The following is a 114,307-nucleotide window of genomic DNA, read 5'->3' as shown; positions in this document are numbered from 1 at the left end:
CGCGGCTCGCATCTCTGGAAAACGCACTATGGGCTGAGCGGCAGCAAGATCGAGGTGCTGGACGATGAATTCGAACTGCCGGACATCGAAGCCAATCGCAGCGCCTTCGACATCGTGGGCTACGAGGTGGACCCGGGCGACGTGGTGGTCTTCAACTACCGGGCACTGCACCATGCCGGCCCCGGCGTGAACTTCAACGAGAAGCGCAGGGCCTTTGCCATCCTCTACGCCGACGACGAACTCAGGCTGAGGCATCGTCCGTCCTTGTTGCCCGGGCCGTTGGACACCGCGGGCCTCGCGTGGCGCGACGGACAGAAGACGGGCGATTTTCCTGAGGTGTTTCGCGCCGTGTGAACTCAGTGCTTCTTCAGCAGAACGCGCACCGCCTCGGGCAAGGAGTTGACCTGCGGCATGAAGTGATCGAGCAGCGCGCCGAGGATCACCGCGCTCGCGACCGCACCCAGCAGCGGCTTCCACGTGAGCCGCACGGCGGCCATGAGCCAGCCTTCGCGCGCCACCCGCACCGCGGCGCGCGCCGACACGTACGAGAAGGCGACTTCGATGGCCACGGCCAGCAGCGCGTCCCAGCTGAAGTACAGCAGCACGAGCGAGCCGGCGCCGAACAGGATGGCCACACAGATCAGGAAAATGGCGACCACCGGCACGACGATGATCGCGCCTTCGTCCGCGGAACCGGCGACTTCGAGCGCACCGCTCGCCACGTCGGACAGGGCACTGCCATCGCCGCCGCCACCACCGCCATGGGCATCGCCGACGCTCACGTGGCTCTGGGAGCCGCCGCCGCGTCCGCTGCCGAAGTCAACGTCGGGCGCATCGACATCGAAGTCCGTCCTGCGGCCCTCGACCAGCCGCCTGGCCCACCAGCGCAGCACCAGCAGATAGCCCAGGTACCCCACGCCCAGCGTGAGGAAGTAGCGCACCGCCAGCGAATCGACATGCAGCAGGTGCATCTGCAGCGCCGACACGCCCCACATCAGCAACAGCGTGAAGGTGCCGATCAGGATGCCGTGCGTGCGCAGGCTGTAGTCGCGATGCAGGTCGCGTTCGACCTGCGTTTCCCACAGGCGCACGGAGCGCCAGTTGGAAAGGATCTTCATTGACCTTCGACGGGAGCGAAGGGTACGCGCTGCGCCACGGCGCACATCAGTTCATAGCCGACGGTGCCCGCGGCTCGCGCGACCTCGTCGATGGGGAGCACGGCGCCTGTCTTCGCCGACTTGCCCCACAGCGTGACCTCGCTGCCGAACTTGGCGTCGGGCATGTTCGTGAGGTCGACGGTGATCATGTCCATGCTCACACGGCCGACCATGCGGGTGCGCACGCCATTCACCAGCACCGGCGTGCCGGTGTTGCAGTGGCGCGGATAGCCGTCGGCATAGCCGACTGCCGCCACGCCGATGGTGAGCGGCCCCTCGGCCGTGAAGTTGGAGCCGTAGCCGATGGTGTCGCCGGCCTTCAGCGTCTGCACCGAGATGAGCTGCGTCGACAGCGTCATGGTGGGCTGCAGCTGCCAGTGCGCCGAATCGTGTTCGGGAAAGTCGGGCGCGCTGCCGTACAGCAGGATGCCGGGGCGCACCCAGTCGCCACGCGTCTGGTCGGCGTGGCGCAGGGTGGCGGCGCTGTTGGCGATGGAGCGTTCGCCCGGCAGGTCGCGGGTGACGCGCTCGAAGGTCTCGAACTGGTGGCCGATGCCGCGCGCGCCGTCGGCGTCGCTGAAGTGGGTCATGAGCGAAATCTCGTCGACCTGCGTGAGCGCGTTGAGACGGGTCCAGGCGGAGCCGAAGCGCTCGGGCGTGAAGCCCAGGCGGTTCATGCCCGAATTCATCTTCAGGAACACGCGCTGCGGCTTCAGGGTCTTGTGGGCGGCGAGCATGTCGATCTGCTCGTCGCAATGCACGGTGTGCCAGAGGTCCAGCCGCGAGCACAGCTCCAGGTCGCGGGCGTCGAACACGCCTTCCAGCAGCAGCACCGGGCCGCGCCAGCCGAGGGCGCGCACGCGCTCGGCTTCGGCCAGATCGAGCAGCGCGAAGCCGTCGGCGCCGCGCAATCCCTCATAGACCCGCTCGATGCCATGGCCATAGGCGTTGGCCTTGACGACGGCCCAGACGCGGGCTTCGAGGGCCGAGCGGCGCGCCCGGTCGAGGTTGTGACGCAGGGCGTCGGTATGGACAGTTGCGAGTATGGGACGCGGCATGGGTGGTTCCGGGAGAGACTCGGGGACAATGCAGACCACGTTTTAGCATCTTCGGGAATGAGGTCGAACACCGTGGGGACGCCGGATTCCGCGTCGCACCCCCGTGCTATAACCGCCCATTCGCCCGCAACGCGACACTTTTTCACTACCGCCAGCAGACCCTCTGGCCAGCCAGCCCATCGATGAAGCGCGGTTTCTACACGATCATGTCGGCCCAGTTCTTTTCGTCGCTGGCCGACCAAGCGCTTTTCGTTGTTGCCGTCGATCTCATGCGAAGTTCGGGCGCGCCTGAATGGCAGCGCGCGGCACTGGTGCCGATCTTCGCGGTCTTCTATGTGGTGCTGGCGCCGCTGGTGGGTGCCTTTGCCGACGCCCTGCCCAAGGGCAAGGTGATGTTCATCAGCAATGCCATCAAGGTGGTGGGCTGCCTGATGATGCTGTTCGGCTCGCACCCGCTGCTGTCCTATTCGATCGTGGGGCTGGGCGCTGCGGCGTATTCGCCGGCCAAGTACGGCATCCTGACCGAGCTGCTGCCGGCGTCCCAGCTGGTCAAGGCCAACGGCTGGATCGAGGGGCTGACCATCGCATCGATCCTGCTGGGCATCGTGCTGGGCGGCACGCTGGTGGGGCATTCCATCTCCAGCAAGCTGCTGGCCTTCGATCTCCCGTTCATCGACACCGGCATCGACACGCCGGCCGAGGCCGCAATCGCGGTGCTGATCTTCGTCTACGTGCTGGCGGCCTGGTTCAACACGCGCATTCCGCACACCGGCGTCGAGATGCGCCCGCTGCGCTCCAACCCCGAGCACGGCATGGCGCGCAACATCGCCGCGCTGCTGCCCGACTTCTGGCATTGCAACGCCCGCCTGTGGCGCGACCGCCTCGGCCAGATCTCGCTGGCCACCACCACGCTGTTCTGGGGCGCTGGCGGCAACCTCAAGTACATCGTGCTGGCCTGGGCTTCGCTGGCGCTGGGCTACAACACCACGCAGGCCTCGGCGCTGACGGGTGTGGTGACCATCGGCACGGCCGTGGGCGCCATCGTCGCCTCGATGCGCATGCGGCTGGACATGGCCACGCGCGTGATCCCCATGGGCATCGCGATGGGGCTGATGGTGATCTGCATGAACTTCATCAGCAACGTGTGGCTAGCGGTGCCGTTCCTGATTCTGCTGGGCGGCCTGGGCGGCTTCCTGGTGGTGCCGATGAATGCGCTGCTGCAGCACCGAGGCCACAACCTGATGGGCGCGGGCCGCTCCATCGCGGTGCAGAACTTCAACGAGCAGGCCTGCATTCTTCTGCTGGGCGGCTTCTACAGCGTGTGCACGGGGCTGGGCCTCTCGGCTTACGGCGCGATCAGCGCGTTCGGTCTTGTCGTGGCGGGCTGCATGTGGCTCATCAAGCGCTGGCACGAGAACAACCTCAAGAAGTACCCTGAAGAGGTCGAGCACCTCTTGGCCATCGCCCGTAGCGACAAGCATCACTGACATCGCGCGCCCGCGTTGGTGAAACGGCCGGCGCGCCCGGCGCTCCACCCTTTTCCAACGCCACCATGCCCGCGCTCGCCCTGATCTTCAACGCCTTCGTCTGGGGCGTTTCGTGGTTCCCCTTCCGCCAGATCGCAAGCCACGGCATGCATCCGCTGTGGGCCACCTGCCTCATCTACCTGGCCATCGCGACCGTGATGGGCCTCATGCGCCGGCACGCGTGGAAAGGCTTCGCGGCCTTCCCGATGCTGGCGGTGCTGGGCTTCGCGGCCGGCTTCACCAACGTGGGTTTCAACTGGGCCGTAACGCAGGGCGACGTGGTGCGCGTGGTGCTGCTGTTCTATCTGATGCCGCTGTGGAGCGTGCTGCTGGGCTGGCTGCTGCTGGGTGAGCGGCCGACCGGCGGCGCGCTCGCGCGCGTGGCGCTGGCGCTGACCGGCGTGGTGGTGGTGCTGAAGGCGCCGGGCGCCGACTGGCCGGTGCCGTCGAGCCTGCCCGACTGGCTGGGCGTAGCGGCGGGCTTCGGCTTTGCCGTTACCAACATCGCGCTGCGCCATCTGCGGCAGGCCCCGGGCGAGTCGCGCGCGCTGGCAATGTTCTGCGGCTGCGCCATCGTGGCCGGCATCACGGCGCTGGGCGGCACCGCGCTCGGCGCCTTCGATTCGCCGCTGCACGCATCGCCGGGCTGGCTCGGCTGGGCGGTGCCGCTGGGCATAGCGTTCGTCTTCGCCAATGTGTGCCTGCAGTACGGCGCGGCCCGGCTCGCGGCCGCCGCAACCTCGGTAATCATGCTGTCGGAGGTGCTGTTCGCGAGCGTGTCGTCGGTGGCGCTGGGTGCGGCCGACATGAGCCCGCGCATCCTCGCTGGCGGCGCGCTGATCGTGCTGGGCGCCGTCTGGGCAGCGTTTGCACGAACGCCCGCGCGGCGCGATGATCGCGCCTCTTCTCCCATCTGAGGAACAACAGCATGACCAGCGTCTACGACTTCGAGGCCAACCAGATCGACGGCAAGCCGGTGAAGCTCTCCGCCTTCAAGGGCAAGGTGCTGCTGATCGTCAACACCGCCAGCAAATGCGGCTTCACGCCGCAGTTCGCGGGGCTGGAGGCGCTGCATGAGAAGTACGCCGACCAGGGGCTCACGGTGCTGGGCTTTCCGTCGAACCAGTTCGGCGCGCAAGACCCGGGCAGCAACGAGGAAATCGGCGCCTTCTGCACCAGGAACTATGGCGTGAGTTTCCCGATGATGGAGAAGATCGACGTGAACGGCAGCAACGCCGCGCCGCTCTACCAGTGGCTCACCAAGGAAAAGCCGGGCCTGCTGGGCAGCACGGCCATCAAGTGGAACTTCACCAAGTTCCTGATCGGGCGCGACGGCAGCGTGCTCAAGCGCTATGCGCCGCTGGACACGCCAGCCTCGCTCACGCGCGACGTAGAGGCCGCGCTGGCGGCGGGCTGAAGCTCCCTGCCCTGGCCGCTCAGAACCTGAAGTCGGCCGTCTTCGAGCCCCCGCCCACCGTCACGCTCTGGGTCTTGGCGCCTTCGCCGGGCATGGCCGCATCGATCACGTAGCGCCCGTTCGGCAGGTCGACCAGGCAAACCGGGCCGCTGGCGCGGAACGCCAGGGCTGCGGCGTTATTGGCATCGCCGCCCTTGATCGTCACGTCGACATTGGCCAGGTAGGCGCCATCGGCGCGCGCGAACAGCAATGCCAGCGGATGGTCCTTCATGGCGGCGCGCATGGCCGTCGATTCGTCGGAGCCGATACCACCGCACACATAGCGCGCCGGACCCGCGCCCTGCCAGGGCGGCATGGCGCCTTGCGCCTGTGCGGCCATCGCACCGGCCGCGCAGGTGCAGGCCAGCAGCACGCGCCGCAGCGTGGAAGGAATAAGGGATGCGACAACATGGGACATGGCACTGGCTCCTTGCAGATTCGGTGCAGCCATGATGCGCCGCGAACCGGCTTCGCGGGAGTCGGACCAACGCCCTCCTGCTTGTGCGATCAGGCCTTGTCAGACAGCGCCGCGTCCAGCAGTTCGACCCAGTGCCGCACCGGCGTGTCGCCGCTGCCGCTTTGCAGGTGCGTGATGCAGCCGATGTTGGCCGACGCGATGGTGGTGGGCTGCAACTGCTTCAGGTGGCCCAGCTTGCGGTCGCGCAGCGGATAGGCCAGCTCGGGCTGCAGCACCGAGTAGGTGCCGGCCGAGCCGCAGCACAGGTGCGATTCGTTCATTGCCACGCGAATGTCGAAGCCGAGCGCGCGCAGGTGCGTCTCGACGCCGCCGCGCAGCTTCTGGCCGTGCTGCAGCGTGCACGGCGGGTGATAGGCCACCACGCCCGCAGGCGCCTTCACGCGGGCCTTGAGCGCGGGCACGAGATCGGGCAGCAGCTCGCTCAGGTCGCGCGTGAGCTCGCTGATGCGCGCGGCCTTCAGCGCATAGGCAGCGTCGTGCTGGAGGATGTGGCCGTACTCGCGCACGGTGACGCCGCAGCCCGATGCGTTCATGACGATGGCTTCGACTCCACCTTCGTCAGGACGGCGCTCCACCAAGGGCCACCACGCGTCGATGTTGGCGCGCATCTGCGCCTTGCCGCCGTCCTGGTCGTTCAGGTGGAACTTCACCGCGCCGCAGCAGCCGGCCGCCGGCGCAATCACCGCCTGGATGCCGGCCGCGTCGAGCACGCGCGCGGTGGCGCTGTTGATGTTGGGCATCATCGATGGCTGCACGCAGCCCGCGAGCATCAGCACCTTGCGTGCGTGCGTGGCGGTGGGCCATGCGCCGGCTTCCTGCTTCGCGGGCACCTTGGCTTTCAGCGCCTCGGGCAACAGGCCGCGCACCGACTGGCCGAGCTTCATCGCGGGGCCGAAGAGCGGCGACGACAGGCCCTCCTTCAGCAGCCAGCGCTGTGCCGACTCCATCGCGGGGCGCGGCACCTTCTGGTCGACGATCTTGCGGCCGATGTCGACGAGGTTGCCGTACTGCACGCCGCTCGGGCAGGTGCTTTCGCAGTTGCGGCAGGTGAGGCAGCGGTCGAGGTGCAGCTGCGTGCTGCGCGTGGGCTCCTTGCCCTCGAGCACCTGCTTGATGAGGTAGATGCGCCCGCGCGGGCCGTCCAGCTCGTCACCGAGCAGCTGGTAGGTCGGGCAGGTGGCGGTGCAGAAGCCGCAGTGCACGCATTTGCGCAGGATGGCTTCGGCTTCGCGGCCTTCGTCGGTGCCGCGAAATTCGGGGGCGAGCTCGGTTTGCATGTCTGTCGGTTCTTGTTGTTTTACGTGGGGGCGAGCAGGCGGCCGCGGTTGAAGATGCCGTGAGGATCGAACTCGCGCATCAGCGCGCGATGGATGCGTTCGATGGGCGCGCTCAGTGCATCAAAGCGCTGGACGCTGCCTTGTTGCGTGCCTAGGTCGGGCAGACGGAACAGCGTGGCATGGCCACCCGCCGCGCGTGCGATCTCGCGGATGCGCGCGGCCTGTTCGGGCGCAGCCTTGTACCAGCGCTGGCCGCCGTGCCATTCGATCAGCGGCGCGGCGCCGTCGAGCGAGAGCATGGGCGCGGTCTGCGGCACCGACAGGCGCCAGAGAGCATCCGTGCCATCGTTCGTGGCGAACCACGGAGGTTGCTGGTCGCGCAGCGATTGCCAGTCGGCGGCGGCGCGCGCGTTGTCCTTGCGCTCGCCGCCGAGGTGCGTGCATGCCGCTTCCACCGCGGCGACCGCACCGCGCAAACGCAGATAGAGCGTGCCTTGCCCTTCGTATTCGAGCCAGCAACTCGCGTTGAGCGGCAGCGGCCGGCCGCCCCACTCATTGAGCAGCCGCAACGCATCGGTCTGGTTGCAAGCGAACTCGAGCGTGGCTTCGGCGGGCGCCACGGGCAGCACCTTGAGACTCACCTCGACGATCACGCCCAGCGTGCCGAGCGAGCCGGCCAGCACGCGCGAGACGTCGTAGCCCGCGACGTTCTTCATCACCTGGCCGCCGAAGGTCAGCACCTCGCCGCGGCCGTTGACGATCGTGGCGCCGAGCACGTAGTCGCGCACCGCGCCGACGCTGGCACGTGCCGGGCCGCTGAGTCCGGCGGCGACCATGCCACCAACGGTGCCGTTGCTGCCGAAGCACGGCGGCTCGAACGGCAGGCACTGGCCCTTCTCCGCCAGCGCCGCTTCGAGCTCGGCGAGCGGCGTACCGGCGCGCGCGGTGACGACCAGCTCGCTGGGCTCATAACTGGTGATGCCGGCGAGCGAACGCGTGTCGAGCAGCTCGCCTTGCGGCGGCTCGCCGTAGAAATCCTTGGTGCCGCCGCCGCGAATGCACAGTGGCGTAGCGTCATCGACTGCGGCACGGATACGTTCGACGACCTGGTGAAGTGCGTTGTCCATCGTCATCAGAACCTCGGCAGATCCGGATGCTGCAGCTTGCCCCCGCGCACCACCTGCTTGCCGTACTCGGCGCAGCGCTGCAGCGTGGGAATCACCTTGCCGGGGTTCAGCATGCCCTCGGGATCGAAGGCGCGCTTGACGCCGAACATCTGCTCGTTCTCCGCGGCGGTGAACTGCACGCACATGCTGTTGAGCTTTTCCACGCCCACGCCATGCTCGCCCGAGACGGTGCCGCCCATCGCGACGCTGGTCTCCAGGATGTCGGCGCCGAACAGCTCGCAGCGGTGCAGCTCGTCGGGGTCGTTGGCGTCGAACAGCACCAGCGGATGCAGGTTGCCGTCGCCCGCGTGGAACACGTTGCAGCAGCGCAGGTTGTATTTCTTCTCCATCTCCTGGATGGCCAGCAGGATGTCGGCCAGGCGCTTGCGCGGAATGGTCGAGTCGAGGCACATGTAGTCGGGGCTGATGCGGCCCGAGGCGGGGAACGCGTTCTTGCGCCCGCTCCAGAACTTCATGCGCTCTTCTTCGCTGCTGCTCACCGCGATGGCGGTCGCGCCGCAGCCACGCAGCACGCCGGTCATGCGGCCGATTTCTTCTTCCACTTCCTCGGGCGTGCCATCGGATTCGCACAGCAGGATGGCGGCGGCATCGAGGTCGTAGCCCGCGCGCACGAAGTCTTCGACGGCGGCGGTCATGGGCTTGTCCATCATCTCCAGCCCTGCCGGAATGATGCCGGCCGCGATCACCGCGGCCACTGCGTCGCCGGCTTTGCGCACGTCGTCGAAGCTGGCCATGATGCAGCGCGCGAGCTGCGGCTTGGGCACGAGCTTGACGGTGACTTCGGTGGTCACGGCCAGCATGCCTTCGCTGCCGATGACGAGCGCGAGCAGGTCGAGCCCCGGCGCGTCGAGCGCCTCGCCGCCGAATTCGATGGGCTCGCCTTCGGCGGTGAAGCCACGCACGCGCAGCACGTTGTGCAGCGTCAGGCCGTACTTCAGGCAGTGCACGCCGCCCGAGTTCTCGGCCACGTTGCCGCCGATGGTGCAGGCGATCTGGCTCGACGGATCGGGCGCGTAGTAGAGGTTGAAGGGCGCGGCCGCCTCGCTGATGGCCAGGTTGCGCACGCCGCACTGCACGATGGCCGTGCGGCTGACCGGATCGATCTTCAGGATGCGGTTGAACTTGGCGAGCGACATGGTCACGCCCATGGTGTGAGGCATGGCGCCGCCCGAGAGCCCGGTACCCGCGCCACGCGCCACCACGGGCACGCCGAGCTGATGGCAGGTCTTGAGCACGGCGGCCACCTGCGCCTCGGTTTCGGGCAGGGCCACCACGAGCGGGCGGGCGCGGTAGGCGGTGAGGCCGTCGCACTCGTAGGGGGTGGTGTCTTCTGCGTGCCAGATCAGGGCGTGGGCCGGCAGATGAGCCTGCAGCCCTCGCACTACCTGGGACTGGCGCTCTGTTTTCTGCAGCGAATCGTTTTGCGTGGGGGTGAGCGGCGCGTTCATGCGGCGACCTCTTTTCTTCTGCTCGCGGGATGTCTCGGTTCTACCCGCACTCTACGGACATTGCGGCAGGCCCGGGTTGATGGATTTTTGCCGGGCGCTTGAAAGAACTTCGCGGGTTCAGCGCAGGCTCTGTTCGAGCCAGTCGGCAAAGGCCGCGCATTCCCAGCGCTCGAGCGTGCCCGGCTGCCAGCAGATGTAGTGCCGGTGCGGCGACAGCACAGCCTGGTCGGACAGCGCCACCAGCCGGCCCGATTCGAACCACGCCGCGCCCATCTTCTGCCGTACCAGCGCCACGCCAAAGCCGCTGGCCGCGGCGTCGTACACAAGCCCCAGGTCGTTGAACTGCGAGCCGATGTTGGGCTCGGGCTGGTCGAGCCCGCAGCTCGCGAACCAGGTGCCCCAGGGTTCGAGCGGGCTGCGGATCAGCCGTGCGCTGGCAATCTCCGCCGCAGTGCGAAAACCGGTGAAGGGGCCGAACTCGTTGAGGTAGCTCGGGCTGCAGGCGGGCACGACCTGCTCCTCGAGCAGGAGCCGGTGCTCGCAGTCGGCGTACCCGCCGGGGCCGTAGCGCACTTCGAGGTCAGCCTGCTCGGCCGTGACGTCGAGCAGCGGGATCGACACCTGCAGCACCAGTTCGATGTCTGGATAGATGTTGCGGAACAGCTCCAGCCTCGGCATGAGGAACTGGCGGCTGAAGGTCGGCGTGACGGCGATGCGCAGGCGCGTGGCGCGTTGGGCTGCGTTGGCGCCGAGCGGCGTGGCCTGCAGCGCAGCAAGCCCCGTGCGCACGTTCGCGAGGTAGGCTGCACCGTCGGCCGTGAGGCTGAAGTCGCTGCGGCCGAAGAGCTTGAAGCCGATGTGCGATTCGAGCTGCCGGATGCGGTGGCTCACCGCACTGGGCGTGACGCACAACTCATCGGCTGCGCGGCCCGCGTGGCGCAGCCGGGCCACTGCCTCGAAGGTCAGCAGGCACTGGATGGGTGGGATGTGTTGCAGGGCCATGCGGTTCTTGTGCTTTTGTTCAGGGCGCGTGCGAATGACACCGGGTACTCCCCTGCGCGAATGTCCCCCGTCGGCGTGATCGCGCGCCCTGAACAAACCACGTCACAACCCACCCTAGTCCTCGAAGAAGCTGACCGGCAACCCAGGCGTATCGACCCGCATGGAGATCACCGTGCCCGAGGCGGGCAATCGCTCGATCTCGGCAGCAGGCCGACCCTTGCGGCCGCTGGTGACGAACAACGTCTTCAGGTCATCGCCGCCGAAGCAGGGCATGGTCGGGCATTGCACGGGGACGGGAACGGAAGCCACGATTTCGCCCGAAGGTGCAAAGCGCAGCAGCTGCGCGCCTTCGAACATGGCAACCCAATAGTGGCCTTGCGCGTCGATGGTGGCGCCGTCGGGGCGGCCTTGGTAGCCCATCGGTGCTTCGGGCGTCCAGCCTTCTGGCTTGGCGTCGAACTGGTGGAACACGCGGGCGTGCGAGAGCGAATTGCCTTCGGCGTCCCAGTCCCACGCGCACACCACGTGCGCGGCGGTGTCGGCCCAGTAGAGGGTGCGGGCATCGGGCGAGAAGGCGAGGCCGTTGGCGGTGGTGGACTCGTTGGCCATCTGCGTCAGCGTGGGCGAGACGCCGGTGTCGGGGCGTGCATCGAAGCAATAGAGCGCGGCATTGGCGCGGTCCTTGGCTTCGTTGAGCGAACCGCCCCAGAAGCGGCCCAGCGCGTCGCACTTGCCGTCGTTGAAGCGCATGGTGCGCACGTCGTGCTCCACGCGCGCCATCGCGACCAGTTCGCCGCCCCACTCGCGCGCGCGGTAGATGCCGTCGCGCAGCGCAATCACGAGGCCGCCACTGCGCGCGGGCGCCATGCAGCCGGGCTCGGTGGACAGCGGCCATCGCTCGACCCTGGCATTGGCGGAGCCGATGTCGCCGCGGGTGCGCAGCACGGCGCGGCCGGGAATGTCGAGCCAATAGAGCGAGCGCTCCTGGGGATGCCAGAACGGCGACTCGCCGAGTTCGCAGAGGCTGTCTTCGAGGGAGGTCCACATGGTGTCGCGATTGTGCCCCCGGCCATCGCGGCAAAGGGCAAAAAAAAGCCCGCTGGCGCCGGAGCGCTTGCGGGCTGAACATCCAAAGGAGACCTCGCTTGAAAAACTCGTTACGAAGAATTGTTCTTGTAAAAGGTGGTGGTGGTCGTTTCAGCGGCGGGGCTGCCCGAAGGCAACCCGGCCAGAGCAGATCAGCGGTTGTAAGCCGTTTCGCCGTGCGACGAGATGTCGAGGCCTTCGCGCTCTTCTTCTTCCGACACACGCAGGCCGAGGGTCAGGTCGGCGATCTTGTAGGCGATGAAGGCAACCACGCCGGACCACACGACGGTGAGCGCCACGCTCTTGATCTGGATCCAGACCTGTGCGCCCATCGCGAAGGTGTCGGGCGTTGCGCCGCCGGTGCCGCCGAGGCCCTTGGCCGCGAACACGCCGGTCAGGATGGCACCCAGGATACCGCCCACGCCGTGCACGCCGAACACGTCGAACGCGTCGTCGGCACCGAGCATGCGCTTCAGGCCGCCCACGCCCCACAGGCAGACCAGGCCGGCCAGCAGGCCCAGCACGATCGAACCCATCGGGCCGATGAAACCGGCGGCAGGCGTGACGGCCACGAGGCCGGCAACGGCACCAGACGCAGCGCCCAGCATCGAGGCCTTGCCCTTGTGCAGGCTTTCACCCAGGATCCACGACAGGGCCGCGGCAGCGGTGGCGAGCACCGTGTTGATGAAGGCCAGGCCGGCGACGGCGTTGGCAGCACCAGCCGAGCCGGCGTTGAAGCCGAACCAGCCGACCCACAGCAGCGAAGCGCCGACCATGGTGAGCGTGAGCGAGTGAGGCGTGAATGCTTCCTTGCCGTAGCCGACGCGCTTGCCGACCATGTAGGCGCCGACCAGGCCAGCCACACCGGCGTTGATGTGCACCACGGTGCCGCCAGCGAAGTCGAGTGCGCCGTCCTTGCCCAGCAGGCCGCCGCCCCACACGATGTGGGCGATCGGCACGTAGCTGAAGGTGAACCACAGCACCGAGAACAGCAGCACGGCCGAGAACTTGGCACGCTCTGCGAACGCGCCGACGATCAGCGCCACGGTGATGGCCGCGAAAGTGCCCTGGAAGGCGACGAACACGTATTCGGGAATCGTGGTCAGCGCGCCGAAGGTCTCCTGCGTGATGCCCTTCATGAAGATCTTGTCGAATCCTCCGAAGAAGTTGCCGTCACCGGAGAAGGCCAGGCTGTAGCCGTAGATGGCCCACAGGATGCTGATCAGCGAGAAGATCACGAAGACCTGCATCAGCACCGACAGCATGTTCTTCGAGCGGCCCAGGCCACCGTAGAACAGCGCGAGGCCGGGAATGGTCATCAGGATCACGAGAAGCGTCGAAGTCAGCATCCAGGCGGTGTCGCCGGAGTCGATCTTCGGAGCGGGTGCGGCTGCGGGCGCCGCGGGAGCTGCGTCGGCGGCAGCGGCCGGAGCTGCTGCGGCTGCAGGCGCGGCAGCGGGGGCCGATGCCGACGCGGCCGGTGCTTCGGCCGTGGCCGCAGCGGGGGTTTGCGCGAAGCCGGCAGTACCGGCAGCCAACACGCTCAAGCCGAGCGCAAGAGAGACAAGCAGTTTTTTCATAATCGTTGTTCTTTCGGGCCTGGACTCGATCAGAGGGCTTCGCGGCCCGTTTCGCCGGTGCGGATGCGCACGACTTGTTCGAGGTTGTAGACAAAAATCTTGCCGTCGCCGATCTTGCCGGTGCGTGCCGCGCCTTCGACAGCCTCGATCACGCGATCGACCAGGTCGTCGGAGACGGCCGCTTCGATCTTGACCTTGGGCAGGAAGTCGACCACGTACTCCGCGCCGCGGTAGAGCTCGGTGTGGCCCTTCTGGCGACCGAAGCCCTTGACCTCAGTGACGGTAATCCCCTGCACGCCGATGGCCGACAGTGCTTCGCGCACCTCATCGAGCTTGAACGGTTTGATGATGGCTGTGACCAGCTTCATGAGTTTTCTCCTTCGGATGGAAATGGAATAGCGCGGCAGCTTGGGCCGCACCTCGTTGTTGTATGGATTACAGCGTCTTCGTCAGCGTGAGGATGAAGCGCGCCTTGTTCGGCGAGTAGGTCGTCTGGCCGAAGGTGCCGAAGCCGAGGTCGACGCCCGGGTTGGCCACCGCGAGGTACGAGCTCTTCTTGTTGGCGCCCTGCACCGAGCCGGTCAGCGACAGGCCGTTGCCGAAGTCGTAGCTCGCGCCGACGTTGTAGTCGACGTAGCTCTTGTAGCCCAGGCTGCGGATGTCGCTGGACATGTTCGTGTAGCCGATCGCCGCCTTCAGCGTGACCTTGGGCACGATTTCCTTGCTGTACGACAGGTTCAGGTAGCCGGTGTTGGTGCCCTTCAGGCCCGAGCCGGCCTTGTTGCCCGCGTAGCCGAAGTAGTCCTTCGACACGGTGTGCGAGTACTTGGCGGTGAACGAGCCGAGGGTTTCGTTGGCGTAGGTGCCGGCAACGTACAGCTCGGTGGTGTTGCCCGCGGAGTTGCCCGGGTAGATGTAGGTGAGCGCACCGACGTCCATGTCCAGCGGGCCGGCCTTGAACTTGTAGCCGCCGTACACGTCCATCTCGATGCTGTTGCCCTTGAGCCAGTTGACGCTGGAGTTCCAGTTGCCCACGTAGAAGCCGCTGTCGCCGAAGGCGTAGTCCAGGCCGCCTTGAATGGCGGGCTTGAACCCCTTGGTCTTGGCGTAGTCGTTCTTGCCGATCATGTCCTGGTCCTGGCCACGGAACTTGTAGTTCGTGGTGATGGACACGTTGCCCGTGAGATTCGGGGCGGGAGCGGCTGCCGGTGCTGCTGCGGCATCCGTCGTTGCTGTTTGCGCCAGGGCTGCGCCCGAAGCGGTCAATGCAGCGGCCAGAACGATCAGCGCCTGGGCGGCGGTACGGTGCGTCATCAGGGAACTCCTCGCAAGTGTGTTGTTGGACCTGTGAGGCTCAAAGCAGGGAGCGTGCCAAACTGCACAAATACCGGTCATAACCACCCCCGCCCCCGCATTGGTTGAGAGCCAAATCGTTACAACGTCTGTTGCGAGTGGTTGCAGATATCCGGTGCGCCGCACCACCGCGGACATGTCGAAGATAGGCGCACCATCTTGGGGAGAGGGAGAAGAATGGGATTGTCTTTGGTGCAGAGCCGCGCCTTGCTGGGCCTGGAAGCGGCCAGTGTCACTGTCGAGGTGCATCTGGCGAACGGTTTACCCAGCTTCACGCTGGTCGGGCTGGTGGAAACCGAGGTCAAGGAGGCGCGCGAACGGGTGCGTTCGGCGCTCCAGAACGCGGGGCTGGAGTTTCCGAACAACAAGCGCATCACGGTGAACCTTGCGCCGGCCGACCTGCCGAAGGACTCCGGGCGCTTCGATTTGCCCATTGCGCTGGGCATCCTCGCGGCCAGCGGGCAGATCGACAACGCCCGGCTCGCCGGCCACGAGTTCGCCGGGGAGCTGTCGCTGTCCGGCGAGCTGCGGCCCGTTCGTGGTGCGCTGGCCATGGCACTGGCGCTGCACACGCGCGGCGTTGCCACGCGGCTGGTGCTGCCCCTGGAGAGTGCACAGGAGGCCGCACTGGTGCCGGGCGGTGAGGTGTATGGCGCGAAGCACCTGCTCGATGTGGTGCGCCAGTTCATCGCCGAAGGCAGCGATGCCGCATCGCAGCTGCCCGAATCGCCAGACGACAGTGGCTGGGCGCGCGTCCAGGCCGCGCCCGGCGCGATTCCGCCGCAGTACGCAGACCTGTCTGAAGTGAAGGGACACGCCGGCGCCAAGCGCGCGCTCGAAATCGCGGCGGCCGGCGGCCACAGCCTGCTGATGGTGGGCGAGCCGGGTTCGGGCAAGTCGATGCTCGCGCAGCGCTTCGCGGGCCTGCTTCCGGCGATGCACATCGACGAGGCACTGGAAAGCGCGGCCGTGGCCAGCCTGGGCGGGCGCTTTGCGACCGAGCGGTGGATGAGCCGCCCGACGTGCTCACCGCATCACACATCGAGCGCGGTGGCGCTGGTCGGCGGGGGCTCTCCACCCCGGCCCGGAGAAATCTCGCGGGCGCACCACGGAGTGCTCTTTCTCGACGAATTTCCCGAGTTCGCCCGCTCGGCACTGGAGGCGCTGCGCGAGCCACTGGAGACCGGCACCATCACCATCGCCCGGGCCGCGCGGCGCGCCGAATTCCCGGCGCGCTTTCAGCTGATTGCCGCCATGAACCCCTGCCCTTGCGGTTATCTGGGCTCTTCGTCGAGACCCTGCCGCTGCACACCGGACCAGGTCTCACGCTACCAGGGCAAGCTCAGCGGCCCGCTGCTGGACCGCATCGACTTGCACATCGAAGTGCCAGCGGTGTCGGCGCAGTTGCTGCTCGAAGCGCCGCCCGGTGAATCGACCGACAGCATCCGCACCCGCGTGGTCGATGCGCGCGAGCGTGCGATACGGCGGCAAGGCCACGCCAACCAGTCGCTGCAGGGCTCTGCCGTCGACCGGCATGCCGTGCTCGACGACGCGGCGCGCAAGTTCATGTTCAACGCGGCGAACAAGCTCGGCTGGTCGGCGCGCAGCACGCACCGCGCGCTCAAGGTGGCGCGCACGATCGCCGATCTGGCCGGGGCGGATGCGGTGCAAGCGGCGCACGTGGCGGAGGCGGTGCAGTACCGCAGGGCACTGCGCGGCGCCAAATGAACGCGGGAGCCAGCCGCGGCGCAGACCGTACTACTTGAACTCGTGGCTCACCACAGGCGCCGACTTGCTGTCCTGCACCGTCACGCGCTGCCGGAACACCTCGAGATCGCCGTTGCGCACTTCGATGTTGTAGATGCCCGGGCGCAGCGACAGCGACTTGAGCGGCGGGCTCACGCCGCGGTCCGCGCCGTCGACGAACACCTGGCCCCAGGGGCGGACGTTGAACAGCACCCGGCCCATGCCGGGCGAGGCCGCAGGCGTGGCGGGAGCGGCAGCAGGTGCGCCCGGCGTGCCGGCGGGTGTGGCACCCGCCACGGTCGTCGTCGTGGTCCCAGGCGGCAACGTGCCGGGCGCGACGGGCACTGACGGCGGCGAGAGCCGGTTGATTTCGGCGATTGCATTGCGCGCCTCGCGCGCATGCACGCCGCGGCGGTAGCGGCGCAGGTAAGCCTCGTAGCCTTCGCGCGTGTTCTCGGTCTGCGCGAGGTTCCAGTCTTCGGCTTCGGCGGTGGCCAGCGCGGATTCGGGCGGCGCGGCCGGTGGGCCGACCGGCACGTTCTCCAGCGGTGTCAGCGGCGCCGTGGCCGTCGCGGCGGGCGCACTGGCCGGTGCGGCGGGCAGCGGCGCTGCTGCACTACCGCCGGCCGCAGGCGTTCCAGGCGCGGCCGGCACGCCATCGGTGGTGGTGGCTGGTGGCATTGCCGCCGGCGGCGCGGTGTTGCTCGACATCGGCGCGGCCGGAGGCGGCACCGGCACCATCGCGGTCTTGGTCTCCTGCGGCTGCATGCCCGAGGTCAGGCGCAGGCCGATCCAGCTGCCCACGGCCACTAGCGCGATCAGCAGCGCGCCCACCATGCCCCACGGCGGGCGCTTGAGCTTGTTCTTCTGCGCGGTTGGTGCTGCGGCTTTGTGCCCTTGCGCCTTGCTGCGGTCCTGCGGTGCGACGCGCGGTGCGGGCGCCGGCACTGGTGTAGGCGCGGCCCTCGGCTGCTCCGGCGCTGCCACCGGCATCGGCTCCAACGGCACCGGTGCCGACATCGGCGAGAACTGCTGCGGCACCAGCGGCGGAGGTGGCGGCGTCGCCGAAACGGGTGCCGTGGGAATGATCACCGTCGGGGCGCTCATGCCGCTCACGTAGATGTCGCCGAGCTTCACAAGCCCCAGCTCGGTCGCGAAGGCAGCCACGGTCTGCGTGCGGTCCTTGCTGTGCACGGCCAGCGTGTGGTCGACCGCGGTGCAGAAGCTCGGGCTCAGGTCGTCGCGGCCCATCGACGACAGGGGCACGTAGGCGTCCTGCACGCTGCGCACCACGGCCGAAGGCGGCGGATGGCCCGTGACCGCGCGGTACAGCACTGCCCCCAGCGCATACATGTCGGTCCACGCGCCCTGCAGCAGCGTGTTGTCGTCGGCGTACTGCTCGATGGGCGAGTAGCCCGACTTCACCATCACCGCCACTTCGTCGACGAGGTCGGCAATCGACTTGCGCGCCGCGCCGAAGTCGAGCAGCACCGGCAGGTCGTCCTGCTGGATGAAGATGTTGTCGGGCGCGATGTCGCGGTGGAAGCACTGGCTGCGGTGCAGCGTCTCCAGCGCACCCAGCAGCGGCCCCAGCATGCCGAGCAGCCAGGGCTCGGTGATCCTGCCCGGCTCGTCCTCGGCCAGGCGGCGCAGCGTGCGGCCCTTGTAGAGCTGGATCGCCATGTAGGCGGTGGAGTTGGCCTCCCAGAAGCGATGCACGCGCACCAGCGCCGGGTGGCTGAACTGCGCGAGCGTGCGCGCCTCGTTGATGAAGCTGCGCAGGCCCGCCTGGAAGGTGGCCGTGAGCCGCTCGGAGCGCACATGCACGCTGTTGTCGCCCACGCGGCGCGCGAGCATCGAGGGCATGTATTCCTTGATGGCCACCTCGCGCTGCAGCGAGTGGTCGTAGGCGCGGTAGACGATGCCGAAGCCGCCTTCGCCGATCACCTCCAGCAGCTCGAATTCGGCCAGCCGGTGGTTCACGCCCAGCGGGTGCGGCCGTTCGTCATCCGTCTCGGCCGGCGGGCTTCCGATGCCGTGCGTCGTCGTCATGCTTCTCCTCCTGCGGGACTGCTGTGGCCCCTATGGCCGGTCTGGCTCTTCTTCATGCCCATGGCACATGCCCCTGCGAAAACAACTTGGAAAACAGTGGTGTGTTGAGGCCCCCGCCATGGGCAGCGGTCCGCAACGGCGATCCGTCGGCTTGATTGGTCCACCAGTAGCTGGTGCTGCCGAAAGGGTCGAAGCACAGTGGAAGCTCTGGCCAGCCCAGGGGCTGCTGGGCACTCGCGCCACCGGCTGTAGGCCCGAGGATCGAGAGGATGTCGTCCGAGCCGCCGCTGGCGGTCTGGAAGCCGGCACGGCCCGCGGCCAGCACCTGGCTGTCGAACTGGTCGGGCGCCACGCCGTGGCGGATGGCCTGCAGCAGCGCGGTGCCGCACTGCCGGTACCACGCGGCCGAGCCTTCGAGCACCGATGGGCGGTAGTTCTGCGCGGCCACCTGCAGCGTGATGCACACGGGGTAGTAGCGGCCCACGCGGTCGCAGCTCGGCGCAATGCAGCCGAACTGCACGGCGTCCACGCCCTGCGTGGCGGGAATCGCGAAGTTCCATACCGGCGCAACGGCGTAGTGCCGCGTCATCGCATCGGGCCAGCGCTTGAAGCTGCCCAGGCCGTTCTGCATCCAGCGGTCCCACCACGCCTGCAGTTCGCGCGGCATGCGGCGGTAGAGAAAGTCGCCGGCTGCCGGCAGCTTGCCGTACCAGCCGATCTGTTCGTCGACTGGCACCCAGGCCTGAGGAGGAATGCTGCTGTTCATTTCAGGATTTCCCCGGGCAGGAGAAGCCGTTCATCTGCGGCAGGCGCAGCGGGTTGTAGACGCTGTTGGCCGTCACCGCGAGCACGACCTTCTTGCCCTGCAGGTCGAAGCTTGCGTTGAACGATTCGGGCGAGCTGCCCGCGGAGATCGAGGCCTTGTCGAACAACCGGTGCAGCGCCCACGGCCCTTCGGTCACGATACCGCCGGCCGGCGTGCCGTTGGCGGTGGTCACCTGCAGGCGCACCTGGTTGCTGTTGCGCGGGCCGGGCCACTTGATGGTGCTGGGCGCCTGCGGACCGTGCGCGTAGCGCACCGTCTGCCCGTCGACGTCGAGCGTGAACTGCGTGAGCGCCGCGTCCATGTCCTCGGGCCGGATGTCGATGGTGAACGAGGGCGTGCGTCCGCCCGCCATGCCCGAGAAGAACACGTCGCGGATAGCCTGCGCCTTCTGGAACGAATCGAGGTACGCCGAGCGGCCGGCCGCGCTGCCGTCCACGCCGCGCTTGAAGGCCCACGGATTGACCGAGGTGTCGACCTGCGTGACGAGGTTCTTCTGGAAGAAGTCGTCCATCATCCCGCCCGGCGCGAACAGCTGCGCGAAGTCGCCCGAGGCCACGTCGCGGTTCGATCCACGCGTGAACGGATAGCGCCCCGCGATCGCCTGGTTGCAGAACGAGCCGATGCTGGCCGCAGCGCTCTGCCCGATGTTCTGCCGAGTCACTGCCGCCGCCTTCGACGACGCAGTGGCCGACAGGTCGTTCAGCATGCCCTGGAACGGCACCGGCAGGCGCCCGGCTTCCGCCTGCACCTTGGTGACCGAATCGCTGGTCGGCGGGATGTTGCCGCTGCGCAGCGCGGTGTCGGTGGCGGTGAGGTAGTTGTAGAGCTCGTTGATGAGCGCGGCCGTCGCATCGATGGGGGCCTGTCCGCCCTGCTTGGGCGCGGTCACCATGCGGCGCAGCGGCTCGAAGTGGTTGTCCACCAGCGACTCGGGGCGGTCCACCCGAGTATTGCGGCGCTGGCTGCCGTCGGGCTGCCCGATGAGCTGTTCGATGCGCTCGCGCGTGCTCTGCACGCGGTTCTGCGCCTGGTCGAGCAGGCTGCGCGCGGCCTCGTCGTGGTTGCGCAGCAGGTCGGTCTCGCGCGCCGCGCCGCGGATGAGCCGCGACATCGGCGACTCCGCGGTCGAGAGCACGCGCGTCATCTGGATGCTCTGCAGCAGCGAGCGGCTGTCGGCCAGGCGGATGTCGACGAGGTAGTCGTCCCACACCTTGATGTAGTCGGTGAGGTAGAGCCGGCGCACTTCGCGCAGCAGCAACTCGCGCGAGGTAATGTCGGTGATGCCGGGCGCGCGGATCTGCAGCACCCAGCGGTCTTCCTGCTCGAGCGACAGCGTGGTCTCGGCAATGCGCTTGTCGAAGATGTCCCAGTAGCCGCGGTAGGTGAACAGCGTGGGAATGCCGTCGGTCAGCGGCTTGCCGCTCGCACGGCGGATGACCAGTGCCGATTCGGCCCCGCCCGCCTCGGCGATGGTGAAGGCATTGGGCTGGCTGGTCTGCAGCAGGATGCGGCGCAGCCGCGCATACGAGCGCTGGGCCAGCGGCACGCCGGCCAGGCGCTCGCGCGTCTGCGTGATGAGCCGGTCGTCCTTTGCGAACGGCGAGGTCAGCACGCGGCCCACGAACAGCGCCTTCAGGTGCGACTCGAGGTTCGCACGCTGCTCTCGCGTGAGCGAGGCACCGATCTTGCGGTCCACGTCGGCGAGCAGCCAAGCCTGCAGGAAGTCGGCGTCGTAGCGCTCTGCGTCATACAGCATGAGATACGCCTTGAGCGCCTCGTAGCTGTATTCGGCGTCGATCTTCGCGGCGTCGCGCAGCGACTGCTCGACGCGCTGCGCGGCCTGCGGCAGCAGCACTGTCTCCAGCGCGCGCTGGTACACGCCATCAGTTGCGGCCTGCAGCTTCTCGCCCTGGTAGAGGCCGAAGCGGTAGGACGTGGGCGGATCGCCGATGTCGAAGTGGCTGGACTTCGGCAGGTCGCGCAGCTTGTCGAGGATAAGCAGCGAACTCGCGATGTCGCCACTCGAATCGACCACCGTGGGTAGCTCACCGCGCGCGGCTGCCTTGTTGAAGGCCTTGGCGTTGGTGTCGACCTCGGCCACGTAGTCTTTGTTGTTGCGCCAGCTGTTCACGCAGGCACCCAGGAACAGCACCAGCAGCACGCCGATGGCGCTGTAGCCCGCGATGTCGATGGCCCGCTTGCGCCGGTACCAGCGCAGGTTGGTGCCGGCCACGCCAGCGTCGCGGAAGATCACCTGCTGCAGCAGTTCTTTCAGGAAGTAGCTCTTGCCCGGGCCCGGCGGCGGCGCCGGCGGCGCGTTGACCTGCAGGTAGCGCTTGATGGCGCCCATCACGCGGTCGAAGGCCGTGCCTTCCTGCGTGCCGCTGGTGAAGTACACACCGCGCAGCATCGACGCGGCCTCGAACTTCGACGGGTTGAACACGTCGGCCAGGAAGGTGCCGAGGATGTCCTCGAAGCTCGCGAACTGCTGCGGCAGCAGGTAGGCCTGCGCGCGACGCATCGGGTCGGACTCGGCCGCCAGCAGCTCGGGCAGGCGCTCGTCCAGGCGCTGGTGCAGCAGCTTGTATTCCTGGTGGAAGCGCTCGCGCAGGTCGCCGCTACCCACGGGTGCCGCGCCCTTGCCGGCCTTGTTCGCCGGGTTGCCCTGGATCGGGAAGGTGAAGCCCCACACCTGTTGCCGCTCCGCACGGCCCAGCGAGCCGAAGTACTCGTTGAAGCCGGCCAGCAGGTCGGTCTTGGTGACCAGCACGTACACCGGGAAGTCGATACCCAGGTCGTTGCGCAGCTCCAGCAGCCGCTTGCGCAGCGCCATCGCATGGCGCGCGCGCTGTGCGTCGTCGGCCAGCGGCAGGTCGGCAATGCTGATGGTGAGGATCGCGCCATTGATCGGCTGGCGCGGGCGGAACTTCTTCAGCAGATCGATGAAGCCCTTCCACTCGCCCTCGTCGGTCTCGCGGTTGCTCTCGTGCGTGGTGTAGCGGCCGGCTGTGTCGATCAGCACCGCTTCGTTGGTGAACCACCAGTCGCAGTTGCGCGTGCCGCCGATGCCGCGCACGGCGGCCTTGCCGAGCTGGTCGGCCAGCGGAAAGTCGAGGTCGGAATTCACCAGCGCTGTGGTCTTGCCCGAGCCCGGCGCACCGATGAAGATGTACCAGGGCAGCTGGTACAGGTACTGCCGATCGAACAGCGAGAAGCGCCCACCGGACTTGCCGTCGGCTCCTTCGCCGAAGCGCATGTTCTTCAGGATGGCCGTGGCGTCGGTGAAGCCGCTTTGCAGCTCCTTGATCTCGGGCGCGTCCTCGGGCTTGGCTTCCTTCTCTTTCTTGGAAGGGGTACGCAGCTGGTTGAGCAGCTGCGCATTGAGCCGGCGCTCGCGCCACTTGCGGTAGATGACGCGCGCGATCCAGATCGCGAACATCAGCGCGATGACCACGATGCGCACGATCTCGTCTTCGAGCGGGCGGTAGCGGCCCACCGCGATGGCCGGGCCGATGATCCAGATCAGGAAGGCGAGCGCGACCAGGCCCAGGAAGACCCACAGATCGCGGCTGATGAGAAAACGGAAGATGGCGCGCAGCATCAGCGGGTGCCTCCGAGCTGCGGTGCTGCTGGAGCGGCAAGTGGCGCAGAGTTGGCGGGCACGCCGGCTACCGGCGCCACCAGCAGCGTCACCTCGACGCGCCGGTTGCGCGCGCGGTTGGCCGCGGAGTCGTTGGGCACGAGCGGGTCGGCATCGCCGCGGCCTTCGGCTCGCAGGCGTTCGGGGCGCGCAAGGCGCGTGGCGATCATTTTCTTCACCGCGTCGGCGCGGGCCTGCGAGAGTTGCCAGTTGGAGGGAAAGCGCACGCTGCGGATCGGCTGGTCGTCACTGAAGCCGCTGACCAGCACGTTGCCGTCCACGGCGTTGAGCGCATCGGCCACGCGCGCGAGCACCGGCGCATAGCGGTCGAGCACGCGGTCGGAGCCCGAGGCGAACAGGCCGTCGCCGCGCAGCACCACCACGCTGCGGTCGGCCTCGTCACGCACGGTCAGCAGGCCGTCGCGGATCTCTGGCTCGAGAAAGCGCTGCAGGCGCGGCGTTGGCGCTGGCATGACCACGGCGCGCGCGGTCTGCGGCAGACGTACCGCGTTGACGGCCGCGAAGGCTCCGTCGGAATGGCCAGCAAGGTTGAAGATGAGCAGCGCGAACACGACGAGCAGCAGCACCGCCGCCACCGCGCCCACCGCCCACACGGGCAGCCAGTTGCGCGTGCGACGCACGGGTGCGCTCGCGTCCTGCCAGTGCGGCGACAGCGGCACGGCGATTTCGCCGCGCGTCTGCCGGATGATCTGCAGCAGCCGCTGCTTGAGAGTTTCGAGCTGCGTGCGGCCGTTGTCGATGACGCGAAAGCGCCCCTCGAAACCCATGGCCAGACAGAAGTAGATGAGCTCTATCAGGTGCAGATGCTGCTGCGGGTTCTGCACCAGGCGCGACAGCAGCTGGAAGAACTTCTCGCCGCCCCAGGTCTCGTTGTGGAACATCACGAGCAGGCTCTGCGACGACCAGATGCTGCCGCCCCACGGCGTGAGCGCCGCGGCCTCGTCGACTGCCGTGCACAGGCAGTAGCGCGCACCGATGATCACTTCGGGCGAAATGCCCGCCTGCTGCGCGCGCGTTTCGAAGCGGCGCACTTCATCGACAAGGTGCTCGCGCAGCTGCGCCGGCGCGGGATGGTGGCCGGTGGCGCGGATCTGCGGAATCAGGTCGAGCAGCGGATTGGCGGCCGCCACCAGCGGGTTGTTGCCCGCGAGCGCCGTGTCGCCCGCATGCGGGCGCCGCGCGTCGTGCCATGCGGTGAAGGACTCGGGCTGCGCGCCAAGGCCGCTACCACCACGCGAGGCATTCGGCATGCCGCCTGCGTCGCCCATTGCGTTGCCGCCGCCGGGATTCGGCGGCACGAAGCCTCCCGGACCGACGGCCATGTCGTTGACACCGTTCATAGAGTCCCTCACGGACGGATGGCCCAGAACTCCATGGCCAGCCCGGGAAAGTCACCGGCCAGGTGCATCGCCACGCCGCCCGATTTTTCGAGCTGGCGCCACATGTCGCCGCTCTTGTCGAGTTCGAAATAGTGGTAGCCCGCGTTGTACGGAATCTGCCGCGGCGCCACCGGCAGCGGCCGCACCACCACGCCGGGCAGTTGCAGCTGCACGAGATCGCGGATGCGCTCGACCGAGCCGATCTTCACCTGCGTGGGGAAGCGCTGCTGAATGGCGTCGGCCGGCAGGTCGGCATGCACCGCAAGCACGAAGCCCGCGTTGCGCACGAGCACCGGGTCGGGCATGCGGCCCACGCGCACGCCATGGCTGCGCTCTTCGAGTTCGATGGCGATCGCGCTCTGCTCGAGCACGGCCGACAGCGAACGCCGCAGCTCCTCAAGCAGCGGGCGGATGCACTCGTTGAGGTTGTCGTGGTCGTATATCGGCCACAGCACCGGACGGCGCGTGGGCGATGTGTGCGTGGCCAGATGGCAGGCCAGCTTGAGCCAGTCGACGAACAGGTTTTCAGGGTGCACCTGCACCGCCTGCTGCGAATGCCACGTGAGCGCAAGGTAGCGGTTGACCAGCTCGAGCAAGAGGAAGTCAGAGACCTCGCTCACCCCGCCGCGACCCGGCTGCGAGAGCCGCGAGGCCAATGCCTCGGAGCGCTGCGTGAGCAAGCCGTGCAGCTCCGCGATCATGCTGCGCAGCATTGCGTGCGCAGAAGCGTCGAGCACCGGCGGAATGTAGTTGGCATCGACCACCAGCTTGTGGTCGGTGCGCCGCTCGATCACGCGCACCGCGCCAATGGCTTGCCATTCAGCGGTGAGCGAAGAAGCACGCGCAAGACGCAAGCGCGGCGCTGCGAGCTGCAGCACGGCGGGGCCGAGTGCCACCGCATTGCCGTCGTTCACTTCGCGCTCGATCACGCCGAAGCGCGCGGCCGAACCTTCGTCTTCCGCGAAGATGACCTCTTCGCTGCCGGGCCTGCGCAGCGGCAGCGCGAGCACGATGAGCTCGTCGGTGAGATCGGTCGGCACTTCGTAAGGCAGCGGCGCGTCTTCGGCGCCGAACGAGAACGGCGTGCCGTCGGGCATCACGCCCGCGCCTCCGAGCAGCGACACACGGCCCAGCGCATACGCGTCGCGGTCGATCTCCAGACTCAGCCAACCCCAATAGGCGCCTTGCAGGCCTGCGGTGCGCCGGGTCACGTATTGCTCGACATAGCGTTCCATTTGCTGGAAATGCTGCGGCCGCAGGTACATCCCTTCGGACCACACCACACGATTCGCCAATGCCTGCGGATGGGCGCCATTCTTTGCGGCGCCCGAATTGCGAACTGTCACCAAAAGACCTCCTGGGGAGTGCTCACATCGAAGCGGGAGATGCGCTGAGGAGCGGCCTCCCGGTCCACTTGTTTTGCTCCTGATGCTACACGGCGCGTCTTACGTTTTGCACCGCATTTCGCTCAAGAATTTCTCGCACTTTCGTACTAGCAAGCCGACACCCCAAGCCGGAAATTAACGACTTGGTAGCAGCTCTATGCCCGTCTTGCGCACGGCAACGTGCACGGCCTGCTCGCTCGGCGAAAACTGCCACACCTTGTACAGGTTGGTTTGCTTCGGTTCCTTCAACGGCAACACGATGCGCCAGCGCGCGGCCTCGAGTTTGCGATAGCCCGCAATGATGCCGATGGCGCGCGAGTCGAGCCCTGCCTCGCGCTTGAACACGCGCTCTTCACCGCTGCGCATGATGGCCTGGTCGGCATTCACGAGCTCGGTCATGAGCGTCTCGCGGTCGCGATCCTGTAGTGCAAAGTAGTCTGCGGTTTCGAAGTTACCGGAAGATTTCAGTTCGAAGACCTTCACGAGGATGGGTGCGGCCTGGCCGCGTCCGTCGGGGTTGACGCCGTCGTCGATCTTGACTGTGACGGCATAGGGCGTGGGCATGGACTTGGCTGTCGATGCGCATCCGCCGATGAGGCCCGCAAACAACGGTGTGGTGGCAAGTGCGCCTTGTAGCAAGCTTCGTCGATGCATTGAAATCTCCCCGAGGGTTCGCGGCCTATATTATCGAAGTCATGCGCACTTACGATGGCGCATAACGTGCATGTCGCAACACAGCGGCACACTATCTCAAGCATTCCTTTTGCAAGGTAGGAGAGAAGATTGAAGTCATGTCTGCCTGCTTTGGCGTTCGCTCTTTTCGTGGTCGCGGGTTGCACGACCACACCGCCGCCAGAGCCCGCGCCGCAACCCGAACGACTGAGCCAGCAAGTGGCGCGCACCACGCTCGAGAAGGCGCAGCAAGCGTATGACGAAGGCGACTATGCCAAGGCCGTCAGCACGCTCAAGAGCGGCGGCGTGTCGGTATTCGAAGGTGCCGAGCCGGGCACCCGGCTCGATGCGATGAAGCTCGAGGCCTTCAGCTACTGCGTGGCCAACCAGATCGCCGAGTGCCGCAACCAGTTCCGCAAGATCCTCGATGCGTTCCCGACCTTCGAGCTCAACGTGGCGGAGCGCAAGCATCCGGTGTGGGGCCCCGCGTTCGAGGCCGCCAAGCGAATGAAGCGTTGATGAAGAACATCGCGGCCGCACCAGTGCGGCGGCGCGAGACGACGAACACGGAGAAGCCATGCGTTGGACAGTGATCGAACATGCCGGCAGGCCGGTGACCGTGGGCCCCTCGGCATTGCTCGCCGCGCCCGGCGGAACGATCGGACGCAGCCCCGACAACCACCTCGTGCTGCCCGACGAGCAGCGGCAGATCTCGCGCCTGCAGGCCACCGTGCGCTTCGACGAAGACGGCGTGGCGGTACTGCGCAACATGAGCGCGGTGCTGCCGATCAGCGTGAACGGGCACACGCTCGCGCACGAGCAGGAAGCGCGCGTGGCCGATGGCGACCGCGTCGCGATCGGAAGCTATGTGCTGGAGGCCGCGAGCGCGCAGCGCGCGGCGCCCGTAGCGGCTGCGGTTCAGCCACCGCCACCTCCTTCCCCGCCGCCGCTGCAATCGATGCAGCCGCCAATGGCCGCGCCGATGTCGGCGAGCCCCATCGACGCACTGCTGCCGTCCTCCGGCGCATCCGACGTGTTCTCCGATCTGTTCGGCGAAGGCGCATTGCCCATCGGCGACACGCAACCCACGGTGGCGATGCCACCGCCGCGGCAGGCAACGCCCGTGCCGCCACCGACGCAGCCGCCCGCATTCGCTCCGGCGCCGCGCGAGTCCTTCGCTGCCCCTTTGCAGCCGTCCGCGCCACCGCCGGCGCCGCAACCCAAGGTGAGCCCGACCCTCGCCTCGTCGCAGATCCCTTCTGCGGCTGACTGGGACGCCATCCTCGCCAACGCACCGCGCCGCGTCGACAGCACGCCCGCGCCGATGCCCGACCCGATGGCGCACGAGCCCTTCGAGTTGCCGTCGCAGGCGCGCCGCAACCCGGTCGATCCGCTCGCGGAGCTGAACCCCGACGCGGCCAACGACATGTCGGACATGGCGCTCAAGCGCGGTGTCGACCCGCTTTCTTTCTTCGCAGCCGACGAGAGCGCGCACTCGCCGCTGACCGATCCGCGCCCCACCGCGCTGACGCATACCGACCCGATGCTGCCGGGCGACACGCACCCCGCGCTCGACCTGTTGCAGAACAACAGACCGGCCGTGCAGGGGTACAGCCATTCGAACCATACGCGGGAAGTGGCGGCTCAGTTCCGTCCGCCGACTCCGGTGGCGATGCCGGTGCCAGCACCTGCGCCGGCACCCGTGCCCGCCGTCGAACCTGTGAAGGTGGAGGCGCCACCACCGCCACCGCCACCGCCACCGCCACCGCCACCGCCTGCGCCCGCTCCGCCGCCACCACCTCCGCCGCCGCCTCCTGCACCACCGCCCGTGGTGCAAGAGAGCCCGCCCGAGCCGCCACCTGTCGCAGTGCCGCCCGTAGTTGCTGAACCTGCGGCTACACCCGTCGCAGCAGCAACACAACCCACCGCAGCCCCATCGTCCTCGTCGGAAGCCCTCTTCAAGGCCTTTCTCGAAGGCGCAGGCGTCCCCGAAGTCGCTGGCCAGCAACCGCTCGACATCGAAGCCATGCAGCGCCTGGGCCGCATCATGCGGGCCTTCACCGACGGCACCATCGAGCTGCTGTCCTCGCGCGCCATGCTCAAGCGCGAAGTGCGCGCCGAAATCACGATGATCGTGGACGAGGAGAACAACCCGTTCAAGATCCTGCCCAACGGCCGCGCCGTGCTGATGCAGATGTTCGGCGCGCGCATGCCCGGCTTTTTGCCGCCCGAGGCCGCCGTGCACGACGCGCTCGGCGACCTGCAGTCGCACCAGCTCGGCATGGTCGCCGGCATGCGCGCCGCGCTGCTCACGCTGCTCAAGCGCTTCGACCCCGCCGCGCTGAGCCGCGAAACCCCGCACGACGGCAGCCTGGGCGAGAAGCTGCTGCCCGGCGGTCGCGAGGCGCGCCTGTGGCGAGAGCTCCAGCAGCTGCACACCGAAACGACAGCGGCCGTCGAGGACGACTTCCAGGCCGTCTTCGGCCGTGCCTTCCAGCAGGCCTACGACAAGGAAATGGAACGGCTGAAGGAGGCGCGCCGTGCTTGAAGCCACCCGCTCTTTCGCCGTACCCATCTCGACCTCGCAGTTCTCATGCGTGGGCGAACGCAGCGGCAACCAGGACGCCATCGGCTACCACCTCGACGAGCGCAACGGCTGCTTCGTGGTGAGCGATGGCGTCGGCGGCAACGCAGGCGGCGAACTGGCCTCGCGCATCGCGGTCGACACCGCCCTCAACACCTTTGTCGACGCCCCTTCGCTGGCCGCCGACAACATCCAGCGCTGCGTGAAGGCGGCCAACGACGCCATCCTCGCGAAGCAGCGCGAGCTGACCGAGCAGAGCCGCATGAGCGCGACCTTCGTGTCGCTGTTCATCGACCGCATCACCAACCAGGCCTGCTGGGCCCACGTGGGCGACAGCCGCCTCTACTGGTTCCGCCGCGGCGCGCTGATGCAGCGCACGGAAGACCACAGCCTGTCGGAGCGGTCGGGCGATGCGGCCGCAAGCCACCAGAACGGCGGCGAGCGCCTGGTGAAGACCAACCTGCTCTACCGCGCGCTGGGTGCGCGCGCCACGGCCGAAGCCACCATCACGGCGCCACAGCGCCTTGCCGATGGCGACGCCTTCCTGCTGTGCACCGACGGGCTCTGGCAGCTGATCTCGCAGCAGGTGATGGAACGCTCATTGCAGCTGGCCGACAGCGCGGAAGAATGGCTCGCGCTGATTCGCCGCGCAGCCGAATCCAAGGCTGATGAATCGCGCGACAACTACTCGGCGCTGGCCGTGTGGGTGGGCTTTCCGCAGCAGGTGACGCTGGCAGGGACGGTCTGAATCGACGCGCCCTCAGGGCGCCAGCATCAGCACCTTGAACTGGCTCGGCACGATGCGCATGCCGACGATGTTGCAACGGTTCTGCGTCGTGATGCTGGTGACCCGCGTGGCCGGCGTACCCTTGAGAAGCACGGTGAACGCGCCTGTCACATGACGCGATTGCTGCATGAACGTCTGCGACACAACGCCGCCCAGCGCCCCGGGCTGATCCCCCAGGGTGATTGGCGTGGTCGTAGCCATGTTGTGTGCCGGCATCGCCATGAAAAGGATGTTCCAAGCATTCGGAACAGCCATCGGCCCCATAGCCATGTTCGGGTATGGAATGGGCATCGGCGTCTTGCAGACGTCGGGGAATGCCATGTCCATTCCCATGAGCTGACAATTGGCAAACATCTGGTACCTCCTCGCTTAGCCCATGTGGATCTGAGCCGCATCCACCTTCACCAGCTCCTGGCCGGTGACCATCGTGTGGTGGCCATGAATGCGCACCGTCTCGCTGGCCTTGTAGTCCATGTGGCCCGCACGCACCTGGTCGACTTCATCCGTCAGGCGTAGCGTCTGACGCGCCATCTGCACGATACGATCGGCCACGGTCTCGAATACCTTGCCGACCAGCCGGACGCTTCCTGCCGCGGCCTGCACGGAGCGCGTCACCAGCCGCAGTTCACCGATGTCACACTCACCCTCTTCTGCCTTGAGTACGAAGCGCTTGTCCGCGCGAAGCCTGAGCTCCGAAGTACTCGCGATGGTCACCCGGCCGTTGCCGGTAGACGCGAAGGTGACGTCGCCCGCCGCCTCGATGCAGCTTGACGACGCATCGGCCTGCTCGATCACGGCGATCAGGTAGGCTCGCGCGCTGTCGGGACCGGACACCAGCACGGTATCGCCGCTGGCCGGTTTGAGCAGGCAGCTAGCCGCGCGCCGGCAAACCCAGACAGCACCCTGCTCGTCATCGACGCTGATACGTCCATCCGGCAGCAATGCGGCGACCACCCCCTGGAAGTGAACCGGAGCCGTCAGCTTCGAGGCTTTGCGCAGTGAAACGACTGACATGGAGATTTCCTTGTTTCGATGGGTAAACAGTGGAACGGACAGGCCTGGCAGCATCAGCGCAGCGGAAGGATCTCTTGAGCCTTGAACAGCTCCGGATCGTTTTCGATGATGCCAGCGCTTCCCGAGAAACGCGCATCTGCGCGCGCGGCCCGATGAAAGCGGGTGCGCAGAAAACGTGCATTGCGCAAATCCGCGTCATGAAGTGCGGCATAGGAAAAATCAGCATCGTGCAGGTCCGCGTCGCGAAAGCTGGCACCCTTCGCCTGCGCGCGATGGAACACGCTCAGCGGCAGGCGCGAGCGGCTGAAATCGGCACCTTCGAGTTTGGCGTCGGCCCAGATCGACTGATCGAAGATGGCATCGCTGCAATTCGCTTCACGCAGATCGGCCTCCGGGAACATCGTCTGGGCGGCATCCACTCCGCTGAAGTTCGCCTTGGTCAGCGTGGCGCCCTTGAAGTTGCTCTGGGTCAGCACGGCGCCGCTGAAATCGACATCTGCCATCGCGCTGTCGGTGAACTGGCAGCGCAGGAAGGCGGTGTGCGGCAAGCGCTGACCTTCGAGATTGCACTCCATCAAGATCGAGCCATCGCATTGGGCCTGGGCGAACTCCACCGTGCGCAGATCCATGCGAAAGAACATCAGGTGCAGCAGCTTCGCCCCGCGGCAGTCGAGCTGGTCGACCCGTGATTCGGTGATGACGATCTGATCGCAGATGCCGGGCTTCAACACCGCATGCCCGAGCTCGCATCTGAGAAAAGCCACGCGCTCCATTTGCGATTTCTCGAAATCCGCGTGAGCCAGCGAAGATTCGACAAACTGGGTGTCCTGCATGAACGCGCGGCCGAGTTGCGCGGCCTCCAACCGACACCGAAACACGCGCACGCCTTTCAAGCTGGCCGCCGACAGGTTGGCTTGATCGAGGTTGCATTGCGCCAGCGAACTGTCGTCGAGGCTGGCGCCACGCAGATTCGTCCGGCTCAAGTCGACGTGCTCCATCTGTGCCCCCGACAAGTCGACGCCGCTGAGGTCCTGACCCGCGAGACTCGCCTTGACCACCGGTTCGCCATGCCGAATCTTGTCCAGAAGTTCTTCCACTGTCATCGAACCGGCTCAGTCTTTCTTGCAGGCAAGGTCTTGGCTCCCTGGGTGTAGGCGCCGATGAAGGTGGTCGAACCGTCGATGGCGGCCTGTGACACGTCGGCGCGAAACAGATTGGCATCCTGCAGGCTGGCAAAGCGCAGGTCGGCCTTGGAAAGATTGGCGTCGATGAGGTTGGCACCGCGCAACGAGGCTTCGCGCAAGTCCGCGCGAATGAACAGGCTCTCGCCGGCATGCAACTCCTCCAGCCGCGCGCGCCGCAGGTCGCACTCGGAGAAGTCGCAGCCTTCAAGGCGCGCCTTCGCGAGGTCGGCGCCGACCAATATGGCACCGCGCAGGCCGCACTGCCTGAGCGAAGCGGCGCAGAACACCGCCTGCACAAAGCTGCAGCCATGAACGAAGGAACAGGTCACGAGGCTGGCCTCGGTGAAGTCGACCCCCTCCCGCGCATCGACGGCGACGAAAGCACAGGCGTTCAGCGAGGCGCGTACGAAGGATGTTCCCTTGAAGCTGCACTCGATCCAGCTCACCTGCTTGAACGCGGCGTCGTCGAAAGCGATGTCTTCCAGTGCCAGCTTGACCATCGCCATTTGCTCCCAGTGCGAGCCGCGCGCATCGCAGCGCGCCCATTCGCTTTCGAACAGATCGGCTTGCTTGAACGCGGCCTTCGCCAGCACGCAGGAACGAAAAATGGTCTTGCTGCAACGCGTCTGCACGAAGCTGGCCGCCGTGAAGTTCGCCCCTTCGCATTGCGCGCCGCCCAGATTGGCCTCGTCCAGCCGCGCATCGGTGAGCGAAGCCCGGACAAGCCGCGCCCGCGCAAGCACCGCGCGCGTGAAGTTGCAGCCATCGAGCCGCGCGTCGCTGAAGTCGACGTCTTCGAGGTTCGCTCCCGTGAAGTCGGCACCGCGCAGATCCAGACCCGAGAGGTTGGCGCCGACGAAGCTCATGCCTGCAAAACGACGCTCGCCGCTGGCTGCGGCCTCGAGACGCCGACGCAGCCGCCTGGAGCGCAGGCTGCTGACCGGCGGCGCCGGCTCGAGCAGGTGTGCGCCGTAGAGGTGCCCCATGCGCATGCTGCGCCCAGCCTGCTCGCGCAGCCGCGCGCTTTCGGCGGCCTCGTCGGATGTGGGGGGTGTTCGGCGCTCGCGCGCGGCGTCTTCCTCGAGGCGCGCGAGGTCACGCAGCAGGCGGTCCGGGTCGAATCGGCGCTGCACAGGCTTGCCGGTCCGCGCCTCCACCTCGGTCATGGCCTTGTCGATGCTCGCCTTGATCTCGTCGGACAGCTTGCGCGGTTCCATCTGCGACAGCGGCGGGATATCGATATCGGGTTGAATGGCAGCGGGCATCCCGTGTGCGACGGCCTTGGCCCGGTCCTCGGCGCCGCGAGCAAGGGCCGCCTGGCGCATCTGCTCGAGGGCTCGATCGGCCTTCTCGGCGAAGTCGGGCAGATCGTCCGCGGAGGCAGGCGGCCGCAGATCTGGTTCGGACACGGGCGGCAGATACTGCTCGGGATCCACGCCCTGCGCCAGCAGACGGGCACGCATGCGTTCGCGCTCGCGCTGCCGGCCTGCGTGCAGATTGCGCGCCAGCGGAAGCGAAGCGATATCGGGCATCTGGTCGCCTGCCCATGGCCCCATGATCGCCTTGGGGACCAGGTCGCTGTCGCGCAGGACCAGCACCGCCTTGGCTGGATCGATGCGCTGCTGCAGCACCTGTTGGTAGTGGGCGAGCGGCCGCGGCTGCCCGCGCAACTCGAGCGCGGGCATGACGTGCTTGACGTCGGCCGCGTCATCCTCTGCGATGGGCGATGCTCCGTGCCAGACCAGGATGACGCGCTCGACGTGCGGAAAAAACCAGGCCGTGCTCAGGTGCAGCGAAATTTCCGACAGCGCGCCACCATCTTTCTGAAAGCTGGCGAAGCAACGCGCCTGCCAATCGGGCAGCTGGCCGCGCATCACCGGCTGCCGAGGGTGCATGTTCCACAGTTCGTAGGCGGCGCCCGGCGGCAATTCGCGCTGGCCGGGCAGGCGCTGGTCGGGAGGTGCTGCATTGAAGTAGCGCCAGTCCATGTCATCGGCGAAACCCGGGTACTCGTGCTGCAGCCACTGCTGGTCGTAGGCGCGCCCCATCAGCGCTAGCCGCTGCGGCCGATCGGGAGGCACGGCGCCGAAACCCGCAGGCACGATGCGCCGCCCGGGTGCGTCCTGACGCGCGCCGGGCAACTCGACATTGGGAAGCCGGCGCGTCTGTACGCCGTTGATCGTTTCCTCGAAGCTGCCGATGCCTTCCGGGTTTTCGGGCTCGCCCGGGCCGCCATAGGCATGCGCCCAATCCAGCCTCAGGCGCTCGAAAGGCTGCGCAGGCGTGGCGCGGCCGTCGAGCCAGTAGCGATCACCGCTCACCAGCAACGACTTGGCCTGGCCATGGAAGACGGCCTGGGCCGCGCACAGTGTCTTGTCGTCCTGATGCGCCGTGTACGCATAGCCGCTGACCAGCCACTCCGGCTCGATCTTGGGCACGCACAGGTCCAGCACGTTGCCGGGCCCGATTTCGTCGGCCGCCAGCTTCCAGAGATCCTGGTCGGGCATCAGCAGGGGCTCGGGCGCCAGGCTGGCCATCGCGAAGACCGAGACGCCCAGGTGGTCTTGCCGCTGCCGCCGGAAGGGCCGCGTGAGGATGCTCAGGCGAAAGGGTTTGATGGTCTTCATGGGGCAGCGGACCCGCTTCAGCGCATCGGCTGATCGATGGCGATCTCGTGCGAGACCGGGTCGAAGCGCAGCTTCACGGAGCGCCCCGGTGCGAAGTCGGCGAGCTTCACCGGGCTGATCGGGGCGACCAGTTCAGCCTCGAAGGCAGGCCATCCGCCCTCAGGCTGTACTTGGAACTTGAGCCGTACGAGGATATAGATGCGCGCGGCCCGCATGCCCGTGTCATGGCTCTCGAGCACCGTCGCTACGGCCGGTTGGCCCGTACGAAGCACTCGCTCGGCGAGATCCGCACCCATCGCGCGGCGGTTGACCACACTCTGCATATGCATCACGTGGGAGGCATGGCGCTTGGCCAGCGTGATCGCCACGAACGCTGGCAGCACGACGACAGCGATGGGGACAATCAGATACCAGTACTTGGTAAACCACACAGCGAAAAGATCCAACACGCGCTCCAAGCTCAGACAAAGACGGTGAAGCCCGAGAGGTTCACCCTGTATCCGTTGTTATCGATTTTTTGTGCCTCGTTGTCCCACGTGAAAGTCGTCTGGGTGGTGGAAAATGTGCCCGCCGCAAGGCTGACGGAATACAGGTCGAGCTTTATGAACGCACCCGTGAGCGAGTAGGTGTTGAACCCCAGGTTCAGCCCGGCAATGCTGGTCACCAGGCCGTTCACGAACAGCGAAGTGCCGTTGAGGCTCACGTTGGCCCCGTTGATCCCCATGTTGAAGCCCTTGAAGGCAATGCCCCAGTCCGTGAAGGTCACCTTTTTTGCCGACTTGTCCTCGACATGGGGCGCATCCAGCACGATCTTGGTCGGCGACTTGACCGAGATGTCTGCCGCGGTGCTTTCCAGGTTCATGGGGCCATCCGTCGTCGCACTCAACGACGTGTTCGCGTGCACCTTTTGTGCCCCCTCGACGAGATAGTCCTCGTCGCCGTGGACCGTCACCTTCTTCCCCTTGGTTTCTTCGGTGTACAGGCCGACCACCTTGGTGATCTGGGGGCCGGCAATGTCTTCCTTGAGCGACGTACCGATGATCCGCTCTTCACCGCTGTCGACCGTGTCCTTGCGCTTGCCGGTGACATGGATGGTCTGGTTGCCGATGACGTCGACCTGCTGGTCGCCGCCATCCACCTTGATGAACTGGTTGCCGCCGTTGACGGTGATCGTCTGCGGCCCGCCCTTGTTCACCGTCAGCGTGTGCGGCCCGTTGACCGTCTCGTCGAGCGAGGTGTTGGTCGTGTAGGTGTCCGCGCCTTCGATCAGCGTCTCGCGCGTGCCGTCCACGGTGTGCGTTTCATTGTTCTCTACGCTGAGGCTGAAGTCCTTCTGCGCGTGCATCTTGATCGACTCGCTGCCGGGGTCGTCGTCGATCACGAAGTGGTTGGCCAGTTCGCCGTCGCCCTTGATGGTGCGGCTGATGAAGCCGCTGACCGTCGCCTTGGCCGGCAGTTCGAGCGGCGGCATCTGGTCGGCGTTGTAGACGCGGCCGATGATGATCGGCCGGTCGGGGCAACCGGCGATGAAATCGACGATGACCTCCTGCCCCACGCGCGGGTGGTTCACCGCGCCGAAGTTGGAGCCCGCCCACGCGCTCGACACACGCACCCAGCACGAGCTGTCCTCGTTGCGCTGGCCGTAGCGGTCCCAGCGGAACTGCACCTTCACGCGGCCGTACTTGTCGATCCAGATGTCTTCCCCGGGCGGGCCCACGACCGTGGCGGTCTGCGGGCCGTGCGTGGTCGGCATCCGCGTGACGCGCGGCGCGCGGAACGGAAACGACGTGGGCTGCACGTCGAAGTCGAAGCTGTAGAGACCGTCGGGGCTGCCGGTGGCATAGCCGCCCTCGCGCAGGTTGTACGTCACCGAGACGATCAGGTATTCCTTGTTGTCCTCGTCGCGCGGCGCGTTCTGCATGCTGAAACGGTAGCCGGGCGCCATGCCGCGCACGTTGGAGTGACCGGTGTCCACCTCGGCCTGCGCCTGCGCTTCCTCGAGCCGTATGCGCGCGTAGTGCTCGCCATCCCCGGCGTCGCTGTAGCCGCCGAGCCACTCGTACATCTCGTAGCGGCCGTGATCGTTCTCCCGCGGCTGGCTGCGCGTGTTGAGCAGGTCGGCCTTGGGCTTCTTGAAGTCGAAGTCGTCGACCACGAAGGTGCCGGGGCGAATCTCCTCGGTCACCTCCCACTGGTCGATCACTTCGCGGCCCGTCTCGCCCGCGCGATCGGTGGCGAGGTAGCCGATGCGCGGGTAGCCCGGCAGCGTGTCGTGCGCACCCATGTCGTCGGCCAGCACCAGCGTGTGCTGGTTCTTCTCGTGCTTGAAGTAGTAGTAGATGCCCTCGTGCTCCATCAGGCGGCTCACGAATGCGAAGTCGGTCTCCTGGTACTGCACCGAATAGTCGCGCTGGCGGTAGGTGGCGCTGAGCTTCTTCTCGAACGCGAACCCGTACTCGCCGAGCACTTCGTCCAGGATGTCGACCACCGACTTGTTCTGGAAGATCTTGCAATCGCTGGTGCGCGTGAGATACCAGAGCCAGGGCCGCACCAGAGCCCGATACACCACATAGCGCGACGAGCTCTCTTCGCGGCCGATCATCGTGAAACGCGTGATCTGCCCGTTGAGGTAGCGCGGCGTCCCGTCGATCGTCACGATCTCGAGAGTAAGCGGCTTGCCGAGCACCGCCTTCATGTCGACGGAAGTGTTGGGGCTCAGCAGGTCCACTTCGAACTCGAAGAGCTCCGACAGCCCTTCCTTGCCGTGCATCGAACGGAACAGCAACTGGTCCGGTGCAAGCGGCGTGTGTGCAGTGACGACTCTGGCCATGTGGTGCTCCCTTTCTGCGCTCAATGTTCGAAGAATTCGTAGCGGAAGTCGTCATCCGCCGCACTCAGTTGCACACTCGCGAGCTTGCGCGCACTGACCGTGGCTCCGATGACTTCCTCGCTCAGCCTCGGAAGGATCGTGTGCGTGAGGATCGCGTCGATCATCCGGCCGCCCGATTCGATGGCGGTGCAACGGCGCGCGACGAGTTCGACGGCGCTGTCGTCGTAGGCCAGTGCGATGCCGTGGTTCGCCTGCAGGCGCGTCGCGATGCGATCGAGCTGCAGACGGATGATGCGATGCAATGCCTCTGCGTGCAACGGGTAATAAGGCACTACAACGAGGCGGCCGAGCAGCGCGGGCGCGAACACCTTGAGCAGCGGCTCGCGCAGTGCGGCAGCCAGCGGCTCGGGGTCGGGGCGCAGGGTCGGGTCTTCGCACAGCTGCATGACCAGGTCGGTGCCGACGTTGGAGGTCATGATGATCACGGTGTTGCGGAAGTCGATGTGGCGGCCCTCGCCGTCTTCCATCCAGCCCTTGTCGAAGACCTGGAAGAAGATCTCGTGCACGTCGGTGTGCGCCTTCTCGATCTCGTCGAGCAGCACCACGCTGTAAGGCCTGCGGCGCACGGCCTCGGTGAGTACGCCGCCTTCGCCGTAACCCACGTAGCCGGGCGGTGCGCCCTTGAGCGTGGAGACGGTGTGCGACTCCTGGAACTCGCTCATGTTGATGGTGACGAGGTTCTGTTCGCCGCCGTACAGCGCTTCGGACAAAGCCAGCGCGGTCTCGGTCTTGCCCACGCCCGAGGGGCCGCACAGCAGGAACACGCCGACGGGTTTGTTGGGGTTGTCGAGCCGTGCACGCGCGGTGCGGATGCGGCGCGAAATGGTCTCCAGCGCATCGGGCTGCGCGACCACGCGGGCCGAGAGAATTTCGCCGAGCTTCAGCACCGACTGCGCGTCGTCGCGCACCATGCGGCCGATAGGAATGCCGGTCCAGTCGGCGACCACGGTGGCGATGGCTTGGGCATCGACGGCCGCGAGGATGAGCGGAGACTCGCCCTGCAGCTGCACGAGCTTATCTTGTGCTTCGTTGAGTTCGGCGCGGATTTCCTCGGGCGTGCGCTGGGGTTCAGCGGACGGTGTGTCGACATCCGCATCGACATCCACATTCGCCTCGCCGGCTTCTGCCGTCTCCGTCTCCGTCTGCACCGGAACCGCCGCCGGCGACAGCTGCTTGCGCAGCGCCACGATGCGTTCGACCAGCGCGCTTTCTTCCACGCGCCGCGTCTCCAGCAGATCGAGCTCGGCCTGCGCCGCAGCCACCTGGACCGCGATGTCTTCCACGCGCTGATGCTCGCCCACGCCAATGGCTGCCTCGCGCCCCGCGATGCCCGACTCGATGCCCAGCACCTCGATGCGGCGCTGCAGGTCTTCGATGGCGGCGGGCAGTGCGTGCTGGCTCAGCGCCACGCGCGCGCACGCCGTGTCGAGCAGGCTCACGGCCTTGTCGGGCAATTGCCGCGCGGGAATGTAGCGGTGCGACAGGCTCACGGCCGCTTCGAGTGCGGCATCGAGAATGAGCACGCCGTGGTGCTTCTCCAGCTCGGCCGAGATGCCGCGCAGCATGATCACCGCTTTGGGCTCGGTGGGCTCGTGCACCTGGATGGTCTGGAAGCGCCGCGTGAGCGCCGGGTCTTTCTCGATGTACTTCTTGTACTCCGACCAGGTGGTCGCGCCGATGGTGCGTAGCCGCCCACGCGCCAGCGCCGGCTTGAGCAGGTTGGCCGCGTCGCCGGTGCCGGCCGTGCCGCCTGCGCCCACCAGCGTATGCACCTCGTCGACGAAAAGCACGATGGGCTTGGGACTCTTCTCGACCTCGTCGATCACCTGGCGCAGGCGCTGTTCGAATTCGCCCTTCACGCCCGCACCAGCCTGCAGCAGCGTGGGGTCGAGCACCCACAGCGACACGTCTTTCAGCGAAGGCGGCACGTCGCCCGCGGCGAGGCGCGAGGCAAGGCCCTCGACCACTGCCGTCTTGCCGACGCCGGCCTCACCGGTGAGCAGCGGGTTGTTCTGGCGGCGGCGCATGAGGATGTCGATGATCTGTCGGATCTCGTCGTCGCGGCCGTAGACCGGGTCGAGCTCGCCTGCGCGTGCCTTGGCGGTGAGGTCGCTCGCATACTTGGCGAGCGCCGAACCACCTGCCGCGGGGCTATCGCCTTGGTGGTGCGCGGCAGCGGCTGCGCCGCCGGCCGCGACGCCGCTTGGTGCGGCATCGAAGTCGTCTTCAGGCGAGCCTTCGGTCCATGCAGCGAGCTGCGCCACCAGCACGTCGGGCACGATCTTGTCGAACTCGCGCGAGATGCCCGAGAGCACCTGGCGCAGCCCCGGCGTCTTGATGATGCCCGCGAGCAAATACGCACCGCGGATCGAGGTAGCCTCGAAGCGCAGGCTCGCATAGACCCACGCGCGCTCGACGGCGTTGTCGACGTGCTCGGAGATGTCGCTGATCGACGTGGCACCGTGCGGCAGCCGGTCGAGCGCACGCACGAGGTCTTGCTCGACCGCGTCGAGGTTGAGCCCCGCGCGCTTGATGATGCGCAGCATGTCGCTGTCCTGCAGCTGCAGGATCTGGTGCAGCCAGTGCACCAGCTCGACGTAGGCATTGCCGCGCAGCTTGGCGAAGGCAGTGGCGGTCTCCAATGCCTTGTAGAGCATCGGATTGAGTTTCGAAAAGAGAGAGACGCGGCGGATGTCGGTCATAGAGCCATGGAGGAAGATGCAGGCGCGGCAACGGGTGCCGCCGATGCAGAACGGGAAAACAATGCTTCGGGCTGGAACACCATGTCGCCGGCGTCGGTGTCCGACAGGCGCGTGCCGAGCCAGCTGCCCCAGCCGAGGCGCTGGTTGCTGTTGAGCCGCATGCCGTGCGCGTCCTGCTTCTTGAGCACGAGCCGCAGGTCCCACGCGAACTCGATGCCGACGTACTGGCGCACCCAGTCGACCACTTGCTGCAGTCGCTTGCTGCCCGGCAGGAACTCGCGGAACTCTTCCTGCGAGAGCGGCCCGAGTTCGAGGCGGAACTTGCTCTGCGCATCGCGCACCGCAAGGCCGATGGTGGCGCCGCCGCCGAGCCGGTGGTTGCGGCCGGTGATGCCGATGCGGCTGACCTGACGCTCGTCGATCATCACCCAGTCGCTCACGAACTCATCGACGCGCACGGGCACGTCGAAGTAGAGCTTGAGGATCTGGATCAGGCCCTCGGGGTTGCGCGTCTGACGCACGAGGTGGCCCGCCATGAAGGTGCGCGCATGGTCGGCAATGCGGTCGCGCTCCTTGAGGCCGGGCTGCCCCATGTTCATGAGGCTGGCCACGTAGTCGACGAAGCGGTGGCCGTCGGGGCGGTCCAGGCTGTTGACCGATTGCGCGTCGGCCCAGGCCCGGTAGAACAACAGGATCAGCCGGTGATGGAACAGGTCAGCGAACGCGCTGATGGTGTTGTCGGCATGGTGCCGCTTGCGTTCGCGCGCGTACTCCGTCAGGTGCAGCGGCAGCGGACCGTTGGGGCCGAACAGGCCGAAGCCGTAGATCGAGATACGCGGCGGGCCGTCGCCGTCGACATCGACGCCCGACACATTCGAGGGCGCGAAGGCCATCGAGGGCTCTTGCCCGAGGCGCAGCGGCTCGTCGAGCGGGCGCGGCGCGCGGCCCAGCAGCGGATGGTCGCCCTGTGCGTCGAGCCGGCGCAGCAGCATGAACAGGTCGTGCTCGAAGGGCTGCTCGACCAGCTTGGCCCAGAGCACTGGATCGGCCTGTGGCACGCCGCGCCGCGCCGCGCCGCCGTACGCGGGTTGCACGGGCTGCGCGATGTCGTGGCGAGCCTCGGCCGCATCCAGCACCTCCTGGGCCTCCCCGGCCGGCGCTGCGGCTTGCTGCATCCCGTCGGTAAAGCTGGTTTCGCTCATACGGCGGGGCGGCGTCCCACGCGCGGAGTCCACCGCGCGATCTCGCCGCGCTGCAGGCTGGACAGCGCGAACTCGGTGAACGCATTGAGCGACACATGCCGGCTGAAGAACTGCTCCAGCACGGCGCCGAAAAGATACGGGCTCGCGCCCGAGAACGCGACCTCGTCGATCTTCAGCGCAATCTCCACGCCGCGCCCGAACACGATGGGGCCCGGCTCCGGCAGGCGACGGAATACCGGCGCCAGCGCCATCGAGCGCACGCCCTGGATCTGGCGGCGCACCGAAGGGTCGGCGAGGTTGCCGTACAGGTCGAGCATCTCGCGCAGCGCGGCCGCGCCCTGCGCTGCATCGACATCGGTAAGGCTCAGGTAGTTGAGGCCGAGGTGGCTGATGAGACGCCACGTCAGCGCGCCCTCGGCCAATGCGGGGTACGGCCGCGAAGGCCCGCGCAGGATGCGGATCGATCGCACAGGCGCCGATACGCGCAGCGTGAAATCCGACTCGAGCCCGGTCGGCAGCAGCAGCGGCAGGTCGCGGTTGGTGCACAGCGCGTCGAGCGTGATGTGCCGCAGGCTGTGCGGAAACGGCGCGTCGTGCTGGTCGACCAGCGACACATAGACCTCACTGCCGGTGTAGCTGGTGCGCGTGCCCTGGGCGCGTGCGCGGTCCGACACCAGGCGCGGCTCGCGGCGCAGCGAGAAGTACGCGCCGAAGTCGCCGTCGTCCGCCGCGAACGAACCGAGGAAGGGCCGGAACTCGCGCTCTTCCGAGCCGTTGGCCATGTGGCCGGTGACGCGCTCGACGGTGAAGATCTCGAAGTCGCGCGGACGCGTGCGGTCGATCACCGCATGGTGCTCATGCTGGCCCGGCCCAACCGGAATGCGGTCACTGCGGCGCGGCACGAGGTTGATGATGGGTGTGCAGAACAGCGAGAAATGCTTGGCGTCTACCAGCCGTTCGAGGTCGCCGTCGGCGCGGTCGAGCAGGATCACGATCTCCATCGTGGTGCCGCTCATGGCCTGCACCGCCGCGCGCAGCTTGTTCACGCTGAAGAACAGGTAGCGGTCGGGAAACGCGAAATACTCGTGCAGCAGGCGGTAGCCCTGGAACGAGCGCGCGTCGTAGGGCAACAGCGCCTGGTCGGGGTCGAAGCCCTCGTGCCTGATGGCCTCGTCGCCCAGCGGCACGATGCGCGCCGTGCTGCCCGGTCCGCTGCGGCACACGACGCCGATGCTGTGGTGCGCCGCGAGTTCGAGCACGCGCAGCGCATGCAGCTCCGCACCCGAAAGAAAGAACTCGAGCCGGTCGAGCGGCATGTCGGCAAAGCGCGCACCGCCCACTGCTTCGAGCTTGATGGTGATTGCGCTCTTCGCCTGCCGCGCAGCCATGGGCATCGCATGCGCGATTTCCGCGGGCACCGGGCCGATGCCGGCGTCGGCGATGCGAATGGGCCACAGCGTGACGGCATGGCCGGTGCGGAACTCGCAGGCCGTCTGCTCGCCCTTGATCATTCGCCCGCGCAGGATGGTGTGGCGCGGCAACTCGTAGCCGGCTTTCAGCGAGCCTTCGTTGAGGTTGCCGTCGATCTGCACCACGGCCATGGCGGGCAGCGGCGCGAGAAAGTTGGGGTACACCACTTCGAGCAGCCGCTGCGAGAAGCGCGGAAACTCCGCGTCCATCTTGAGCTGGATGCGCGCGGTGAGAAAGCTGAAGCCTTCGAGCAGGCGCTCCACGTACGGGTCGCTGACCTCGATGCCGCGCATGCCGAGGCGGCCCGCGATCTTCGGGTAGCGCTGCGCGAACTCGGCCCCGAGCTCGTGCATGTAGGTGAGCTCGCGGTTGTAGTAGTCGAGCAGCCTGGCATCCATTCAGAGGCCTCCGGTGGGCCGCAGCACCATGTGCCCGCTTTCGAGGTCGAGCTCCGAGCGCAGGATGAATTCGATCGGGTACGGCACCGACCACAGCGTGCCGCGGATCTCCAGCGCGAGCAGGTTGTGGTGTTCGAGATCGGTGGCGTCGGTCACGCAGCGCACGTCGATGCTGTCTTTCATGATGCGCGGCTCGAAGTCGATGATGGCCGAGCGGATGGCCGCTTCGACGTCCGCGAAGTCGACCTCCGACATGCGGCCGCCGGCCCAGCCGCGCACGCCGAAGTTCAGCACCGAGCGGCGCGCGCGCGGCATGGTGTTGATGTTGTGGTCCGCACCGAAGTTGGTGGTGTTGAGCAGCCACTGCAGATCGCGCAGCACCGAGTCGCGCAACAGCCTGCCGCTCATGAGAAAGGCGCCCGCGCGCTCCTGGCGGGTCTGCGGCGTCTTGTCGGTGAGGCGGTCGAGCAGCACCGGCTGCAGGCGGTCGCGCGCGACGCTTTCCTGCTGGTCGCCGTCGGTGTCCATGATGCTGCTCATCAGGTCGCGTCCTCGCGCGAGAATTCGATGAGCCGCAGGTCGAGCAGCGAATGGTCGCCAGCCTCGCTGATCAGGGTGCGCTGGCCGAGGCCCGCGTATTGATCTTCGCCGGCCAATGGCAGCCAGTCGGTGCGGCGGCCCAGTGTGGTTTCGTCGTCGAGGCCTTCGAGCGAGCCCGGATAGCGCACCGGCACCAGGCCGTTGAGCGCGCGGCCGTCGTGCAGCTCGAATTCAGCTGGCGCCCACAGCAGGTCGACCAGGTGTTGAGGGCGCGAGAACTTGATGCGGCGCACTTCGGGCAGGGGCAGCCATGCATAGCCCGAGGGTGTGAGCAACTCCAGCACCGCGCCGATGCGCACGTCGCCGTCGCACAGCCACGCGAAGATGCTGCGCTCCACCGGTTCGCCGTCGAGCGCCTGCACGGCGCGCGAATCGGAGCGGTCGACGCTGGTGAGCGCGCCATGCAAGGCGGGCGCGGCCTGCCGCGCGGTCTCGCGCAGGGCGGCGGCTTCCTCGGCCCGGTCGGCCGGCAGGGCCGCGGCGGCGATCAGCTGTTCGACCCATTCCGCGTTGCCGCAGACGATGGCCGGAGCGCGTCCGCCGGACCAGAAGTCGCTGCGGTGCCGTTCGCCCGAAAGCGCCATCGAACAGGTGACGCTGGCGGGAGTGAAAGTGGGGTCGAGCTTGGTGGCGAGCTTGAGCTGGTCTTCAGCCCGCTGCCATTCGCCGCGCAGCGCGAGGAAGTGGCACAGGGCAAGACGCAAGCTTGCATTCTGGGGATTGGCGCGGATCTGCCTCTGTACCCATTCGGTGTGCTCGGCCACGGAGCGTTCGCCCAGCACTGCAAACCCATCGCCCATGAAGCTTCCTCGCTGACTGAATGGCACACGGCGCGAAAGGCCTGTGTGCGAAGGACGGCCGTGGAGGCCGTCGGGAAAAACGTCGCGGCCGGCCCGCTGGGCCGGCCGCGCATCGGGGAAAAAGGAAATCAGGCTTCCTTGTTTTCCTTGATGTTCCAGCCCAGCACCGTCTCGGCACCCTTGCCGCCCTTGTCGGTCTGTTCCCAGTACTGCTGCTTCACCTTCGCGGCCTGGAAGGCGTACTGCACGAACACGGCGTCCGAACCCTGCTCGGCCGTGTACTGCACCGAGGTGACCAGCACTTCTTCGAGCGTGACGCGGGTGTATTCGATCTGCGCGCCGCCGGCCTTGCAGACCGACACTTCCACCTTGCTCAGGTGCTTGCCGCTGGCGCAGTTCTTCAGGACGGACGGCGCCGCCTTGTCGATGCGTGCGAGCACCTGCAGGTCATTGAAGCTCGCCTTGCCCACGCCGCCGCCACCGCCGCTGACCATGTTTCCAGGCTGCGTTGCTCCCCACGCAAACGACTTGATGTCCGTCCACTCCTTGTGGTTCGAGTCCTTCGATTCGCCGTTCGCGCCTTCAACGCGCATGAACATGTCTACTGCCATGATTAACCCCCAAAGTTATATGTGCCCGATTCCGGGACACCGTTGAATTAGCTGCTGTCCTTCTTGTTGGATGGCAGCTTCGAAACCAGCCGCAACGACACCGTCAGCCCTTCGAGCTGATAGTGCGGCCGGAGAAAAAACTTGGCGGCGTAGTAGCCCGGGTTGTCCTCGATGGCTTCCACCTGGACTTCCGCCGCCGCCAGCGGCTTCATTGCCTTCGTGTCCTGCGACGAGGTGCCGGGGCTGCCGTCGACGTAGTTCATGATCCAGTCGTTGAGCCAACGCTCCATGTCCTCGCGCTCGCGGAACGAACCGATCTTGTCTCGCACGATGCACTTCAGGTAGTGCGCGAAGCGGCAGCAGGCGAACAGATACGGCAGGCGCGCCGCGAGGTTCGCGTTGGCCGTTGCGTCGGCGTCGTAGTACTCAGCCGGCAGCTGCAGCGACTGCGCGCCAATGAATGCGGCAAAGTCGGAGTTCTTGCGGTGCACCAGCGGCATGAAGCCGTTCTTGGCGAGCTCGGCCTCGCGCCGGTCGCTGATGGCGATCTCGGTCGGGCACTTCATGTCCACGCCGCCATCGTCGGTCGGGAAGGTGTGCGTGGGCAGGTTCTCCACCGCACCGCCGGACTCCACACCGCGGATGGAAGTGCACCAGCCGTATTGCTTGAACGAGCGGTTGATGTTCACGCCCATTGCATAGGCCGAGTTGGCCCAGGTGTAGCGGCTGTGCGCGGCCGAGTCGGTCTCTTCCTCGAACTCGAATTCGTCGACCGGATTGGTGCGCGCGCCGTACGGCAGGCGCGCCAGGAAGCGCGGCATGGCCAGGCCGATGTAGCGCGCGTCTTCCGAGTCGCGCAGGCTGCGCCATGCGGTGTGCTCGGTGTTCTGGAAGATCTTGGTCAGGTCGCGCGGGTTCGACAGCTCCTGCCACGAGTCCATCTGCATCACGGTGGGCGATGCGCCGGCGATGAAGGGGCAGTGCGCGGCCGCGGCGATCTTGGCCATTTCGCTGAGCATCTCGACGTCGGGCGGGCTATGGTCGAAGTGGAAGTCACCGATCAGCGCGCCGAAGGGCTCGCCGCCGAACTGGCCGTACTCGGCTTCGTAGATCTTCTTGAACAGCGGGCTCTGGTCCCAGCCGATGCCCTTGTGGCGCTTGAGCGAGCGCGCCACTTCACGCTTGGACGCGCACATCACGCGGATCTTGAGCTGCTCGTCGGTCTCGGTGTTGTTCACGAGATAGTGCAGGCCGCGCCATGCGCCTTCGAGCTGCTGGAAGTCCTCGTGGTGCAGGATCTGGTTGATCTGCTCGGAGAGCTTGCGGTCGATCTCGGTGATGATGGCCTGCACCGTGCGGTAGGCATCGTTGGAGACGGTGACGGTGCTCTCCAGCGCCTGCACGGCCAGCGTCTTGACGGCGTTCTCGACCGCCTCGCGGGCCTGGTCGGTCTTGGGCTTGAACTCGCGCTGCAGCAGGTCGGAGAACTCGTTCGGCTCGAGCGTTTCGACGGAGGCGGGTGCGCGCGCGGCGGTCTGTTTGGGGGCGGTGCTCATAATGATGACGGTCCTTGCTGCTCGTGCTCGCGCTTACTCGGAAGAGGTCCCTGGGTTGCCGGGCGTGCCGGCCTTTTCGTTGGCGGCTTCCACTGCCTTGGCGATGGCCGGGTTCGGCGCCGAGGCCAGCGACTTGAGAAGCCCCGGGTTCTGCAGTGCCTGCGCTATCAGTTGCTCTGCGCCGTTCTTGCCGTCCATGTAGGACAGCAGGTTCGACAGCTCGGTGCGCGCTTCGAGCAGGTGCTGCAGCGCGCCGACCTGGCGGGCGATGCGCGCGGGCGAAAAGTCGTCCATGCTGTCGAAGGTGATGTCGACGTTCATCTGGCCGTCGCCGGTGAGCGTGTTGGGCACCTGGAAGGCAACGCGCGGCTTGATGGACTTCATGCGTTCATCGAAGTTGTCGATGTCCACCGCCATGAACTCGCGCTCGCCGAGGTCGGGCATCGGGTCGACCTGCTTGCCTGCGAGATCGGCGATGACGCCCATCACGAAGGGCAGCTGGATCTTGCGTTCGCTGCCGTAGATCTCGACGTCGTATTCGATCTGCACACGCGGCGCGCGGTTACGCGCAATGAACTTCTGACCACTGTTTCTGACACGGTTGTCTGCCATAAGCTTCCTCTTGAATCTGTAATGCGTGTGGGTACGACCCCGGCAGTCCTGCCGGCCAGCGGAGTCCGCGACGGCCTCCGCCTTCTTCTTATTACGTGCTGCCCCCACTGTTCAGCGGGCGTCCAGCAAGGCTTTCTATCTTTTGCAATCCCTCGGGCACAAGCTCTTCGATGATCTGGAAGAAGTTGAGATCCAGCAGCCGCTGCGCTCTGCGAATCAGCATGGGCGCCGGATGACTGGGTTCCGTGCGCTCCATGAACTGGCAAGCTTTTTCCAACAACACTTGCACATCATCACGAGTCGATATTTCAATATCTTTAATAAGCACCGTGCGTAGGCCAGCACCACCATTTGCACTGCCGGCAGCAGCACCCTTCGCAGCCGGCCCGGCAACTCCCTCCCCTTGCGGATCGGCTCCAGAGTGGGTTTCGCCAGCCTCGACCCCTTCGCTCTGCGCCTGCTCGGGCAACAGCTGGGCCACGGTGCGCAGCGAGCGCTCGAGCCGCGAGAAATCCGGCGCCCAGCTCTGACCTAGCGCGCGCTCGCAGGTCTCGCGTATGCGCTGCAGCAGGTCGAGCGCAGCACGCAATGCCACCACCGGGGGCGCCGCCTTTTCCTGCGCACGCCGCGCCGCGTCCCGCAGCCGGCCGATGCCGCCCGGGTAATCGATCTGATGGTCGGTCTTGCTCGAATCGAGCAAGGCTTCGACCTGTCGCAGGCTCATTGATGCGCCGCCGTCTTCGAGCAGCCTTGCATCGCGAACACTGCGCCCCAATCCCTCGGCCTCGGCCAGCGCGGCCAGTGCATTCATGCGCGGCAGCGGGTCTTCGAAGCCATCGTCGACAACGCGCGGATGCACGCCGTCCCAGAATTTCTGCAGCACGGCGTCGACGAGTTGCAACCCATCGACATAGCCGGGCAAGCCACGGTTTTCGGTCCAGGCCAGCGTGAGGGGCACCAGCACCCGCAGGTCGCGCGTACGTGTGCACAGCTGCTTCGCGATGCGCTCCACGCGGGCCCAGTCGGGTGGCTCGGCGGGGATGATCGTCGAGCCGAATTGCTGCTCGCGCTTACCGGTTGTTGCTTGGTGCAACGCCATGAAATCGGGGTCGTATTCCAGGTCTTCACCGCACGGATGCGAGCCTTCCACAGGCAACTGCAATAGATCGATTTCGCTCGGCGACAAACCTCTTCTCCCTGTTCAACCGTTTCGTAACAGCGGCAATCTTGAGGGGAACAAGAGGCGCGGTCAACAGCAACAGATTGCAACACGACGCATATGAATTACTAAGGAGTACAACTCCTTTTGAAATTCAAACGGAACGTCTACATGCGAATCACAGCAGACCGCGTTCACTCAAATTGCGCATCAACGCACTGATACCAAAAGTCCACATCGGCGCCTGGTCCGCGTGCACAACGCGATTGACCAGGGCGCCGAGTTCCGGTGCGGCAATGCACACGCGGTCGCCCACGACGTGGGTGAATCCTTGCCCAGGCCCGTGACGGTCTTGTGTCGGCGCGAACATCGTTCCAAGAAACAACATGAAACCATCAGGGTAGGCGTGATGCCTACCCACGGTCTGCGCCACGAGGTCGAGCGGATCGCGGCTGATCTTCGACAGCGAACTCGAACCCTCGAGCATGAAGCCCTCGGGACCGGTCACTTCCAGCGCGACGGTTATGCGCCGCACGTCCGCAATGCCGAAGTGAGCATCGAACAGGCGGATGAAGGGGCCGATGGCGCACGAGGCGTTGTTGTCCTTGGCCTTGCCGAGCAGCAGCGCGCTGCGGCCTTCGAAGTCGCGCAGGTTGACGTCGTTGCCCAGCGCGGCGCCAAGCGTCTCGCCGCGACTGTTGACGGCTAGCACGACCTCGGGCTCCGGGTTGTTCCACACCGAGCCCGAATGAATGCCGACGTCGGCGCCCGTGCCCACGGCGGAGAGCACCGGGGCCTTGGTGAAGATCTCGGCGTCGGGGCCGATGCCGACTTCGAGGTACTGCGACCACGCGCCCTGCGCGATCAGCACTTCCTTGACCTTCATTGCCTCGGGCGAGCCCGGCACGATGTCGGCAAGGTTGTCGCCGAGCACGCCGCCGATGGCCGCGCGCGTGGCCTCGGCCTTCGATGCGTCGCCGCGCGCCTGCTCTTCGATCACGCGTTCGAGCAGGCTCGCGACGAAGGTGACGCCGCTGGCCTTGATGGCCTGCAGGTCGCAGGGTGCGAGCAGCCAGGGCTTGCTCGTGTCGCGCGCGGTCTCGTCGCTGTTGGCAAGGACTTCGTCGAGTGCAGCGATGCGCGGCGCGCCCTGCAATGCATGGCGAACGGCTTCTGCAGGCGCTTTCCTGCCCTCGAGCAGGTCGCTCATGGTCGGCGCGAGCGCCGACAGGTCGTACAGGTCGCCGTCGTGCACGGCCACCAGCACGGGGCCCACGCCGGGTTGCCAGATGCGGCCGACGAGGGTGGCGCGTTCGGCGTCGCGGGGCAGGCTGGAAGAGATTGAAAGATCGAGCGGCATGGCGTGGTGTCTCCTTGGATGTGCGCTACGTTGCATCGTAGCGGCGCACAGCGGATTGCGACGCGGCCGGCTCTTCTCTTCCTGGTGTCAGTGTCCCGGCGCGGCGCGCACGCGCGCCACGTCGGCAGGCAGGTTGGCCCACGCAGGCTCCTGCGGTGCGAAGCGCGTGCGCATGTAGCCGGCAAGCTCGGCGATCTGCCGGTCGTCGAGCACTTCGCGGAACGCGGGCATGAAACCGATGTCGCGGCTCGCGGGCTCGCGCACGCCGTCGAGGATGGTGCGCAGCAGGTTGTCTGGCCTCGCGCTCGTGAGGTTGCTGTTGAGCGCGAGCGGCGTGTTCACGCCAAGCAGCGTGGGGCCGTTGCCGTCGTGGTGGCAGGAGGCGCAGGCGCTGTCGAACATGCGCTGCGCGGGACCGGGCAACTGGCCCTGCGTGCGTGCGGCGTTATCGACCGCTTGCTGTGCCACGACAGTCGGTTGCACGGACGGTGCTGGATTGAACGAACCGAGATAGGTTGCCATCGCGCGTACGTCTTCATCCGGCACCTGCGCAAGCTCGCGCACCACCTCGGCCATCGGCCCGCCGGCGATGCCATGGCGCTGCGTGTGGCCGTGGCGCAAGTAGCGATAGAGCTCGTCGGCGTCCCACGGCACCGCTGACTTCGACAGGTGCGTGAGCGCCGGTGCTTCCCAGCCATCGATCATGGCGCCCGACAGGAAGGCGCTGCCGCCCTGCTCCGCGCCGAGCGCATTGCGCGGCGTGTGGCAGGCGCCGCAATGGCCCAGGCCGTTGACGAGATACGCACCACGGTTCCATTCCGCGCTTTGCGTGGCCACGGGTTGCATCGGCGCCGGGTCATGGAAGAGCGCATTCCATCCGGCCATCAGCGGCCGCATGCTGAACGGGAACTTGAGCTCGGACTTCGGCGTTTCCGCACGCACCGCAGGCATCGACATGAAGTACGCATAGAGCGCCTGCAGGTCGTCGTCACTGGTCTTCGCGAATGCGGTGTAGGGGAACGCGGGGTACAGGTAGTGGCCGTCGCGCGAGACGCCTTCGCGCATCGCGCGCTGGAAGGCGCTGAAGGACCAGCGGCCGAGGCCCGTCTCGGGGTCGGGCGTGAGGTTGGTCGTGTAGAGCGTGCCGAAGGGCGTTTCCATCGCGCGCCCCCCCGCGTTGGCTGCACCGCTGGGTGCGGTGTGGCACACGGCGCAGTCCCCGGCGGCTGCGAGCACACGCCCGCGTTCGATGGTGGCCTGGCTGTAGACCGGAGCAGTGAGCGATACGGGCGCGATGGCGGAGCGCCAGCCGAGCAGGCCGGTGACGACGCCGATGCCGCCGACGACGAGCGCGGCGCCGGTAGCCCACAAGCCCTTGCGGCGCGGCCAGACTGCATTGCTCCTTCCCCCTCTTGGGGAAGGTTGGGATGGGGGCACAGCGGCGTCATCAGGCAACCCCCGGTTCAATTCCGCCAGCACCGTCTCCGGCGTAAACGGCGGCGAGCGAAACCGCACCCCCGTCGCATCGAAGATGGCATTCGCGATCGCCGCAGTCCCCGGCACCGAAGACGACTCGCCCGCCCCCAGCGAAGGCTCGCCGGGCCGGGGCATGTGCATCACCTCGATCACCGGCACTTCGCGGAAATTGATGATCGGGTAGCTGCCCCACTCGCGGCTCGCGACCACGCCCGAAGGCAGCACGCCCGGCAGCTGCGCACCTGTCGCCGTGCCTTGCTGCTGCTGTTGCGGCGCGAACCGCACCTGCTCCTTCAGCGCCCGGCTCGTGGTCTGGATCACGTTGCCGTGTATCTGATGCTCGACCCCTGCCGGGTTGATCATCAGCCCCGCGTCATGCCCCACCACCACGCGGCGCACATGCACCTCGCCGGTCTTGCGATTGACCTCGACGTCGGCCACCCACGCGGCCCACGCGGCGCCGAAGCCCGGCCACTTGCTGTGGATGTAGCGGGCGTATGCAAAACCCTGCCCGAAGAGGATGTCGCCGCCTTCGCCGAGCCCACCGTCCGCGTTCTCCTGCGGCCCGGTGCGCATGCGCCAGCCGGCCTTCTGCGCGGTGGCCTGCACCAGCTCGACCGCGCGCGGATCTTCCAGATGCCGCAACCGGAACTGCACCGGGTCCACACCCGCAGCAGTCGCCAGCTCGTCGATGTACGACTCGTGTGCGAACGAACTGGGCAGCGCCGACACGCCGCGCAACCACGAGGCGCGCACGATCGGCGCCATGTCGTTGACCTTCACGCGCAGGTTGTCGTACGTGTAGGGCGGTCGCGCGGTGCGGTCGCCCATCTCGAAAGCCTGCGCCACCGGTTCGATGGTGCGCGTGAGCAGCAGCGCGAGCGTGGGCGCGCCGTTCGACGGATAAGAGGTTTCGAAGTCGTAGGCGGCGACGCGGCCGTCTGCCATGAGGCCGCCGTCGATCTCCATGAGCTGCGCGGCGCCCTTGGGCTCCCACGCATGCTCCTGCTCGCGCGTGAGCTGCACGCGCACCGGTGCGCCGACCGCACGGGCGAGCAGCGCCGCATCGGCGGCCACGTCGTCGGCGCCGTTGCGGCCATAGCAGCCAGCAGCTTCCATGCGGACCACGTCGACCTGAACGTCCTCCACGCCCATGAGCTTCGCGAGATCGGCGCGCAGCACGTGCGGATTCTGCGAGCCGGCCCAGCAACGCAGCTGCATGCCGCTGCCGTCGGCCGGCTGCCAGTCGGCCAGCGCGCACGAAGGGCCGATGGAGGCATGCATCTGGTACGGCCACACGTAGGTGCGATGCATCGGCTGCGCGGCGGCGGCAATGGCGCCATCGACATCGCCTTCATCGACCAGCAGGCGCTGCGTCGACGGGTTGTCGCGCAGCGCCTGCGCCAGGTCGCCCAGGTCGGGCATGCCGGGCCACGACTTCCACGTGACGCGCAGTTCACGCAAGGCCTGCTCGGCGTGCTCCTCGCGCTCGGCCACGATGCCGACGAAGTCGCGGATCACGACCACGGCGCGGATGCCGGGGATGTGCGCAATCGACGATTCATCGACCGCCTCGAGCGTGTTGCCGATGAACTCGCCATGGTCCGCACCCGCATACGGCGGGCGCACCACGCGACCGTGCAGCATGCCGGGCACGCGCATGTCGTGCACGAACACGAGCTCGCCTGCCAGCTTGGCCGGAATGTCCACGCGCGCCTGCCGCGTGCCGACGACTCGGTAATCGGCGGGGTTCTTTGGCTGCGCCAGCGGATCGAGCCGAAGCACGGTGCGCTGGCCGGCAACCAGCTCGGCATAGCTGACGTGTCGGTCCGGCGCTTCGGTGACTCGCACCACGCCGTTGTGCACCTGCAGCGCATCGTCGGCCACGCCCAGGCGCTCAGCCGCGCGCGCCATCAGCCACGCGCGCGCCTGCGCAGCGGCAAGCCGCATCGGCTGCGCATGGATCTGGATCGACGCGCTCGCGATCGTCGCGCCCTGGTTGGGCGCGCGCGCGGTGTCGCCGAGCATCACGCGCACGCAGGGCATGCCGAGGTCCAGTTCCTCGGCCACGATCTGCCCGAGCGCGGTCTGGATGCCGGTGCCCAGGTCGACGTGACCGTTGAGCGCCGAGGCGCTGCCGTCGTCCCACACGGCGAGCAGGATCTCGTCACCTTCGATCGGGTTGCCGGCGATGAACGCGGGCTGGCCCTTGGCGGGCGGCGGTGCGAGCGGGGTCTCGCGCACCACCAGCAGCACGCCATTGGCCGACAGGAACTCGGCGCGCGTCCGCGGAAGATCGGCGCGTCGCGTCATGTGGCCGGATGCGCGCGCATGCGCACCGCCGCGCGTTGCACGGCATCGAGAATTTCGACGTGCGTGCCGCAGCGGCACAGGTTGCCCGAAAGCTCGCTGCGGATGCGCGCATCGCTCGCATCCGGATCGCGCGCAAGCAAGGCCGCCGCCTGCATGACCATGCCGTTGAGGCAGTAGCCGCACTGCGCAGCCTGCGCGTCTTCAAAGGCGGCCTGCACCGGATGCCAGTCGCCGCGCGCGCCCAGCCCTTCGAGCGTTGTGATGGATCGCCCCGCCACGCCACGCGCGGGAATCACGCACGAGCGCGCCGCCACGCCGTCGACGTGCACCGTGCACGCGCCGCACTGCCCCAGCCCGCAGCCGTACTTGGGGCCGTTCAGCCCCAGGTCGTTGCGCAGCAGGTGCAGCAGCGTTGCTTCGCGCGGCACGCCCTCGATCGATTGCGCCTGGCCGTTGACCAGCAGGTGCAGCGGCTCAGCGCCGCAACTGGCCGTCACGGGTGTACATCTCCAGGTCCACGAAGGTCGAGCCGTTGTGGTTCTTCGCGCTGTACTCGACGGGGAAGTCGCCGATGCGCGTGCTGCCGATGCTTTCGAGCCCGGCGATGAAGCTGTCGCGCGTGAGTGTCTTGCCCGCGCGGCGCAGGCCCTCGACCATCACGCGCGCGACGATGTAGCCCTCCAGCGCGGTGTAGCTGTCGATCTTCTCGCCGAACTCCGCGCGGTCGCGCTGGTAGTCGGCCACGATGGGCATGCGCTGCGCCTGCGGCGGCGGCACGATGCTGGCCGTGACCAGCCCCGCGAGCTTGCCGTCGAGCCGCTTGGCCGAACCGGCCGCGTCGGTGATGCCGACCGACAGCGTGTACAGCGGCGCGCCCACGCCGTTCGCGCGGTAATCGCGCATGAACACTTCGACCATGCGCCCGGCCATGATCATCACGACCGCGCCAGGCTTGGCTTCAGAGAGACCTGTGACGACCTGCTTCGCGTCCTCGGCCGTGATGGCCAGCGGGAAGGTCTTGAGCACCTTCACCTTGTGGTCGGCCGCCAGCTCCTCGCAGGTGGCGAGGTTCGACTTGCCGAAGGCGCTGTCCTGGTAGACCACCGCGATCGACTGGATGCCGATGGTCGAGAGGTGGCTGATGATCTTGCGCAACTCCAGGTCGTAGCCCGCACGCACGTGGAACAGGTAGCGGTTGACCTTGGTGCGGAACGAGCTGGTGCCCACCAGCGGTGCGAACATCGGCACGCCCGCCTTCTCGGCCAGCGGCATCGCGGCCGCGAGGTTGCCGGTGGCCACGTAGCCGGTGAGCGCGAAGACCTTGTCCTCGTCGATCAGCTTCGCCGTGTTGATGGCGGTCTTTGCGGGGTCGTATGCGTCGTCGTAGGTGACGAGTTCGATCTTGCGACCGTTGACGCCGCCCGACTTGTTGACCCGGTCGAAGTACAGCTTGATGCCCGCGCGGTAGTCGACGCCGAAGTCTTTCGCCGGCCCGCTGAACACGGCCGACTGGCCGATGCGGATGGTGGTGTCGGTCACGCCGTTTTCCGCGCGTGCCGAACGCAGCAGGCCGGGGCCGAGGGCCAGGGCCGCACTGCCCGCGACCATGGCGCGCCTTGAGATCGAAAGCTTCATGCGTCGTGTGTCTCGTGTTTTCTTGTTGTTCGTCGTAGTTCTTCGCGGTGCGGTCTCAGGCGGTCTGGATGTCGGCGGACTGTATGCGCTTGACGCCCTTGGCCGTCATCTGCTTCCACGCCGCGGCCAGCGAGCCGTTGAGATCGATGCCGCGCGTGGCGTCCTCGATCACGTAGGCCTCGAAGCCGGCCTTGCGCGCATCCATCGCGGTCCACGCCACGCAGAAGTCGGTGGCCAGGCCGGTGACGTACACGGTCTTGATGCCGCGCGCCTTCAGGTAGCCGGCCAGGCCTGTGGCCGTCTTGTGATCGGCTTCCTCGAAGGCCGAGTAGCTGTCCATCTCCTTGTGAAAGCCCTTGCGGATGATGAGCTGCGCGGTGGGCACCTTCAGGTCCTTGCCGAGCGCGGCGTCTTCCGTGCCCTGCACGCAGTGATCGGGCCACAGCACCTGCGTGCCGTAGCTGAGCTTGGTGGTCTCGAAGGGCTTCTTGCCGCTGTAGGTGCTCGCGAAGGATGCATGGCCCGCCGTGTGCCAGTCTTGCGTGACAACGATGTTCTGGAACGCGGGCGCCAGTGCATTGATGACCGGAATGACTTCGTTGCCGCCCTTCACCGCCAGCGTGCCGCCGTCGAGAAAGCAGTTCTGCACGTCGACCACGATCAGTGCGGCCTTGTCGCCGGGCTTGATCTTGCCCGCCGCGAAGGCGTTGAAACCGACACTGCCGAAGCCGCCAACCAGCCCGAGGGCGGCGGCGGATTTCACGAGGGTTCTGCGATGCATGGCGTGGACTCCGATGGGTTGAAGGAAAAACTCAGACGCTCAGGTAGGCGCGGCGAACTTCGTCGTTGGCCGCAAGCTCGGCCATGGTGGCGTGATAGCGGATCTGCCCCTTCTCGAGCACATAGGCGCGGTCGGACACCAGTTCGGCGAAGTGCATGTTCTGCTCCGACAGCAGGATGCTCACGCCCTGCGCCTTGAGCTCCAGGATCATGTTGGCCATCTGCTCGACGATCACCGGTGCCACGCCTTCGGAAGGCTCGTCGAGCAGCACGAGGTACGGGTTGCCCATGAGCGTGCGCGCCACGGTCAGCATCTGCTGCTCGCCGCCGCTCATGCGCCCGCCCGGACGGTTCGGCATTTCGCCGAGGTTGGGGAACAGCTTGAACAGGCGCTCGGGCGTCCACAGCGGTGCATCGGTACCGTCGGCCCAGCGGCGCGCGGGCTGCTTGCCGACTTCGAGGTTCTCCATCACCGTGAGGTCGGTGAACACGCGGCGGTCTTCGGGCACGAAGCCCAGGCCCAGGCGCGCTGCGTGGTGCGGCTCGCTCCTGGAGATGTCGTGGCCCAGGAAGCGCACCGCGCCGCGGCGCTTGGTCAGCATGCCGATGAGCGTCTTCAGCGTGGTCGACTTGCCCGCGCCATTGCGGCCCATGAGCGCGACCACTTCGCCGCGACGCACTTCGAGGTCGACGTCATAAAGGATTTGCGCGGCGCCATACCAGGCACACAGGGCCTTGGCCTGCAGGAGGGGTTCGTGTGTGCTCATGCTGCGACTCCAAGGGCTGCGGCTTTCTCTGCGATCTTCTCGAATGTCTTGCCGCTGCCGAAGTACACCTCCTGCACCTTCGGGTGGTCTCGGATTTCAAGCGGCTTGCCCTGCGCGATGAGGCGCCCGCGCGCCAGCACGATCATGCGGTCGGCGTACGCGAACACCACGTCCATGCTGTGCTCGGTGAAGAGCACGGCCATGCCGCGCTGGATGACGAGATCTTTGGTCAGCGCCATGAGCGAGTTGCGCTCCTTGGGCGCCATGCCGGCGGTGGGCTCGTCCATCAGCAGCAGCTTGGGGCTGTTGGCCATCGCGATGGCGAGCTCGACGCGCTTCACGTCGCCGTACGCCAGCACGCTGCAGGGCCGGTCGGCCTGCGACTTCATGCCGACCTGGTCGAGCAGCGCCAGTGCTTCGTCGCGCTTGTGGTCGGCCGCGCGGCGCCACATGGAGAACAGCTTGCCGTCGTGCGACAGCAGCGCCATCTGCACGTTCTCGACCACGGTGAGCGAGGCGAAGGTTTCGGCAATCTGGAAAGTGCGGCCCACGCCCTGGCGCCAGATGGCGCGCGGCTTCTGGCCCACGAGCTCGTGCCCGTCGAACAGGATCGAACCCTGGTCGGCCTTGAGCTGGCCATTGACCATGTTGAAGGTGGTCGACTTGCCGGCGCCATTGGGGCCGATGAGGGCGAGCAGTTCGCCGGCGTGCAGCTCGAAGCTGATGCCATCGACGGCCTTCACGCCGCCGAAGGACTTGCCGAGGTTCTCGACCTTGAGCAGGGGTGCGTTGGAAGTGGTCGTCATGCCTTGGCCTCCTTCGCCTCGGCGGCCACAGGCGCCGCATCGGGCTTGGTGCGGCGCAGCAGCTTGTCGGTCAGCTGCTTCGCAAAGCCAGCGATGCCCTGCGGGAAAAGCAGCACGAGGATCAGGATGATGGCGCCGAGCGTCGCGCGCCAGTAGTCGGTGTTGCGCGCCACGGTGTCGTGCAGCCAGCTGAAAGTGACGGCGCCGACCACCGGCCCCGCCAGCGTCTGGATGCCGCCCAGCAGCACCATCACCAGCCCGTCGACCGACTTGTCGACGCTGAGGCTCTCTGGCGAGATGCTGCCCTTGGAGAAGGCGTAGAGCGAGCCGGCCAGCCCGGCCGCGGCGCCCGCGACGACGAAGGCCGTCCACTGCATGCGCTTGACGTCGATGCCGATGGCGTCGGCGCGCAGCACCGAATCGCGGCCCGCGCGCAGCGCATAGCCGAAGGGCGAGAACAGCACGCGGCGCAGCATCATGACGCCGGCGGCCACGAGCACCAGCGTGAGCCAGTAGTAGGTGCGCTTGTCCGACAGCCACTCCGACGGCCACACGCCCGTGAGGCCGTTGCTGCCGCCGGTGAACGAATCCCACTGGTAGACGATGGCCCAGGTGATCTGCGCGAAGGCCAACGTGAGCATGGCCAGGTACACGCCCGACAGCCGCACGGCGAACCAGCCATAGATGAAGGCGCCGATGGCCGCGACGAGCGGGGCCACGATGAGCGCCACCTCCATCGGCAGGCCGCTGGAGCGCACCAGCAGCGCGGCGCCATAAGCCCCGAGGCCGAAGTAGGCGGCATGGCCGAACGAGTGCATGCCGGCCGGCCCCATGATGAAGTGCAGGCTGGCGGCGAACAGCGCGGCAATCAGCAGGTCGATCATCAGCACTGTGGTGTAGGGCGAATCGGCGGTGAGCAGCGGCATCGCCATGAGCACCACGCCGAGCGCGGCAACCAGCCACAGGTAGCCCTTGCTCGCGCGGCGCAGCGGCTCCTCGGCCATGCCCACGTAGCGGCTCGGCGCCTGCGGCCGGCCGAACAGGCCCCACGGGCGCCACACCAGCACGATGGCCATGACGATGAAGTCGACCACCAGCGTGAGCTTCGAGAAGGACACGCTGTAGCCGAAGATTTCCACCACGCCGAGCCAGATGCACACGGCCTTGATCTCGGAGATCAGCAGCGCCGCCGCATAGGCGCCCGGAATGGAGCCCATGCCGCCCACCACCACGACCACGAAGGCCGCGCCGATGGTGTTGAGGTCCATCGCGAGGGTGGCTGGCTCGCGCGGCAGCTGCAGCGCACCGCCCAGGCCCGCGAGCATGGCGCCGAGCGCGAACACCGCGGTGAAGAGCCAGGCCTGATTCACGCCCAGCGCGCTGACCATCTCTCGGTCTTGCGTGGCGGCGCGCACCAGCGTGCCCCAGCGGGTGCGCGTGAGCAGCAGCCACATCAGGCCGAGCACGACCGGGCCGACGACGATCAGGAACAGGTCGTAGGTCGGAAACTGCCGGCCCAGGATTTCGACGGAGCCCGACAGGCCCGGCGCGCGCGGCCCGAGCAGTTCGTCAGGCCCCCAGATGTAGAGTACCGCATCCTTGATGACAAGGACCAGTGCGAAGGTCGCCAGCAGCTGGAACAGCTCGGGCGACTTGTAGATGCGGCGCAGCAGCACCATCTCGATCAGCGCGCCGAGGATGCCGACCGCGAGCGCGGCAATCACCAGCGCGGGCCAGAAGCCCATGCCGCCGCCGAGCTTCTCGACCAGCGTGTACGCCAGGTAGATGCCGACCATGAAGAAGGAGCCATGCGCAAAGTTGACGATGCGCGTGACGCCGAAGATCAACGAAAGGCCGGCCCCCACGAGGAACAGCGACGAAGCCGACGACAGCCCGGTGAGGAACTGAAGCAGCAGGGACGAGAGGCTCATGGGTGCAAGCGTTCCGAAAAAGGATCAGGGTCAGTCGGCGGCGCGCGACTTCTTGACGTCGGCGGCGGAGGGCTGGAACTTCGCGCCGTCGAAGTAGGTGTAGTCGACCATCACGCCCTTGCCGTTTTCGTTCTTCGTCTTGCCGACGAAGGCGCCCATGGTGGACTGGTGGTCTTCGGCGCGATAGCTGATCTTGCCGAAGGGCGTATCTACCTGCAGGCCCTTGAAGGCTTCGAGGAGCTTCGGCGTTTCGGTGCTCTTGGCCTTGGCAGCGCCGGCCGCGACCGACTTGATCATGCTGTAGCCGACCACTGAGCCGAGGCGCGGATAGTCGTTGTACTTGGCGTGGTACGCGAGGAAGAAGGCCTTGTGCTCAGGCGTCTGGATGCCGTACCAGGGGTAGCCGGTCACGATCCAGCCGTTGGGCGTTTCGTCCTTCAGCGGATCGAGGTACTCAGGCTCGCCGGTCAGCACGCTGACGACGGTGCGGTCCTTGAACAGGCCGCGGGTGTTGCCTTCGCGCACGAACTTCGAGAGGTCGGCAGCGAACAGCACGTTGAAGATTGCGTCGGGCTTGGCATCGGCCAACGCCTGGACCACGGCACCCGCATCGACCTTGCCCAGCGGCGGTGCCTGCTCGGCGACGAACTCGACGTCGGGCTGCGCGGCCTTCAGCAGCGTCTTGAAGGCGGCCACGGCCGACTGGCCGTATTCGTAGTTGGGGTACACGACGGCCCAGCGCTTCTTCTTGAGCTTGACGGCCTCGGGCACGAGCATCGCGGCCTGCATGTAGGTGCCGGGACGCAGGCGGTAGGTGTATTCGTTGCCGCCCTGCCAGGTCATCTTGTCGGTCAGCGGCTCGCCGGCCAGGAAGAAGATCTTCTTCTGCTTGGCGAAGTCGGCCACGGCCAGGCCGGTGTTCGACAGGAAGGTGCCGGTGAGCACGTCGATCTTCTCGCGCGCCACCAGTTCTTCGGCCACGCGCACGGCGTCGCCGGGGTTGGCGTTGTCGTCGCGCGTGATGAGCTCGATCTTCTTTCCGTTCACGCCGCCCTTGGCGTTGATTTCTTCGACGGCCAGCTCCATGCCCTTCTTGTAGGGCTCCAGGAAGGCGGGCTGGGCCTTGTAGCTGTTGACCTCGCCGATCTTGATCACGCCCTGCGCATGCGCGGGAACGAGAGCAGTGGTCAGCGCAGCGAGGGCCGCGGCGCTGAAGACGTGACGCAATGGGTTCATGGGGGAAGCTCCTTGAGATCGAATGAGGAAAGAAAACACCGTGATTGGGCGAGGGCGAAAGACAGCGTCAGCGAAGACCGTCTTCGCCCTTGATTTCATGGGCCTGCAGGCCGCCGATGCGCGGCAGCGGACGGCCGCTGTCGGTGACGGCAACCGCCACCACGATCTCGTTGGCGCGCGGCGCATCGCTCACGCGGGCTTCGATCGCGTCGAAGTGGCTGCGCACGAAGGCTGCGTCCTTGTGGCCGAGCGGCACGTCGATGGCGGTGCCCAGCGTGCCCTGCTTCTTGGCCGAGGGTACGAGTGCGGCGCCCTTCTCGACCGCAACGCGCAGCGGCGCGCCCAGCTTGGGATGCAGGATGGCGGCGGCGTGTTCGAGCTCGCCGCGCTCGCCGACGATGGCGGCCTTGCCGTAGCTCTGCGCCTGGCCGGGCTCGATGCCCAGAGCCTTCACGGCCTTCTGGCCGAGCAGCGCGCCGAGTTCTTCGCCGATGGCAATCAGCTCGTCGAGGTTCTCGCTGTAGCGGCCGGCGTAGGGGTTCTCGATCACGGCGATGGCGACGGCGCGGCGCGTGGGCGGCGTGACGTCCTTGCCCATTTCCTTGCGGGTTTCATCGACCTGGATGACGAGCTTGCGGATGTTGGCGGTCATGTTCTGTGTTCCTTGTCTTGTCTCTGTGCGGGTCAGCGCAGGCCGTCCCACTTGCTGATGTTCTCTGCGAGCAGGCCGCCGACACGGGCATGCACGCGGTAGCCCGTGCTCATCGCGAGGATGAAGACGATCTCGTCCGCAGCCGGCGCACCGGGCACTCGCACCTCGATGGCGTCGAACTGGCCGCGCACGTAGCTGGCGTTGATGTTGGTCAGCGGCACATCGAGCGCGGCGCCGGGCGGGCCGACCTTCTTGGTCGAGGGCACGATGGACAGCGCATTGCCGGGCTGGCCGGTTTTTTCTTCGGCCGTGCCTGCGGTGTAGGCAACGCGGCTGCCCTTCCAGCCGAGCAGCTCGCGCATTGCGTATCCGCCGGGCACGTGCCACAGCGCGCCGTGCTCCAGCTCGCCGTCGGCGCCGACGATGGCGCCCTTGCCGTAGGTAGCGATCTGCTCGAGCGGCACGTCCATGGCGGCGTGCAGCTTGTGCGCCATGTCGACGCCTACGGGGTCGAGCAGCGCCATCATCGGCAGGATGTCGGGCTCGTAGCGGCCGGCGAACGGATTGGTCAGCACCGCGCCGATGGCACCGCGCACCAGCGGCGTTTCGGCGCGCGGTCCGAACTCGTGGTGGATGTGCTCGACATGGGTGAAGACGCGTCGGATTTCGATCATGAAAAAGAACCTTGCTTTTCGTTAAGCAAATACTGAACCAACTGCTTTCGGCAGCTCGGTCTTGAGCGCCTTCGAGCATAAGGGCTCGACAAGTCGCCACTGCCCCTGACAAACGAGTAGAGCGGCCCACACAAGCCCGCCTTTTTGCAGGACCTTGGCGCACACCACGCCCGTATCGAGTGCGCTGCGCACCTGCCCGGGGGCCAGCGCGGGCACGTCGACGGTGACGAGGGTGTCGCCGAGGTCGCTGTCGTCCTTGCATTCGTTCGCGGGGCGGCGCGCGATGGCAGCGTCGTCGACATCGACGGCGTTGGCAATCACTGTCGCCGCCGCATCGGCCTGCGCCGCAGTGGCGGCCAGGACCGTCACGCTGTCGGCGATGCCCAGCGAGAAGCTGCGCCCGCGCCAGCCGCTGGTGGCGACGCCGCGCACGGGCTGGTCGGCGTGCAGCTCGAACTGGCCGTCGGTGGTGAGGATGCCGCTGTTGTCACGCCAGTCGAAGCGCGCGAGGTCGGCGAACACGCCCACGCGCGCCGATTGGCCGGGTGCGAAATGCAGCGCAATGTCGCCGCCGTTGTTGATCCATGCGCGCTCGATGCCGGGGCGCTCGTAGAACGCGATCAGCTCCTGCGCGACCGAGCCGGCCACCGCCGCCATCGGCGTGATGAACATCGGCGAGAACGCGGCGCAGGCGTCCCACATGCGGCGCGCCACCACATTGCGCGGACGCATCTTGTCGGTGACGGGCAGGCGCAGCAGCGGCAGCTCGTGCACCAGTTCGTCGAGCACGTGGACGAAGCGCGCCCACGCGGCGTCGTGCGCGGCCGCGACGGCGTACGGGTCGCCATGCGCCTCGGCCACGATGTCGATCGGGCCGTGGTTGAAATGCCAGCGGTTCTTGTCGAGCGCTGTGCGTTGGGCGGACATGATCAGCCCAGCATGGGGGCGTGGCCGAGCGGCCACGGATTGGCGTCGTCCATCGCGAGCCATTGGCGCGCGAGCGGTGCGCCGTCTTCCTGCCACGCACCGCGCGCGAGCGCCTGTTCGAGCGGGAAGATGTGTTCCATGTGGCCGCCGAGCGCCTCGTAGTCGTCGCGCCGCATGCTGAACTCGATGGGCGCGACGATGGCTGGCGTGGGCACGGTGCCGAAGCTGTTGTCGGGCATGCGCATGACGTCCGCCATCACGGTGATGCCGCCGCCGGGCCACACGTATGCCGGCGCACCGCCGCATGTGACGTTGACCAGCGCGCGCTTGATGGCACGCGTGAGCAGCACCGGGTTTTCGGTGACGCCCGCGCGCAGGCTTCCGCCCGCGCCGCCGAGGAACAGCACGGTGCACAGCGAGGGTTCGCAGTTTTCGCCGATGCGATCGACGATGCGCTTCACCTCCGTTGGCATGGGCTGCTCGACGGGCTTCAGTGCATCGTCGAGCACGTACCACTGCGCGTGCTCGCCGGTGGTCGAGGTCATGAGCAGGCGCAGGCCGGGGCGCGCGACGCCCTCTTCCCAGCCTTCGATGATCGCAAGGGGATCGGCGATGTCGGTGCCGCCCCATCCGTTGCCCGGGTTCGCCACCTGGAAGTAGCGCCCCGGCGTGGACTTGCGTCCCAGCATCTGGATGCCCGAGGGCGCCATGTCGAGGCAGCGGCCAGCCTGGTGCTCGGTGAGCACGCCGGTGATGTGGTCGTCGACCACCACCACCTCGTCGGCCACGCCCGCGAACTGGCGCGCGAAGATGCCGACCGCCGCGGAGCCGCAGCCCACGCGCATGCGCTGCTCTTCGACGCCGTTGACGATGGGCGCCTTGCCGGCCTGGATGACGAGGGTGGAGCCGCCGTCGATGGTGCACTCCACGGCCTTCTTGTTGCCCAGCAGCTGCATCAGCTCGGCCGTCATGCGGCCTTCCTTCTTGCTGCCGCCAGTAAGGTGGTGCACGCCGCCGAGCGAGAGCATCTGCGAGCCGTACTCGGCCGTGGTGACGTGGCCCACGACTTCGCCGCGATAGCGCACGTTGGCCTGCTCGGAGCCGAGGAAGCGGTCGGTGTCGATCTTCACCTTGAAGCTGCAGTAGCTGAAGATGCCTTCGGTGACGACGGTGACCATGTCTACGCCCTGGGCCTTCGATGCAACGATGAAGGGCGCGGGCTTGTAGTCGGGGTAGGTGGTGGACGAGCCCACGCCGGTGACGAAGACTTCGTCGGCGTGCAGCAGGTCGCCGTTCCAGTCGGGCTCGGCGGGAGCCGGGGCCGTTTCGGCGCCGGTGCGATTGAAGGGCACCAGCGCAGGCGCTTCGCTTTCGATCGTCCGGCGCAACAGCACCACGGGATCGACGCGCACCAGCACGCCTTCGCGGTTGGCATAGCGGTCGCAGGCGCCGGTGCGGCCGTCGGAGATCTGGCACAGCACCGGGCAGGCGTTGCACTCGACCTTGGCAGTGCTCATGCGCTCGTTGCGCGGCGGCGCCTTGCCGAAGGCGCCGCTGCCGGCTTCAGCCACCACGGGCATGTCCATGCCGGGGAGGCCATCTGTCTTGGTGTGTTCTGTCATCGGGCAATCTCGTGGGCGTATGTGGGCAAATCCTGGCTGTCGGGGTTTGCAACAAACGTGCCGTCCGCCCGCTTGTGCACCGACTTCCGTTTGTGTAGCATTCCCTACACTTTCATGTTGCGTTCACTACATTCGCAGTCAATGTAGCAAACAGGCCCGATGCTTGCAATGGTGTTTTCTCGCGATGTTCATCGGGGTTTTTACGACCAACGACAATGGAGGGTTCGGAGCCGGCCGGCGGTTTTCGCCCCAAAGGCGTGCACGTCGGCTCAGCCAACCTCCCCTGTTACCAACCAACTCTTGAGTTCCGTATGAGTGCATTCAGCGAAGAACGCGTCCTGAGCGTCCACCACTGGACCGACCGCCTGTTCACCTTCACCACCACGCGCGACCCGGCGCTGCGCTTCTCGAACGGTCATTTCACGATGATCGGCCTGAAGGTCAACAACAAGCCCCTGCTGCGCGCCTACAGCATCGTGAGCCCGAACTACGAGGAGCATCTCGAGTTCCTGAGCATCAAGGTGGAAGAAGGCCCGCTGACTTCGAAGCTGCAGCACATCCAGGTGGGCGACACCATCATCGTGGGCCGCAAGCCCACGGGCACGCTGCTGATCGACTACACGCTGCCGGCCAAGCGCCTGTACCTGTTCGGCACCGGCACCGGCCTCGCACCTTTCATGAGCATCATCCGCGACCCGGACACGTACGAGAAGTTCGAGCAGGTCATTCTGGTGCACGGCGTGCGCCAGGTCGACGAGCTGGCCTATCACGACCTCGTGACCGACCACCTGCCCAAGCACGAGATCCTCGGCGAGATGATCGCCAAGCAGTTGCTGTACTACCCGACCGTCACGCGCGAGGAGTTCCGCAACCAGGGCCGCATCACCGACCTGATCGAGAGCAACAAGCTCACCGACGACCTCGGCCTGCCGCCGCTCAACGTCGAGGAAGACCGCGTCATGCTGTGCGGCAGCCCCGGCCTCTTGGTCGACCTGAAGCACATCCTGGAAAAGCGCGGCTTCAAGGAAGGCAACACGAGCACGCCGGGCGACTTCGTGGTCGAGCGCGCGTTCGCAGAGAAGTAATCGGCATCTCGCGCGCCCGATGGCCGACAGCCGCTCCGCACCCAAGACCAAGCCCCAGCGTCGCACGGGCGTGCGCGAGGCGGCCGCCCAGGCCACGCGCGACAGCATCCTGAAATCGGCGACCAAGGTGTTCGCCAAGTACGGCTACGACGGCGGCAGCGTGGAGAAGATCTCCAAGGCCGCGAAGTCGTACGACCGGATGATCTATTACTACTTCGGCAGCAAGGAAGGCCTCTTCATTGCGGTGCTCGAAGGCATCTACCAGCGCATGGACGACGCCGAGGCCGCCATCGCGCTCGACGCCTCGCGGCCGGTGGAAGCGCTCACCGAAGTCATCCGCTTCGTGCTGGGCTACTACCGCAAGAACCCCGAGTTCGTCACGCTCTTGAACACCGAGAACCTGCACAAGGGCCGGCACATTTCGAAGTCGCTGCGGGCGCGCGAGTATTCGTCGCGCGCGGTGGCGATCATTGCGGAAATCCTCGCCAGCGGCGCTGCGCAGGGCCTGTTCCGCAAGGAACTGGTGGCGCGCGACATCTACCTGCTGATCGCGTCCACGGGTTATTTCTACACCTCCAACCGCCACACGCTCACCGCCTTCCTCGGTGAACCGCTGGAGTCACCGGAGGCGATCACGCACTGGGAAGACTTCGTGATCGAGACGCTGCTGCGCACAGTGCGCGCTGACGCGGATACAGAAGCGGACGAGCCGCAAGACAACACACCACCCCACGAGGACACATCGAAATGGCAGAAATCGCAGCCGGCGGCAAGTCGGGCAAGGTCGTCATAAAGAACATCGGGCTGCTGCTCTCGGGCGACATCGACAAGCCCATCCTCGACGCCGACACCATCGTGGTGAACGACGGCCTGATCGTCGCGGTCGGCAAAGAGAAAGACTGCGATCTCGAAGGCGCGGCGACCGTCATCGACGCGAAGAAGACCTGCGTGGCGCCAGGCCTGATCGACAGCCACGTGCATCCGGTGTTCGGCGACTGGACGCCGCGCCAGGGCCAGATCGGCTGGATCGACTCCACCATGCACGGCGGCGTGACCACCATGATTTCCGCCGGCGAGGTGCACCTGCCCGGCCGTCCCAAGGACATCGTGGGCCTGAAGGCACTGGCCATCACCGCGCAGCGCGCCTTCGATAACTTCCGCCCCGGCGGAGTGAAGGTGCTGGCGGGCGCGCCCGTCATCGAGAAGGGCATGGTCGAGAGCGACTTCAAGGAACTCGCCGAAGCCGGCGTGGGCCTGCTCGGCGAAGTGGGCCTGGGCTCTGTCAAGGCCGGCTACGAGGCGAAGGAGATGGTGGCCTGGGCGCGCAAGTACGGCATCCAGAGCACCATCCACACGGGCGGCCCGTCGATCCCGGGCTCGGGCCTGATCGACAAAGATGTTGTGCTCGAGGCCGACGCCGACATCATCGGCCACATCAACGGCGGCCACACCTCACTGCCCGAGGCGCACGTGTGTGAGCTCTGCGAGAAGAGCTCGCGCGCCATCGAGATCGTGCACAACGGCAACGAGAAGGTGGCCATCGCGGCGGCCAAGGCGGCGCTGGAGCTCAAGTGCCCGCACCGCGTGATTCTCGGCACCGACGGCCCCGCGGGCTCTGGCGTGCAGCCGCTGGGCATCCTGCGCATGGTGGCAATGCTGTCGTCCATCGCGAACATTCCGGCCGAGCTGGTGTTCTGCTTCGCGACCGGCAACACGGCGAAGATCCGAAAGCTCAACTGCGGCCTGATCGAGGTGGGCCGCGACGCCGACTTCGTGTTCATGGACCGCGCACAGCATTCGCCCGCGCCAGGCCTGCTCGAAAGCGTGCAGCTCGGCGACATTCCGGGCGTGGGCATGGTGATGATCGACGGCATCGTGCGCTGCGGCCGCAGCCGCAATACGCCGCCTGCAACGGAGATTCCAGTCGTCGTTTCCGGCGCGCACTGAGCGCCCCGCGCACCGTCGGCCTCAGCCGCCGCGGTGCGAGCGAAAGACCAGGTAGCGCGCCGACAGGAAATTGGCGCTCATGCCGGCAAGGCTGCCCAGCGCCACGCCCAGGGCCGCGGCCCAGCGCCCTTCGACCCAGTGCAGCGTCAGCACATAGGCGCCGTAGTTCAGCACCGCGCCGGCAGCCATGGTCGCCAGGTAGCCCAGGTACTCGCGCCAGAGGGAGCTGCCAGCCGATGCGCTGGCCGCGAAGGTGTAGCGGCGGTTGAAGGCCCAGGTGGTGGTCGCCGCCGCGAGAAACGACACCACCCGCGCGCCGTACCAACCCAGCAGCGGCGCCAGCAGATACAGCACGACCACGTCGACCACGAGCCCGATCACGCCGACGAGGGCGAAGGATAGGAACTCGCGTCCGATCTTCATCGTGAAGTGCGTGTGCCGCGGGCCGCCTGCTCGCGCACGCTAGGAATCGCGAGGTAGCTAAGCCGCTTGGCCTCCCGTCGCCCCAGCGTGATGGCCTGCATGACAACGCCGCACACGAAGGACAGCATGGCAGCCAGCATCGCGCCAGTGGCCAGCACCGCCGTGGGGAGCCGGGGCACCAGGCCGGTGTGCATGTAGGTCATGACGAGCGGCAAGACCAGCGCGACCGACATCAGCACCAGCAGCCCCCCGATGATCGAGAAGAACTGCAGCGGCCGCTCGCTCACGAACAGCTTGCAGATGGTCTTGAGGATGCGCCAGCCGTCGCGGTAGGTCGAGAGCTTGCTCACCGAGCCTTCGGGACGCGTGCTGTAGGCGGTGCTTTCCTCGGCATAGGGCATACGCAGTTCGAGCGCGTGCACGGTGAGTTCGGTTTCGGTCTCGAAGCCGCGCGACAGCGCCGGGAACGACTTGGCATAGCGCCGCGAGAACACGCGGTAGCCCGAGAGCATGTCGCTCAGGCCACCACCGAACAGCTGCGCCACGGCGCCCGTGAGCATGCGATTGCCCAGGCGGTGGCCGGTGCGGTAGGTGTGCGCGTCCTGGCCGTCGTCCACGCGGCTGCCGACCACCATGTCGAGGTTGTCGCTCACCAGTCGGTCGATGAGCCGGTGCGCGGCGCCGGTGTCGTAGGTGGCGTCGCCGTCGACCATCACGTACACGTCGGCATCGACGTCGGCGAACATGCGCCGCACCACGTTGCCCTTGCCGCGCAGGGTCACGTGCGTGACGATGGCGCCGGCCGCGCGCGCCACGGCGGCCGTGTCGTCGCTGGAGTTGTTGTCGAAGACGTGGATCTCGGCCTCTGGCAGCGCGGCGCGAAAGCCCGCCACCACCTGGGCGATGGCGAGCGCCTCGTTGTAGCAGGGGATCACCGCGGCAATGCGCAGGCCGCTGCTGTCGTGGGTGGTGGGGAAATTGGCGTCGGTCATGGTGCGGCGGGAAGGATACGGTAGACCCGGCTGCCGTCCTTCTCGTACTCCACGGCGAAGTACTTGTCGAAGTCGACACGCGCGCTGAACACCGGCACCACGGAGTCCGGCAGGACGACCGCCACAAAACCCAGGCCACCGAGCTTGCGCGCGAGATCGCCGCCTGACAGGCGCCCGAAGTCGGTGTAGCGCCACGGCCCGAGCGTGTCGCCCCAGATAGGGTTGGGCCCGTAGTAGATCGCCTCGTTCAGAGCGATCTGGTAGACACGGCCTGTGGCGGTGCGGCGCAGGTAGTCCATGACGGCGTAGCCCGGCACGTGCTTGCGCAGCACGGCATCGCGGGCTTCCGGGGTGATCGAGACCATCGACACCTTCACCGCGGTCTGGCGCACCGACACGGCGGCCAGCACGGCCAGCAGCAGCACGAGCACCCAGTCGCCCGCGCGGGCGCCGGAACGCGCGGTGTCGCGGCTCATCGAGCCCGTCGCCACGGTACCGGCATCCTGCGTCTTCTCCTTCGCACCGAACATGCGGCGCACGCCCGATGCGGCCCAGCCGAACAGCACCTGCCAGCCGATGGCCGCGATGGCGGCCAGCAGCGGGAACGAGGCCGTCAGGTAGCGCGGATAGCGCGAGGTCACAACCCAGACCACCACCGAGTAAAGGCAGAACCAGCCTGCCGCACGCACGGCCGCGGAGCGCTTCCACAGCACGCTGAACGGTGCGAAGAACACGGACCAGATCAGCGCATTGGGCAGTTCGGCATGCACGCGCACATCCGCCACCTGCTGCACGTAGTCGGCCGGCGTCCATTCGGTGAAGCCGAACACGCGCGCACCGATAGGGTTGAACGGGTCGCCCGTCATGACGGCGTTGCGCGCGTACCAGTACACGCACGGGATCAGGAAGCAGACGAACACCAGCGCCCATGCCTGGGGCCGCCGCTCGTGGCGGATGACGAACAGCGCCACCAGCGGCAGGAAGATCAGCGCCTGGTACTTCGAGCCCGCGGCCACGCCGAGGCAGAACGCAGCCACGCCGAGCCAGCGCATGCCGCCGTGCACGGGCTTGCCGGGCTCCGACTCGCGCCACCACCACAGCGCCACGCAGGCCGACAGCACGAACAGCGCCACGCCCATGTCGATCAGCGCGTTCGAATAATCGCCGAGCCCCAGCCAGATGGCCGCGCCGATGCAGGCGGTGAGCCGGTTGGCGTGCAGGATGCCGAGGCGGAAGATCATCACCACCGACAGGGCGCCCGCCAGTGCATTGAGGAAGTGCGGCAGCACGTCGTCGCCGACCTGCAGTGCGGCGGCGTAGAGCAGGTTGTAGTTGTACGGGAACCAGGGGTAGCGCAGCCAGTCGTGAATGCCCAGCGAGCCCTGCTGCGCGACCTGGCGTGCATACGGCAGGTGGTACATCAACTCGTCGAAGGCGATCGGCGGCGCGAGCGGCGCTACCAGCGCGGGCAATGCGACCAGAGCCAGCGCGATCATCGCGACGCGTTCGAAGTAGGTCCACGGCGCGGCGGGTTCGTTCGCACGCAGGGCACGCCGCTCGCGCAGCCACGACGGCAGCTGGATCGCCGCCGCAACGAAGCCCGCCACGACAAGCGCCACGGTCGCACCCATCTTGAAGGCCCCGAAGATGGCCAGCGCCTGGAACGCGCAGATGAAGAGACCGACGCCCAGCGCCACGGCCATGGCGGCTTCGAGCCCAGCGTCGCGGCGCGGCGGCGGGGCCATGCGGCCCAGCAATGCGCGGCCGTAACCCCAGCAGCTGAACACGAAAACCGCCAGTGCCGCGTAGTGCGCGGCTGCAAACATCAGCTTCTGAATAACAACTCCCGGCGCCGGGCGGCCGCGCCGGCCGGCAGGTTCAAAGATTGGGCGCCAGCAGACGCTCGAGATCGGACTCGCTCTCCTTGCGCCGCGCGGCCTGGTCCTGCAACTGATCGTGCCCGATCTTGCCGACGTTGAAGTACGTCGAATCGGGGTGGCTCAGGTAGAAACCGCTCACGCTGGCGGCGGGCATCATAGCGAGGCTTTCCGTCAGGGTCATGCCAATGTCCGCGCAGGCCAGAAGGTCGAACATGGGGCGCTTCACGCTGTGGTCGGGGCAGGCCGGGTAGCCGGGCGCGGGGCGGATGCCACGGTACTTCTCCGCGATCATGTCGTCGTTGCTCAGACTTTCGTCGCTCGCGTAGCCCCAGAGGTCGGTGCGCACGCGGTGGTGCAGCGACTCGGCGAAGGCCTCGGCCAGCCGGTCGGCCAGGGCCTTGAGCATGATGGCCGAGTAGTCGTCGAGGTCGTCGATGAAGTACTTCTCTTTTTTCTCGACGCCCAGGCCGGCGGTGACGGCGAACATGCCGACGTAGTCTTTCACGCCGCTGTCCTTGGGCGCGACGAAGTCGGACAGGCAGCGGCTGGGGCGCATCACGCCGTCGATCATCTGCTTCTCGGTCTGCTGGCGCATGCCGTACCAGGTGAGCGCGACTTCGCTGCGCGACTCGTCGGTGTACAGCTCGATGTCGTCGTCGTTCACCGTGTTGGCGGGCCAGAAGCCGACGATGCCGCTCGCGCTGAGCCAGCGGCCTTCAATGAGGCGCTTGAGCATGCGCTGGCCGTCGGCGTACACGCGCACGGCCTCGGTGCCGACGATCTCGTCCTTCAGGATGGCCGGGAACGGGCCGGCCAGGTCCCAGGTCTGGAAGAACGGGCCCCAGTCGATGTACTTGGCCAGATCGGTCAGGTCGAAGTTCTTGAACACGCGCCGGCCAATGAACTTGGGCACCGGCGGCAGGTAGTTCGCGAAGTCGATGGGCGTCTTGTTGGCGCGCGCCTTGGCCAGCGGCCACATCGGCACCTGCTTCTTGTTGGCGTGCTGCTGGCGCACCTTGACGTAGTCGGCGTTGATCTCGTCGATGTACGCGGTGGCCTGGTCGGAAAGCAGCGACTGCGCCACGCTCACGCTGCGCGAGGCGTCGGGCACGTAGACCACGGGGCCTTCGTAGTGCGGCGCGATCTTCACGGCCGTGTGCACGCGGCTGGTGGTGGCGCCGCCGATGAGCAGCGGAATCTTCTTGATGCGGAAGTGATCGTCCTTCTGCATCTCGCCGGCCACGTACTGCATTTCTTCGAGGCTCGGCGTGATGAGGCCCGACAGGCCCACGATGTCCGCGCCCTCGACCTTCGCCTTGGCCAGGATCTCGTGGCACGGGACCATCACGCCCATGTTCACCACTTCGAAGTTGTTGCACTGGAGCACGACGGTGACGATGTTCTTGCCGATGTCGTGCACGTCGCCCTTCACGGTGGCGATGATGATCTTGCCCTTGGTGCGCACGTCGCGGCCCGCGGCCTCGTCCTGGCGCTTTTCTTCCTCGATGTAGGGAATGAGGTGGGCCACGGCCGACTTCATCACACGCGCCGACTTCACCACCTGCGGCAGGAACATCTTGCCCTGGCCGAACAGGTCGCCCACGATGTTCATGCCGTCCATCAGCGGGCCTTCGATCACGTGCAGCGGGCGGCCGCCCTTGGCGAGGATCTGCTGGTAGGCCTCTTCCGTGTCTTCCACGATGAAGTCGGTGATGCCGTGCACCATCGCGTGAGACAGGCGCTGGTTGACGTGCACCGGGTTCTCGGGCGTGCCGCGCCATTCGAGCTTCTTGCTGTCGTCCTTGGCGCCGCTCTTGGCGGTTTCGGCCACCTCGACGAGGCGCTCGCCGGCGTCGGCGCGGCGGTTGAGCACCACGTCTTCGACGCGCTCGCGCAGTTCGGGTTCGAGGTCGTCGTACACGCCGACCATGCCGGCGTTGACGATGCCCATGTCCATGCCCGCCTTGATCGCGTGGTACAGGAACACGGTGTGGATGGCTTCGCGCACCGGGTCGTTGCCGCGGAAGCTGAAGCTCACGTTCGAAACGCCGCCCGACACCTTGGCGCCCGGCAGGTTCTCCTTGATCCAGCGCACGGCGTTGATGAAGTCGACCGCGTAGTTGTCGTGCTCCTCGATGCCTGTGGCAATGGCGAAGATGTTCGGGTCGAAGATGATGTCCTCGGGCGGGAAGCCCACCTCGTCGACCAGGATGCGGTAGGCGCGCTCGCAGATCTCGATCTTGCGTGCGTAGGTGTCGGCCTGGCCTTTTTCATCGAAGGCCATCACCACGGCGGCGGCGCCGTAGCGCTTCACCAGCTTGGCCTCGTGCTTGAACTTGTCGACCCCCTCCTTCATGGAGATGGAGTTGACGATGCCCTTGCCCTGGATGCAGCGCAGGCCGGCTTCGATGACTTCCCACTTCGAGCTGTCGACCATCACCGGCACGCGCGCGATGTCGGGTTCGCTGGCGATGAGGTTGAGAAAGCGGACCATCGCGGCCTTGCTGTCGAGCATGGCCTCGTCCATGTTGATGTCGATCACCTGCGCGCCGTTCTCGACCTGCTGGCGCGCCACGGCCAGGGCTTCTTCGAACTGTCCGTTCAGGATCATCCGCGCGAAGGCCTTGGAGCCCGTGACGTTGGTGCGCTCGCCGATGTTGACGAACAGCGTGCCCTCGCCGATGGCAACCGGTTCGAGGCCGGACAGCTTCATGGGAGGGGGCATTGGGGAAGACATGGTTTGACTCGGGGGCAAAAGCGGTTATTCGTGCGCGGGTTGGGGGAGTCTATCGCCCTCCCCCAAGCAGATAGCGTGCAAGGAGTAAGTCTGAATCATGAAAGGGTAAGTCCGAATCGATAGCGAATCCCTGATTTCGCAGAATGAAAAGAGCACGCTCGTTCTTTTTTGCGTGCATCCCCAAAACCGATCCACCCCAATTGCAGGGAGTTCCGATGATTCGACTGAAGACGATTCTGGCTTCGACGGGCAGGAAAAGCGGTACGGCGCGGCGCTCTGCCGGCGCGCTGCTGATGTGCGGCGTGCTGGCCTTGGCGCCCCTGATGCAGACGGCCCAGGCCGCCAGCAGCAAGACCGCGCAGACGGCCTACCCGATCGTGCTGGTGCACGGCATGCTGGGCTTCGACACGATCGCGGGCATCGACTACTGGTACGGCATTCCCGGCGAGCTGCGTGCCCAGGGCGCCAAGGTCTTCGTCGCCGAAGTGGCCGCCACCAACAGCAGCGAAGTGCGCGGCGAACAGCTGCTCAAGCAGGTCAAGGACGTGCTGGCGCTCACCGGCGCGAGCAAGGTCAACCTGATCGGCCATTCGCACGGCGGGCCCACGGCGCGCTACGTCTCGGGTGTGGCGCCGGAGCTGGTAGCTTCCGTCACGACGGTGGGCAGCCCCCACAAGGGCAGCAAGGTGGCCGACGTGCTCGGCGACACGCTGCCGGCCGGCAGCCTCAGCCGGACCGTGGTGGTCAGCGCCGTCAACGCGTTCTCCAGCCTGCTCGGCATTCTCTCGGGCAACAACACGCCCCAGAACGGGCTGGGCGCGCTCGATTCGCTGAACACCGTGGGCTCGGCGAAGTTCAACGCCAAGTTCCCCGACGGCGTGCCCACCACGGCCTGCGGCAACGGGGCCGAGCTGGTCAACGGCGTGCGGTACTTCTCCTGGTCGGGCACCCAGCCGCTGACCAACGTGTTCGACGCCTCCGACTACCCGCTGTCGCTGCTGAGCGCGGTCCACGGCGAAGCCAACGACGGGCTGGCATCGGCCTGCAGTTCGCATCTGGGCACCTACCTTGGCAGCTACCGGCAGAACCATCTGGACGAAGTCAATCAGCTGCTCGGGTTGCGCGACCTGTTCTCGGTGAGCCCGGTGACGCTGTACGTCAACCAGGCGGCGAAGCTGAAGCAGCTCGGCCTCTGAGGAGACGATGTCCCCGAAGCTCCTGCGTCCGCTGGCGGCGGTCGCGGTGGTGGTGGCCGCAGGCGTGGCGTGGTGGCAGCTCAGCGCGCCTGAAGCGCCTGCGGTCGCCGCGTCTTCGATGCCGCCGGCCACCAACCCCGCGGCGGCGGAAGCATCCGCCGTCGCGTTGCGCAACAACAGCCACGCCCCCGACCCACTGCTGACACCCGACCTGCTGCGCATCTTCGAGCAGATGCTGAACGACAGCCAGGCCAGGGACAAGGAAGGCCTGATGGCCGAGATGCGCGCCAAGATCGACAAGTACCTGCCGCCGGAATGGCGCGTGCGCGGGCTGGGCCTGCTGGAGCGCTACATCGACTATCGCAACGCGCTAGAGGCGCTGCCGGCGGCCAGCATCGGCGACCCTGCCGGGCTGCGCAGGATCCTCGATGCGCGCGCGGGCATCCGGGCACGCTACTTCGCACCCGAAGAGGTCGAGGGCCTGTTCAGCGCCGAGGAGAAGTTCGACCGCTTCAGCGTCGAGAAGCTGGAGATCGAGCGCAACAAGGATCTGACGCCCGAGCAGAAGCGCGAGGCGCTGGCGCAGACCGAGAAGAATTGGCTTACGCCCGAGCAGCTCGCCGACCGGGCTGCCACCACGGCGCAACTCGGCGTCGCCGAGCAGACCGCGGCGCTGGAAGCACGCGGTGCGAGCCCCCAGGAGCGCTTTGCCGAGCGCTCCCAGCAGTACGGCCACGAGGCAGCGCAGCGGCTGGCCACGCTCGACCAGCAGGAGCAAGACTGGCAAAGCCGCCTCTCGCGCTACGCCGCGGCCGACGAGGCCACGCGGGCGCAGCTTCAAGCCCAGCTCTTCACGCCGCAGGAGGCGCTGCGGCTTCAGGCCGCGCTGGAAGTCCGCGCCGCCAACGACAAGAAGAAGGCGCCCTCTACGCCGTGACCACCGTGCTGTTCGCCGCCGCAGAAGCCGGCAGGCCGAACACCCGGTCGAAGACCCAGTTGAAGACGAAGGTGTAGACCAGGAAGAAGATCACCAGCCCCAGGTCCATCACCAGTGCCTGCCAGAGCGACACGCCCAGGCCCCAGGCGAACATCGGCACCAGGAAGGCAACCAGCCCGCCCTCGAAGCCGATGGCGTGGGCGATGCGGCGGCGCAGGCTGCGTCCGCGCACGACCTGGCGCGACTCCCAGCGCTCGAACAGCGAATTGAAGACCAGGTTCCAGATCACCGCGACGACCGAGGCGGCCACCGCCAGCACGCCCGAATGGCCGAGGCCGGCGTCCGTCATCAATGCCAGCCCGGCGCTGGCGGCGACGATGGCGATGCCCTCATAAAGGCTGATGTAGACGATGCGACGTTGAATGCCTTGCATGACTCTTCTCTTGGTTTCGTTACTGCGATGACTGGACTTTATGTGTCATCCGCTGATATAAAAAGTTAACTTGTTTCAGTTTTATTGATAGGTCGGGTGCCATGGCTTTTTCCAGCGACAACGTCGAAGTCTTCCTGGCCGTGATCGACCACGGCTCCTTCTCGGCCGCCGCCCGGGCGCTGCACAGGGTGCCGTCGGCCGTGAGCATGGCCATCGCCAACCTCGAGGCCGAGCTCGACCTGCCGTTGTTCGACCGCAGCGGCCGCGAGCCCCAGCCCACCGCCGCCGCGCGCTCGCTGGAGCCGCAGGCGCGGCTGCTGGCGGCCCAGCTCAAGCAGCTGCAGGTGCAGGCGCTGGCGCTGACCCAGGGGCTGGAAGACCGGCTCACGCTGGCCATTGCGCCCGAGCTGCTGGCCGCGCGCTGGAGCGGTCCGCTGGCCGAACTGGCACGGGAGCACCCGCTGCTGCAGGTCGAGGTTCTGGCGGCCCCGCAGGCCGACGCACTGGCGCTGCTCCACAGCGGGCGCGCGCAGCTGGCGTTGGTGTTCGAGCGCCCGAGCCTCGACGGGCGCGAAGGCTTCCAGGAGGTCGGCAGCGACCTGATGGTGGCGGTCATCGCGCCGGACCACCCGGTGCTCGCGGCCAACGGTGGCCGGCTGCGCGAGGACCATCTGACGAACACCCGGCAGATCGTCGTGGCCGGGCGCGACCTGACCACCAGCGACCCGCGCTTCGTGTTCGCGCGCCATGTCTGGCGCACCGACAACGCACTGGCCGCGCTGAGCCTGATCACCGCCGGGCTGGGCTGGGGCTGGCTGCAGCGCAACTTCGCAAAGCCGCATGTGGCGGCGGGCGCCCTGATCGAGATTCCGTTCGAGAACCTCAGCAACGGGCTGGACCTGTGGGTGGACGTGGTGTGGTCACGTGAGCGCCCACTCGGCCTGGGAGCCCAGCGTTTCGTGAAGTTGATAGCGAAGGACCGGGCAGCCGCCGGTGAGTGCAGCCCCAAGACCGGCGGCGATCAAGGCGACTAGACGACTGGTCTAATAGCCGCTAGAGTGCGAGCCATGAACGCGATCGCCCCCACTCCCGACGTCCGCCAGCACATCCTCGACGTGGCCCATCCGCTGTTGCTGCAAAGGGGCTTCACCGGGGTCGGACTGGCCGAGGTGCTGACGGCGGCGAAGGTGCCGAAGGGCTCGTTCTATCACTACTTCGGCTCCAAGGAGGCCTTCGGCGAGGCCGTGCTGGAAGCCTATTTCACCGAATACCTGGGGCGTACCGACGCGTTATTGACCGAGGCACCGGGCACGGCCGCGCAACGGCTGATCGGCTACTTCGACGACTGGCTCGATTCGCAGACCGGCGACGATGCGCAGAGCCGCTGCCTCGTGGTCAAGCTCGGCGCGGAGGTCTGCGACCTGTCCGAAAGCATGCGCGCGGCGCTGGCGCGAGGCACCCGCGGCATCACCGACCGGCTGGCGCGCTGCATCGAAGCCGGCCGGGCCGACGGCTCGTTGCAGGCCGCGCCGCAAGCAAAGGAACAGGACGCGCAGGGAATCGCCGTCGCGCTCTACCAGCGATGGCTCGGCGCCAGCCTGCTGGCCAAGATCACCCGCGACCGCGCATCGCTGGACATGGCCATGCGCGACACCCGGCAGCTGCTGGGCCTGTCTCCGGACACCTGAAAAAGCCTGAAGCGGGAGGCGCACGCGCTCCCGCTTTTTTTCGCTCATGCACTAGACGACTGGTCTATTCGCCTCCGCAGATCCGCATCCCCAACCATTACAGGAGCCACCAGCCCATGCCTCAAAGCGACACCCTCAACCGCCGCATCGTCCTCGCTGCACGCCCGCGCGGCCTGCCGACACCGGGCGACTTCCGCCTAGAAGAAACCGCCGTCCCCACGCCCGGCGAAGGACAGGTGCTGCTGCGCACCCTGCACCTGTCGCTCGACCCGTACATGCGCCAGTTGATGGATGAGATCGCGCCGGTCTACGCGGCCTCGGTGCCACTGGGCGAGCCTATGCCGGGCGGCACGGTCAACCGCGTCGCCGCCTCCAAGCACCCGCAGTTCCGCCCCGGCGATCTCGTGCTCGGCAACGCAGGCTGGCAGGACTACGCGCTGTCCGACGGCCAGGACCTGCTCCCGCTCGGCGAGATGGCGCAGCCTTCGCTGGCGCTGGGCGGGCTCGGCATGCCTGCCTTCACCGCCTACGTCGGCCTGCTCGACATCGGCCAGCCGAAGCCGGGCGACACCGTTGTCGTGGCCGCGGCGACCGGCGCGGTCGGCTCGGTGGTCGGGCAGATCGCCAAGCTCAAGGGCGCGCGCGTGGTCGGCATCGCGGGCGGCGCGGACAAGTGCCGCTACGCGGTCGAAACGCTCGGCTTCGACGCCTGCCTCGACCGCCATGGCCCGGAGTTCGCATCGCGCCTCGCGGCCGCGTGCCCCAAGGGCATCGACGTCTACTTCGAGAACGTCGGCGGCGCAGTGTTCGATGCGGTGCTGCCGCTGCTCAACATCGGCGCGCGCGTGCCGGTGTGCGGGCACATCGCCGACTACAACAACGAGAAGCTGCCGTCCGGCCCGAACCGGCTGCCGCTGCTGCTGGCGGCGCTGCTGCAGAAGCGCATCCGCATGCAGGGCTTCGTCATCCTCGACCACTACGGCGACCGCTTCGACACCTTCCGGCGCGAGATGAGCGAATGGGTCGATGCCGGCCGCGTGACGCTGCGCGAGGACCGGGTCGACGGGCTGGATAACGCGCCGGCTGCGCTCATCGGCCTGCTGGAGGGGCGCAACTTCGGCAAGCGCGTGGTGCACGTCGCCGAGGGCTGACGCACGCGCCTTCAGGGCCGGTGGCCACCTCCATGGCCGCCACCATGTCCGCCGCCGTGTCCGCCACCGCCATGCGGGCGTTCGCCGCCGCCCCCACCGGGCCTCGGCCGGCCGCCGGGGTGTGGATGTGCCACGCCGGGCGGAGGCCCGGGACGAAAGCCCGGCTGCGGCCGCGGCGGCCTGATGCCGGGATCGTGCGGCGGGCGGAATCCAGGTCCGGGTGGTGGGCGAAAGCCAGGCCCCGGCGGCCGGAAACCCGGCCCTGGCCGCCACGGGTGCGGCTGCCATCCCGGCCTCACCGGCGGCGGTGGACGCCAGCCCGCCACGGGTGGCGGAGGCGGCCGGCCACCCCACCAGCGCCGGTCGCCGTACCACGGCCGGTCGCGGTAGTAGTCGGCCCAGTAGCTGCCGATCGCGAAGCCGATGATCGGCACACCGATCACCGCGCCGTAGGTGGCCAGCGGCACGCGCTGCTCCTGATATGCGTAGTCGAGGTTGCGCGACCAGACCCAGCCGCGCCCGCCGTCGGGCAGCACCACGTCGCACCAGCCATAGCCGCTGGTGCAGCCGACCACGTCGAGCGGCTGGCCCGGCCCGAGCCGCGCCACCAACGGATAGTCGCCCGAGGGCCCGGCACGCATGTTGACCGCGCCGCGCGTGAAGGCCTGTTGCGCCGCGGCCGCGAGCGGAAGCAGCAGTGCCAGTGCGCCAATGCCGATCCAGCGCGGAACGAGTGTGTTCATGGGTAGGCTCCTTGCGCCCCAGCGTAGGCCGGGGGCCGAGAGCCTGTCAATCGGCCGCGGGCGCGACCGGAGTGGTGCTTACGCGGCTTCCTTGTAGAAGCCGGCGTTGTTGCTGCCGAGCACGCGGCCGGCAACGGGCGCCACCGCCTTGCCGATGGCCGCGATATGGTCCGGCGTGGTGCCGCAGCAGCCACCCACGATGTTCACCAGCCCCTCGGCCGCGAACTCGTGCAGCAGCCGCGAGGTCACGTCGGGCGTCTCGTCGAAGCCCGTGTCGCTCATCGGATTGGGCAGGCCCGCGTTCGGGTAGCAGCTGATGAAGGTGTCGCCGGCCACGCGCGCCAGCTCCTGGATGTACGGGCGCATCAGCGCCGCGCCCAGCGCGCAGTTCAGGCCAATGGCCAGCGGCTGCGCATGGCGCACGCTGTGCCAGAAGGCGGTGACGGTCTGGCCGCTGAGGATGCGGCCCGAGGCGTCGGTCACTGTACCGCTGATGATGAGCGGCAGGCGCTGCCCGCTGTTGTCGAAATACTCGTCGACCGCGAACAGCGCGGCCTTGGCGTTGAGCGTGTCGAAGATGGTTTCGACCAGGATCACGTCGGCGCCGCCTTCGACCAGTGCTTCGGTCTGCTCGTAGTAGGCCGCGCGCAGTTCCTCGAAGTTGACGTTGCGCGCGCCCGGGTCGTTCACGTCGGGGCTGATGCTCGCCGTCTTGGGCGTCGGGCCCAGCGCGCCGGCCACGAAGCGCGGCTTGTCGGGTGTGCTGAACTTGTCGCAGGCCGCGCGCGCCAGCTTGGCGGATTCGAGATTCATCTCGCGCGCGAGGTGAGCCATCTTGTAGTCCTCCTGCGCGATGGTGGTCGCGCCGAAGGTGTTGGTCTCGATCAGGTCGGCGCCGGCCGCGAGGTAGCTCTCGTGGATGTCGCGGATCACGTCGGGCCGCGTGAGCGACAGCAGCTCGTTGTTGCCCTTGATGTCGCGCTCGAAGTCCTTGAAGCGCTCGCCGCGGTACTGCTCCTCGGTGAGCTTGAAGCGCTGGATCATCGTGCCCATGGCGCCGTCGAGGATGGCGATGCGCTTGGCGAGGATGCCGGCCAGGGCCTGGCCGCGGGTGTAGACAAGGGGCTTCATAAGCTCCGATTGTAGAAACCAGCCCATCGCCCCGCTCTGCCCCGGGACTTGGCCTTGTCCATGCCTTGCCGGTCTGGCAAGGTTGGACGCAGGCACCCGACGCTTTCATCTCCATGCAAGAAGACATCTTCCAGGTCGGCGACGCGCACTTCGCGTTCACCGCGCAATCCTCGGCCAGCTTCGTCGACGGCGGCATGCAGTTCCAGCTGCACACGGCCCCGGTCGCGTTCGATGCGGCGCTGCATGCACCCGCCTTCCAGCCCGACGACGTGGACAACCCCTCGCAGGGCACGATCGCGCCGCAGTTCGGCACCTACGGCGCATTCTTCTTCCACGACAAGACCGGCGAGCCGCTGCGCATAGTGCAGATGCCGCAAAACCAGCCGGCCACCTTCGACTTTCACCTGTACGAGCGCGGCTTCGCGCTCGACAGCTTCCACGGCACGGTGACGCTGACGCCTTCGTCGGTCGAGCTGCGCGGCACGATGCGTTCGCGCTACGACGACAGCAAGAGCGTTCCCATCCACGTCCGCAAGGCTTTCGAGCCGGGTGGAGTGACATTGCAGCCGCACACATACACCAGCCTCGAGGAGGCTGCCGAGGTGCCGCCCGAACGGGTGCGGCGGCTGCTTGTCCGGCAACCGTGGCAAGGCGACACACCGAAGATCGAGGCCTTCCCGCCCGAGATCCTGCGCTTCAGGAACCTCGAGTTCCTGTCGCTGCAGTTCATGTCGCCGGCGCACGCGCCCTTCACAGCCTTGCCGGACGAATTCTGTTCGCTCTCGTCGTTGAAGGAGCTGTTCGTGCGCGGCTCGGCCATCGAGCACCTGCCCGAAAACTTCGGCGCGCTCGAGCAGCTGGAAGCTCTGTTCCTGCAGTACGGCAAGCTGCGCGACCTGCCCGACAGCATCGGCCGCCTCTCGCGGCTGCAACGGCTGGTGCTGCCCGGCAACGCACTCGCCACGCTGCCCGAATGCGTCGGCCACCTGCCGGCGCTGACCTTGCTGAACGTCGAGAAGAATCCCTTCGTGTCGCTGCCGGTGTCGCTGAAGAAAATCAAGAAGGTCACGCTCGAGAACAAGCTCAAGGCGCTGTACCTCGACATCCGCTATCGCCCGGACGTCGACGTGGCGGTGGCGCCCGAAAGCTTCCTGGCACGCGGCAGCGCGGAACACGCGGCGATCCTGGAAGCCGCCTGCGCCCGGCACAAGCTCAAGCGCTACCTGCCCGCGCTGCTGCGCCTGGCCCGCAACACCGTGCGCTACCGCACCACCGAGCCGGAAGACTATGCGCAGAAGGGCAACACGCGCTTCGGCGGCGCCCCCGACCTTCCGCCGGACATCGAATTTCCCCGTGCGGAAGACGGCACGCACTGGCGCTTCTATGCGCAACTGCGCCTGGCCGACGTCGCCGGGTTGCAGCCCTGGCTGCCGCGCGACGGCATGCTCTATTTTTTCGGCGAGGACCAGGAGGAACTGCACAAGCACCGGGTGATCCACTCGACCGCCCCCGCCTCGTCGCTACAGACCTACGTCTACCCGGACGACGCCACGTTCGAGAACGGCGACGCGTTCCCCGGCTTCACGGCCGTTGCCACTGCCACCGTGTCGGTGCCGAGCCTCTACAACGCGCGCGACCGCCTGACCGGCCGCGACGCGGTGCTGCTGAACATCGAGGACGACGACAAGCTGCAGAAGGCCTACTGGGCGCTGCAGGAAGAGCTTTCGGGCAAGAGCGAGGACTGCCACCTCGTCAACGCACACGTGTTCACGCAGCACGAATCGCCCGAGGAGCAGGCATCGGCCGAGCGCGGCGGCCTGCCTGGCGAATGGATCAACCTGCTGATGCTCGAGTCGGACAACCGGCCCGGCTTCTGCTTCTGGGATGCGGGCACGCTGAGCTTCAGCATCCACATGAAGGACCTGGCGCTCGGCGATTTCTCCAGGACTTTCGCGAGCCTGGAAAGCAGTTGAGCCTGCGGTCGCTCAGCGCGCCGCGCGCGATTCGGCGAACGCCAGCACCGCCTCGATCATGCGCCGCACATGCGGCTGCACGCCCGCCGCCACCTCGGGCAGATAGTCGAAGGGCAAGGCCTCCTGCATGTAGCTGCTCTGCGTCATCTCCAGCTGCACCGCGTGCACGTTCTGCGCAGGGTTGCCGTAGTTGCGCGTGATGTAGCCACCGGTGAAGCGGCCGTTGAGCACTCCCGTGTAGCCGGTGGCGCTTTCGGCGATGCCCAGCAGCGTTTGCGCCAGCGCCGGGTCGCAGCTGATGCCCTTGCCGGTGCCCAGGTTCAGGTCGGGCAGCTTGCCTTCGAAGAAACGCGGCAGCACCGAGCGGATCGAGTGCGCGTCCCACAGCGCGGCCACGCCGTGCTGCGCGCGGATGCGCGCGAGCTCTTCGGCCAGCTTCGCGTGATAGGGCTGCCAGATGGCATCGCGGCGCTCGGCGGTTTCCGCATCGCCCGGCAGGTCGCCGGGGTTGGCATACACCGGCGTGTCGTCGAAGGTGTCGACCGGGCACAGGCCGGTGACGCTCTGGCCCGGGTAAAGGCTCGCGCCATCCGGCGGACGGTTCAGGTCGATCACGTAGCGCGAGTGCGTGGCCACGAGCACCGAGGCACCGAGTTCGTCGGCGAAGTCGTAGAGCCTTTCGAGGTGCCAGTCGGTGTCGGGCACATGGCGCGCTTCCTCCGTGAGGCGGGCAGCCAGCGCGGGCGGCACGTGCGTGCCGACGTGCGGCATCGAGATCAGCAGCGGGCGCGTGCCCTGGCGGAAGCGGAATGGCGGTTCGGCGGTGGTGAAGGCCATGGTGGGGTCAATCCTTGAGTAGTTGGGTGCGCGCGGCCACGAAGGCGGCCGCGGCTTCGTCGTGCAGCGCATGGCGGCCGGCCGAAACGCGCGCGCGGCCCGCCACCCAGACGGTGTCGACGGCCGAGGTGCGATGGCTTGCGAAGACGTGAGCCGAGAGCATATCGGGCGCAAGCAGGCCCTGCAGTGTGAGGTGCGAGGCGTCGAGCACGGCGAAGTCGGCCTGCTGCCCCGCTGCAAGCCCACCGACGGCGCGGGCCGATGCCTGCGCACCGCCCTGCACCGCTTCGAGCGTGAGCGCGGTCGCCACATGCGGCTGCGCCGCGCTGGCGCCGACGTTGCGCTGGCGCCTGGCCAGACGCTGGCTGTATTCGAGCATCAGCAGCTCTTCGGCGGCGTTCACGCTCGCGTGGCTGTCCGAGCCCACGCCCCATGCGCCGCCGTGGCTGCGCCATTTGGCGAAGTCGAAGATGCCGTCGCCGAGGTTGGCTTCGGTCGTCGGGCACAGGCCCGCGACCGCGCCGCTCTGGGCCGCGTATTCGTACTCGGCGTCGTTCATGTGCGTGGCGTGCACGAGGCACCAGCGTGCATCGACCGGCGCGTGATCGAGCAGCCACTCGACCGGGCGCAGGCCGCTCCAGGCCACGCAGTCGTCCACTTCCTTCGTCTGCTCGGCGATGTGGATGTGGATGGGCGCGGTGCGGTCGATGGCTTCGAGCCCCGCGATCGCATCGCGCAAGCCTTCGGGCGGCACTGCGCGCAGCGAATGCGGTGCGAGGCCGAGCCGGGCGCCCTGCGCGTCGCACACAGGCTTCAGCGCTTCGAGCAGGCGCAGCATCGAATCGGTCGAGCGGATGAAGCGGCGCTGCCCCTCGGTGGGCGGCAGGTCGCCGAAGCCGCCGGTCTGGTAGAGCACCGGCAGCAGCGTGAAGCCGATACCGGTCTTCTTCGCCGCGCGCAGCAGGGCGAGGCTCAGCGTCGCGTCGTCGGCATACGGACGGCCGTCCACGTCGTGATGCACGTACTGGAACTCGCACACGCTGGTGTAGCCCGCTTCGAGCATCTCGGCATAGAGCCAGGTGGCGATGGCTTCCATGTGCTGCGGGCCGAGGCGCGCGGCAAAGCGGTACATCAGCGTGCGCCAGCTCCAGAAGCTGTCCTGCTGCTCGGCGCGGTGTTCGGTAAGGCCGGCAAAGGCGCGCTGGAAGGCGTGCGAATGCAGGTTGGGCATGCCGGGGATCACGGGGCCGTTGGCGGCTTGCGTGTCGGCAGGCCGTTGCGCACCTGCTTGCACCTGCGTGAGCTGGCCCGCATCGTTCCACGTCAGCAGGACGTTTCTGGCCCAGCCTTCGGGCAGCAGCGCATCGGCTGCGAAAAGCGTTTGTGTCATTCCTTGGCTCCGATGGCGATGCGGCCCTGCCGCACCACCGCGCGCACGGGCTGCTGGCCAAACCAGTAGGCGAGTTCGGCGGCTTCGCGCACGTTCCACAGCACGAAGTTGGCGGGCATGCCTGGCGCGATGGCGCCGTGTGTGTCCTGCAGGCCCAGCGCGCGCGCGGCATGCACCGTGACGCCGTCGAGCGCCTCGGGCACGGTGAGGCGGAACAGCGTGCAGGCCATGTTCACCATCAACAGCAGGCTCAGTGCCGGCGAGGTGCCGGGGTTGTGGTCGGTGGACACCGCCATCGGCACGCCCGCGGCGCGCAGCGCGGCGATGGGCGGCAGGTGCGTGTCGCGCAGCGTGTAGTACGCGCCGGGCAGCAGCACGGCCACCGTGCCCGACTTGCGCATCGCCTCGATGCCTTCGGCCGACAGGTGTTCGATGTGGTCGCACGAGAGCGCCCCATAGCGCGCGGCCAGTGCCGCGCCGCCCATGTCCGACAACTGCTCGGCATGCAGCTTCACCGGCAGGCCCAGCGCCTGTGCGGCCTTGAAGACCTGCTCGGTTTCCTCGAGCGAGAAGGCAATGCGTTCGCAGAACACGTCGACCGCATCGACCAGCCCTTCGGCGGCCAGCGCGGGCAGCATCTCGTTGCAGACGAGGTCGATGTAGTCGCCGCTGCGGTCTGCGTATTCGGGCGGCAGCGCGTGCGCGCCGAGGAAGGTGGTGCGCACCGTCACGCCATAGGCGTCGCCCAGGCGCCGCGCCACGCGCAGTTGCTTGCGCTCGTGTTCCAGCGAAAGGCCGTAGCCCGACTTGATCTCGATGGCGCACACGCCGTCGGCCAGCAACTGTTCGAGCCGCGACGCGGCCTGCGCGAAGAGCGTGTCTTCATCGGCCTCGCGCGTGGCGCGCACCGACGAGACGATGCCGCCACCAGCCTTCGCCACTTCTTCGTACGTGGCGCCCGCAAGCCGCATTGCGAATTCGTTGGCGCGCTGGCCGCCGTAGACGAGGTGGGTGTGGCAATCGACCAGGCCCGGCGTGACGAGCGCGCCGCCGCCGTCGTGCAGCGCAAGGCCCGCGAACCCTGCCGGCAGTGCGCTGCGCGCGCCGACCCAGCGGATCGCGCCCTGCTCCACCACGATGGCGCTCTCCACCTCGGCATCGATGGCGAGGCGGAGACCGGTCCAGAGGCCGTCGGCCGAAGGGAATTCGTTGGCGGGTTTCATCGTCTTTCCTGTCTTTGCTGTTGCAGGTTACGCCGGCACGACGCGCACTGCGAGCAACCGTGCATCGGTGCCCTCGGGCACTGCCTGCCAGGCCTGCGCTGCGTCAGCCCACTGCAGGCCCTCGCCATCGCGGAACGCTTCGTCGTTAAACCGCCACGCGCCGCGCAACGCCAGCAACACGCCATGCGGCGCGGCGTCGATGGCTGAAACGCCATCGAGCACCAGCACCTCGGCGCGCCACTGGCCGCGCCGTGTCATCACGTTGAAGTCGTTCGACGCACCGCCGAGCAGCGTGCAGTCGATGGCCTCGTCGCCGCTGAAGGCGAAGGGCCGGTGCGGCACGTCGAGCCGATGGTCGATGCGCCCGTCGTGCGTGAAGAGGCGCACGCCGTCGCCCTCCAGCAGCGTGATGCTGCGGTCGACACCGGCGAACACCGAGAACGGCCCCGCCGCCGCGATGGTGGCGATGCTCACGCGCCAGCCGAAGCTGTCGAGCCCCGCGCCCTGTGGCCAGCTGGCGATTTCCTGCGTGGTGCCGCCGCCGTTCTTCCACGGCGTGACGGGCAGCGCGGCGCGCGAGAAACGAAGCACAACGCTCATCGCATCAACCCGCCCTGGCGCAGCCGCTGCTCGAAGTGCCGCAGCACCAGCGTCATGGTGCCGGTCAGCACGAAGTACACGACCGCGATGGCCAGGTACACCTCCAGCGAGCGGTAAGACACGCTGATGATCTTCTGCCCTTCATGCATCACGTCGTGGATGGTCAGCAACGACACCAGTGCCGAGTTCTTGATGAGCGCGATGAACTCGTTGCCCAGCGGAGGAATCATGCGCACCACCGCCTGCGGCAGCACGATCTGGCGCATTGCCACGCCGGGCGTCATGCCCAGCGACTGCGCCGCCATCGTCTGGCCCTTGTCGATCGACTGGATCGCGCCGCGCACGATCTCCGACACGTATGCGCCCGAGTACACGCCGAGCCCCAGCACGCCGCACAGGAAGGCCGGCAGCAGGATGCCGAAGTGCGGCAGCCCGAAGAACAGGATGAACAGCTGCACCAGCAGCGGCGTGCCGCGAATGGCCGCCACATACGCGGTGCACACGCCGTAGAGCCAGCGCCGCTTCGGGTTCAGCCGGCCGATGCCGACCAAGAGGCCCAGCACGCAGCCCAGCGCCAGCGCGCAGGAGGTGATCTCCACCGTGACCAGCGCGCCGCGCAGCAGGTCGGGCCAGCCCTCCCAGACGGGCGAGAAATCGAAATCCATGGCTCGCTTACTTGGCGTTGGCGCTGAACCACTTCTTCACGATCTGGTCGTAGGTGCCGTCGGCCTTGAGCTTCTCGATGGCGCCGTTCACCGCCTTGGTGAGTTCCGGCGTGTCCTTGCGGATCGCCATGCCGTATTCCTCGGTGGTGATCTGCTCGGGCAGCACCTTCAGGCCGCCGCGCGTGCGCACGTACTGGTAGGCGGCGGGCTTGCCGGTCACGGCGGCGTCGGCACGGCCGATGTCGACGAGGTTGAACATTTCCTGGTTCTTCTCGACTTCCATCAGCTGCACCTGCGGGAATTTCTCCTTGGTGTACGACACCGACTTGGTGCCCACCTGCACGCTGACCTTCTTGCCGTTGATGTCGGCCGGCGTCTTGATGGCGGTGTTGCCGTCCTTCACCATCACCACGAGGCCGCCCGCGTAGTACGGCACGGTGAAGTCGACGACCTTCTTGCGCTCGTCGGTGATGTAGATGCCCGAGACGGCCATGTCGAAGCGCTTGGAGATCAGGCCCGGCACGAGGCCCTTGAAGTCGATGTCGATCCACTCGATCTTGCGGCCCAGCGTCTTGCCGATGGCCTCGACCAGCTCCACGTCGAAGCCGGTGCGCTTGCCGTTCTCCACGAACTCCATCGGCGGGAAGGTGGCGTCGGTGGCCACGCGCAGCGGCTCACCCTGCGCCTGGGCAGCGCCGGCGAAACCGAAGAGAGCGAGGCCGGAGAGTGCGGCGGCGACGAGGGAGCGACGGGTGTTCATGGTGAAAGGCTTCCGTGGGAGTAAAGAAGAAAAAAGCAGCGCGCGACTACTGCAGGGCGCGAGAGATGCGGGCCGCCGTGACGACGGTCATGTGGAGCAATGCAGCTTCCATGCCCTCGACGCGCGTGAGCGGCGCCATGAGCGTGATCGCGCCGCGCAGGCGCCGCCCCGAGGCGAGCACCGGCGCGCTCGCGCCCCACACGCCGGGATCGACCTCGCCGTGGGTCACGGCATGGCCGGCTTCGCGGATGGCATCGAGTTCGGCGGCGCGCTCGGCGCGGCGTTCGAGGCTTTCGCCGAGCCCGTCGAGCAGGGCATCGCGCTGGTCGAGCGGCATGTGGGCCAGCAGGCACTTGGCGCTGGCGCCGTCGCGCGCCGGCACGCTGCGGCCGCGATCGAAGGAGCAACGCAGCGACTGCTCGCTGTCGATCATCTCCAGGCACACGACGCGCTCGTTCACGGCCGTGACCAGCGCCACGCTCTCGTGCGTCTGCTGGGCCAGCACGCGCATGTCGGCGCGCGCCGCCATCACGAGGTCGGAGTTGCCGTCGAAGCCGGTGGCCAGCTGCACGCTCACCGGGCCCGGTGAGTACCGGCCCTCGGACTCCATCACGAAACCCCAGCGGCGCAGCGTGGCGATCTGCCGGTACAGCGTGCTCTGCGACAGGCCGGTGGCCTGCACCAGCTCGGCCGCCGTCATCGCCGCCTTGCTTTGCGCCAGCACCGACAGCACGAACAGCGCGCGGTCGTTGTGGGCGGGAGCTTCAATCGGGGGCGTCATCGGAGGCAATCGCTGGAGGTCGAAAGTGGATGCGGCGTGCAGTATCTTGCTCGCCGTTCTCACTTCCAAGCCTTGATTCCCACTCGATGGGAATGAGCGCGTTTTTTCTTTCTACCTTCGTCTTAACCCATCAGCAGCGGAAAGCGCGCGTCGTCCATGGGCGCGCCCGCCGGCAGCGTGTCGGCCAGCCCGGGGAAGTCGGGCGAGGTCTTCCAGCTGCGCGGCGCATGGCGGATGTCGTCGCCCAGGAAGCGCACCGAGAACACGCGGCGCCGGTTCGGTCCCTCGACCCCGGCGGCCGCATGCAGCGTGAGCATGTGGAAGCAGACGAAATCGCCGAGCTCGATGTTCCAGCCGACGATGGGGAAGCGCTCGCGCGCGCCCTCGATGTCGGGCAGGTCCTGCAGGCTGCCTTCGGGGAACCACTTGGCGTGGTTGTCCATGAAGGTGCGCGGCATCAGCCACGGCCCCTTGTGGGAGCCGGCCACGAACTCGAGCGTGGCGGCGCGCGACACCGGATCGACCGGAATCCACATGCTGACGTTCTGCTCGCCCTCGATGTTGTAGTAGGGCTGGTCCTGGTGCCAGGGCGTGCGCTGGCGCGTGCCGGGCTCCTTGACCAACAAGTGGTCGTGGTACAGCCGCACGGTCTGCGAGCCCATCAGCCGTTGCGCCAGTTGCGCGAGCGGTGCTTCGAAGATGAAGCGGCGGAAGGCGTCGATGTCCTGCCAGTTGCAGAAGTCCTCGAAGAAGCGGCCCGGGTCGTCGGGCCGGCTCGCCACCTTGGCGCGCGGGCTGGGTACGGCGAGGTTGGCTTCGATGCCGTCACGCAGCAATGCCAGTTCATCGGCCGTGAGCAGCTGGCGGATGCAGACCGCGCCGTCGCGCTGGAACTGCGCGACCAGCGCGTCGTCCACGCGCGCCTGCACGCGGCGCTGCAACTCCCGGGCGTCGGGAAGGACCGCGCCCGCCATCACTTCACCATCGGCAGCTTCAGGCCCTGCTTCTTCGCGGTGGCGACGGCGATGTCGTAGCCCGCGTCGGCATGGCGCATCACGCCGGTGGCCGGGTCGTTGAAGAGCACGCGCTCGATGCGCTTGGCCGCGGCATCGGTGCCGTCGCACACGATCACCACGCCCGAATGCTGCGAGTAGCCCATGCCCACGCCGCCGCCATGGTGCAGGCTGACCCAGGTGGCGCCGCCCGCCGTGTTGAGCAGCGCGTTCAGCAGCGGCCAATCGGACACGGCATCGGTGCCGTCCTTCATGGCTTCGGTCTCACGATTGGGGCTGGCGACCGAGCCGGTGTCGAGGTGGTCGCGGCCGATGACGATGGGCGCCTTCAGCTCGCCGTTCTTCACCATCTCGTTGAAGGCCAGGCCCGCGATGTGGCGTTCGCCCAGGCCCAGCCAGCAGATGCGCGCCGGCAGGCCCTGGAAGGCGATGCGCTCGCGCGCCATGTCGAGCCAGCGATGCGTGTGCTTGTTCTCGGGGAACAGTTCCTTGATCTTGGCATCGGTCTTGTAGATGTCTTCCGGGTCGCCCGAAAGCGCCACCCAGCGGAACGGGCCCTTGCCTTCGCAGAACAGCGGGCGGATGTAGGCCGGCACGAAGCCCGGGAAGTCGAATGCGTTCTTCACGCCTTCGTCGAACGCGACCTGGCGGATGTTGTTGCCGTAGTCGACCGTGGGGATGCCCATGGCCTGGAAGTCGAGCATGGCCTGCACGTGCACGGCGCACGACTTGGCGGCGGCCTTCTTGAGCGCGTCGTGCTGCGACACGTCCTTCATCGCGGCCTGCCATTGGGGCACGCTCCAGCCCGAAGGCAGGTAGCCGTTGATGAGGTCGTGCGCGGAGGTCTGGTCGGTCACGAGGTCAGGCTTCAGGCCGCCGGCCTGTCCTGATTTCACGCGCTTGACCAGCTCGGGCAGGATGTCGGCCGCATTGCCGAGCAGCGCGATCGACACAGCTTCCTTTGCGTCGCAATGCTGCTTGATGAGCTCGAAGGCATGGTCGATGTCGCGCGCCTGCTTGTCGACGTAGCGCGTGCGCAGGCGGAAGTCGATGCTCGACTGCTGGCATTCGATGTTGAGCGACACGGCGCCGGCCAGCGTGGCCGCGAGAGGCTGCGCGCCGCCCATGCCGCCCAGGCCGGCCGTGAGGATCCACTTGCCCGCGAGGCTGTTGTTGTAGTGCTGGCGGCCGGCTTCGACGAAGGTCTCGAAGGTGCCCTGCACGATGCCCTGGCTGCCGATGTAGATCCAGCTGCCGGCCGTCATCTGGCCGTACATGAAGAGGCCCTGGCGGTCGAGCTCGTTGAAGTGCTCCCAGTTGGCCCACTTCGGCACGAGGTTGGAGTTGGCCAGCAGCACGCGCGGTGCGTTCTCGTGCGTCTTGAACACGCCGACGGGCTTGCCCGACTGGATGAGCAGCGTCTCGTCGTCGTTCAGCTCTTTCAGCGACGCGAGGATCTGGTCGTAGCAGGCCCAGTTGCGCGCGGCGCGGCCGATGCCGCCGTACACCACGAGGTCTTGCGGGCGCTCGGCCACCTCGGCGTCGAGGTTGTTCTGCAGCATGCGGAACGGGGCTTCGGTGAGCCAGCTCTTGCAGTTGAGCTCGCTGCCGCGTGGGGCGCGGATCACGCGGGTCGGGTCATGGCGCGGGTCGGCAGCGTCAGGGTTGTTCAGGGCGAATTTCTCGGGAGCGTTCATGGCGTGGTTCTCCTAATCGGGGTGTTTTTACGAGTGACTGGGCAGGATGTCGAGCAGCGCGGCCGGCAGCTCGGCCTTCAGCGCCCACTGGCGCATGGCTTCGATGTCGGGGGCGAGATAACGATCGCGTTCGAGGAAAGCGACCTTCTGGCGGATGCTGGCGAATTCGGCTTCGACCAGCGGCGAGCTCTTGAGCTTGCGCTTGAGTTCGATGCCTTGGGCGGCGGCCATGGCTTCGATGCCGACGACCACGGCCGTGTTGTTGACCATGTCAGCCAGGCGTCGGCCCGCGAAGGTGGCCATCGAGACGTGGTCTTCCTGGTTGGCCGAGGTCGGCAGGCTGTCGACGCTGGCGGGGTGCGCGAGCGACTTGTTTTCCGAAGCCAATGCCGCCGCCGTTACCTGCGCGATCATGAAACCGGAGTTGAGGCCACCGTCGCGCACCAGGAACGGCGGCAGGCCCGACAGGCCCGTGTCGAGCAGCAACGCGATGCGGCGTTCGGCAATCGCGCCGACTTCGCTGATGGCCAGCGCAATGATGTCAGCTGCAAAGGCAACGGGTTCGGCGTGGAAGTTGCCGCCCGAGATCACCTCGCCGGTGTCGACGAACACCAGCGGGTTGTCCGACGCGGCATTGGCCTCGATGACCAGCACGCGCGCGGCGTGCGCGAGGTTGTCGAGGCAGGCGCCCATCACCTGCGGGATGCAGCGCACCGAGTACGGGTCTTGCACGCGGCCGCAGTCGGCGTGCGAGGGAACGATCTCGCTGCCTTCGAGCAGCGTGCGCACCGCGCCCGCCACGGCAATCTGGCCGAGCTGGCCGCGCGCGGCGTGGATGCGTGCGTCGAAAGGCTTGATCGAACCCTGGATGGCTTCGAGCGACAGCGCGCCCGACATCAGCGAAGAGGCGAACACGTCTTCCGCGCCGAACAGGCCGAAGAGCGCGAGCGCGGTCGACACCTGCGTGCCGTTGAGCAGCGCGAGGCCTTCCTTGGGGCCGAGCACGAAGGGTTCGAGGCCGATGCTGCGCATCGCCTCGGCGCCGCCGACAACCTTGCCATCGGCCAGGGTCGCCTGGCCTTCGCCGATCAGCACGCAGGCCATGTGCGCGAGCGGCGCGAGGTCGCCGGAAGCGCCGACCGAGCCCTTGCACGGAATGCTCGGCGTGACGCCCGCGTTGAACAGGGCCAGCAGCGCATCGACCAGCGCGGGCCGCACGCCCGAATGGCCGCGCGCCAGGCTCACGGCCTTGGTCGCGAGGATCATGCGCACGACGGGCGCGGCCAGCGGCTCGCCCGTGCCCACGCTGTGCGACAGCACCAGGTTGCGCTGCAGCTCGGCCAGGTGGTCGTTGCCGATACGCGTGCTGGCGAGCTTGCCGAAGCCGGTGTTGATGCCGTAGACGACCTGGTCGTTCTCGACGATGTGGCGCACGGCGGCTTCGGCGCGAAGCATGCCGTCGCGCACCGACGGATCGAGCGCAAGTTGCACGCCGCCGGCCTGGATGCGTCGCAGCATCGCTAGATCGACCTTGCCGGGCATGAGGGTCAAAGTGGCATCTGGAGTGGCGGTGTGATTGCTTGGCATGTGAACCTGTCTATACAAGTAGTTGCGAGAGAAAACGTAGGTCTCTGAAGACGAAAAAACTAGCCGAAGCTCGGGTTGCCGTCGGCTTTGAAACGGCTGCCCAGGCTGTAGCGTGAAGCGGGATGCAGGCAGCGCACCCAGGTCACGGGCGTGTTGCGTATCCACGTGCGGCGCGTCAGCAGCAGGCAGGGGTCGGTGGGCGCCATCGCGAGCCTCTGCGCCTGTTCCAGGTTGGGCAGCACGGCATCGACGACGTGTTCGATCTGGTCGAAGGGCACGTTGCGCACCAGGTACTCGCTGGGCGGCATGGCGGTGAAGTCCTGCTCGAGGTAGTCGGGCACGACCTGCGGGTTGACGTAGCGCTCTTCGAGCTGCACCGGCGTTTCGTTCTCCAGGTGCAGGCAGGCGCTGTGGAACACCGAGTCGCCCGCGCGCAGGTCGAGCCACGCAGCCACGTCTGGCGAGGCGGCGATGCGCTCGACCTCGATCATTTCGCAGCGGTAGTCGTGCCCGCGCTGGCGGATTTCGCTGGCGATGTTGGCGATCTGCAGCAGCGTGGACTGCGGCTTGTTCTCGGCCACGAAGCTGCCGACGCCGGCCACGCGCACGATGCGGCCCTGCTCCACCAGCTCGCGCAGCGCGCGGTTCACCGTCATGCGGGCCATGCCGAACTGCGCCACCAGCTCGTGCTCCGAAGGCAGGCGGTGGCCGGGCGGCCACGTGCCGTCCTGGATCTTGCGGGAGATGTGATCCTTGACTTGCGCGTAGAGCGCGAGGGTCGGCAGGTCGCGTTTCATCGTTTCGGTCAATGCTCCGCCGCTGCCATCGACTCGGCGCGAATTTCTTCCGTCAGGCGCGCCTTGATGTCCATGAATTCCGGCGAGGTCTTGATGGTGTAGCTGCGCGGATGCGGAAAGTCGACCGCGATCTCGGTCTTGATGCGCCCCGGCCGCGCGCTGAACACCGCCACGCGGTTGGCCATGAAGATCGCCTCGTCGATGTCGTGCGTGACGAACAGCACCGTCTTCTGCGCCGACTCCCAGATGCCGAGCAGCAACTCCTGCATCAGCACGCGGGTCTGGTTGTCGAGCGCGCCGAAGGGCTCGTCGAGCAGCAGCATCTTGGGGTCGTTGGCCAGCGCGCGCGCAATGGCCGTGCGCTGCTGCATGCCGCCCGAGAGCTGCTTCGGAAAGTGGTTCTCGAAGCCGCGCAGGCCTACCTTGGCGATGAAGAACTCGCTGCGCTCCTTCTGGTCGGCCTCGCTCATGCCGCGCTCGCGCAGGCCGAAGCGGATGTTCTGCGCCACCGTGAGCCACGGGAACAGCGTGTAGCTCTGGAACACCACGCCGCGGTCGGCGCCCGGGCCATCGATGCGCTCGCCGTCGAGCAGCACCTGGCCAGTGGTCGGAAAGTCGAGCCCCGCCACGATGCGCAGCAGCGTCGACTTGCCGCAGCCCGAGGGGCCGAGGATGGTGACGAAGTCATTTTCCTTCACCTCGAAGTCGATGGGCTGCAGCGCTTGCGTGCGTTGCCCCTTGGTGCCGGTGAAGACGCGCGACACGCCCTGGATGGAAAGTTGGTTCTTCGTCACAGTGCGGCCCATGCAAACAGACGGCGGTTCAATGCCTTGAAGGCGAAGTCGGAAAGGAGCCCGATGACGCCGATCACGATGATCCCGAAGATGATCTGGCCGGTGTTCAAGAGCGCCTGGCTGTCGGTGATCATGTGGCCGATGCCCGACGAAGAGCCGATCAGCTCCGCCACGATCACGTACGTCCACGCCCAGCCCAGCACGAGGCGCAGCGTTTCGGCGATGCCCGGCGCGGCGCCCGGAATGAGCACGCGCGCCACGATGCCGCGGCTGTTGGCGCCCAGCGTGTAGGCGGCCTCGACGAGGTCGCGCCGCGCGCCGCCCACGGTAACGGCCACCATCAGCACGATCTGGAAGAACGAGCCGATGAAGATCACCAGCAGCTTCTGCATCTCGCCCAGGCCCGCCCACAGGATCAGCAGCGGAATGAAGGCCGAGGCCGGCAGGTAGCGGCAAAACGAGACGAAGGGCTCGAAGAAGGCTTCGACGGTCTTCCAGGTGCCCATGGCAATGCCCAGCGGCACAGCGAACACCGCCGCCAGCAGGAAGCCGCCGAACACGCGCCACACAGTCATGCCGATGTCGCCGATGAAGCCGTACTCGGTGAAGAGCAGCCAGCCCTCCTTGACCATGGTCGGCGGGCTTGCAAGGAAGGTCGGCGGCACGAAGCCGCCGAGCGTGGCAATGGCCCACACGAGCACGAAGACGACGAAGAACGCGAGCCCCAGCAGCACGCGCGCACGCGTGCCGATGGGTTCGAGCGGTGCGAACGCGCGGCGGCGCGCAGGCGCGACGACCGGCGCCGCTGCAGGCCTGGGGGCAGGCGCCGCGGCCACCGCGGCAGACGGCATTTGCGACATGGTCTTACTTGACGAAGCTTGCATCGAAGGTCGCGGCGAAATCTTCAGGCGCCTTGCGGATCACGCCGGCTTCCAGAAGGATGGGCGCGGCTTCCTTCATGAAGCTGGTGAGTTCGCCCGCGAAGAACTTCTGGTTGGCGGCCTTGTCCTGCCAGCGCAGGAAGGCCGACGACTTGGCGAACTGCTCGCCGCTCTGCTTCACGGCCGAGCCCATGAGCTCGTTCGACTTCTCCGGCTCGGCCTTGATCATGTCGAGCGCCTCGAAGTACGACTTGGTGAGCGCGGCGGCGGCCTTGGCGTTGGCCTTGAGCCAGGTGGGCGCGCAGCCGACGGTGTCCATCACCATCGGGTAGTCGAGGGTGGTGGCCAGGATCTTGCCGGCGGCGGGGTTCGCGCGCACGGTCGAGAGGTATGGCTCATAGGTCATGGCGGCGTCGTTCTGGCCGGCCACGAAAGCCTGGGCCGAGGCCTGCGGCGACAGCGTGGTGGTCTTCACGTCCTTCAGCGTCATGCCGTTCTTGTTGAGCATCCAGGCCAGGCCGAAGTAAGGCGCGGTGCCGGGGGCGTCGACGCCGATGGTCTTGCCCTTGAGGTCGGAGAACTTGGTGATGTCGCCGCGCACCGCGAGGCCGTCGGCGCCGTAGGACTTGTCCATCTGGAAGATCTGCACGATGGGCACGCCGTTGGCGTTCCAGGCCACGTGCGTCTCGACCGTGGTGGCCGCGCACTGAATGGCGCCGGAAGCGAGGGCCAGGTGGCGGTCCTTCTGCGGGATCATCTTGAGTTCGACGTCGAGCCCGTTCTTCTTGAAGATGCCGGCCTTGTCGGCCAGCGAGAGCGGCGCGAAGCCGGTCCAGCCCGACATGCCGAGCGCGATCTTCGTCATGTCCTGGGCGGCGGCCGTTCCGGCCATGCCCGCTGCACACGCACCTGCTGCAAGCAGCGAAGCGACTTTCACAACTACCGTCTTCTTGACCATGGGTACTCCTGGGTCTGTTTCTTTGGAAAAGGCTCGGCGGCGGGCCCGATGGCCGGGTAACGCACGCCTCGCATTGTTGCCAAGCGCCCCAACTTGTATATACAGGATAACCCGAAAGGTCATTTTTGGTGCACTTCCTTGGGAAATGCACCGCTTTGCTGTCTAGACAAGGGAGGCCGCGGGACGGGGATGACCATCGCAAACCTCGTGCCACAGTCATATCGACGGGGCTGGGGGACAATCGACGGCCCGCCCCCTTTTGCCCTCTGCGCCTCCTTTCCGACCTCCCATCGCTCGCTGCCTGTGTCCTCTCTCGCTCCCCACCCCATCGACGTCTCCGGCAGCAGCGCCCCTTCTGACATCCTCCACGAGGTCTTCGGCTATGCGCAGTTCCGGGGGGCCCAGCAGGACATCGTCGATCACGTGGTGGGCGGCGGCGATGCGCTGGTGCTGATGCCCACGGGTGGCGGCAAGTCGCTGTGCTATCAGATTCCCGCCATCGCGCGGCAGCGTGCGGGGCGCGGCGTGGCAATCGTGGTGTCGCCGCTGATCGCACTGATGCACGACCAGGTGGGCGCGCTGCACGAGGCCGGGGTGAGCGCGGCCTTTCTCAACTCGACGCTCGATTGGGAGCAGACGCAGGACGTGGAGCGCCGCATGCTGCGCGGCGAGATCACGCTGCTGTACGCGGCGCCCGAGCGCGTGAACACGCCGCGCTTTCTGTCGCAGCTCGATTCGCTGAAGGAGCGCGGCAAGCTTTCTCTCTTCGCCATCGACGAGGCGCATTGCGTAAGCCAGTGGGGCCACGACTTCCGCCCCGAGTACCGCGCGCTGACTGTGCTGCACGAGCGCTACGCGGGCGTGCCGCGCATCGCGCTCACAGCCACGGCCGACGACCTGACGCGCGCCGACATCGTCGAGCGGCTGCAGCTGGAGGACGCGCGCCAGTTCGTCTCCAGCTTCGACCGGCCGAACATCCGCTACACCATCGTCGAGAAGAAAGACGCCACCACGCAGCTGCTGCGCTTCATCGAGCGCGAACACGAAGGCGATGCGGGCGTGGTCTATTGCCAGTCGCGCAAGCGGGTGGAAGACGTGGCCGTGACGCTGCGCGACGCGGGCATCAACGCGCTGCCGTACCACGCGGGCCTCGATGCGGCGGTGCGACAGAAGCACCAGGACCGCTTCCTGCGCGAGGAAGGCATCGTGATGGTCGCGACCATCGCCTTCGGCATGGGCATCGACAAACCCGACGTGCGCTTCGTCGGCCACCTCGACATGCCTAAGAACATCGAGGGCTACTACCAGGAAACCGGCCGCGCGGGCCGCGACGGCGGCCCCGCCGACGCCTGGATGGCCTACGGCCTGCAAGACGTGGTCAACCAGCGCCGCATGATCGACGAGAGTCCGGCAGGCGAAGAGTTCAAGCAGGTGATGCGCGGCAAGCTCGATGCGCTGCTCTCGCTGGCCGAGGCGAGCGACTGCCGGCGCGTGCGCCTCCTGGGCTACTTCGGCGAGAAGAGCACACCCTGCGGCAACTGCGACAACTGCCTGAACCCGCCGCAGGTGTGGGACGGCACCGATGCCGCGCGCAAGCTGCTGAGCACCATCTACCGCGTGCAGCAGTTGAGCGGCATCAGCTTCGGCGCAGGGCACATCATGGACATTCTGCGCGGCAAGCCGACCGAGAAGGTCAAGCAGTTCGGCCATGAGCGCGTCAGCACCTTCGGCATTGGCGCGGAGTTCAGCGAGGTGGCGCTGCGCGGCGTGCTGCGCCAGCTGATTGCCACCGGTGCGCTGGCGGTGGACGCGGAGGCGTTCAACACGCTGAAGCTCACGGAAGGCTCGCGCGCGGTGCTCAAGGGCGAGGCGAGCGTGACGCTGCGCGAGTCGGTTTCGTCACCGGCCGAGCGCAAGCCCCGGCGCGAGAAGGTCGCCAAGGGCGCGCCATCGCCGGCCGCAGCCAAGCTCGACGACATGGGCAAGAAGCGCTTCGATGCGCTCAAGGCCTGGCGCGCCGAGGTGGCGAAGGAGCACAACCTGCCGGCCTACGTGATCTTCCACGACGCCACGCTGGCAGCCATTGCCGAGCGCGCGCCCGCGACGCTCGAAGACCTGCAGGGCATCAGCGGGATCGGCACCAAGAAGCTCGAGGCCTACGGCAGCGAGGTGCTTCGCGTCTGCGAAGCCTTCTGACGCCAGAGCATCTTCGAGGGGAACCGCATTGGACACCCGCCAGATGCGCTGCGTGGTCGCGATCGCCGAGGCGGGCAGCCTCACGAAGGCGGCCGAGCGGCTGGGCCTGGCGCAGCCAGCGCTCACGCAAACGCTGAACCGGCTCGAAAAGGAGCTCGGCACACCGCTCTTCACGCGCTCGCGCCGCGGGGCCACGCTCACCGACGCGGGCCTGGCCGTCATCGACGACCTGCGCGCCAGCCTTGCCTATGGCGACACGGCCGCAGAGCGCGCCCGCGCGATAGGCGCCGGACGCGCAGGCCGGCTCACGATCGGCTTCGTGACGCATGCGGTCTACCAGGTGCTGCCGAACGCGCTGCGCCAGCTGCGCGTCGAGCATCCGCAGCTCGACGTGGTGCTGCGCGAGATGAGCAATGCCGAGCAGGTGGCGGCGCTGGAAGGCGGGCGCATCGACATCGCGCTGCTGCATCCGCCGGTGTCAGTCACGGCCCGGGTGCACGAGCTGCGGCTGGGCGAGGAGCCGATGATCGCCGCGCTGCCCGCCGCCTGGCCACTGGACGACGACGGCTGCGTGTCGCTCGCCGACATCGCGCGGCACGGGCTGGTGTGGTTTCCGGAGCAGCAGATACCCGCCCTGCGCGCGCATCTGCTGGGCGCGCTGCGCCGCGCCGGCCACGAGACGCGCGTGGTGCACGACGCCAACCGCACGCTGACGGTGCTGGCCTGCGTGGCTGCGGGGCTGGGCTGGTCGCTGCTGCCGCGCTCGGTGCGCGCACTGCAGCACGAGGGCGTGCGCTATGCCGAAGTGCGCGATGGCGCGGGGCTGCCGGCCTTCGAGCTTTCGGCTCTGTGGCTGGCGCGCTCGCGGCCGACCTTCGCGGACACCTTCGCCGCCATGCTGCGCGGCTGAGGCACGGCCCCGATCAATCCATCTGGATCTTGTTGTCCTTGGCGAGCTTGGTCCACTTGGTGATCTCGGCACGGCGGAAGCCGTCGAGCTCGGCGGGGCTGGAGCCGATCACCTCGGCGCCCAATGCTTCGAGCCGGCCGCGCACCTCCGGGTCCTTGAGCGTGGCCGCCAGTTCCTTCGAAAGCCGCTCCACCACCGGCGCGGGCGTGCCGGCGGGCACGAACACCGCATTCCATTCGTAGACCTCGTAGCCGGGCAGGCCGGCCTGCGCCACCGTGGGCAACTGAGGCAAGGCGGGCGCATGCGCCTTGCCGGTCACCGCCAGCGCGCGCAGCTTGCCGCTCTGGATGAAGGGCAGGCTCGAAGCCATGCTGGCAAAGAACACAGGCACGTGCCCCGACATCACGTCGGTTAGCGCGGGGCCGCCGCCCTTGTAGGCCACGTGCGTCATCTGGACGCCAGCCATCGAGGCGAACAGTTCGCCCGCCAGATGCTGCGCCGAGCCGTTGCCCGACGAGGCGTAGTTGATGCCGCCCGGCTTCGCCTTGGCCTGCGCGATCAGGTCGGCCACGTTCTTCATCGGTGCCGACGGATTCACCACCAGCACGTTGGGCACCTTCACCAGCAGGGACACCGGCGCCAGTTCGCGCAGCGTGTCGAAGGGCATCTTGCGCAGCGCGGGGTTCTGCGCGTGATTGGAGGCGTCGAGCAGCACGGTGTAGCCGTCGGGCGAACTCTTGGCGACCAGGTCGCCTCCGATGGCGCCGCCGGCACCGCCGCGGTTGTCGATCACCACCGGCTGACCCAGCTTCGCCGACAGCTTGGGCGCAACGATGCGCGCCACGGCGTCGACCGTGCCGCCGGGCGGATAGCTCACGACCAGCCGCACGGGCTTGGCCGGCCACGCCTGGGCCTGCGCGCTGACGCCGCCCATCAGCAGGGCTGCGCCCGCGAGGGCAAGGGGAATGGCGCGCAGCAGGCGCGCGCGAGAGATTTCGTTGGTCATTGGTCGATGTCTCCTGTATTGAACTTGAACAAGCGGGCCGGCGTGTCGACCAGGATGCGGCGGCGCACAGCGGCGTCGGGCACCCAGTCGGCCAGAGCCGCGTGTGCGGTGGCGAAATCGGCGATCTCGCGGTGCTGCGTGTGCGGCCAGTCGCTGCCCCACACGAGGCGTTCGGGGCCGAAGGACTTCAGCAGTGCCTGTGCGGCGTCGTGCGCGGCCGTGGCTGCGGTGGCCACGGGCCAGTTCCGGTAGGCGGCCGACAGCTTGACCCAGATGCGCTCGCAGGCCGCGGCGGCAAGCAGCCAGGCGAAGCCTTCGTCAGCGATGGCAGGCGCCGACGCGGGGCGGCCGAAGTGGTCCACGACCAGCGCGCATCCGGCGTCGAGCACGGCCCGTGCGGCCAGCGGCAGGTCGCGCGATTCGCGATGCAGCTCCACATGCCAGCCCAGCGCATGCACGCGGGCGAAAAGCCGCTGCCAGTCCGGCCGCAAGAAGTCGGGCAGCGGCATGCCCACGATGTTGAGGCGGATGCCGACGACGCCGGCGTCGGCCATCGCCTGCAGCGTGGCGTCGTCCACCCGCGGATCGACCACCGCGACACCGCGCAGGCGAGCGGGGCTGGCGCACAGCGCATCAACCAGGAAGCGGTTGTCGGTGCCGAGGAAGCTGGGCTGCACCAGCACGCCGTGCGAGACGCCGTGCGCATCGAGCAAGGCGAGGTACTCAGCCAGCGTGGCGTCGTAGTCGGGCGCATGCCGGCGCATCTCCGCCAGGGGCAGGCCGCGCACGAAGACATGGGCGTGGCTGTCGATAGCGGTGATGGCGGAGAGGGGCACTGCGTTGTCTCTGTCGGATTCGTTGTGCGTCCGCGGGGTTGCGGACGTGGGCGAGTATCCGAAGAGCAATGCCTGTTGGGAACGTGTCTCCCGGTTGCGTTTGGATAAGCGCGGCTTATGGCGCTCAGTTCGCTGTCGGGGGCAGCGTGATCGGCACCGGCCGCGTCAGCAGGTCGACGTACAGCTCGAAGAAGCGCGCGTTGTCGAACTTCTTCACCACCGTCATCTTCTGCAGCGTCGCCCCCGCAGGCTGCGAGGTGTAGCCGATGGACTGGCCGTTGTTGGCGGTACCGGGCTTGGCGATCACGTCGACGTAGCGGTCCACGGTCTGCGTGGCGTAGCTCGGGTCGATCAGGTAGGCCAGCGTGAGGGTGTCCCAGATGTTCTGCGTGTAGTTCGGGTTGGTCTCGAAGCCGTTCTTGCCGTCGAAGCCGTAGCCGTTGAGCTTCTGGAACACGTCGGTCACGGCCGTGGGCTTGGCGGCGTGCGCGATGCGGTCGTAGATGGGCTTGGTGAGGAAAACGGTGTCGGTCACGTCCAGCGGCACCACCACCTGCGGGATCGGCAGCCGCACCACGAACTGCGCGGCGTCGGGGTCGAACCACCAGTTGAACTCGGCAGCCTTGGTGGTGTTGCCCGGCACGTCGATGGCGCCGCCCATGTAGATGATCTTCTTGATGAGCGGAACGATCTCTGGGTTCTGCTTCACCGCGAGCGCGATGTTGGTGAGCGGGCCAATGGCGAGGATGGTGATCTCGTTCGGGTTGGCCTTCACGGTGTCGACGATGAAGTCGACCGCGCTCTTGCGCTGCACCACGGTGTGCTGGGCGAAGCCGTCGGGCGAGGGCTTGAGGTCGGCGTCGGTCTTGGGTTCGGGGCCGCCCCAGGCGCCGAGGTAGCCGTCGCCGCCAGCGCCGGCGGCCATTTCGGCTTCCACGTCGGCGAAGGTGTGGTTGAGCGCGTAGTTCGCACCCACGTAGATGCCGATGTTGCCGCCCACCCCGAGCCGCTCCACCGACATCAGCGCGTCGGACACGCCCTGCTTGAGCCACTGGTTGCCCGAGACCACGCTGATGCCCATGACCTGCACCTGGCCCGTGGCCTGCAGCTGCGCGGCCATGACGCCGAGCTGGCCGTCGTCGCTCATGGTGTTGTAGTCGCTGTCGATGATGATCTTCTGCGCGCTGGTGGAGCCGCCCGATCCGCCGCCACCGAAGCCCGGACCGAGGCCGATGCCGCCGCCTCCATCGCCACCTCCGCCGCAGCCCGCCAACACCGTGATGACGGCGAAGAACATCGCCCCGATCCATTTGCGCATCTTCTTCTCCTGAAACTAGGAATTTGGTTTTCAGGCTTCGACACCGAATACCACTGAAATACAAACGTTTGCGCAAAGCTTTGCGCAAACGTTTGCCGACTCTAAATGGCGAGCCACGGGTGTGGCAAGCGCCATGGCCTAGGGGTTTTCCGCGGGAGCGGGGAGAGGGGTCAGCCCGGGTTGGGCTGGGGGTCGATCAGGCGGTTCTCGCGCAGCGGCGAGCGGCCCGGCATGTAGGGTTGCTCCACATCGGCCTGCTCTGTCTTCTCCAGGCCCGAGGCGGCGGACTTGGCCGACCCGGCCGGGCAGGCGCCGGTGCTGCGCAGCGTGAGCGCCGCGGACAGCCGCGCCTCGTCTTTATCGCCAAGCTGATGGCTGAAGTCGTCGGCCACGGTGCAGCCGGGGTTGGGCGTGAAGCCGTCGCCGTAGTCGCCGTAGCCCTGCTGGTTCACGCCCTTGAACTGGATCGCGAAGTAGGTGGTGCCGCAGTTGTCCTGCGGATAGAAGCCGTAGGGCTTGCCGCAGGTGGTGCCGCCGACAAGGTTGACGGTGACGCCCACGCCGCGCAGGCTGTTGACGACAGACTCGCTCGCCGAGCACGTGTCTGGGCCGGTCAGGACGGTGACGCGCGAGAGGCCGAGCGTGGGCAGGGCCTGACCGCTGCGGCTGGTGGCGGTGAAGGGCGTGAGGGTCTGCGCGACTGTCAGGTGGAACGGGTTCTTGTCGTTGAAGGCAAGTTGCTCGAAGGTCTTGCCCGCGGTCACTGACGGCGACGAGATCATGTAGGCCAGCCGGCTGGCAATGAGCAGCTGGCCGCCGCCGTTGTAGCGCATGTCGAGCACGAGGTCCTGGATGCCGGCGCCCTGCTTGAAGGTGTTCACCGCGGAGATGAGCTGCGCCTCGGAGGTCGTGATGTGGTCGTTGAACAGCAGGTAGCCGACGCGGCCGCTGCCGGTGTCGATGACCTGGACGTTCTGCACCGGCGTGCTGGTGATCTTGGCCGCCGTCAGCTGCACGGCAGGCTGCGCCGTGCCCCCCACCTCGAAGGTGAAGGTGTGCGATTCGCCAATGGCCTTGGGCGACAGGGCCGCGTTGATCGCGTTGACGTTGGCGGTGCCTGTGCTGCTGACGACATTGATGCCGTCGATCGTGAGGATCTTCGCGCCGCGCTGCAGGCCCGCCGTGGTGGCGGGCGAATTCGGCTCGACGAAGGCAATGCGGATGTCGCGCGGCGGCGAGCTGCGCACCGACGCCGTTTCCATTCCGTAGCCGGCCGACACGCCGCCCTGCGACAGCTGGCGGTACACCTCGGTGTCGTACGTGAAGTGAAAGCGGTCCTTGGCGCGGCCGGAGTTCGTGGTGGCCGTGGTCTTGAGCACGTTGAACCAGGTGATCGGCGTGGCGTAGTCGGCGGCCTTGAGGGTGGTCGGCACCTCGCCGTACCAGAGGTAGGTTTCGTCGATCCAGCCGCGCACCCAGCTTTTCTCGTTGTCGAGCGTGCCGCTGTGGTCGGGGTAGGCCGTGCCGGTGTCGGGGTTGATGCCGTTGCGCGGCGCGGCGCACAGGCCGGCGACCGTGGCCGAGGCGACGATGCCGCTGCCGCCGTCACCGCCACTGGCGGGCGGCGGTGTGGTGGTGCCGGGCACCAGGCCGATCGGCAACCCACCGCCGCCTCCTCCTCCACCGCCGCCCCCACAGCCCGCCAGCAGGCAGGCCACGGCGAGCGCAGCGCTTGCTGCTGCCGCAGCCCATGTGCCAGGAGGCGGCAGTTGCCGCGCGTCTTCGACCTTGCGAGAGCCCATGTGTTCCTCCTTGTTCTTCCTCACAGCACCGTCTTCTTCGTCCGGCTGCTGCCAATGAAGCCGGCTACTGCAGGAAGCCCATGCCGCGCGATTCGCGCACTTCAGGCTTGATGCGATGCTCGGCTTCGAGCTGGTCGAGAAACTCGGTCGCGGAAAACTCCGCCGCGAGGATATCGACCTGTCGTTTCACCGCCGCGAAATCCCCCGGGCACAGTTGCGTCAGCGGTGCCAGCCGCGAGCGCATGGCGCTCGTCATGAGTGCGGCGTCGCCGGCGAGCGCCTCGGTGATGAACATGCGCTCCCGCTGCGTGGCGGTGAGCGGCATGAACTTGATCTTGAAGGTGAAGCGCCGCAGCGCTGCCTGGTCGAGCCGGTCGAGCAGGTTGGTGGTGCAGATGAAGACGCCGTTGAAGCGCTCCATGCCCTGCAGCATCTCGTTGACCTCGGTGACCTCGTAGGTGCGCTGCGCGCCGCGCCGGTCCTGCAGGAAGCTGTCGGCCTCGTCGAGCAGCAGCACGGCCTTTTCATTCTCGGCCTCGCGGAACATGGCGGCCATGTTCTGCTCGGTTTCGCCGACGTACTTGCTCATCAGGTCGCTGGCCTGCTTGACGATGAGCGGGCGGCCGACGGCCTTGGCGATGTGTTCGGCCAGCGCGGTCTTGCCGGTGCCTGGTGCGCCGTAGAAGCACAGCGTGCCGTGGCCGCGCGCCTTCAATGCCTCGACGATGCGCGGGATCTCGAAGCGGGTCTCGACGTTGAGCATGTCGAGGTCGTAGGTGGTGACGCTGCGGCGCTCGCCGCGGCCGCTGTCGAGCGTACCCAGAGCCAGGTCGGCGTTGCGCAGCTGGCGCTCTATGAGCGCTTCCATCGACGCGTCGTCGGTTCGCGCGAGCCCTGCGAAGCGCACTGCAGTGCGGATCTGCGCGGGCGTGAGGCCCTTGCGCTCGGCCAGCTTGGCAGTGAAAGCCTCGGACACGACCACACCCTCGAGCGTTTTCTTCACGAGCTGCTCGCGCGCGCCGGGCGGCGGCGACTTGAGCTCGAGGTGATAGGCGAAGCGGCGGCGGAAGGCCGGGTCGATCTGCTCGATGCGGTTGGTGACCCACAGCGTGGGCACGGGGTTGGCTTCGAGGATCTGGTTGACCCAGGCTTTGCCGCTGACGCTGCCGCTGGTGGGAGCCGGAATCTGCTCGGCGCGCGCCATGAACTGTGCGGCCTCGGTGCTGATGGGCGGGAAGACGTCTTCGACTTCGTCGAACAGCAGTGCGGCCTGCGCGCTGCCCTTGAGGAACACCTGCGCGATCTGCAGCGAGCGGTAGCGGTCGCGGCCGCTCAGCGAGTTGCCGTCGCGGTCGGCGTACTCGACTTCGAAGAGCTCGAGTCCGGCCGCCTGCGCGACGACCTTCGCGAGTTCGGTCTTGCCGGTGCCGGGCGGGCCGTAGAGCAGCACGTTGACGCCGGGCTCCTTGCGCGCGACCGCCGCTCGCAGCAGCGTGACGAGCATCTGCGCGTCTTCCTGCACGAACGAGAAGTCGTGCGGCGTGAGCGCGCTCTTGGCCGAAGGCCGCGTGAACACGGCCATCAACTCGTTGTGGTCGCGGTACTCGCGCATGAGCACGGGTGGCAGCTTCTCGCTGACCTTCATGAGGTCTGCAAGGTCGGTGATGTTGTGCTCGGAGATGAGGTTCTCGACGAGCCCGATGCGTTCGAGCCGCGAGCCCGCGCGCAGCGCCTCGCCCACTTCGCTTGCATTCACGCCCGCGATGTCGGCGATGGCGGCATAGGCCTCGGGTGCGTTGTTGACCTTGAACTCGACCAGCAGCGAGCGCAGGTCACGCTGGTAGCGCGCAAGCGTGCCGTAGAGCAGCAGCGCGCGCTCGGCCTTGTTGAGCTGCAGCAGGCCTGCGAGCGCATCGATGTTCTTCTCAACCAGCGTCGACTGCTTGCGCAATGCGTGCGTGAGCCAGTCGCGCGTGACGGCCAGCACCGAGAGCAGGTCCTTCGGCTGGTCCTTGGCGTATTCGTCGAGGTAGAAGAAGAGCGTGCCCTCTTCATACGGGCCGCGCCACACGCCGTGGCGTTCCAGCAGCGTGCGGCCGTCGAAGTCTTCGACGCCCTTCCATGCTTCGTTGCCCGCGCAGCGGCGTCCGAGGAATTCGCGCAGCCGCTGCAGCACCGCCGCGGGCCACACCAGGTGCCGCCCCGTGAGCGACAGGAGGCCGTTGATATCGCGCCGCACATTGAAACGCGGCCCCTGCTTGGCCGCGAGCGTGAGCACGAAGTGCGAGCACATGAGCTCGAGCACCGGCGCCTCCTTGAGGCCGGGCGACGGCAATGCCTGCCCGCGTACCGCAGCAGCCACTACATCGACACCCGCACGCTTGGCCATCAGGCAACCTCCAACGAGGACAATCTCAATCTCGGAGCGACCATAACGCAGACTTTTAGCTTCGGGAAGACCAGTAAACGGGAAAAACCCTGATGGTGCGATTCCAGCCACAATGCGCGCCATGATCGGAATCCAGGAAATCGAGCGCGCCGCAGCGCGCCTGCAAGGCCAGGTGCTCAACACGCCGTGTGTCGAATCGCGCACCCTGTCGGAAATCGTCGGCGCTCAGGTGTTCCTGAAATTCGAGAACCTGCAGTTCACATCCTCGTTCAAGGAGCGGGGGGCGTGCAACAAGCTGGTCGATCTTTCCCAGAACGGTACACGCGGAGTGATCGCCATGTCTGCCGGCAACCATGCGCAGGGTGTGGCCTATCACGCGCAGCGCCTCGGATTGCGCGCACTGATCGTGATGCCGCGCTTCACGCCCGGTGTGAAGATCGAACGCACGCGCGGCTTCGGCGCCGAGGTGGTGCTGCACGGCGACACGCTGGAGGCGGCGCGGACCCACGCTTTCGAGCTTGCACAGCGCGAAGGGCTGACCTTCGTGCATCCCTACGACGACGAGGCGATCATCGCGGGCCAGGGCACGGTGGCGCTCGAGATGCTCGACGCCGTACCCGACCTGGACACGCTGGTGGTGGCGGTGGGCGGCGGCGGGCTGATCGCGGGCATGGCGGTCGCCGCGCGCGAGCGCAAGCCGGGCATCGAGATCGTCGGTGTGCAGACCACGCGCTTTCCGGCGATGGTCAACGCCATCAAGGGCACGCACCACGTGCAGGGCAAGAGCACGATCGCCGAAGGCATTGCGGTCGGCACGCCCGGTGTGCTGACGCAGGAAATCATCGCGAGCAAGGTCGACGACCTGCTGCTGGTGGACGAAGGCGACATCGAGCAAGGCGTGCTGATGCTGCTCGAAATCGAGAAGACGCTGGTCGAAGGCGCGGGCGCGGCGGGGCTGGCGGCGCTGATCCGGCACCCCGAACGCTTCAAGGGCAAGCGCGTGGGGCTGGTTCTGTCAGGCGGCAACATCGATCCACTGCTGCTAGCGGCCATCATCGAGCGGGGCATGGTGCGGGCTGGGCGGCTGGCCCGAGTGCGTGTCAGCGCACGCGATGTGCCGGGCTCATTGGCGCAGATTACGGCCACTGTGGCCGAAGCGGGCGCTAACGTCGACGAGGTTCACCATCAACGCGCCTTCACGATGCTGGCGGCACAGAACGTCGACGTCGAGCTGGTGCTGCAGACGCGCGGGCGGGCCCATCTGGCCAGCGTGCTGGCCGCGCTGAAGGATGCGGGCTTCGAAGCCGAAGAGCAGCATTGAGCCGCAAGATCAACCCCGACAAGCCTGATTCAGGGGCTCGCATCCCCCTAGACCGGCCCTGGGCTACCCGCCGGTAAAATGCTATCAGTTTGTCAATTGAGCCTTCGAGGAATTTCCCGATGTCCAACCCTACTCCCGTCGAGCCGAGCCACGCTGCCGCTGTCGAAAAAGACGCTGTCGAATCGGTCGTTCACCTGATGCCGCTGGTACTTCCGCTGGCCGGCGGCGTGCTGATGCTGCTTCTGGCATCGATCGCGGTCTTCTTGGCCTGACGCTGACAGGCACTGTCGCCTTTGTCTGCGGGCGGTGCGGCCCGCACTGACGCAATCTCCCGAAGCGAAACGTTTTCTCAAACGGACCTCCGTGCCTGAGCAGGCACAGCGCCCCGTTCGGAAAGACGATTTTTCAACTTAGGAGATTTTCCGATGAACGCACCCACGATGCAGGGCCTCAACATTCAGGCGCCCTCATACGTCAAGAACGCGAAACTGATTGCCTGGGTGGCCGACATGGCCGCGCTGTGCAAACCCGAAGCCATCCACTGGTGCGACGGGAGCAAGGAAGAATACGACCGCCTCTGCCAGCAACTGGTCGACGCCGGCACCTTCAAGAAGCTCAACCCCGCCAAGCGCCCCAATTCGTTCCTCGCGGTGTCCGACCCGAGCGACGTGGCGCGCGTCGAAGACCGCACCTTCATCTGCTCCGCGGAAAAGGAAAACGCCGGCCCCACTAACAACTGGATGGCACCGGCTGAAATGCGGGCGACGCTGCAGCCCCTGTTCGACGGCTGCATGAAGGGCCGCACGATGTACGTCGTGCCGTTCAGCATGGGCCCGCTGGGCTCGCCGATTGCCCACATTGGCATCGAACTGTCCGACTCGCCTTATGTGGCCGTCAACATGCGCATCATGACCCGCATGGGCAAGGCCGTGTACGAGGTGCTGGGCGCCGACGGCGACTTCGTGCCTTGCGTGCACACCGTGGGTGCGCCGCTCGAAGCCGGCCAGAAAGACGTGGTCTGGCCCTGCAACAAGACCAAGTACATCGTTCACTACCCCGAGACGCGCGAGATCTGGAGTTATGGCTCCGGCTACGGCGGCAACGCGCTGCTGGGCAAGAAGTGCTTCGCGCTTCGCATCGCTTCCAACATGGGCCGCGACGAAGGCTGGCTGGCCGAGCACATGCTCATCCTGGGCGTGACGAGTCCCGAAGGCAAGAAGTACCACGTGGCAGCTGCATTCCCCAGCGCTTGCGGCAAGACCAACTTCTCGATGCTGGTGCCGCCTGCCGGCTTCGAAGGCTGGAAGGTCACGACCATCGGCGACGACATCGCCTGGATCAAGCCCGGCAAGGACGGCCGCCTGTACGCCATCAACCCGGAGGCGGGTTACTTCGGCGTGGCGCCCGGCACCAACATGCTGACCAATCCGAACTGCATGGACAGCCTGCACCACGACGTGATCTTCACGAACGTGGCACTCACCGATGACGGCGACGTGTGGTGGGAAGGCATGGAGCAGGACACCAAGACCCTGCCCGAGCATCTGACCGACTGGCAAGGCAATGACTGGACGCCGCAGATCGCCAGGGAAACCGGCACCAAGGCTGCTCACCCGAACTCCCGTTTTACCGTGGCGGCCACGAACAACCCCGCGCTCGACGACGCTTGGGACGACCCGAAGGGCGTGGCAATCGACGCCTTCATCTTCGGCGGTCGGCGCTCGACCACCGTGCCGCTGGTGACCGAAGCCCGCAATTGGGTTGAAGGCGTCTATATGGCTGCGACCATGGGTTCAGAGACCACTGCCGCCGCCGCCGGCCAGCAAGGCGTGGTGCGCCGCGATCCGTTCGCGATGCTGCCGTTCATGGGCTACAACATGAGCGACTATTTCCAGCACTGGCTCAATCTCGGCAAGAAGCTGGAAGCCTCGGGCGCCAAGCTGCCGAAGATCTACACGACCAACTGGTTCCGCAAGGGTGCCGACGGCAAGTTTGTCTGGCCAGGCTACGGCGAGAACATGCGCGTGCTGAAGTGGATGATCGACCGCGTCGAAGGCAACAAGACCGAAGGTGTGGAACACATCACCGGTGTGAGCCCGCGCTATGAGGATCTGAACTGGACGGGCTTGAACTTCAGCGCCGAACAATTCGCCACTGTGACCAGTATTGACAAGGCAGCTTGGCAAGCTGAGTTGAAGCTGCACGCGGAACTGTTCAAGCAGTTGGAGCACCATCTGCCGACGGAATTGCCGGAAACCAAGGCTGCTATTGAGCAGCGCCTGGCGGCCTAATCACACTGGTTGCGCCAACAAAAAAGCCCGATGGATTCATCGGGCTTTTTTTGTTTCTGCGCATTTGAATATTTGCAAATTCCCAAAGCAAAAACCCCCAGTCATTTCTGACTGGGGGTTTCTGGGCTGTAAGAGCCTGACGATGACCTACTTTCACACGGGAACCCGCACTATCATCGGCGCTGACGCGTTTCACTGTCCTGTTCGGGATGGGAAGGAGTGGTACCACGTCGCTATGGTCATCAGGCATAAAGGGTTGTCTGACTGATCACGCGATCAATCAAACGAATTCATAGAGTTTGGAATCAGCTTTGGCGAATTGTTTTGAATGCGTCAACTTGGCATAACACCTTGATCAGACTGATCAAAGTTATAGGGTCAAGCCGCACGAGCAATTAGTATCAGTTAGCTTAACGCATTACTGCGCTTCCACACCTGACCTATCAACGTCCTGGTCTTGAACGACTCTTTAGGGGGCTCAAGGCCCCGGCAGATCTCATCTTGAAACGAGTTTCCCGCTTAGATGCTTTCAGCGGTTATCTCTTCCACACTTAGCTACTCGGCAATGCCACTGGCGTGACAACCGATACACCAGAGGTGTGTCCACTCCGGTCCTCTCGTACTAGGAGCAGGCTTCCTCAAATCTGCAGCGCCCACGGAAGATAGGGACCAAACTGTCTCACGACGTTTTAAACCCAGCTCACGTACCTCTTTAAATGGCGAACAGCCATACCCTTGGGACCGGCTACAGCCCCAGGATGAGATGAGCCGACATCGAGGTGCCAAACACCGCCGTCGATATGAACTCTTGGGCGGTATCAGCCTGTTATCCCCAGAGTACCTTTTATCCGTTGAGCGATGGCCCTTCCATACAGAACCACCGGATCACTATGTCCTGCTTTCGCATCTGCTCGACTTGTCAGTCTCGCAGTTAAGCACGCTTATGCCATTGCACTATCGTCACGATGTCCGACCGTAACTAGCGTACCTTCGAACTCCTCCGTTACGCTTTGGGAGGAGACCGCCCCAGTCAAACTGCCTACCATGCACTGTCCCCGATCCAGATAATGGACCTAGGTTAGAACCTCAAACACACCAGGGTGGTATTTCAACGTTGGCTCCACAAGATCTAGCGACCCTGCTTCAAAGCCTCCCACCTATCCTACACAGATCTGTTCAAAGTCCAATACAAAGCTACAGTAAAGGTTCATGGGGTCTTTCCGTCTTTCCGCGGGGAGATTGCATCATCACAAACATTTCAACTTCGCTGAGTCTCAGGAGGAGACAGTGTGGCCATCGTTACGCCATTCGTGCAGGTCGGAACTTACCCGACAAGGAATTTCGCTACCTTAGGACCGTTATAGTTACGGCCGCCGTTTACTGGGACTTCAATCAAGAGCTTGCACCCCATCATTTAATCTTCCAGCACCGGGCAGGCGTCACACCCTATACGTCCACTTTCGTGTTTGCAGAGTGCTGTGTTTTTAATAAACAGTCGCAGCCACCGATTTTTTGCAACCCATTCATGCTCCGTTGTTCACTTCACACTAATAGGGCACACCTTCTTCCGAAGTTACGGTGTCAATTTGCCGAGTTCCTTCTCCTGAGTTCTCTCAAGCGCCTTAGAATACTCATCTCGCGCACCAGTGTCGGTTTGCGGTACGGTCGTATATAGCTGAAGCTTAGTGGCTTTTCCTGGAACCTCGTTCAGTCACTTCACCAGCAAGCTGGCTCGATCGTTGGCCTCGGTATATGTGCACCGGATTTGCCTAATGCACGCCTACATCCAACTAAACCGGGATATCCAACACCCGGATGACCTATTAAGATCCGTCCCCACATCGCACTATATATCGGTACAGGAATATTGACCTGTTTCCCATCAGCTACGCATCTCTGCCTCGCCTTAGGGGCCGACTCACTCTACGCCGATGAACGTTGCGTAGAAAACCTTGCGCTTACGGCGAGGGGGCTTTTCACCCCCTTTAACGCTACTCATGTCAGCATTCGCACTTCTGATACCTCCAGCACGCTTTACAACGCACCTTCACAGGCTTACAGAACGCTCTCCTACCACTTGCAATAAATTGCAAATCCGCAGCTTCGGTAACTGGCTTAGCCCCGTTACATCTTCCGCGCAGGACGACTCGATCAGTGAGCTATTACGCTTTCTTTAAATGATGGCTGCTTCTAAGCCAACATCCTGACTGTTTTAGCCTTCCCACTTCGTTTCCCACTTAGCCAATTTTAGGGACCTTAGCTGGCGGTCTGGGTTGTTTCCCTCTTGAGTCCGGACGTTAGCACCCGGTGCTCTGTCTCCCAAGCTGTACTCATCGGTATTCGGAGTTTGCCTTGGTTTGGTAAGTCGCCATGACCCCCTAGCCAAAACAGTGCTCTACCCCCGATGGTAATACTTGAGGCACTACCTAAATAGTTTTCGGAGAGAACCAGCTATTTCCAAGTTTGTTTAGCCTTTCACCCCTATCCACAGCTCATCCGCTAGTTTTGCAACACTAGTCGGTTCGGACCTCCAGTACCTGTTACGGCACCTTCATCCTGGCCATGGATAGATCACTTGGTTTCGGGTCTACACCCAGCGACTGATCGCCCTATTCGGACTCGATTTCTCTACGGCTTCCCTATTCGGTTAACCTTGCCACTGAATGTAAGTCGCTGACCCATTATACAAAAGGTACGCAGTCACCCCTTACGAGGCTCCTACTTTTTGTAAGCACGCGGTTTCAGGATCTATTTCACTCCCCTCCCGGGGTTCTTTTCGCCTTTCCCTCACGGTACTAGTTCACTATCGGTCAATGATGAGTATTTAGCCTTGGAGGATGGTCCCCCCATATTCAGACAGGATTTCTCGTGTCCCGCCCTACTTGTCGTTAGCTCAGTACCACACAGGTCATTTCACGTACGGGGCTATCACCCGCTATGGCCAGCCTTTCCAAGCTGTTCCGTTATGTCTTGTGCTATCACTAACAGGCTTCTCCGATTTCGCTCGCCACTACTTTCGGAATCTCGGTTGATGTCTTTTCCTCGAGCTACTGAGATGTTTCAGTTCACCCGGTTCGCCTCGCATGACTATGTATTCATCATGCGATACCTTTCGGTGGGTTTCCCCATTCGGAAATCTCCGGATCAAAGCTAATTTGCCAGCTCCCCGAAGCTTATCGCAGGCTATCACGTCCTTCGTCGCCTATCATTGCCAAGGCATCCACCACGTGCTCTT

General features: G+C 66.7%; 93 protein-coding genes and 2 rRNA genes (2 of these 95 running past the window's edge). 22 read left to right on the top strand and 73 right to left on the bottom strand.

The window, feature by feature from the left end; all coding sequences use genetic code 11:
- Positions 1-354, top strand: the 3' portion of a protein-coding gene (locus tag ACN9MV_RS01405; protein WP_093053279.1) for a phytanoyl-CoA dioxygenase family protein. The gene continues 450 nt to the left of window position 1, outside the view; 354 of the gene's 804 nt are visible here — the last part of the coding sequence; its start codon lies beyond the left edge, outside the window; its stop codon occupies positions 352-354.
- Between the two features lie 2 nt (positions 355-356).
- Here ACN9MV_RS01405 and ACN9MV_RS01400 read toward each other — a convergent pair whose 3' ends face one another.
- Together ACN9MV_RS01400 and alr are read right to left on the bottom strand one after the other, a co-directional pair.
- Entirely contained in the window at positions 357-1,118 is a 762-nt protein-coding gene (locus tag ACN9MV_RS01400; RefSeq protein ID WP_426391080.1) for a hypothetical protein, read from the bottom strand.
- A complete protein-coding gene (alr, locus tag ACN9MV_RS01395) occupies positions 1,115-2,215 on the bottom strand; it encodes an alanine racemase (RefSeq protein WP_426391079.1) in 1,101 nt (366 codons plus the stop codon). The genes ACN9MV_RS01400 and alr overlap by 4 nt, the downstream gene beginning before the upstream one ends.
- 182 nt (positions 2,216-2,397) lie before the next feature.
- Between alr and lplT the strand changes: the two genes are divergently transcribed.
- From lplT to ACN9MV_RS01380, 3 genes are all read left to right on the top strand, one after another.
- Positions 2,398-3,702, top strand: a complete 1,305-nt coding sequence (gene lplT / locus ACN9MV_RS01390) for a lysophospholipid transporter LplT (protein ID WP_093175613.1) — start codon at positions 2,398-2,400, stop codon at positions 3,700-3,702.
- Positions 3,703-3,767: 65 nt separating this feature from the next.
- The gene (locus tag ACN9MV_RS01385) at positions 3,768-4,658 is read left to right on the top strand and encodes a DMT family transporter (RefSeq protein ID WP_426391078.1); all 891 of its coding nucleotides are present in this window, start codon (positions 3,768-3,770) and stop codon (positions 4,656-4,658) included.
- A gap of 11 nt (positions 4,659-4,669) precedes the next feature.
- On the top strand, positions 4,670-5,158 hold the full coding sequence (locus tag ACN9MV_RS01380) for a glutathione peroxidase (RefSeq protein WP_093175618.1): 489 nt from the start codon (positions 4,670-4,672) through the stop codon (positions 5,156-5,158).
- A gap of 19 nt (positions 5,159-5,177) precedes the next feature.
- On the opposite strand, the gene ACN9MV_RS01375 is transcribed toward ACN9MV_RS01380, so the two are convergent.
- The 9 genes from ACN9MV_RS01375 to ACN9MV_RS01335 form a co-directional block, all read right to left on the bottom strand.
- Entirely contained in the window at positions 5,178-5,615 is a 438-nt protein-coding gene (locus ACN9MV_RS01375; protein WP_093053261.1) for a hypothetical protein, read from the bottom strand.
- Positions 5,616-5,704: 89 nt separating this feature from the next.
- On the bottom strand, positions 5,705-6,952 hold the full coding sequence (gene glcF, locus ACN9MV_RS01370; protein WP_426391077.1) for a glycolate oxidase subunit GlcF: 1,248 nt from the start codon (positions 6,950-6,952) through the stop codon (positions 5,705-5,707).
- 20 nt (positions 6,953-6,972) lie between these two features.
- Entirely contained in the window at positions 6,973-8,079 is a 1,107-nt protein-coding gene (glcE, locus tag ACN9MV_RS01365; protein WP_426391076.1) for a glycolate oxidase subunit GlcE, read from the bottom strand.
- Positions 8,080-8,084: 5 nt separating this feature from the next.
- Positions 8,085-9,587 carry an FAD-linked oxidase C-terminal domain-containing protein gene (locus ACN9MV_RS01360; RefSeq protein ID WP_426391075.1) on the bottom strand — a complete coding sequence of 501 codons (1,503 nt, stop codon included), beginning with the start codon at positions 9,585-9,587 and terminating at the stop codon, positions 8,085-8,087.
- 117 nt (positions 9,588-9,704) lie between these two features.
- A complete protein-coding gene (locus ACN9MV_RS01355) occupies positions 9,705-10,589 on the bottom strand; it encodes a LysR substrate-binding domain-containing protein (protein ID WP_093053249.1) in 885 nt (294 codons plus the stop codon).
- 114 nt (positions 10,590-10,703) lie between these two features.
- Positions 10,704-11,636 (bottom strand): SMP-30/gluconolactonase/LRE family protein, encoded by a 933-nt coding sequence (locus ACN9MV_RS01350; RefSeq protein ID WP_093076677.1) that lies wholly within the window; start codon positions 11,634-11,636, stop codon positions 10,704-10,706.
- Between the two features lie 191 nt (positions 11,637-11,827).
- Positions 11,828-13,255, bottom strand: coding sequence for an ammonium transporter (locus ACN9MV_RS01345; protein ID WP_093053241.1), 1,428 nt, complete (start codon positions 13,253-13,255; stop codon positions 11,828-11,830).
- 29 nt (positions 13,256-13,284) lie between these two features.
- Positions 13,285-13,623 (bottom strand): P-II family nitrogen regulator, encoded by a 339-nt coding sequence (gene glnK, locus ACN9MV_RS01340; protein WP_007833403.1) that lies wholly within the window; start codon positions 13,621-13,623, stop codon positions 13,285-13,287.
- Positions 13,624-13,690: 67 nt separating this feature from the next.
- The gene (locus ACN9MV_RS01335; RefSeq protein ID WP_307616093.1) at positions 13,691-14,569 is read right to left on the bottom strand and encodes a TorF family putative porin; all 879 of its coding nucleotides are present in this window, start codon (positions 14,567-14,569) and stop codon (positions 13,691-13,693) included.
- 216 nt (positions 14,570-14,785) lie between these two features.
- Here ACN9MV_RS01335 and ACN9MV_RS01330 point away from each other — a divergent pair, with 216 nt between their 5' ends.
- Complete coding sequence (locus ACN9MV_RS01330) at positions 14,786-16,336, top strand: YifB family Mg chelatase-like AAA ATPase (RefSeq protein ID WP_426391074.1); 1,551 nt, start codon at positions 14,786-14,788, stop codon at positions 16,334-16,336.
- A 30-nt stretch (positions 16,337-16,366) separates the two neighbouring features.
- On the opposite strand, the gene ACN9MV_RS01325 is transcribed toward ACN9MV_RS01330, so the two are convergent.
- The 6 genes from ACN9MV_RS01325 to tssJ all read right to left on the bottom strand — a co-directional run bounded on the left by ACN9MV_RS01325 (position 16,367) and on the right by tssJ (position 26,221).
- Entirely contained in the window at positions 16,367-18,406 is a 2,040-nt protein-coding gene (locus ACN9MV_RS01325) for a serine/threonine protein kinase (RefSeq protein WP_426391073.1), read from the bottom strand.
- A 52-nt stretch (positions 18,407-18,458) separates the two neighbouring features.
- Entirely contained in the window at positions 18,459-19,172 is a 714-nt protein-coding gene (tagF, locus tag ACN9MV_RS01320; protein WP_093058945.1) for a type VI secretion system-associated protein TagF, read from the bottom strand.
- Position 19,173: 1 nt separating this feature from the next.
- Positions 19,174-22,833 (bottom strand): type VI secretion system membrane subunit TssM, encoded by a 3,660-nt coding sequence (tssM, locus tag ACN9MV_RS01315; RefSeq protein ID WP_093058946.1) that lies wholly within the window; start codon positions 22,831-22,833, stop codon positions 19,174-19,176.
- Entirely contained in the window at positions 22,833-24,233 is a 1,401-nt protein-coding gene (locus tag ACN9MV_RS01310) for a DotU family type VI secretion system protein (RefSeq protein WP_426391072.1), read from the bottom strand. The genes tssM and ACN9MV_RS01310 overlap by 1 nt, the downstream gene beginning before the upstream one ends.
- Before the next feature lie 8 nt (positions 24,234-24,241).
- Positions 24,242-25,537, bottom strand: coding sequence for a type VI secretion system baseplate subunit TssK (gene tssK / locus ACN9MV_RS01305; protein ID WP_256217028.1), 1,296 nt, complete (start codon positions 25,535-25,537; stop codon positions 24,242-24,244).
- A gap of 255 nt (positions 25,538-25,792) precedes the next feature.
- Complete coding sequence (gene tssJ, locus ACN9MV_RS01300; RefSeq protein ID WP_426391071.1) at positions 25,793-26,221, bottom strand: type VI secretion system lipoprotein TssJ; 429 nt, start codon at positions 26,219-26,221, stop codon at positions 25,793-25,795.
- 240 nt (positions 26,222-26,461) lie between these two features.
- Here tssJ and ACN9MV_RS01295 point away from each other — a divergent pair, with 240 nt between their 5' ends.
- From ACN9MV_RS01295 to ACN9MV_RS01285, 3 genes are read left to right on the top strand one after another with little or no spacing between them, the layout of a single operon-like run.
- Positions 26,462-26,848 carry a TssQ family T6SS-associated lipoprotein gene (locus ACN9MV_RS01295; protein WP_256217027.1) on the top strand — a complete coding sequence of 129 codons (387 nt, stop codon included), beginning with the start codon at positions 26,462-26,464 and terminating at the stop codon, positions 26,846-26,848.
- A 58-nt stretch (positions 26,849-26,906) separates the two neighbouring features.
- Complete coding sequence (gene tagH / locus ACN9MV_RS01290) at positions 26,907-28,877, top strand: type VI secretion system-associated FHA domain protein TagH (protein WP_426391070.1); 1,971 nt, start codon at positions 26,907-26,909, stop codon at positions 28,875-28,877.
- Positions 28,870-29,661, top strand: a complete 792-nt coding sequence (locus ACN9MV_RS01285; protein ID WP_258351863.1) for a PP2C family protein-serine/threonine phosphatase — start codon at positions 28,870-28,872, stop codon at positions 29,659-29,661. The genes tagH and ACN9MV_RS01285 overlap by 8 nt, the downstream gene beginning before the upstream one ends.
- Positions 29,662-29,673: 12 nt before the next feature.
- Here the strand turns inward: ACN9MV_RS01285 and ACN9MV_RS01280 are convergent, their stop codons facing one another.
- The 28 genes from ACN9MV_RS01280 to ACN9MV_RS01145 all read right to left on the bottom strand — a co-directional run bounded on the left by ACN9MV_RS01280 (position 29,674) and on the right by ACN9MV_RS01145 (position 64,704).
- Positions 29,674-30,054: a DUF4150 domain-containing protein gene (locus ACN9MV_RS01280; protein WP_426391069.1), complete on the bottom strand. Its 381-nt coding sequence runs from the start codon at positions 30,052-30,054 to the stop codon at positions 29,674-29,676.
- A 15-nt stretch (positions 30,055-30,069) separates the two neighbouring features.
- A complete protein-coding gene (locus ACN9MV_RS01275) occupies positions 30,070-30,714 on the bottom strand; it encodes a DUF3540 domain-containing protein (protein WP_426391068.1) in 645 nt (214 codons plus the stop codon).
- Positions 30,715-30,767: 53 nt separating this feature from the next.
- Complete coding sequence (locus ACN9MV_RS01270) at positions 30,768-31,817, bottom strand: pentapeptide repeat-containing protein (RefSeq protein WP_093058954.1); 1,050 nt, start codon at positions 31,815-31,817, stop codon at positions 30,768-30,770.
- Positions 31,814-34,435: a DUF2169 domain-containing protein gene (locus ACN9MV_RS01265; protein ID WP_426391067.1), complete on the bottom strand. Its 2,622-nt coding sequence runs from the start codon at positions 34,433-34,435 to the stop codon at positions 31,814-31,816. Before ACN9MV_RS01265 ends, ACN9MV_RS01270 begins: the two co-directional genes overlap by 4 nt.
- A 107-nt stretch (positions 34,436-34,542) precedes the next feature.
- Entirely contained in the window at positions 34,543-34,971 is a 429-nt protein-coding gene (locus tag ACN9MV_RS01260; protein WP_143042656.1) for a hypothetical protein, read from the bottom strand.
- Positions 34,972-34,985: 14 nt separating this feature from the next.
- Positions 34,986-37,355, bottom strand: coding sequence for a type VI secretion system Vgr family protein (locus tag ACN9MV_RS01255; protein ID WP_426391066.1), 2,370 nt, complete (start codon positions 37,353-37,355; stop codon positions 34,986-34,988).
- Between the two features lie 20 nt (positions 37,356-37,375).
- Complete coding sequence (gene tssH / locus ACN9MV_RS01250; protein WP_426391065.1) at positions 37,376-40,117, bottom strand: type VI secretion system ATPase TssH; 2,742 nt, start codon at positions 40,115-40,117, stop codon at positions 37,376-37,378.
- Complete coding sequence (gene tssG, locus ACN9MV_RS01245; protein ID WP_093058959.1) at positions 40,114-41,319, bottom strand: type VI secretion system baseplate subunit TssG; 1,206 nt, start codon at positions 41,317-41,319, stop codon at positions 40,114-40,116. Before tssG ends, tssH begins: the two co-directional genes overlap by 4 nt.
- A complete protein-coding gene (tssF, locus tag ACN9MV_RS01240) occupies positions 41,316-43,187 on the bottom strand; it encodes a type VI secretion system baseplate subunit TssF (protein WP_093058960.1) in 1,872 nt (623 codons plus the stop codon). Before tssF ends, tssG begins: the two co-directional genes overlap by 4 nt.
- Positions 43,188-43,715 (bottom strand): type VI secretion system baseplate subunit TssE, encoded by a 528-nt coding sequence (gene tssE / locus ACN9MV_RS01235; protein ID WP_042673168.1) that lies wholly within the window; start codon positions 43,713-43,715, stop codon positions 43,188-43,190.
- 11 nt (positions 43,716-43,726) lie between these two features.
- Positions 43,727-44,587, bottom strand: a complete 861-nt coding sequence (locus ACN9MV_RS01230; RefSeq protein ID WP_093180104.1) for a type VI secretion system accessory protein TagJ — start codon at positions 44,585-44,587, stop codon at positions 43,727-43,729.
- Between the two features lie 128 nt (positions 44,588-44,715).
- Positions 44,716-45,198, bottom strand: a complete 483-nt coding sequence (locus ACN9MV_RS01225; protein WP_097197420.1) for an Hcp family type VI secretion system effector — start codon at positions 45,196-45,198, stop codon at positions 44,716-44,718.
- Positions 45,199-45,245: 47 nt separating this feature from the next.
- On the bottom strand, positions 45,246-46,754 hold the full coding sequence (gene tssC, locus ACN9MV_RS01220; RefSeq protein ID WP_093059305.1) for a type VI secretion system contractile sheath large subunit: 1,509 nt from the start codon (positions 46,752-46,754) through the stop codon (positions 45,246-45,248).
- A 33-nt stretch (positions 46,755-46,787) separates the two neighbouring features.
- A complete protein-coding gene (gene tssB / locus ACN9MV_RS01215) occupies positions 46,788-47,366 on the bottom strand; it encodes a type VI secretion system contractile sheath small subunit (protein WP_426391064.1) in 579 nt (192 codons plus the stop codon).
- A gap of 91 nt (positions 47,367-47,457) precedes the next feature.
- Positions 47,458-48,552: a type VI secretion system protein TssA gene (tssA, locus tag ACN9MV_RS01210; protein ID WP_426391063.1), complete on the bottom strand. Its 1,095-nt coding sequence runs from the start codon at positions 48,550-48,552 to the stop codon at positions 47,458-47,460.
- Between the two features lie 151 nt (positions 48,553-48,703).
- Positions 48,704-49,885, bottom strand: coding sequence for a fumarylacetoacetate hydrolase family protein (locus tag ACN9MV_RS01205; protein WP_426391062.1), 1,182 nt, complete (start codon positions 49,883-49,885; stop codon positions 48,704-48,706).
- Between the two features lie 87 nt (positions 49,886-49,972).
- Positions 49,973-53,674 (bottom strand): molybdopterin cofactor-binding domain-containing protein, encoded by a 3,702-nt coding sequence (locus tag ACN9MV_RS01200; protein ID WP_426391061.1) that lies wholly within the window; start codon positions 53,672-53,674, stop codon positions 49,973-49,975.
- Positions 53,671-54,171, bottom strand: a complete 501-nt coding sequence (locus ACN9MV_RS01195) for a (2Fe-2S)-binding protein (RefSeq protein ID WP_426391060.1) — start codon at positions 54,169-54,171, stop codon at positions 53,671-53,673. The genes ACN9MV_RS01200 and ACN9MV_RS01195 overlap by 4 nt, the downstream gene beginning before the upstream one ends.
- Positions 54,149-55,309: an ABC transporter substrate-binding protein gene (locus tag ACN9MV_RS01190; RefSeq protein ID WP_426391059.1), complete on the bottom strand. Its 1,161-nt coding sequence runs from the start codon at positions 55,307-55,309 to the stop codon at positions 54,149-54,151. The genes ACN9MV_RS01195 and ACN9MV_RS01190 overlap by 23 nt, the downstream gene beginning before the upstream one ends.
- 55 nt (positions 55,310-55,364) lie before the next feature.
- A complete protein-coding gene (gene pncA / locus ACN9MV_RS01185; protein ID WP_426391058.1) occupies positions 55,365-56,090 on the bottom strand; it encodes a bifunctional nicotinamidase/pyrazinamidase in 726 nt (241 codons plus the stop codon).
- 31 nt (positions 56,091-56,121) lie between these two features.
- Complete coding sequence (locus tag ACN9MV_RS01180; RefSeq protein WP_093059290.1) at positions 56,122-56,856, bottom strand: ABC transporter ATP-binding protein; 735 nt, start codon at positions 56,854-56,856, stop codon at positions 56,122-56,124.
- Entirely contained in the window at positions 56,853-57,662 is an 810-nt protein-coding gene (locus tag ACN9MV_RS01175; protein ID WP_093059288.1) for an ABC transporter ATP-binding protein, read from the bottom strand. Before ACN9MV_RS01175 ends, ACN9MV_RS01180 begins: the two co-directional genes overlap by 4 nt.
- On the bottom strand, positions 57,659-59,593 hold the full coding sequence (locus ACN9MV_RS01170) for an ABC transporter permease (RefSeq protein WP_426391057.1): 1,935 nt from the start codon (positions 59,591-59,593) through the stop codon (positions 57,659-57,661). The genes ACN9MV_RS01175 and ACN9MV_RS01170 overlap by 4 nt, the downstream gene beginning before the upstream one ends.
- Before the next feature lie 30 nt (positions 59,594-59,623).
- Positions 59,624-60,829 carry an ABC transporter substrate-binding protein gene (locus ACN9MV_RS01165; RefSeq protein WP_097197429.1) on the bottom strand — a complete coding sequence of 402 codons (1,206 nt, stop codon included), beginning with the start codon at positions 60,827-60,829 and terminating at the stop codon, positions 59,624-59,626.
- A 67-nt stretch (positions 60,830-60,896) separates the two neighbouring features.
- Positions 60,897-61,481 carry an amino acid synthesis family protein gene (locus ACN9MV_RS01160; protein ID WP_093059282.1) on the bottom strand — a complete coding sequence of 195 codons (585 nt, stop codon included), beginning with the start codon at positions 61,479-61,481 and terminating at the stop codon, positions 60,897-60,899.
- A gap of 32 nt (positions 61,482-61,513) precedes the next feature.
- The gene (locus ACN9MV_RS01155) at positions 61,514-62,155 is read right to left on the bottom strand and encodes an amino acid synthesis family protein (RefSeq protein ID WP_093059280.1); all 642 of its coding nucleotides are present in this window, start codon (positions 62,153-62,155) and stop codon (positions 61,514-61,516) included.
- 21 nt (positions 62,156-62,176) lie between these two features.
- Entirely contained in the window at positions 62,177-63,082 is a 906-nt protein-coding gene (locus tag ACN9MV_RS01150) for a UPF0280 family protein (protein WP_426391056.1), read from the bottom strand.
- 2 nt (positions 63,083-63,084) lie between these two features.
- Entirely contained in the window at positions 63,085-64,704 is a 1,620-nt protein-coding gene (locus ACN9MV_RS01145; protein ID WP_354339328.1) for a 6-hydroxynicotinate reductase, read from the bottom strand.
- A 311-nt stretch (positions 64,705-65,015) separates the two neighbouring features.
- Between ACN9MV_RS01145 and ACN9MV_RS01140 the strand changes: the two genes are divergently transcribed.
- From ACN9MV_RS01140 to ACN9MV_RS01130, 3 genes are read left to right on the top strand one after another with little or no spacing between them, the layout of a single operon-like run.
- Positions 65,016-65,789, top strand: coding sequence for a ferredoxin--NADP reductase (locus ACN9MV_RS01140; protein ID WP_093059274.1), 774 nt, complete (start codon positions 65,016-65,018; stop codon positions 65,787-65,789).
- 19 nt (positions 65,790-65,808) lie between these two features.
- Positions 65,809-66,582, top strand: a complete 774-nt coding sequence (locus ACN9MV_RS01135) for a TetR family transcriptional regulator (protein ID WP_093059272.1) — start codon at positions 65,809-65,811, stop codon at positions 66,580-66,582.
- The gene (locus ACN9MV_RS01130; protein WP_097197433.1) at positions 66,537-67,736 is read left to right on the top strand and encodes an amidohydrolase family protein; all 1,200 of its coding nucleotides are present in this window, start codon (positions 66,537-66,539) and stop codon (positions 67,734-67,736) included. Before ACN9MV_RS01135 ends, ACN9MV_RS01130 begins: the two co-directional genes overlap by 46 nt.
- Positions 67,737-67,757: 21 nt before the next feature.
- Here the strand turns inward: ACN9MV_RS01130 and ACN9MV_RS01125 are convergent, their stop codons facing one another.
- Genes ACN9MV_RS01125 through metH form a run of 4 tightly spaced genes read right to left on the bottom strand, consistent with a single transcriptional unit; the run spans position 67,758 to position 73,744 of the window.
- Complete coding sequence (locus tag ACN9MV_RS01125) at positions 67,758-68,159, bottom strand: GtrA family protein (RefSeq protein ID WP_426391055.1); 402 nt, start codon at positions 68,157-68,159, stop codon at positions 67,758-67,760.
- The gene (locus ACN9MV_RS01120) at positions 68,156-69,151 is read right to left on the bottom strand and encodes a glycosyltransferase family 2 protein (protein WP_426391054.1); all 996 of its coding nucleotides are present in this window, start codon (positions 69,149-69,151) and stop codon (positions 68,156-68,158) included. Before ACN9MV_RS01120 ends, ACN9MV_RS01125 begins: the two co-directional genes overlap by 4 nt.
- Positions 69,148-70,977 (bottom strand): ArnT family glycosyltransferase, encoded by a 1,830-nt coding sequence (locus ACN9MV_RS01115; RefSeq protein ID WP_426391053.1) that lies wholly within the window; start codon positions 70,975-70,977, stop codon positions 69,148-69,150. The genes ACN9MV_RS01120 and ACN9MV_RS01115 overlap by 4 nt, the downstream gene beginning before the upstream one ends.
- Positions 70,978-71,029: 52 nt before the next feature.
- Entirely contained in the window at positions 71,030-73,744 is a 2,715-nt protein-coding gene (gene metH / locus ACN9MV_RS01110; protein ID WP_426391052.1) for a methionine synthase, read from the bottom strand.
- Positions 73,745-73,992: 248 nt separating this feature from the next.
- On the opposite strand from metH, the gene ACN9MV_RS01105 reads away from it, so the two are divergent.
- The gene (locus ACN9MV_RS01105; RefSeq protein WP_426393137.1) at positions 73,993-74,964 is read left to right on the top strand and encodes an esterase/lipase family protein; all 972 of its coding nucleotides are present in this window, start codon (positions 73,993-73,995) and stop codon (positions 74,962-74,964) included.
- Between the two features lie 7 nt (positions 74,965-74,971).
- A complete protein-coding gene (locus tag ACN9MV_RS01100) occupies positions 74,972-75,901 on the top strand; it encodes a lipase secretion chaperone (RefSeq protein WP_426391051.1) in 930 nt (309 codons plus the stop codon).
- Here ACN9MV_RS01100 and ACN9MV_RS01095 read toward each other — a convergent pair.
- Positions 75,891-76,334, bottom strand: coding sequence for a PACE efflux transporter (locus tag ACN9MV_RS01095; protein ID WP_426391050.1), 444 nt, complete (start codon positions 76,332-76,334; stop codon positions 75,891-75,893). The genes ACN9MV_RS01100 and ACN9MV_RS01095 overlap by 11 nt on opposite strands.
- Positions 76,335-76,435: 101 nt before the next feature.
- Here ACN9MV_RS01095 and ACN9MV_RS01090 point away from each other — a divergent pair, with 101 nt between their 5' ends.
- From ACN9MV_RS01090 to ACN9MV_RS01080, 3 genes are all read left to right on the top strand, one after another.
- Entirely contained in the window at positions 76,436-77,368 is a 933-nt protein-coding gene (locus ACN9MV_RS01090) for a LysR family transcriptional regulator (protein ID WP_093180005.1), read from the top strand.
- Positions 77,369-77,401: 33 nt separating this feature from the next.
- Entirely contained in the window at positions 77,402-78,022 is a 621-nt protein-coding gene (locus ACN9MV_RS01085) for a TetR/AcrR family transcriptional regulator (RefSeq protein ID WP_093180007.1), read from the top strand.
- Positions 78,023-78,138: 116 nt separating this feature from the next.
- A complete protein-coding gene (locus ACN9MV_RS01080; RefSeq protein WP_426391049.1) occupies positions 78,139-79,173 on the top strand; it encodes an NADP-dependent oxidoreductase in 1,035 nt (344 codons plus the stop codon).
- Positions 79,174-79,184: 11 nt separating this feature from the next.
- Here ACN9MV_RS01080 and ACN9MV_RS01075 read toward each other — a convergent pair whose 3' ends face one another.
- Both ACN9MV_RS01075 and ACN9MV_RS01070 read right to left on the bottom strand, forming a co-directional pair.
- On the bottom strand, positions 79,185-79,916 hold the full coding sequence (locus ACN9MV_RS01075) for an SH3 domain-containing protein (protein ID WP_426391048.1): 732 nt from the start codon (positions 79,914-79,916) through the stop codon (positions 79,185-79,187).
- 78 nt (positions 79,917-79,994) lie between these two features.
- Positions 79,995-81,047 carry a homocysteine S-methyltransferase family protein gene (locus ACN9MV_RS01070; RefSeq protein WP_097197444.1) on the bottom strand — a complete coding sequence of 351 codons (1,053 nt, stop codon included), beginning with the start codon at positions 81,045-81,047 and terminating at the stop codon, positions 79,995-79,997.
- 113 nt (positions 81,048-81,160) lie between these two features.
- On the opposite strand from ACN9MV_RS01070, the gene ACN9MV_RS01065 reads away from it, so the two are divergent.
- Positions 81,161-83,020 carry a DUF1963 domain-containing protein gene (locus ACN9MV_RS01065; RefSeq protein WP_426391047.1) on the top strand — a complete coding sequence of 620 codons (1,860 nt, stop codon included), beginning with the start codon at positions 81,161-81,163 and terminating at the stop codon, positions 83,018-83,020.
- A gap of 12 nt (positions 83,021-83,032) precedes the next feature.
- On the opposite strand, the gene hutG is transcribed toward ACN9MV_RS01065, so the two are convergent.
- From hutG to ACN9MV_RS00995, 14 genes are all read right to left on the bottom strand, one after another.
- Positions 83,033-83,857 carry an N-formylglutamate deformylase gene (gene hutG / locus ACN9MV_RS01060; RefSeq protein WP_093081771.1) on the bottom strand — a complete coding sequence of 275 codons (825 nt, stop codon included), beginning with the start codon at positions 83,855-83,857 and terminating at the stop codon, positions 83,033-83,035.
- A 7-nt stretch (positions 83,858-83,864) separates the two neighbouring features.
- Positions 83,865-85,247, bottom strand: a complete 1,383-nt coding sequence (locus ACN9MV_RS01055; RefSeq protein ID WP_426391046.1) for a formimidoylglutamate deiminase — start codon at positions 85,245-85,247, stop codon at positions 83,865-83,867.
- Positions 85,244-86,470 carry an imidazolonepropionase gene (gene hutI / locus ACN9MV_RS01050; protein ID WP_426391045.1) on the bottom strand — a complete coding sequence of 409 codons (1,227 nt, stop codon included), beginning with the start codon at positions 86,468-86,470 and terminating at the stop codon, positions 85,244-85,246. The genes ACN9MV_RS01055 and hutI overlap by 4 nt, the downstream gene beginning before the upstream one ends.
- A gap of 27 nt (positions 86,471-86,497) precedes the next feature.
- Positions 86,498-87,070 carry a HutD/Ves family protein gene (locus tag ACN9MV_RS01045; protein ID WP_426391044.1) on the bottom strand — a complete coding sequence of 191 codons (573 nt, stop codon included), beginning with the start codon at positions 87,068-87,070 and terminating at the stop codon, positions 86,498-86,500.
- A complete protein-coding gene (locus ACN9MV_RS01040) occupies positions 87,067-87,735 on the bottom strand; it encodes an amino acid ABC transporter permease (RefSeq protein ID WP_093059241.1) in 669 nt (222 codons plus the stop codon). The genes ACN9MV_RS01045 and ACN9MV_RS01040 overlap by 4 nt, the downstream gene beginning before the upstream one ends.
- A gap of 7 nt (positions 87,736-87,742) precedes the next feature.
- Positions 87,743-88,495, bottom strand: coding sequence for a transporter substrate-binding domain-containing protein (locus ACN9MV_RS01035; protein ID WP_093081781.1), 753 nt, complete (start codon positions 88,493-88,495; stop codon positions 87,743-87,745).
- A gap of 46 nt (positions 88,496-88,541) precedes the next feature.
- Positions 88,542-89,276 carry an IclR family transcriptional regulator gene (locus ACN9MV_RS01030; RefSeq protein ID WP_426391043.1) on the bottom strand — a complete coding sequence of 245 codons (735 nt, stop codon included), beginning with the start codon at positions 89,274-89,276 and terminating at the stop codon, positions 88,542-88,544.
- 122 nt (positions 89,277-89,398) lie between these two features.
- Entirely contained in the window at positions 89,399-90,250 is an 852-nt protein-coding gene (locus ACN9MV_RS01025; RefSeq protein ID WP_426391042.1) for a phytanoyl-CoA dioxygenase family protein, read from the bottom strand.
- Positions 90,250-91,986, bottom strand: coding sequence for a urocanate hydratase (gene hutU, locus ACN9MV_RS01020; RefSeq protein WP_307617412.1), 1,737 nt, complete (start codon positions 91,984-91,986; stop codon positions 90,250-90,252). Before hutU ends, ACN9MV_RS01025 begins: the two co-directional genes overlap by 1 nt.
- 27 nt (positions 91,987-92,013) lie before the next feature.
- On the bottom strand, positions 92,014-93,573 hold the full coding sequence (gene hutH / locus ACN9MV_RS01015; RefSeq protein WP_426391041.1) for a histidine ammonia-lyase: 1,560 nt from the start codon (positions 93,571-93,573) through the stop codon (positions 92,014-92,016).
- A 59-nt stretch (positions 93,574-93,632) separates the two neighbouring features.
- Positions 93,633-94,370 carry a histidine utilization repressor gene (hutC, locus tag ACN9MV_RS01010; protein WP_093081817.1) on the bottom strand — a complete coding sequence of 246 codons (738 nt, stop codon included), beginning with the start codon at positions 94,368-94,370 and terminating at the stop codon, positions 93,633-93,635.
- A gap of 8 nt (positions 94,371-94,378) precedes the next feature.
- Positions 94,379-95,176: an ABC transporter ATP-binding protein gene (locus ACN9MV_RS01005; RefSeq protein WP_093059229.1), complete on the bottom strand. Its 798-nt coding sequence runs from the start codon at positions 95,174-95,176 to the stop codon at positions 94,379-94,381.
- Positions 95,161-96,015, bottom strand: coding sequence for an ABC transporter permease (locus ACN9MV_RS01000; RefSeq protein WP_093059309.1), 855 nt, complete (start codon positions 96,013-96,015; stop codon positions 95,161-95,163). Before ACN9MV_RS01000 ends, ACN9MV_RS01005 begins: the two co-directional genes overlap by 16 nt.
- 13 nt (positions 96,016-96,028) lie before the next feature.
- Positions 96,029-97,003, bottom strand: a complete 975-nt coding sequence (locus ACN9MV_RS00995; RefSeq protein ID WP_093059227.1) for an ABC transporter substrate-binding protein — start codon at positions 97,001-97,003, stop codon at positions 96,029-96,031.
- A gap of 303 nt (positions 97,004-97,306) precedes the next feature.
- Here ACN9MV_RS00995 and recQ point away from each other — a divergent pair, with 303 nt between their 5' ends.
- Together recQ and ACN9MV_RS00985 are read left to right on the top strand one after the other, a co-directional pair.
- The gene (gene recQ / locus ACN9MV_RS00990) at positions 97,307-99,199 is read left to right on the top strand and encodes a DNA helicase RecQ (protein WP_354339326.1); all 1,893 of its coding nucleotides are present in this window, start codon (positions 97,307-97,309) and stop codon (positions 99,197-99,199) included.
- A gap of 28 nt (positions 99,200-99,227) precedes the next feature.
- Complete coding sequence (locus ACN9MV_RS00985) at positions 99,228-100,109, top strand: LysR family transcriptional regulator (protein WP_426391040.1); 882 nt, start codon at positions 99,228-99,230, stop codon at positions 100,107-100,109.
- Positions 100,110-100,122: 13 nt separating this feature from the next.
- Here ACN9MV_RS00985 and ACN9MV_RS00980 read toward each other — a convergent pair whose 3' ends face one another.
- The 5 genes from ACN9MV_RS00980 to ACN9MV_RS00960 form a co-directional block, all read right to left on the bottom strand.
- Positions 100,123-101,115 (bottom strand): tripartite tricarboxylate transporter substrate binding protein, encoded by a 993-nt coding sequence (locus ACN9MV_RS00980; RefSeq protein ID WP_093081798.1) that lies wholly within the window; start codon positions 101,113-101,115, stop codon positions 100,123-100,125.
- Positions 101,112-101,951 (bottom strand): amidohydrolase family protein, encoded by an 840-nt coding sequence (locus ACN9MV_RS00975; RefSeq protein WP_426391039.1) that lies wholly within the window; start codon positions 101,949-101,951, stop codon positions 101,112-101,114. The genes ACN9MV_RS00980 and ACN9MV_RS00975 overlap by 4 nt, the downstream gene beginning before the upstream one ends.
- Before the next feature lie 124 nt (positions 101,952-102,075).
- Positions 102,076-103,269, bottom strand: coding sequence for a nucleoside hydrolase (locus ACN9MV_RS00970; protein ID WP_426391038.1), 1,194 nt, complete (start codon positions 103,267-103,269; stop codon positions 102,076-102,078).
- Between the two features lie 170 nt (positions 103,270-103,439).
- Positions 103,440-105,071 carry a S41 family peptidase gene (locus ACN9MV_RS00965; protein ID WP_426391037.1) on the bottom strand — a complete coding sequence of 544 codons (1,632 nt, stop codon included), beginning with the start codon at positions 105,069-105,071 and terminating at the stop codon, positions 103,440-103,442.
- Positions 105,072-105,135: 64 nt separating this feature from the next.
- The gene (locus ACN9MV_RS00960; RefSeq protein WP_093059216.1) at positions 105,136-107,460 is read right to left on the bottom strand and encodes an ATP-binding protein; all 2,325 of its coding nucleotides are present in this window, start codon (positions 107,458-107,460) and stop codon (positions 105,136-105,138) included.
- A gap of 121 nt (positions 107,461-107,581) precedes the next feature.
- Here ACN9MV_RS00960 and ACN9MV_RS00955 point away from each other — a divergent pair, with 121 nt between their 5' ends.
- The 3 genes from ACN9MV_RS00955 to ACN9MV_RS00945 all read left to right on the top strand — a co-directional run bounded on the left by ACN9MV_RS00955 (position 107,582) and on the right by ACN9MV_RS00945 (position 111,072).
- Entirely contained in the window at positions 107,582-108,781 is a 1,200-nt protein-coding gene (locus ACN9MV_RS00955) for a threonine ammonia-lyase (RefSeq protein ID WP_176929023.1), read from the top strand.
- A gap of 119 nt (positions 108,782-108,900) precedes the next feature.
- Entirely contained in the window at positions 108,901-109,053 is a 153-nt protein-coding gene (locus tag ACN9MV_RS00950; protein ID WP_177142503.1) for a hypothetical protein, read from the top strand.
- Between the two features lie 153 nt (positions 109,054-109,206).
- Complete coding sequence (locus tag ACN9MV_RS00945) at positions 109,207-111,072, top strand: phosphoenolpyruvate carboxykinase (GTP) (protein ID WP_426391036.1); 1,866 nt, start codon at positions 109,207-109,209, stop codon at positions 111,070-111,072.
- A gap of 134 nt (positions 111,073-111,206) precedes the next feature.
- On the opposite strand, the gene rrf is transcribed toward ACN9MV_RS00945, so the two are convergent.
- Positions 111,207-111,319 (bottom strand): 5S ribosomal RNA (rrf, locus tag ACN9MV_RS00940).
- 127 nt (positions 111,320-111,446) lie between these two features.
- Positions 111,447-114,307 (bottom strand): 23S ribosomal RNA (locus tag ACN9MV_RS00935); it runs 12 nt beyond the window's last position.

The sequence above is a fragment of the Variovorax sp. R-27 genome, assembly GCF_049913215.1.
Lineage (GTDB): Bacteria > Pseudomonadota > Gammaproteobacteria > Burkholderiales > Burkholderiaceae_C > Variovorax.
The sequence above is the reverse complement of the archived record's forward strand: the minus strand, read 5'-3'. Positions and strand labels throughout refer to the sequence as shown.

What these genes read in the sequence shown, in the direction of transcription:
- ACN9MV_RS01400 (WP_426391080.1), bottom strand. Translation starts at nt 1,118, where the DNA reads ATGAAGATCCTTTCCAACTGGCGCTCCGTGCGCCTGTGGGAAACGCAG.
- alr (WP_426391079.1), bottom strand. Translation starts at nt 2,215, where the DNA reads ATGCCGCGTCCCATACTCGCAACTGTCCATACCGACGCCCTGCGTCAC.
- lplT (WP_093175613.1), top strand. Translation starts at nt 2,398, where the DNA reads ATGAAGCGCGGTTTCTACACGATCATGTCGGCCCAGTTCTTTTCGTCG.
- ACN9MV_RS01385 (WP_426391078.1), top strand. Translation starts at nt 3,768, where the DNA reads ATGCCCGCGCTCGCCCTGATCTTCAACGCCTTCGTCTGGGGCGTTTCG.
- ACN9MV_RS01380 (WP_093175618.1), top strand. Translation starts at nt 4,670, where the DNA reads ATGACCAGCGTCTACGACTTCGAGGCCAACCAGATCGACGGCAAGCCG.
- ACN9MV_RS01375 (WP_093053261.1), bottom strand. Translation starts at nt 5,615, where the DNA reads ATGTCCCATGTTGTCGCATCCCTTATTCCTTCCACGCTGCGGCGCGTG.
- glcF (WP_426391077.1), bottom strand. Translation starts at nt 6,952, where the DNA reads ATGCAAACCGAGCTCGCCCCCGAATTTCGCGGCACCGACGAAGGCCGC.
- glcE (WP_426391076.1), bottom strand. Translation starts at nt 8,079, where the DNA reads ATGGACAACGCACTTCACCAGGTCGTCGAACGTATCCGTGCCGCAGTC.
- ACN9MV_RS01360 (WP_426391075.1), bottom strand. Translation starts at nt 9,587, where the DNA reads ATGAACGCGCCGCTCACCCCCACGCAAAACGATTCGCTGCAGAAAACA.
- ACN9MV_RS01355 (WP_093053249.1), bottom strand. Translation starts at nt 10,589, where the DNA reads ATGGCCCTGCAACACATCCCACCCATCCAGTGCCTGCTGACCTTCGAG.
- ACN9MV_RS01350 (WP_093076677.1), bottom strand. Translation starts at nt 11,636, where the DNA reads ATGTGGACCTCCCTCGAAGACAGCCTCTGCGAACTCGGCGAGTCGCCG.
- ACN9MV_RS01345 (WP_093053241.1), bottom strand. Translation starts at nt 13,255, where the DNA reads ATGAAAAAACTGCTTGTCTCTCTTGCGCTCGGCTTGAGCGTGTTGGCT.
- glnK (WP_007833403.1), bottom strand. Translation starts at nt 13,623, where the DNA reads ATGAAGCTGGTCACAGCCATCATCAAACCGTTCAAGCTCGATGAGGTG.
- ACN9MV_RS01335 (WP_307616093.1), bottom strand. Translation starts at nt 14,569, where the DNA reads ATGACGCACCGTACCGCCGCCCAGGCGCTGATCGTTCTGGCCGCTGCA.
- ACN9MV_RS01330 (WP_426391074.1), top strand. Translation starts at nt 14,786, where the DNA reads ATGGGATTGTCTTTGGTGCAGAGCCGCGCCTTGCTGGGCCTGGAAGCG.
- ACN9MV_RS01325 (WP_426391073.1), bottom strand. Translation starts at nt 18,406, where the DNA reads ATGACGACGACGCACGGCATCGGAAGCCCGCCGGCCGAGACGGATGAC.
- tagF (WP_093058945.1), bottom strand. Translation starts at nt 19,172, where the DNA reads ATGAACAGCAGCATTCCTCCTCAGGCCTGGGTGCCAGTCGACGAACAG.
- tssM (WP_093058946.1), bottom strand. Translation starts at nt 22,833, where the DNA reads ATGCTGCGCGCCATCTTCCGTTTTCTCATCAGCCGCGATCTGTGGGTC.
- ACN9MV_RS01310 (WP_426391072.1), bottom strand. Translation starts at nt 24,233, where the DNA reads ATGAACGGTGTCAACGACATGGCCGTCGGTCCGGGAGGCTTCGTGCCG.
- tssK (WP_256217028.1), bottom strand. Translation starts at nt 25,537, where the DNA reads ATGTACCTGCGGCCGCAGCATTTCCAGCAAATGGAACGCTATGTCGAG.
- tssJ (WP_426391071.1), bottom strand. Translation starts at nt 26,221, where the DNA reads ATGCCCACGCCCTATGCCGTCACAGTCAAGATCGACGACGGCGTCAAC.
- tagH (WP_426391070.1), top strand. Translation starts at nt 26,907, where the DNA reads ATGCGTTGGACAGTGATCGAACATGCCGGCAGGCCGGTGACCGTGGGC.
- ACN9MV_RS01280 (WP_426391069.1), bottom strand. Translation starts at nt 30,054, where the DNA reads ATGTTTGCCAATTGTCAGCTCATGGGAATGGACATGGCATTCCCCGAC.
- ACN9MV_RS01275 (WP_426391068.1), bottom strand. Translation starts at nt 30,714, where the DNA reads ATGTCAGTCGTTTCACTGCGCAAAGCCTCGAAGCTGACGGCTCCGGTT.
- ACN9MV_RS01270 (WP_093058954.1), bottom strand. Translation starts at nt 31,817, where the DNA reads ATGACAGTGGAAGAACTTCTGGACAAGATTCGGCATGGCGAACCGGTG.
- ACN9MV_RS01265 (WP_426391067.1), bottom strand. Translation starts at nt 34,435, where the DNA reads ATGGCCAGCCTGGCGCCCGAGCCCCTGCTGATGCCCGACCAGGATCTC.
- ACN9MV_RS01255 (WP_426391066.1), bottom strand. Translation starts at nt 37,355, where the DNA reads ATGGCCAGAGTCGTCACTGCACACACGCCGCTTGCACCGGACCAGTTG.
- tssH (WP_426391065.1), bottom strand. Translation starts at nt 40,117, where the DNA reads ATGACCGACATCCGCCGCGTCTCTCTCTTTTCGAAACTCAATCCGATG.
- tssG (WP_093058959.1), bottom strand. Translation starts at nt 41,319, where the DNA reads ATGAGCGAAACCAGCTTTACCGACGGGATGCAGCAAGCCGCAGCGCCG.
- tssF (WP_093058960.1), bottom strand. Translation starts at nt 43,187, where the DNA reads ATGGATGCCAGGCTGCTCGACTACTACAACCGCGAGCTCACCTACATG.
- tssE (WP_042673168.1), bottom strand. Translation starts at nt 43,715, where the DNA reads ATGGACACCGACGGCGACCAGCAGGAAAGCGTCGCGCGCGACCGCCTG.
- ACN9MV_RS01230 (WP_093180104.1), bottom strand. Translation starts at nt 44,587, where the DNA reads ATGGGCGATGGGTTTGCAGTGCTGGGCGAACGCTCCGTGGCCGAGCAC.
- ACN9MV_RS01225 (WP_097197420.1), bottom strand. Translation starts at nt 45,198, where the DNA reads ATGGCAGTAGACATGTTCATGCGCGTTGAAGGCGCGAACGGCGAATCG.
- tssC (WP_093059305.1), bottom strand. Translation starts at nt 46,754, where the DNA reads ATGAGCACCGCCCCCAAACAGACCGCCGCGCGCGCACCCGCCTCCGTC.
- tssB (WP_426391064.1), bottom strand. Translation starts at nt 47,366, where the DNA reads ATGGCAGACAACCGTGTCAGAAACAGTGGTCAGAAGTTCATTGCGCGT.
- ACN9MV_RS01205 (WP_426391062.1), bottom strand. Translation starts at nt 49,885, where the DNA reads ATGCCGCTCGATCTTTCAATCTCTTCCAGCCTGCCCCGCGACGCCGAA.
- ACN9MV_RS01200 (WP_426391061.1), bottom strand. Translation starts at nt 53,674, where the DNA reads ATGACGCGACGCGCCGATCTTCCGCGGACGCGCGCCGAGTTCCTGTCG.
- ACN9MV_RS01190 (WP_426391059.1), bottom strand. Translation starts at nt 55,309, where the DNA reads ATGAAGCTTTCGATCTCAAGGCGCGCCATGGTCGCGGGCAGTGCGGCC.
- pncA (WP_426391058.1), bottom strand. Translation starts at nt 56,090, where the DNA reads ATGCATCGCAGAACCCTCGTGAAATCCGCCGCCGCCCTCGGGCTGGTT.
- ACN9MV_RS01180 (WP_093059290.1), bottom strand. Translation starts at nt 56,856, where the DNA reads ATGAGCACACACGAACCCCTCCTGCAGGCCAAGGCCCTGTGTGCCTGG.
- ACN9MV_RS01175 (WP_093059288.1), bottom strand. Translation starts at nt 57,662, where the DNA reads ATGACGACCACTTCCAACGCACCCCTGCTCAAGGTCGAGAACCTCGGC.
- ACN9MV_RS01170 (WP_426391057.1), bottom strand. Translation starts at nt 59,593, where the DNA reads ATGAGCCTCTCGTCCCTGCTGCTTCAGTTCCTCACCGGGCTGTCGTCG.
- ACN9MV_RS01165 (WP_097197429.1), bottom strand. Translation starts at nt 60,829, where the DNA reads ATGAACCCATTGCGTCACGTCTTCAGCGCCGCGGCCCTCGCTGCGCTG.
- ACN9MV_RS01160 (WP_093059282.1), bottom strand. Translation starts at nt 61,481, where the DNA reads ATGACCGCCAACATCCGCAAGCTCGTCATCCAGGTCGATGAAACCCGC.
- ACN9MV_RS01155 (WP_093059280.1), bottom strand. Translation starts at nt 62,155, where the DNA reads ATGATCGAAATCCGACGCGTCTTCACCCATGTCGAGCACATCCACCAC.
- ACN9MV_RS01150 (WP_426391056.1), bottom strand. Translation starts at nt 63,082, where the DNA reads ATGTCCGCCCAACGCACAGCGCTCGACAAGAACCGCTGGCATTTCAAC.
- ACN9MV_RS01145 (WP_354339328.1), bottom strand. Translation starts at nt 64,704, where the DNA reads ATGACAGAACACACCAAGACAGATGGCCTCCCCGGCATGGACATGCCC.
- ACN9MV_RS01140 (WP_093059274.1), top strand. Translation starts at nt 65,016, where the DNA reads ATGAGTGCATTCAGCGAAGAACGCGTCCTGAGCGTCCACCACTGGACC.
- ACN9MV_RS01135 (WP_093059272.1), top strand. Translation starts at nt 65,809, where the DNA reads ATGGCCGACAGCCGCTCCGCACCCAAGACCAAGCCCCAGCGTCGCACG.
- ACN9MV_RS01130 (WP_097197433.1), top strand. Translation starts at nt 66,537, where the DNA reads ATGGCAGAAATCGCAGCCGGCGGCAAGTCGGGCAAGGTCGTCATAAAG.
- ACN9MV_RS01125 (WP_426391055.1), bottom strand. Translation starts at nt 68,159, where the DNA reads ATGAAGATCGGACGCGAGTTCCTATCCTTCGCCCTCGTCGGCGTGATC.
- ACN9MV_RS01120 (WP_426391054.1), bottom strand. Translation starts at nt 69,151, where the DNA reads ATGACCGACGCCAATTTCCCCACCACCCACGACAGCAGCGGCCTGCGC.
- ACN9MV_RS01115 (WP_426391053.1), bottom strand. Translation starts at nt 70,977, where the DNA reads ATGTTTGCAGCCGCGCACTACGCGGCACTGGCGGTTTTCGTGTTCAGC.
- metH (WP_426391052.1), bottom strand. Translation starts at nt 73,744, where the DNA reads ATGAAGCTGTCCGGCCTCGAACCGGTTGCCATCGGCGAGGGCACGCTG.
- ACN9MV_RS01100 (WP_426391051.1), top strand. Translation starts at nt 74,972, where the DNA reads ATGTCCCCGAAGCTCCTGCGTCCGCTGGCGGCGGTCGCGGTGGTGGTG.
- ACN9MV_RS01095 (WP_426391050.1), bottom strand. Translation starts at nt 76,334, where the DNA reads ATGCAAGGCATTCAACGTCGCATCGTCTACATCAGCCTTTATGAGGGC.
- ACN9MV_RS01090 (WP_093180005.1), top strand. Translation starts at nt 76,436, where the DNA reads ATGGCTTTTTCCAGCGACAACGTCGAAGTCTTCCTGGCCGTGATCGAC.
- ACN9MV_RS01085 (WP_093180007.1), top strand. Translation starts at nt 77,402, where the DNA reads ATGAACGCGATCGCCCCCACTCCCGACGTCCGCCAGCACATCCTCGAC.
- ACN9MV_RS01080 (WP_426391049.1), top strand. Translation starts at nt 78,139, where the DNA reads ATGCCTCAAAGCGACACCCTCAACCGCCGCATCGTCCTCGCTGCACGC.
- ACN9MV_RS01075 (WP_426391048.1), bottom strand. Translation starts at nt 79,916, where the DNA reads ATGAACACACTCGTTCCGCGCTGGATCGGCATTGGCGCACTGGCACTG.
- ACN9MV_RS01070 (WP_097197444.1), bottom strand. Translation starts at nt 81,047, where the DNA reads ATGAAGCCCCTTGTCTACACCCGCGGCCAGGCCCTGGCCGGCATCCTC.
- ACN9MV_RS01065 (WP_426391047.1), top strand. Translation starts at nt 81,161, where the DNA reads ATGCAAGAAGACATCTTCCAGGTCGGCGACGCGCACTTCGCGTTCACC.
- hutG (WP_093081771.1), bottom strand. Translation starts at nt 83,857, where the DNA reads ATGGCCTTCACCACCGCCGAACCGCCATTCCGCTTCCGCCAGGGCACG.
- ACN9MV_RS01055 (WP_426391046.1), bottom strand. Translation starts at nt 85,247, where the DNA reads ATGACACAAACGCTTTTCGCAGCCGATGCGCTGCTGCCCGAAGGCTGG.
- hutI (WP_426391045.1), bottom strand. Translation starts at nt 86,470, where the DNA reads ATGAAACCCGCCAACGAATTCCCTTCGGCCGACGGCCTCTGGACCGGT.
- ACN9MV_RS01045 (WP_426391044.1), bottom strand. Translation starts at nt 87,070, where the DNA reads ATGAGCGTTGTGCTTCGTTTCTCGCGCGCCGCGCTGCCCGTCACGCCG.
- ACN9MV_RS01040 (WP_093059241.1), bottom strand. Translation starts at nt 87,735, where the DNA reads ATGGATTTCGATTTCTCGCCCGTCTGGGAGGGCTGGCCCGACCTGCTG.
- ACN9MV_RS01035 (WP_093081781.1), bottom strand. Translation starts at nt 88,495, where the DNA reads ATGAACACCCGTCGCTCCCTCGTCGCCGCCGCACTCTCCGGCCTCGCT.
- ACN9MV_RS01030 (WP_426391043.1), bottom strand. Translation starts at nt 89,276, where the DNA reads ATGACGCCCCCGATTGAAGCTCCCGCCCACAACGACCGCGCGCTGTTC.
- ACN9MV_RS01025 (WP_426391042.1), bottom strand. Translation starts at nt 90,250, where the DNA reads ATGGCGGGCGCGGTCCTTCCCGACGCCCGGGAGTTGCAGCGCCGCGTG.
- hutU (WP_307617412.1), bottom strand. Translation starts at nt 91,986, where the DNA reads ATGAACGCTCCCGAGAAATTCGCCCTGAACAACCCTGACGCTGCCGAC.
- hutH (WP_426391041.1), bottom strand. Translation starts at nt 93,573, where the DNA reads ATGCCAAGCAATCACACCGCCACTCCAGATGCCACTTTGACCCTCATG.
- hutC (WP_093081817.1), bottom strand. Translation starts at nt 94,370, where the DNA reads ATGAAACGCGACCTGCCGACCCTCGCGCTCTACGCGCAAGTCAAGGAT.
- ACN9MV_RS01005 (WP_093059229.1), bottom strand. Translation starts at nt 95,176, where the DNA reads ATGGGCCGCACTGTGACGAAGAACCAACTTTCCATCCAGGGCGTGTCG.
- ACN9MV_RS01000 (WP_093059309.1), bottom strand. Translation starts at nt 96,015, where the DNA reads ATGCCGTCTGCCGCGGTGGCCGCGGCGCCTGCCCCCAGGCCTGCAGCG.
- ACN9MV_RS00995 (WP_093059227.1), bottom strand. Translation starts at nt 97,003, where the DNA reads ATGGTCAAGAAGACGGTAGTTGTGAAAGTCGCTTCGCTGCTTGCAGCA.
- ACN9MV_RS00980 (WP_093081798.1), bottom strand. Translation starts at nt 101,115, where the DNA reads ATGACCAACGAAATCTCTCGCGCGCGCCTGCTGCGCGCCATTCCCCTT.
- ACN9MV_RS00970 (WP_426391038.1), bottom strand. Translation starts at nt 103,269, where the DNA reads ATGCGCAAATGGATCGGGGCGATGTTCTTCGCCGTCATCACGGTGTTG.
- ACN9MV_RS00965 (WP_426391037.1), bottom strand. Translation starts at nt 105,071, where the DNA reads ATGGGCTCTCGCAAGGTCGAAGACGCGCGGCAACTGCCGCCTCCTGGC.
- ACN9MV_RS00960 (WP_093059216.1), bottom strand. Translation starts at nt 107,460, where the DNA reads ATGGCCAAGCGTGCGGGTGTCGATGTAGTGGCTGCTGCGGTACGCGGG.
- ACN9MV_RS00955 (WP_176929023.1), top strand. Translation starts at nt 107,582, where the DNA reads ATGATCGGAATCCAGGAAATCGAGCGCGCCGCAGCGCGCCTGCAAGGC.
- ACN9MV_RS00950 (WP_177142503.1), top strand. Translation starts at nt 108,901, where the DNA reads ATGTCCAACCCTACTCCCGTCGAGCCGAGCCACGCTGCCGCTGTCGAA.
- ACN9MV_RS00945 (WP_426391036.1), top strand. Translation starts at nt 109,207, where the DNA reads ATGAACGCACCCACGATGCAGGGCCTCAACATTCAGGCGCCCTCATAC.